A 115,343-nucleotide genomic window follows, 5' to 3' on the forward strand; every position below is an offset into this window, starting at 1 on the left:
GAATACATAGTGTAGCGACGCCAGAGGGCAGCCTGCGGCTTGAGCTATTCGCCTCGTGGTGGCTCCCGCAACGCCATGCGTGGCGATGACATCAACGGCAGCGTCAACAAAGTCTTGTCGCCGTAACGCGGCCCTAACTCTTGTCATTGGTAAGCTCCGACACGAAAATCCTCTTCCGCTCACGTCGTACAGGCGTGTAGCGTTCAATCGAGATACATGGTCAGATGACCATCATATTGTAGATTATGTCGGTATTTTGAAAGCTTGTCTATGGCCGAATAGGGATGCGGGTCCCCGAATAGCCACCTCTGTAGTTGCGCATACTACGTCCGCAACATCCGTGCACGGTTGCGGCATTCGTGCGTACGAATGCCGCACGAGAAGGTGCTAGTTAAACCACCGTTTTAAAATTCAATTCGGTACCGTAGGCGGAAATCTTGCAATCCCCCGGATTAAATCCGAGGCTTTTTCTCCAATCATAATCGTCGGAGCGTTCGTATTTGCACCAACTAAAGTCGGCATTATGGAGGCGTCAACGACACGCAAGCCCTCCACTCCCCGAACGCGCAATTGGGAGTCAACGACGGCGAGCTCGTCGTTCCCCATGCGACAGGTTCCCACCGGATGGTAAACGGTGTCGGTTCGCTCACGTAGCAACGCACGAATGTCTTCATCGGATCGCGACCGAGCCTCAAACAGATCCTCCGTCACAAACTCCGACATGGCCGGCGCCGCCATCAGCTGCCGAGTCAACTTGTATCCCTCGACCAGGACATCGAGATCATCCGCATGATCGAGGAATGCCGGGTCGATCAACGGCGCCTCAAGCGGATCCGGGCTTTGCAGCTTGAGCGACCCACGGCTTTTCGGCCTCAACAGGCACACGTGGCAGGAAATACCATGTCCAAACTGCAACTTTCTTCCGTGGTCGTTGACGGGACCAACGACAAAGTGCATCTGAACGTCCGGTCGATCCAGATCGGGACGCGTCTTCAGGAAGGCGCCGCCTTCAGCAAAGTTGGTTGTCATGGTACCGCGCCGTGAATTCCGATATTGCCTGATGTCGCGCAGCGTCTTGATCCCACCGCGTACCGATACACCGAGCGCATCCAGGCTATTCGTTTTATAGCCGACAACGACGTCCGGGTGATCCTGCAAGTTCTCTCCAACGCCCGGGAGATCGGATACGACCTTTATCCCATGACGATGAAGTTCGTCTTTCGGTCCAACGCCGGACAACATCAGCAACTGAGGAGATTGAAGAGCGCCCGCGGAAAGGATCACCTCTTTTTTCGCCCAAACCGTCTCGACACTGCCCGCACGCGAGACTTCGACACCAACGGCCCTTTTTCCATCGAACACAATGCGTCTAACCAGCGCATTGGTCTCCACCGTCAGGTTGTCGCGAGCCTTCATATGTGGGAAAAGATAGGCGCGTGCAGCACTCCAGCGCTCTCCATTCTTCTGGGTCACCTGGTAAATACCGACGCCTTCCTGCTCCGCACCGTTGAAATCGTCCGTGATGGGCAAGCCGCACTGTCGTCCGGCCTCCAGCCAACGTTCCTGAAAAGGATTGCCTGTCCTCAGATCGCTGACCCAAAGCGGGCCACCGCGCCCGTGCCATTCATTGCCAAGACGTTCGTTATGCTCGCTTCGCTTGAAATAAGGGAAGACGTCGTTCCAGGCCCAGCCTTCGTTGCCAAGCTCAGCCCAATCGTCGTAGTCGCAATGATGGCCGCGCGTGTACACCATCGCATTGATCGCAGACGATCCGCCCAACGCCTTGCCTCGCGGCTGGTAGCCGCGTCGTCCCAGCAGCCCCTTTTGGGGAACGGTCTGAAACGCCCAATTGTTCAGCCTGGATGGAATCATCAGCACCAAGGCGGCCGGAACGTTTACTGTCCATCCGTCGCCGGTGCCACCGGCTTCGAAGAGGCACAGCGTCACATCAGTGTCTTCGGTCAAACGCGAAGCCAGCACACTGCCTGCCGATCCGCCACCTACAACAAGATAATCGAATGAATTCTTCACAGGTTTGTGTCCTGAATAGACTACCCAGCGAAGACACGTCAGGTCGGCTCGCGCGTCAAGTCTTGAGTTGATCAGACATGCGAGCATTTCCCACGGCCTGGCTGGCCTTATAAAAGGAGGTCACGACGTACGCACTTGTCACCAGGCCCAAATATTCGCCCGGCTATATTGGCGTCTCCTCCATCCCTTATATTTCGATCTTTCACACTCGTTCACAACTTTCGACCACAAAGTGTGGTGCCGCGGCGAAGCGTACCGACGCGTCGCGCCCTGTCTCAACACAGTCGATAGCTCGGATGGTATCGAGACAAATAACCGGAGCCCTCTCACGAAAGCGTGCACGAACCGATGCCGACGGCGAAAAAGCGCAATCGCCACCGGATGCATTCATTCCGCCCCGCACTTTTCGGCTCCACGGAGGCATTAGGCAATCGGGCACATTCCGCCATGAGACAGGACTGTGGCCGCGTCGGCGACGTTGGAACTCGCCTGCCACGCTGCATGTGGCCACAGAACTGCGAACAGCAGAGTCAAGTCGCTACCGTGAACGTATCAATGGTGCTGCGCACTGCCGAGCATCTTCCGGAAACTCGCGATTCCTTTCTCGATCCATGCCTGGGCGCCCGGGGAGATCCCCCCCATATCGAAGAACCCGTGCAGCATGCCATCACACCTGATCGTTTCTACCTTGACGCCGCTTGCATGAAGCAAGCGACCGTATGCTTCGCCCTCGTCGCGCAGTGGATCGTATTCCGCGGTGAGGATGATCGCCGGAGGCAACCCTGCAAAGTCCTTGGCGAGGATCGGGGCCAGTCGTGCATCCGCCCGGTTTGTACCGTCGAGGACGTAATGTCGATCAAACCAGCCGATCGTATCGAGGTCGAGCAGATAGCCTTCACCGTTTTCCTTGAAGGAAGGAAAATTGGATCGGTCTTGTGCTACCGCCGGATAAATCAGGAACTGAGCGGCAAGCGAAATGCCCTCAGCGTGCAGTTCTTGGGTCACGACGGCCGCAAGATTACCGCCAGCGCTATCTCCGGCAACCGCTACTACATCGTTGCCACCCAGCTCACCAGCGTTTGCGATAACCCATTTGGTCGCGGCTAACGCGTCGTCCGCCGCCGCCGGATACCGATGCTCGGGAGCCAGGCAGTAGTCCACTGAGACGACTACCGCGTTCGCACCACGAGCCAGCTCTCGACAAATATTGTCGTGGGTATCCAGATCACCAATGACAAACCCACCACCGTGAAGATAAATGATCGTCGGCAAATGACGATCTTGAGTCGGACGATAGAGCCGCGCCCGTAGCGATCCAGTCGCGCCGGGAACCGTCAAGTCTTCCACACTATGAATTTCGACCACTGCCCCTGATGCACGAACTGCGTGTGCCAATTGATGCATCAATGCGCGCGCCTCTTCCGGGGTTGACTGCGACAGTGGCTTCGCGCCAGATCCGGCAAAAGCTTCGAGAAAACCAGCGAGATGCAAATCGAGTGCCATAACATTACCTTTTATGCGGACGTTACCGGGAGATCAGCGATATACGAGGACTTCGGAATCCGGGCTCAATTCCGGAAGAGTCTTGCTCTCCTCCTGGTACTCAAAGTGGTGCTGCCACGGCATACGATCGCCCCGCGAGTGCATCTGGTGTTGCGACCGCATAACGTACCCAGCATTGAAGTTATTCGGGTCTGTCCAGGGCAACCGCTGCATGTCGGCGTCTTCGGCTCGCAGGCGCGGCTCCACCGTCTTCGCACCAACCTTGTCCATATGTGCGAGTACACGACAGGTGAATTCACAGATGAGATCAGCGCGGAGCGTCCAGCTCGAACGGTAATATCCGTAGATGAACGCCATATTCGGGATACCCTCGATCATCATTCCTCGATATGAGACCCGCCTGGTCATGTCGACTGGATCTCCGTCGACGTGAAAAGCGATCTGGCCAAAAGCACTCATGTCGAAGCCGGTCGCCGTCACGACGATATCCGCCTGCAGATGTTCGCCGGAGGCCAATGTAATGCCGTTCTCGTCGAATGACTCGATCGTGTCCGTCACTACGGATGCTTTCCCGTCACGAATAGCCGCGAAGAGGTCTCCCTCCGGGATTGCAGCAACTCGCTGCTGCCACGGGCGATAGCCAGGGTTGAAGTGCTTGTCGACGTCAAAACCTTCCGGCAATTGTTGGCGAGTCTCGTTGATCAGCCAATCGCGAACAGCGTCCGGGTTCGCTGCGGACAGGTTGATCAGGTCGAACGTCTGCTTCAGGTGCGCACGCCGCAGAATTTCCGCACGCCACTCCTCCGGAACGTCAAGTTCGCGAAGCGGCGCGTCCAGTTGGTGGGTCCATGGAACGGATGTGAAGAAGGTGGGTGACCGCTGAAGCATCGTCACGTGCGCTGCGGTTTTGGCCATCGCCGGAATCAACGTTGCAGCGGTAGCCCCCGAGCCAATCACGACCACCCGCTTTCCGGCATAGTCGAGGTCCTCGGGCCAGTGCTGCGGATGAACAATCGTTCCCTTGTAACGATCGAACCCGTTCCACTTAGGCGTAAAGCCCTGACGATGGTCGTAGTATCCCGCCCCGAGCCACAAAAAGTCGGTAGTCATCGAGAAGCGTTCACCCGTATCGTTTCGCGATACTTCGACAGTCCAGCGCTTTTGTTCACTCGACCAGCCCACCGTGTGAACACGATGCCCGTAGCGGATCGTCGAACCGAGGTCATATTCGTCAATGACATCTCCGAGATAGCCATGGATCTCATCCGCCGTGGCGATCGAGCGGCCACTCCACGGACGGAATCCGTACGCATATGTATACAGGTCGCTGTCGGAGCGCGCCCCTGGGTAACGATGGGTCCACCAAGTACCGCCGAATCCCTCCATCGCTTCCAGAATGGCGAACGAGCGATCCGGCAAATGCATGCGGAGATGGCATGCCGCATCAATGCCGGATATCCCGGCCCCAATGATTAGTACTTCTACGTGCTCGGTCGAACATGAATCCGTTTGATTCTTAGCCATGAGATCTCTCCACTGACCAGTTATTGAAAATATCTGTAACGCCACCCTAACCAATCATTTGACTTGTTCATTTGACTACGTTAGCGTTGAGTTCCCCATACATAGATCGGCGACAACTCGCCGACCCAACGGGAAACGCCCCCGCGGTAGGTCATCCATGCGCGCCTCGGTTCGACCGGTCACTTCCGACATGATCATTTGACCAAGTTCCAGTGTTCCCAGTCTCATGCAGTCGAAGGACAATTTGAATAAGGGGTTTCCATTACACAATCGGTTGCGAATGTTGCAACGGCGTTATAAGGTGCGTAGCACGCCAGATACCAGGCCGCACCAGCCGTTGTTTCGCTCTTTCCGTGTTCAGCGCCCCCTCCCCGACTGACTGGCAGCCAGTCTGGATTGCCTCTGCACCGGAAGTGGGGCCAAGGTACCTCGCGAAACTGCCGCCCCACGACGGACGTTTCTCGTCCCTTCATTCCTGTGCAAGATCGGATAAACGCGATGGGCCGCGGCTCGACCTCGATGGCATCGGATCCCGACGATGACGTGAGTTCTTCGGTGCCCACAACTCTCGCCGGAGGATCGTTCCGACGTTGCTCGTTGGCAGGCGTCGAGAAGCTCGATGCTTTTCGTTCGTTTGTAATCAGTAAGTTAGTCTTTACAGAACGCCATCAAATCTTCGGAAGCCCCGGGACATCATTGAATCTGCCTTGTTTCGGCGAGCCGCCGAACAAAGGAAACTGCGCGTTCTAGTAGATATCTCGCTGCCGCGATATTGCGGGCTGCGGTGACGATGCCATGGTGATGCCCAGGAAGATGATGATGCTCGACATTGCTTCCGGCTCGTGCCGCGCACGACGCGTAGGCAATGCCCTCGTCGCATAGTGGGTCCAGCCCCATCGTTGCAATGAACATCGGCGGCTGTCGCCGACCTTCGGCATACAGCAGCGGCGACAGGCGCGGAAGATCAAACGGAACACCAGCCGGCACGTAGTGATTCCGGAACCAAAGCATCGATTCAGCCACAAGCGGAAATCCACCTTGAATACGCTGATATGACGGGAACATCGCCGTCAGGTCCGTCACCGGATAAAACAAGATCTGCCCGATGACCGTGGATCCAACCGTCGAGGCCGCATTAGCGATAATGGTCGCAATATTGCCGCCGGCGCTGTCGCCCGCCAGGATCACCCGAGACGCGTTAATAGAGAGCGCAGGGGCGTTGGCGATCAAGTAGTCCAATGCCTGCTCGCAGTCTTCGAGTGGGACTGGCCACTGGCGCTCCGGCGCTCGGCGGTACTCCACCGAGGCGACACGGCATTGGCTATGCCGCGCGAGATGGCGGCAGATGCCGTCATGCGTGTCCACGCTCCCGATCACCCACCCGCCTCCGTGAATGAAGACTACAAGTGGATTTTCGTCGTTGGCCTCCCCGTCGCGCGGACGATAGAGCCGTACGCGAATGCTGCCGTCCGCCACGGGAACGGACATGTCCTCATGGACAACGGTCTCATCGCACGCAATGCCGTTCATTTCGCACGCGCGCACGAAGTTCACGCGCGACTGGTCTACGGAAAAGCTACCGTAATGCAGTCCGCCCAGTTCGCGGAACGCCCGAACGGCGTCCCGGGCATCTTCGGAAACCTCCGTCAGCGGCAACCAGTGCACTGATGTCATGTGCACCCCCGGTCAGATCGCACCGAACGCGCTGTGATCCCATCGTGTCACAGTGCGGTATTCGTCCACTGTGCCAGCCCAGTTGTTGATCACCTTGCCCTTTGCGTTCTTGTACCAACTTGAGCAGCCCGCCGAAAACGCAGAGCCGGCCATCGCTGACTGTAGCCTGCTGTTGTATTCGTCAAACACCGCCCTATCGACGTCTACTGCCCTCACGCCAGCTGCAGCCAAGCCACCGATCGCGTCGATGATGTAGTTTTGCTGGATCTCGAGCATCGAAACGATGGAGTTGTGGTTCAGATTCGTATTCGGCCCATACAACATGAACATGTTCGGAAAGCCCGGCACCGTCATGCCAAGATAGGCTTCCGGGCCATCTTCCCATGCCTGCGCCAACGTGCCATCCGTCCCGCGAATTTGCAGGCTACCCTGGAATGCCTGACTCTCGAATCCCGTTCCGAACACGACTACATCGAACGGGAGAAAACGCCCGTCCCTGGTCTGGATACCGTCCTCGACAAAAGCCTCTACGCCCGCCGTCTCCAACGAGACGTTCTCGCGCATAAGAGCTGGATAGTAGTCATCCGATCGCAGAATTCGCTTGCAGGCGTATTCGTAATCCGGCGTTAGCTGCTCGCGAAGTACCGCGTCCGGCACCTGCCGATGAAGGTGCGCCAAAGCCAAACTCTTGCCTTCCGTCTGCGCGTCGGTACCGATACGTGTGCGCTCGAACCCTGCTTCACGGAATGCATGCAACGATTTCCTGCTTTCCTCAAAGAGATGGGGCTCACGCTCGAATGTATCGAGTTGCTCCATCGAGAAGACGATCTGATTGCGTGGCATGATCCAGTTTGCGCTTCGCTGGAACACAGTAAGGTTCTCGACCTTCGGCGCGATTTCCGGCACATACTGCACAGCGCTTGCGGCGTTTCCGATGCTTGCAACACGCTTGCCACTCAAATTCACATCATGCCGCCACTGCGCGGAGTGGAAATAGTCTCCCTTGAAGCTCGCCAGGCCGCGAATCGCGGGAATCATCGGACGGTTGAGCTGACCCCACGCCGGCACGAAGTAACGAGCGGTCAAACGCGAACCATCGGCCAGCTCGAACCGCCAAAGGCTCGCGCTCACATCCCAGTCAGCACTGCGAATCTCGCTGTTGAACCGCAGGTGTTCTGCCAAGTTGAACCGCGTGGCAAGCGAATTCAAATAATTGAGCAACTCATCCCTGCCCGCATACATGGCACTCACGCGTAGATGCGGATGGAAGCTGTAGCAATACAGATGCGACTCCGTATCGCATGCCGCGCCGGGATACGAATTATCAAGCCAGACGCCGCCGAGTTCGGGACGCTTCTCCAGGACGACAAAGTCGTCGATGCCCGCGATTTTCATGCGAGCAGCCATTCCTAGGCCTCCGAACCCGGCACCCAGAATGACGACCTCGTGGTGCTCAATCCTTTCTACATTGTTCATGATGCGCTCTCAATATTAACGTTACGGCGACCACAGAATTGCCTGCCCCGGTTCAATAAGCTTGTTCATACAGGCGCAATGCGTCTGATTCCGTGACAACAACTGGATTGTTCAACAGCAAGCGCTGCTGCTTCATGGCATCTGCCGCCAAGGTAGGCAGACTCGAACGCGGCACATCCATGTCGCGGAGACGGCGCGGAGCGCCGGATCGGTCCATCAGGTCATCCATAAATCCGATGAGCGCGGCCGCGCCTTCTGCCACGTTAGCTTTTCCACCCGCACCTACGACGTCTGCCAATTCCGAATATTGCAAAACTGCCGCTTCGGCGTTGAAACGCAGCACCGGTGCAAGCATCAATGCGTTGGACAAACCATGCGGGATATGGAAATGACCTCCCAGCGGATACGCAAGTGCATGGACCGCGGCCACAGGTGCATTGGCGAAGGCCTGGCCCGCAAGAGTAGCCCCCAGTAGCATTGCCTCGCGCGCGCGCTGGTCCTGGCCATTTTCACAAGCCGGGATCAGATTGCATGCCAGCAATCGCAATGCTTCACGCGCCAGGGCGTCGGAGATAGCATTCTTCTTGTGCTTGCTGGTATAGGCCTCAATAGCGTGGACCATCGCGTCGATGCCTGTTGCAGCGGTATGACTGCGCGGCAGACCAACCGTCAGTTCGGCATCCAGAATTACCCTGTCGGCATACAGTTGACGTGCGACGATCCCCATCTTATTTGTTTCGTTAACCGAAACGATGGAGATGTTAGTGACTTCGGACCCGGTACCAGCCGTGGTAGGGATTTGCACCAATGGCAGGCGCACACCCTGAACGTTGCCAATTCCGTACATTTCTGCCAGCGATTGCTGTGAGACGGTGAGAACGGCGACCAGTTTTGCGATGTCCATCGACGACCCACCACCCAGGCCAATAACAACGTCAACCTCGGCACTGCGCGCGAACTCGACACAGCGCGATACCACGCTCTCTGGTGGGTCCGCCACGACCTCGTCAAAAACTGCTACACGGAATCCCCCGGCCGCCAGCGACTCTTTCGCCGGCTCCAGCACGCCGGCCTTGTGCAGGCCCGCGTCGGTAACAATCAGAACATTACGTCGATCGGTCCATGCCGCCATCACTTGACCCAAGCGACGTACACAGCCCCATTCCTGGAGAATTGACGGAACGGTTTCGAAGAGCATCGACTGCGGGAACATTTTCATTGACATTTCCTTCATGCCGACGTTGGCAGTTAGATCTGGGCACACATGTACTTGATCTCCAGATATTCCTCGATTCCATAACGGGAACCCTCACGGCCAAGGCCAGATTGCTTTACCCCGCCGAACGGCGCGACCTCGTTGGAAATCACACCAGTATTCAGGCCAACCATGCCGTACTCGAGTGCCTCACCTACCCGCCAGATGCGACCATGGTCGCGTGTATAGAGATAGGCTGCCAGTCCGTACTCAGTGTCGTTGGCCATCGCGATCGCCTCTGCCTCGTCGTCGAAACGGAACACCGGACCGACGGGTCCGAAGAGCTCCTCGCGCGCGAGACGCATGGCCGGCGTCGCATCGGAAATAACCGTCGGCTCGAAAAACGTTCCGCCAAGCCGATGACCTTTCCCGCCCGTGACAATTCGTGCGCCCTTGGCTACAGCGTCGTCAATCAGCTGGCTCAGGTGGTCACAGGCCGACTTCTGAATCAGCGGCCCCTGTTGTACCCCGGGTTCCATGCCGTTTCCTACGCTGAGCCCCTGAACTCGCCGGGCGAGCGCGTCGACGAAACGATCATGAATGCCTGCCTGAACAAGGAAGCGATTCGCGCAAACACAGGTTTGACCACTATTCCGGTATTTCGACGCCATGGCACCTTCGATCGCTGCGTCGAGATCTGCATCGTCAAATACGATAAAGGGTGCGTTACCACCAAGTTCGAGAGAAAGTCGCTTGATCGTTTCGGACGATTGGCTCATGAGTACACGGCCGACTTCCGTTGAACCGGTAAACGATAGCTTGCGCACAATCGGGCTAGCCGTGAGGACCGTCCCAATCTCGCGCGACGGACCACACACGACCTGGAACACACCGGCCGGAATTCCGGCTCGCTCAGCCAGTACGGCAAGCGCAAGCGCGGTCAGCGGAGTCAGGTCTGCCGGGCGCACGATGATGGAACAACCCGCCGCCAGTGCGGGAGCAACCTTACGCGTGATCATCGCGGCAGGAAAATTCCACGGTGTAATCGCGGCGCAAACGCCGATCGGCTGACGAATGACAAGGATCCGCTTGTCACCTTGCGGGTGAGGAATGACGTCACCATATACACGTTTCGCTTCTTCGGCGAACCACTCCACGAAAGAAGCTGCATACATGATTTCGCCGCGTGCTTCCACCAGCGGCTTGCCTTGCTCCGACGTCATGATGAATGCGAGGTCGTTGGCATTCGCAATTATCAAGTCGTACCACGCGCGCAATATCCTCGCGCGCTCGTGGCTAGTCCGTTTCTGCCAGCCCTCTTGTGCAAGCGCCGATGATGCAATGGCTTTCTCGACCTCTCCGGCGCCAAGACTGGCGACGCGAGCCAAGATTTCACCCGTGGCTGGATTCGTTACGGGAAACGAACGACCATCCGTGCCCCCCTCCCATCCCGACGCAAGCCAGGCACGCGTCTCCAGCAAGGAGCCGTCTCGCAGTTGGGCGCATAGCGCCGAAGGTACAGTCGCCTGGTTCATCCTGTCTCACTCTGTATGGTGAAAATGAACAGCGTCGATTCCATTGGTCCTCAGTTCGAGATTCCAAAAAATAGACACTCGTTCTTTCTTATAGCTCTCGTGGGTGGCGTCGCATTGCATCCACAAGAACCGTCTGTAGAAATCCGTGTCACTCAACCAGGCGCTTTCAGCGAACCGTCGAAAACTGCTCAGGCGTTGAATGCGAGAGTGTCTTCCCCCTCTCGTAAGGTTTCGTACGAGATCCGATGCTGATTCACGCCAAATCCCTCGCCCCTAGCTTTCGCTAAAGATTGCACTGCGCGGAAGAAACCGCCCTCACTATAGGGGCGCCTCACGAATTGGGGATATAGCAGGCATTAATGTCAATTGACATGGTCATTTGACCACAAACAAAAATTCGCGGCAACTTAGTAGTTCCACGGGCTGCAGGTCAGGATCTGTCGACGCCGTTCTTGTACAGCAGGTCGGATAGCAGCTGACCGATCAGCAGCACCAGCGCGTTCAGCGCATGCTAGTTCACCGGCGCCGTCTCGACCATCGCATACAACTGACGTGGCTCGATCCCGTAGCACGTGCGGTTGTCGAACCGCAGCTTCGTCAGGCCGTACGGCTCCTGCGCGGTTCTTACGAGAATACGATGCGCGAGTCTGGTCGATAGGACCACACCTGCAGGCCCGGTCAACCCGAGGCATGGCATGCACCCGGCTCCCAGCTTCCCGCCCTTGACCCGCGACAGTAGCCGATAGCGGGCGCGCATCAAGGGGCGAGGGACCGTGTTGCCCGCACCCCTCCCTCGCCTTTTTCCTTGACACACGCCCGCTATCGGCTCCTCCAGTCGCACGGGCGGGAACCCGGGAGCAGGCGGTAGCAACGCCAACCCCGAGTTCCACCGGGAAGTGCCCAGCCTCAATAGCAAAGCACCTCCTCTCGCCCGGTTCAGGTCCTCAACCTTGACTGTGGAGATTGCCATGCAACTCGCTTCCTCTTTCCATTACGGGTCCCCGATGCTTCGCGCTGACTCGCCGCTTTCGGACGACCAGATTCGCCACGTTGCCCCTTCCATCTTCGCGGACGGCAAGCACGAAAGCCGCTCCGAGCGCTACACCTACATTCCCACCATCGATGTGCTCCGCGGCCTGCGCAACGAAGGCTTTCAGCCGTTCATGATCTGCCAGACCCGCGTACGCGATCAGGGCAAGCGCGGATTCACCAAACACATGCTGCGCCTTCGCCACGCCGACCAGATCTCCGGCGAGGAAGCCGACGAAATCGTGCTGCTGAACTCGCACGACGGCACCAGCACTTACCAGATGCTGGCGGGCACATTCCGGTTTGTCTGCCAGAACGGCATGGTCGCGGGCGAGAACATCGCCGATATGCGCGTGCCACACAAAGGCAACGTCATCCAGAACGTGATCAATGGCGCTTTCGACGTCCTTGAGGGCTTCGACCTGATCCGCGAGCAGAAGGAAGGCATGCGCGCCATGACGCTCGATCGCGATGAACAACAGGCGTTCGCCCGATCCGCACTCGCGTTGCGTTACGACCCGACCGATGCCGAAGCGCCCGCACCCATTACCGGAAGCCAGTTGCTTTCCCCGCGTCGCTTCGAGGATCGCCGCGATGACCTCTGGACCGTGTTTAACCGGGTGCAGGAAAACCTGACGAAGGGTGGACTGCACGGTCGCTCGCGGTCAGGCCGCGCGATGTCCACGCGACCCATCACCGGCATCGACCAGAACGTGAAGCTCAACCGCGCCCTCTGGATGCTCGCTGAAACCATGCGCCAGCTGAAGGCGTAACGACCTAGCGGCGGCGCACCCACGCCGCCCCGTTGCCAGCCCTTGCGCCACGACGCCCTCCGGGTCACGTTCCGGCGCGTTCACATAGCACTGGCCCGGCACCTTGTTTCCGACTCTGGAGTCCATCATGCAAGCCCAAACTGTCGAAACTGTCACCGTCTCCGTTGACGCAGACGAATCCACCACCGCACTCGAAACCAATTTCGGCAACGAGCAACCGGTCGCGACCGTGCCGTATTCCAGTCTGCAGCGGTCGCCACTGAACGCCCGCACGAAATCACTGGCAGGTATCCCTGGACTTGCCGCCAACATTCGCGCAAAAGGGCTGCTGCAAAACCTCGTCGTCCACGAGATCAAGGGGTCTCGCGGGAAACACCGCAAATATGGCGTTTGCGCGGGTCAGCGCCGGGAAGCTGCGCTCGACCTGCTGTTCGAGCAAAAGCACATCAGTGCCGACTACCCCGTGCCTGTGCGGGTCGTCAGCGAGGGCGAAGCGCTCGCCGTTTCACTGATCGAGAACAGCGAACGCGAAGGGCTCGATCCTTTCGACGTGCTCCGCGCATACCGGATGCTGGCTGAGGAAGGCCGCAGCGTCAATTACATCGCCGCGCTTTTTTCCGCCTCGCCCATCACGGTCAAACGGCGCATGAAGCTCGCCAACTTGTCGCCCAGGCTGCTCGCGCTGCTGCGCGAGGATGCGATCACGCTCGACCAGCTTGCCGCGCTCGCCCTGGCGGACGACCACGACACCCAGGAGCGCCTCTGGTTTGAGGCAAACGAGTCGCAGCGTCAGCCGCACTATCTGCGGCAGGCGATCACGCGCGCCGAGATCGACGCGAGCCGCAGCCGTCTTGTGCGTTTCGTCGGCCTCACCGCCTACGAAGATGCTGGCGGGTACGTCCGTCGGGATCTGTTCAGTGACGAGGAAAACGCGGGCTACATTGCCGACGCTGATCTGCTGCAACGCCTCGTCGCAGCGAAGCTCGACGCAGCCGCCGAGGAAGTCTGCGCCGAAGGCTGGGGTTGGGTCGAAACGCGTATCGAGCGCGACGTGCTGGAACTGAACCGCTTCGGCAAATTGAAACCAGTCCAGCGCCTATACACGGAGGACGAGCAACGCGACATCGACGCGCTCTCGGCGCAGTACGACGGGCTGGAAAAAAACCTCGAAGCATTGTCGGAGGACGATGAAAACGCCTACGAGGAAGCCGAACGCCTCGACGCTGAAATCGGGCGCGTCAACACCGCAATCATGGCGTTCGAAGGCCGCACCATGGTCTGGGAGGCATCACAGATGGCTGAGGCCGGCGCGTGCGTGATCGTCGGACCAAAGGGCGAACTGGTCATCGAGCGCGGCCTCATGCGACGGGACACCACGGCGGCACTCGACACGTCAGGCGCGACCATGTCCGGTACGCCGGAAGCCGACGCCCCCGACAGAGCGGGCTCGTCGGCTTCGAAGATGAAGCCCGTCCACAGCGCGAAGCTCTGCCAGCGGCTGACCGCGCACCGCACCGCCGCCATCCACGCTGAACTGGTCACGCAACCCACCGTCGCGCTGGCGGCCCTGCTGCAACACCTGATCCCGCACGCGCTGCCCGGGCACTTTGCCTTTACGACCACGCTTGACTATCTGACGCTGTCCGGCAGGAACAATCACGACAGTCTGCTGCACGCAGCCGACGACCTGCCCACCAGCCCCGCATGGAACGCCATCGAAACCCAACGCGCGCGATGGATCGCAGAACTGCCGGCGAAACGCCCTGATCTGCTCCCGTGGCTGATCCGCCAGGACCCCGGCACGACGTTGCTTGACCTGCTCGCGTTCTGCACCGGCACGCTGCTCGACGGCATCGAAGGCGAGGAAACGCCGCATGCGATCAACGCGCTCACAGATGCGCTGAACCTCGACATGGCCCGGTACTGGACGCCGACCCGTGCCACGTATTTTGATCACGTCAGCAAGGCGCGCATCGCGGAAGTCGTGTCCGCTGTTGTGTCTCCGAAGGTCGCCGCCGATATCGCAAAGATGAAAAAAGCCGACGCCGCTGCCGCCGCCGAACTCCGCCTCGCCAGAATCCCGTGGGTTCCTGAAATCCTCACCGACCGCGATTCCGGCCACGCCCTCGTGGGCTGTCGGCCAGGATGACGCGGACGACGCCGATGCGGGAGAAAACGGTGAGGAAGCACCAGAGGACGAGGCCCCTATTGCAGGATCGAATCCCGGCAATGGCGACAAGGAATTCGACAACACCTCTCCTGACGCGGAAATGCCAAACGCTACCCACACCGCGCAGCCGCCGTGGCCCTTCCCGACCGGCGAGACGCTGAACGCGGCGCAAGCTGACCCAAGCGCAAAGTGAGTTTCGTCCATAGCCTCGGACGCGCGGCAGCAGACGACAGTGCCATCAGGGCCTGCCGTCTGCCTGCGAGAACCGCGACGCATGACAGTCCGAGCTCGCCACATGACGTCCCATCTGCCAGTCTGTAACGCCACCGGCAACCAGTAGGAGGCAAAGAACGGCACCGCCCACCAGCAACATGCAACGCATCGAACGCGCGAACCGCTCTTCCATGCGGGTCGCCATCCCCTCCACGCGCGCCGCCGTTGTATCAACCGCCCGCTCGAAGGCGTCAAGCTTGACGCCCAGCCGCTCGCGCTGCTCACGCGCTGACACTGTCGCCGCGCCGATCAGCCGGTTACCTGCCGAACGCGCGACCTGATTCGACAGGCGCCCGATCAGACCCGTCACCGCAGCCTCATTGAGACTTGCCAGTGCGGCCCGGTAGCGGGCCTCATGTTCCTGAATCAGGTTTTCCGCCAACTGGATCGTCGCTTTGCACCGCTCAAGCGCTTCGCGATGCTGCTGCATCAGGGCATCTTTTGCGCCGCCAGTTTCCCGGCGCGCGGCTTCGACGCTACCCTCCCCCGCCCACCTGATGCGTTCTGGCATGGCTTCATAAAGACGCGCGTAGTATTCGAGCACGGCAATTACCGACCATAGCGCGTCATTGTCATGCAGACTCAGTGCGCCCGACACCCGGCGCATGCGGGCGAGGCTGACCTCGTCGGGAACATCGCCGGAGACTTCGTGAAAAAGGCGGATGAGCGGGTCGACTGAACTCTGATGCCTATTGCTCATGAACCGCCCGGTCGACATCGATGACCTTCGAGAACATCGCGTCGCACAGCGCCCGCCAGCGAAAGAGTTCCGCACGTTGCCCGATATGCATGGACTCCGCCGCCCTGCGAATCGAGATACGCTGACTACGCAGTTCGTCCGCGACACGATCCGCAAGGTCGGGGAAATCCAGCGACTGGCCCTGGGCCTCGACGGCCCTGCGGAGCTTCGACTCACGGTACAGCATGAACTTGTCCGGAGTGCCGAAGTAACCATTGCGCACGACATGCGTGAGCGCACGCGGGAAAGTCTCGCCAAACTCGAGCAGCAGTTCGAGACTGTCACGCTGTCGGTTGATGACCCATAGCACGACGAGACGCCGGGCCAGGTCATCCAGGGTGCTGGCGAGCGTCCCTCCGTATCGGGCAACGCCTGCCTGACTTCGCGCCGCCGTATTGACGATGACAGTCGCATCCCGATGCACGTCGCAGAAATTTACGAAATCAATCCAGCCCCCCGCCTCATCCAGATCACACGAAGCGCATTCGATTTCGTCATGGACGGCTTTCATGACATCGGGATTGGACGTGTCCGTCTCCACCAGGACAACGTGGACATCCGTACGCCGGAGATATTCAACCAACGCCAGCGTAACGAAACTCTTGCCAACGCCACCCTTGCTGCCACCGACCATATAGATAGAAGGATTTTCCATTGCCATTTCATACCTCTACAAGTTTTCGGTATCCGGCCTGATCGGAAATCCGAGGAAGCCTTGAACCTCTGTGCGTTGCGGCCTGGTGATTCCGCCATCCTCGTTCTCGTTCTGTTGTGATCCCGCGCGCGCATGGCCAGAATGTGATGGCTTCGCCTGATTGCCATTTTTTACTCGAGACGATGTCACGGCGGTATTCGTAGCGACGTGCCGCTCTGCCTGCACTGCCTTTTCTTCTTTGGTAGCACGCTGCATCGCGTATCGCAACGTGCTGGCACTGATCTCCACACCGTCCTGGGCGATCTGCTCGACGATTTCTTCCTGCGTGTAGCCCTTTCTCTGCGCATCGATGATTTGAGGCTGGATGGACTTCATTGCATCCCGTACATTGACACGGTGCTCATGCGCGGCCTTCTCCGGCAGAGCCTCGAGACGGCGCGCTGCCGCGTCCCATTGCGCCCGGGTAAAGCTTTTCACCACCGGCATGATTGACTCCAGCACACAGCCTTCATGCCATCTTGCAAACGAGATTGGCACTCGTCAATAGCCGGAACGAGGCTCGAATCGGTGTGATGGAACGTGCCGGATTGAGCAGGACTTCTCTGGAATAACAAACTTTTTTTGTGCCGTCGCGTGCGCACACCATAGGGGGATTTGCACGTCGGTCAACACGAGGGTATCGGCCTTCGAGTCGACTCATCAGAGGCTGGCCGTTGACAACGAGCTGCAATTGAAATCCGCCGCGCGCCAATTCGCGTCGGATGATCGGGGGAATTGAAATGCCCTGTCGGTCTGACGCGATTCCTGCTGCGCCGCGCGCGGAAATGTCTTTGTGCAATTTGCGCCGGCGTCTGTATCTTTGCGCGCCGATTCAATACTTTCTTTGGATCTTTCTGCTCGGAGCACGGCAACCTATGCTCATCCATGTTGTGCCATGAATCATACCTTCGCGCTCCCGGTCAATCATCTATTTGCGTGTACGGGGAAGACCCGCTCACGCAACACATTATTTTTTCAGCCGGGCCAGTTCACGTTGCTGCGTGAACGAATGCATTTTCTTGTAGTGAGCGTTCATCTATTTGCGCGACTACCGGCGACCCCGCTCACAGGATTTGCGGACGACAAAAGAACAAAATAACGACGAGGGATGGCAGGATAGGCTTGCGCCGGTTTTAGGTGCCATGGGAGGCAAGCTGTTGCGGGGGGAAGTTCAGATTAGTTGGTCCGCCAAGGCAACCGTCACATCGAACGAAGGGCTGTGCGAGGATCACGAGGAGGATTAGCGATATCAGATCCAACTCGCGATCAACATGCACAACACAGCGCAACTGGATTGGTATGACAAGGACCGTGCTGCACGGAAGTCAGGACTCTAACCGGTGTGCTGAGGGAAGGGGCAGTAGAAAGAACGATTGCCGAACAGCAGAGATGGTCGACTTTGGCCGATCGTGTCGGGCGGGAGTCGGCCACAACCTGCCGTTCAGCGAGCGTGGAAACTTGCCGTTGCAACGGCTGCAACGGGCCGGCAAGCGGTCCACGATGCCCGCTCAAGTCGTAGGCGTAATGTCGAGCAACGACTCGACCACATGAGCTTGCCCGATCCAGCGCCTGGGTGGCGGCCGACCACGATGAAAACGTGCGATATGCCGGTGCTGCCGCTAACGAGGTTCGGTCGTCAGTTGCCTCAATTGTTCGAGCAGCTTTACAGCAGGGCTTGGCAACAAGCCGTGCCGACGCCGAAATGCGGTCAACGTGCGCCGCCCGGCTGCCCCCGGCAATGGGAGCGTATCGAACACCCCCGCCTTGCTCTCTGTCACGTACATCGGTTCAGCCATCCAACTCAGGAAACCCGATCTCGCGACGAGACTCTTCAATACGGTTATTGATCGGGTTTCGACCACCACATTCGGCAATCCGAGCCCGTTTGCGACGAACACCTGCTGCATGTGTTCGAACGGCGCGGTGCCGCGCGGCGGGATCGCCCACTGTTGCTCCAGCGTATCGGCAAGCGTGATTCCAGGCTTTCCGCGCAGCGGGTGATCCAGCGCCGCCACCACGTAGCTGTTGTCCTCCCAGCGACAGTCTTCGATCGCGACGATCTCTTCGGTGTCCGGCGTCGCAGTGCTGAGCGCGATATCGATCTCACGCTGCACCAACCCTTCGGCAAGGCGATCCCAGACTCCCTCGATGATCTCAACCCGCAAATTGGGCCACTTTTGCAGCACGCCGCTTACCGCCTGCGGCAGCACGAGGCTTGCAATGCTACCTACTGCGCCACAGCGGATCGTTCCGCGTGCGAGTCCGCGCATCGCGTCAATCTCTTCGCGCGCCTGCTCCGCTTCGCGTTGCAGCAGGATAGCGTGCGGCAGCAGCGCCTCGCCGACAGCCGTCAGGTGCATACCCCGCGTATGGCGCTCGAACAAAGGGGCGCCGACCTCTTCTTCGAGTCGACGGATTGCCCGGCTCAATGCCGGTTGGGTGACGTGCAAGGTCTCGGCCGCACGCCCGAGACTGCCCGACGATGCGATCACGACGAATGCGTGAAGCTGCTGGAGATTAAAAGTCATGCGCAAAGGTAATGCCTTTTTGTGAAATCGGCAATTTCGGACTCTCCCGGATGTTCCGATAATCCGTAGACCAAGACCGTTCTGAACGACAGGAGACATCAATGGCGCAGAGCCTTCCAGCGCATGGCAATCAAATGGGCACACAGGGTATGACGGTGCGCGATGCGGTGATCGACTTCGCGCGGCGCGTCGGCATGACGTCCGTGTTTGCCAACCCGGGCTCGACAGAACTGCCCATGTTCCGGGACTTTCCCGCTGATTTCCGCTATGTGCTGGGACTGCAGGAAGCGGTTGTCGTCGGCATGGCCGACGGGTATGCGCAAGCGAGCGGCCGGGCCGCCCTCGTGAACCTGCATTCGGCAGCCGGGGTCGGCAACGCGATGGGCAACATCTTCACCGCCTTCCGCAACAGAACCCCGCTGGTGATTACAGCTGGACAACAGGCGCGCTCGATCCTGCCGTTCGATCCGTTTCTCTCGGCCACGAGCGCCACGGAACTCCCCAAGCCCTATGTGAAGTGGAGCATCGAGCCGGCGCGAGCCCAGGATGTGCCGCTTGCCATCGCCCGCGCATGGGCAATCGCGATGCAGGAGCCGCGCGGGCCCGTGTTCGTGTCCATTCCTGTCGACGATTGGGATCAGCACGCCGAGCCGCTGCCCGAGCGCGTCGTTTCGCACGTCACACGTCCGGCGCCCGAAGCGCTCGCGCAGATTGGGGACCTGCTCGATCAATCCGAGCGCCCCGCGTTCGTCGTGGGCGGCGCCGTAGACCGCGCCGGCGCCGTCGATGACATCGTTCGCCTCGCCGAACGTCATTTCGCACGCGTGTACGTCGCGCCGATGACCGGGCGTTGCAGCTTTCCAGAGGGGCATCGACTCTTTGCAGGCTTTCTGCCGGCAATGCGCGAGCGCATCGTCGAACTGCTCGATGGCCACGACGTCGTGTTCGCCGTGGGTGCACCGGCTTTCAGTTATCACGTCGAGGGACAAGGCCCGCACGTTCCCGCTGGCGCACAGCTTTGTCAACTGATCGATGATCCGGGCACGGCGGCATGGACGCCGCAGGGGCTGGCCGTCGTCGGAAATGTGCGGCTCGGCATTCAGGATCTGCTCGAGCGTCGGGCGCCGCGCGCGCGGCCGTTGCCCGCGCCCCGGCAGTTGCCGCCGCGCGCACTTCCGCCCGGCCCGGGTGAGCGCATGTCGGTCGCCTTCGCGTTGCAGACACTGAGCGAAGTGCGCCGTGTCGAGGACATCGTCGTCGAAGAAGCACCGAGCGCGCGCCCCGTGATGCAAGCGTATCTGCCCATCCAGCGCGCGGGCGGGTTTCTCACCATGGATAGCGGCGGCCTTGGCTTCGGGATGCCGGCCGCCGTCGGCGTGGCGTTGGCGAGTCACGGCGAGCGGGCGATCGCCGTGATCGGAGATGGCTCGAGCATGTATTCGATCCAGGCGATCTGGTCAGCCGTGCATCTGCAACTGCCCATCACCTTCGTGATACTGAACAATACGCGCTATGCGGCATTACAGGACTTCGCGCCAGTATTCGGCTTCCGTCCTGAAGACCCTGTACAGGGCACCGATCTGCCCGGTCTCGATTTCGTGAAGATCGCCGCCGGCATGGGATGCCCGGGCGTGCGTCTGGACGATGCGGACGGCCTGCGCGACGCGCTTCGAAGCGCACTCTCGTCAAGCGGTCCGTCGCTCGTCGAAATCATGGTCGCATAGCCAGCCTTTGACCTTCGAACAATCCAGGAGACAACAATGAAGACCGTGTCGATGTTGATCGGCGGTGAGCAGGTCATGGCGCGCAACGGCGCCATCTTCGAGCGCCACAGTCCGCTTGATGGCGCGCTGGCGTCACGCGCGCCCGCCGCGAGCGTGGAGGATGCAGAGGCAGCGGTGGATGCCGCGGCCCGTGCTTTCCCCGTCTGGTCGGGATTCGGCCCGCTCAGGCGGCGCGAACTGCTGACAGCGGCGGCGCACGCACTCGAAGCGAAGTTCGAGGCCATTGCAGCGGCAATGGCGGCCGAGACGGGCGCATCCGGCCTGTGGGCGAGTTTCAACGTACACCTTGCAGCACAGGGCTTGCTCGAAGCCGCCGCGATGACCACGCAGATCGGTGGCGAACTGATCCCGTCGGACGTCCCCGGCAGCCTCGCAATGGGCATGCGCCAGGCTGCCGGCGTCGTCCTCGGCATCGCGCCATGGAACGCGCCCGTCATCCTCGGCGTGCGCGCGATCGCGCTGCCGCTTGCCTGCGGCAACACCGTGGTGTTGAAGGGCTCGGAGATGTGTCCCGCCACCCACGGCCTGATCGTCGAGGCCATGCAGGAGGCGGGATTGCCGCCCGGCACGGTCAATTTTGTGACGAACGCCCCAGCGGACGCACCGCGCATCGTCGACGCGCTGGTTGCCCATCCGAAGGTCCGGCGGGTGAACTTCACGGGTTCGACGCGCGTTGGGCGCCTGATCGCGGAACAGTGTGCCCGTCATCTAAAGCCGGCCGTGCTCGAACTCGGCGGCAAGGCGCCGTTCATCGTGCTCGACGACGCCGACATCAACGCAGCCGTCGATGCGGCCATCTTCGGTGCATTCGCCAACTCGGGACAAATCTGCATGTCGACCGAGCGCATTATCGTCGACGAACAGATCGCGGATGTATTCGTCGACCGGCTCGCGACGCGAGCGCGCACGCTACCGCTCGGCGATCCCCGAAAGGGCCCGGTCGTACTCGGCTCGGTCGTCGACATGAGTACGGTCGAGCGCTGCAACGCGCTGATCGACGATGCGCTCGCGCACGGCGCAACGCTGGCAAGCGGCGGCAAGGCGGAGACCACACTCATGCCGGCTACGTTGCTCGATCACGTCACGCCGGCCATGCGCATCTATCACGACGAATCGTTTGGTCCGGTGAAGCCGATCGTACGCGTGCGCGGCGAGGAGGCGGCGATTGCCTGCGCGAACGACAACCCTTACGGTCTTGCGTCGGCGGTATTCAGCCGTGACAGCGCGCGAGCGATGAACGTCGCTCGACGGATCGAGTCGGGCATCTGTCATATCAACGGGCCGACGGTGCACGACGAAGCGCAAATGCCGTTCGGCGGCGTCAAGGACAGCGGCTTCGGGAGATTCGGCGGCCACGCGGGCATCGCCGAGTTCACCGACTTGCGATGGATCACGCTGCAGACCACTCCACGCCACTATCCGTTCTGAGGAGCACGTCATGCAGATCGCTATTTTGGGCGCTGGCGCGATGGGCTCGTTCTTTGGCGGTCGCCTTGCGCTGGCGGGTCATGGGGTCAGTCTGCTCGACATCGACGAGGCTCATATCGCGTCGATTCGCAACAACGGCCTGCGGCTTTCGACCGATTCCGGCGAACAGGTCGTGCGCAATCTCGATGCACTGAGGCCGCAAGAAGCCACGCAGCCTGTCGACCTTGTCATCGTCTTTACGAAGACCATGCATACGCAAGCCGCGCTCGCCGCCGCAAGTCGGATACTCGGCCCCGATACCGCCATCCTGTCATTGCAGAACGGCCTCGGGAACGCTGAAAGACTGGCCCGATCCGCGGCGCCTGGTCGAGTCATGATCGGTGTGACCACCTGGCCTGCCGACAAGTCGGAGCCTGGCGCCGTCAGCTCGCACGGCCAAGGCACGATCCGCCTGATGAGCGCGGAAGGTTCGCACACGAGAGCGCTCGACCAGACGGTGCAGGCGTTGAATGACGCCGGCCTCGTATGTCATGCCGACTCCAACGTGTGGGCTGCGATCTGGGAGAAGGTTGCGTTCAACGCTGCCCTCAACAGCCTGTGCGCAGTGACGCAATGCATGGTCGGCGAATTGACCAAAATCCCCGAGGGCGAAGTGCTCGCGTTGAAGATCGTTTCGGAGGTCGTGGCCGTCGCGCGCGCTCACGGAGTCGAGGCAAATGAAGCGGATGTGGCGTCGAATGTCCGCGAAGCGCTCGCGCACCATCGCACGCACCGCCCATCGATGCTTCAGGACGTGCTGGCCGGCCGCCGTACCGAGATCGAAGCGATCAACGGCGCGGTCGTCGAGGCCGCCAGCAAGGTCGGTGTGGACGTGCCGTATACGCACTGCCTGGCAAGCCTCGTCAGACTCGTCGATGCCCGCGCACGTTAGCCGGACAGAGCGACAACCCGACATTGAAGCGCATGTTGCGTGTGGGCGTGTGCGTCGTTGACCGTACGTCGACACATCTACGCAGCCGGCCGCGGCGCGGATCGTAGCGCTGCCTGCAGGCGGCCATTTCGAACATAAGGGCGCCCTGCGCGCACGAGGAGACAAGATGAGCCAGTACCTTCCAGCGTCATCCGAGGCGCGAACCGTATCAGGCGGACACAGCGGGCACCACGGCGGGTCGCTCGACATCGGGTACGCGCTTGATCACGGCCCATACGCACTCGTACAGCGAATCGCTGTCGTCCTTGCCGCGCTGTCCATTGTCGTGGACGGCTTCGACAGCCAGCTCATCGGCTTTTCGATTCCAGTCCTGATTAAGGAATGGGGCGTAACACGCGGCGCCTTCGCGCCTGTTGTCGCGGCTGGCCTGATCGGCATGGGGATCGGCAGCGCAGCGGCAGGGCTGTTCGCCGATCGATTCGGGCGTCGCTGGGCCGTCATCGCCAGCGTGTTGATTTTCGGCGCCGCGACTTGCGCGATCGGGTTCGCACCGAACATCACGGTCATTGCCGCGCTGCGCTTCGTGGCGGGTCTGGGCATTGGCGGAGCGCTGCCCACATCGACGACAATCACCGCCGAATTCACGCCGGCCCGGTATCGGACGATTGCCGTAACGGCAACCATCGTTTGCGTACCGCTCGGCGGGATGCTCGCAGGACTGTTTGCGGGGCAGGTGTTGCCATCGTACGGGTGGCGTGGTCTGTTCTTCGCCGGTGGCATCCTGCCGCTTACCCTGGGTATCGTGTTGCTCGTCATGCTGCCTGAAACGCCCCGCTATCTCGCGCGTCGTCGACGACGCTGGCCTGATCTCGTGCGTCTGCTTGCACGCATGGGGCACCATTGCGGTTCCGCCACGACCTTCACCGATGCGCGCGAGCAGCACACTGAAAGGCAGACCGGATTTTTGACGCTGTTTCGTGAGGGCCGCGCCCAAGATACCATTTCGATCTGGTGCGCGTTCTTTGCGTGCCTGCTCGCCGTCTATGCTGCGTTCAGCTGGCTGCCCGCCATGCTCACAAGCGAGGGATTGTCGGTCGCGATCGCAGGCTATGGTCTGACTGCCTACAATCTTGGCGGAGTGCTCGGCGCCCTTTCGTGCGCCATCGCAATCGCCCGCTACGGCTCGCGCGGCCCTCTGCTCCTGTGCTGCGTCGGGGGCGCGCTCAGCGCATGGCTGATCCTGGGCGTGGATTTGAAGAATCAAACGGCGTTACTGATCCTCGGACTGGGGCTGCACGGCCTGTTCGTCAACGCAGTCCAATCGACGATGTATGCGCTCTGCGCGTATGTCTATACGACCGGCGTGCGGGCAACCGGTACTGCGTCCGCGCTTGCGTTTGGCCGGCTCGGCGCAATTCTCAGCGCTTTTGCTGGTGCGGCCGTTATTACAGCTACCGGGGGAACCGGCTACCTGCTGATGCTCGGCTCGGCGATGACGGTAGTGTTGGTCGCGCTCGCCGTCGTCCGCCAGCATATTCCCGCATCTGCAGATTCAAGGCGACGTTAGGCATACGCATTTCCGGCGGCAATCGCCAATTGACGCCGGAAATTTGCGAGTTCATATATGTCGAGATGGTTCATGTGACACAGCCGCCTGCCCTGGGAAGATCGAAGAATGGGATCGCCGGATACCTCGAACGCGAATTGCCGTGTTAGCGAATCGCTCGTATCGCTCGCCAAATGGGAGGCGGCAGCGGCGCAATGCTGCGTTCCGCTTGCGATATCGCACGAGCGAGATGCTCATTTCTCCGGAAGCATACAAAGCGCGACGATCGCCGAAGTCTGCATCTCACGAATTTCTGGTGGCAGGCATGCCGCCGAGCACGATGTCGCGTCGGTCTCCAACACGGACGGAGAATATATCCTTGCGAGTCTACAGTTGCAGGGTGCAGGCAAGCTGATTCAGGACGGACGTTGTGCATCCGTCGAGCATCATGACCTTGTTTTATTCGACTCGCGCAGACCGTTTCGCTGGGAACTCTCCGAGTCGTTCGACCAGATCTGCATCCGGTTCCCGATGTCGCTGGTCATGCACCGGATCCCGCTTCGGGACACCTTCGTCGCACATGCGATTTCCGGCACGGAGGGCCTGGGCATGCTCGTGGCCCAACACCTCATCACCCTGTGCTCCGAACGCGACCGGCTCGCCGGTTCCCCAGGCGCGCCACAAATTTCCGCGTCAGCGGCCGATCTGGTCGGTGGGCTGCTGGCTGAGTGGATGCAGGTCCGTCCCGGCCCCCGCACCAATCTTCATTCAATGCACTTGCAACAACTGCGTCAGTTCATCTCGAATAATCTTCGCAATCCCGATCTGAACGCCGATTTGGCCGCAGCGGCGCTCGGCATGTCGGCACGCTATCTGCATCGCCTCGTTCAGCAGGATGGAACCACCATCGGCCGCATGATTCTCGTCGCGCGACTGGAGCGCTGTGCGCAGTGGCTTTCGCTGAGATGCTATGCAAATTGCTCGATTGAGCAGATCGCAGGAACCTGGGGGTTTGCGAGCGCGGCGCATTTCAGTCGAGTTTTTCGGGCTCATTACATGAAAACGCCGCGCGAATACCGGCTAAGCCATCAGTCGACGGCGTCCTGACGATCGTCGGTGTCGTTCGGTATGCCATCCCGCACCGGTAACTGCGATCTGCGTGAAGCATCGTTTTTGCCAGGATTCTCCACGCACCGTCGCGGTTGGTTGTCGAACCAGAGTCGCAAAACGTCGGGGCGCGCATAGTGCCCAACGGGATCCGCTGCCACTTTCGCGAGCGAGATGCGCGCGAGATCGATGTCAACGTACAGCAACCCCTCCGTCGCCTCCGGCAGCTTCTCGACGAGCGCTTGCCCGTCCGGCCCGTATGCCGTGGCATGGCCGCCGCCGGGGCGGATCATCGCACGCTTGTCCGCCGTGTCGCACAACATGTCGACCATTTCCTCGCTGATCACCGCACATGGTGCGAGTACGAAGCACGAGCCTTCAACAGCATATACCCGGCTGACCGCGTTGTTCACCTCATGGCCGAGGGCGGGCGCGAATTCATACATGGAGAAGCTCGGCCAGGCCGCGACGTGCACCTGTTCATGCTGCGCATACATCGCGTATTTGGTCAGCGGCTGAATGTGCTCCCAGCAGCACAATGCACCGACGCGGCCGATGTCGAGATCGTGCACGGCCAGATCGCTGCCGTCGCCATCGCCGAATACGGTGCGCTCGATATGCGTCGGCCGCAATTTGCGGCGCGTGGCAACCGTCGCACCGTCCGGGCCGATGATCCACTGCGCGATATACAGGCTGCCACCGCTTCGCTCTGACAAGCCCAATACCACTGTGATCCGGTTGCGCGCTGCAGCATCCCTGAGTGCAGCGGCTTGCGGACTGTCGTACGTCATCGAATTGTCGAAATAGCGCTGGACGAAACCCGAGCCAAGCGCCCAAGCGGGAGACCCGAGCCAGACGTGAAACGGATAGCCGGGCAGCCAGGTTTCGGGAAATGCTATCAGTGCCGCTCCTTTTTGTCCCGCCTCGTCGATCAGTGCAATCGTCTTTTCGATCCCTCTTTCGAGATTCAGGAATTCCGGTGCGGCCTGAACGACGGCCGCAACGTACTTCGAATGTTCCAGTGCCATGTGAGTACCTCTTATTTGATCTGGACACCGTCCAGATCAGAACCTGTGTTGAATGCCGACCGATGCAGCCAGTGTATTGCCGTCCGGGATCTGCGTAAGGTCGCCGTTTGCCGCGACACCCGTTCCCATGCCGCCATGATTATTGACCAGTGCGACCTGCGCGTAGAGCGACGTCCTCGCGGACAGCGAGTACATGCTGCCCACGGAATACATCAGCGAATGACTGCCGCTCGCCGATCGGTCCTTCGAGTAATACACGCCGCAATCTACGAGTATGGGAGACGAAGGCTTCCACGATAGCCCGCCACCGTAGACCATATAGTTCGGGCTGCCGGGAGCCTCGTTGTTGCGCAGGCGAATGGCGAGCGCGTAACCCGTCACCGACTCGAACGAATATGACGCGCCTAGCGTAACGCCGTCAATCGCGGTCGAGCCGGTCGTCGCGTCTTTCGTCTGGTAGTACGCGGCATCGGCAGAGAAGGGGCCGGTCGAATAGACGAGCGAGCCGGAGAGGCGGCGACCCTTGACGCTACTGCCGGCGATTCCGCCCGGCGCGTACTGAACGCTGCCAGTGAATCCGCCGAATGTGGGCGACGTATACACCAGCGAGTTGGAATCGAAAATCCCGTTGATTCCCACCTTGCCCAGATACTCCGTGAACGCGCTCGCGAAATTAGACATGGTGCGTGGATCGCGGCCGCCGATCGCCAGAAAGAAGGGCGAAAATTGCAGGCCAGCCTTGATATCGCCGAAACTGCCCGTTGCCTGGACATACGCGTGGCGGCCGAAAATGCCGCCATTGGAGTTGCCAAACTGACCAGTCGTCGTCGAGAAACCGTTCTCGAGCGCGAAGCCGATTTTGGTCCCTCCTCCAATGTCTTCCTGTCCTTTCAGTCCCCAGATCGAGGGCGCCCAACCGCCATCGAGTGCTCCCTTGAGAGCGCCGGCGTTGCCGGAGGACTTGGTCTGATAGACAAGGCCCGAGTCGACGATGCCATACAACGTGACATTCGATTGAGCCAGTGCGTGAGTGGATGCGCCTGCCAGAACCGCCACGGACAGAAAGGCGGCTGACGGTCGATGAAACATTTTCATTGAAGATCTCCGGTGCAACTTAGTTGTTTTGTGCGGTCAGGCTTTCGTGCGTCGCCGCTTCGCCTCGCTTGCCCGGCGCGGTTTCTCTAAGCAGAAAGGAGAGCAGAAAGCCGGTGCCGAGCGCAGCCGAGGCGAACAGGATCGTGAATTGGAGGCCCATATGCTGGGCGATGAAGCCCGCAATGGCTGGCGCGACGCCGCCACCGAATATCTCGCCGGCGCCTACGACAGCGCCCACCGCGGACGAGGTCAGCAGCGAAGGCACGGCCTCCGCAGCAACGGGACCGGCCATCAGCGAGATCGCGCCACAGCAGAAGAAGGCGATCGCAAAGAGGAGCACGAACAACACCGCCGGAATCGTCGGTGCATAAGCGAAGGCGAGCAGTGACGCACAACCGGCGAGGAAGGTGATCTTCGCGGCGTTCCGGCGTCCGATGGAATCGGAAATGCCGCACACGCAGATCTGACCGGCAAATCCGCCGAACCCGAGGCCGGACATCACGAAACCCATCTGTGCCGTCGACATGTGACGGAGGTCGGTCAGATACACGGGGGTGATCGCGGCGAGAACGAACAGGCCCGCCATTGCACAAAAAATGGCGCCCATGCAGACGCGGACGTTTCCGTAACGAAGCACCGAACTCCAACTCTCACGGTGCGGCGCTCGCTCGGACGACTTCGCCGGGGCGAGGTGAGTGGGCTCACGGATCGTGCGATACATCAGGAATGCGAGCAGCAATCCCGGTGCGGCGACGATTGCGAAGACGATGCGCCACGAAGGAACGACCGAGAGAAGTTGCGTGGCGATGATCGGCCCGAGGCCGAGCCCGAAAAGCGCGAAGCAGCCCTGAATGATGCCCAGGTTCAAACCGCGGCGGACGGCAGGCGACGCGTCGTCTCCCGCCGCGAAGCTGGCGGGGCAATACGCGCCTTCGGTAACGCCCATCAATACGCGCGTCGTCATCAGCAATGCAACACCGCCGACAAGACCCGTCGACCCTGACAGCAGCGAGAACAGAATGATGGCGGGAATCAGGATCTTGCGTCTGCCGATCGTGTCGGACAAGCGTCCCATCAAGATTGCGGACACGCCCCAGGCAAGGCCGAGCACGGCCGTTACGTTCCCCAGATCCTGATACGTGAGACCAAGGTCGCGCATTATTTGCGGGAACAGCGGTGTAATGAGCCAGCGGTCGAGCCCGACCAGCCCGAAGCCAAGCGCGAGCAACGTTATCGCCCGCCGTTCATATGTCGAATTCGATCTGATGCTTGTGTTCATGGTCAAAACCCCTTGTGTCTCCCGCATTAAGTCTTCAGCACATATGCCGAGCTTTGACCGGCTCCCGCATGTACTGCTTGTGGGAGCGGCCTCAGGACAATCGTCCGTCGCGGAAATTTTTGGAGGTTGACTGACAGCGAACTGCTTCTTGACGCGGAATGCCACACGCGGAAATGAGGGGTCCCGCTACAGCTAGACGGGCGGGACTAGAGGCGATCAAGGGGGGATGTTCTGCGAGCGTCACTTTCTTCAGTGAGCGCACGCGGAAATCGTTGAGCTAGTCCATCTGGCCGCTGGTTAGGGTTCTCAACTCTTGCAGGCCAGCTAGCTCAGTAATCGAGCTTCCGAAGTATTCGTCATACTGAGCGGCGGCGATGTATCGGGTGAATTCATCGTAGGCGGCACGATCAGCGAAGTCGCGATGGCCGCGAAGCATCAAGGCCTGATCGACCGCATCCTTCAGATACCGGTGCGAGGATTCGACACTCCCGTTCTCATGACCCAAACCGCGATTGTTGCGCGTGCCCTGCATCTCGTAGTGATCAAGCAGCGCCTTGTAACGGGTCGTGAAGTCCTCCTTCTCGCTCAGGTTCTTGAAGGCGGCAGAGAGGCTGTCGGTGCGATGCTCGCGCGGGTAACCTCCCGCCTGCCACAGAGCATTCTGCAAGCCGTTGGCGAGGGCTTCGAAGCTCTCGCCGCCCTCGACCACGCAGGCATACTCCCAGCGCGAGAATGCCAGTACGAAGTGATACAGCCGGTGCTCGAACGGTGCGCCGCCGATCGTCACGCACAGCTTGCTCATATCGGTGAAGTCGGACATTCATACTCGCCCACCTTGTGTAGCTTCCCAAGCCACGCAATCCATATCAGTCGTGACACGACTGGGGGGCGACAATTAACTCGACCGGCCATGCTGCTTGACGCTCTCTACACGACGAAGTTAGATCTCGGGACGCTCGCGTTTGTCTTTTCGGACTTGCCGCTTCTTCGCACCCGTATTTTCCGGTGGCAGCAGGTCTGCAACCGGACGAGCGTCAGCCCACTTTTGAACTTCATGCGTGAGCCATCCCACCCTGCGGCCAGACAGTAGTCGCGGTTCGGGGAAGGCTTTCTCTCGAACAAGCTTCTGTACCGTCGTCTCTGATAACGAGAGTGCCTCTGCCACTTCTTTCAGAGAGAAATAGATCTTCATCGCGATTTCACCTTTCGTTTGTTGCCGTTAATTTTTTGTTTGTGCAGGGACGTCGTCAAGACTAACAACCAGACAGTCGATAAGGAGTGCAATGCACTTCCTGCTTGTCGACAACCACGCAAATCCGAATTTAACTGGTCATATCAGGTCGTGGCAAACGCGCTTGTGGGAATAAAATTCCACCCGGAGGTTAATCAGTCACACGATGGATTTCCGGGTAGTTCTGCTGCAGTCCACCAATACAAGAGACTGAGCTGAAACTCCCTGCGGACCTGCTCCTTGGCGTTGATTTTTTTGTTTCAAGTCCGCGTGATCCTATTCGCGCGGCATGTCGGCGATGAATAAAATCTCGCGCCCTGGTCGTCGCACTATCGCTAGCTTCGCCAATCAATAACCCTTCATGGGGTCTGCTGTCTGAAACAAGCGCCATTCACGAACGCTCTCCCCTAATCCCGAAAGGTTCCAAGTCAACTCATCAAATGTCTGCACGCAAGTTCGAGGCGTGATCGAGCAACCGTAGCGATCTTCCCCACCGTCGAACGCTGACAACAATGATCGGCATGCGGGTGTCTACTTCGTTATTGGATACGTCGCCGCGATCGTCTCCAAGCGATGCGATAGCTGGGTGAGCCATTCGCGGCGCTCCTTGTCATAGGTATGGCGGTTGTAGATGCCAACTATTCCAGGCTGTACATGACCCAGCACCGCCTCGGCAATATCATTGGGACATCCCAGCGTTGCAAGCAACGTCCGGGTTGTTCGTCGAAGGTCGTGGGCTGACCAATGCGTGACGGGCAAACGCGGCCGGTCGTGCTTCGGAGCGATCTTGCAATACGGCTGATGATAGTAAACCCCGTGCTGGACCACGGTCTGGTCCATCGGCGTTCCTCGCGCCGATGGAAACAGAGGCGCTCCCTTAGCCTGATCGAGGCGTCGTCGCACGACGACTTCGGCGCGACCTATGAGTGGTACGCGCAAGTCCGTTGCTCTCTCGTTGTTGAGCCCCTTGGTCTTTTGTTTCGGGACAGTCCACCAAAAGCCGTCTGCTTCCTCCGAGATCTCCGTGCTCTCCATGGCCACGATTTCACTGCCCCTCGTACCGGTCCAAAGGTAAAGCGTCAACGCATCGGCAACGGTCAAACTGAAGTTCGGCAACCAACGGATCAATATGCCAAGCTCATCTGCGGAGAGCACTCGCTTCTGTGTTCCCGTATATTTCCCCTCGATTTTGCGCCCCTTGCTCTTCAAGCGCCCTCTTAATACATCTCTCCACCAATTCGCAGTGTTTTCCGGAAGACGGCCAGCATCGAGCGCGTAATGCCATGCACAACCTAGCTCCATACGCAGGCGTCCCGCGAGCACTGGCGTCGACCGATATGAGTCGAGGAAATCGAATGCCTGGGCGCGTGTGATATTGGCGGCGGGCAAATCTGCAATTGGCCCCAGCATCGCCTTGAGTATGCGCGCGACTTCGACTGCCCCCTTGGCCTTGCGATTTACTTCTACGTGCCCTGCCAGGTAGTCGCGACACAGCTGTTTGACGGTGTAGTCCGTTGGCGATGGACGAGTGCCAGCTTTTTCCCGCTTTCGACGCACTGCGGATAATTCTGCTCCCGAATCGCGCTCGACGCGGTTCGTTTCCCAGGCAGCGATCGCCGCAGGAAATGCCATAGCTGGCCATTCTCCGAGCTTGACCTGTCGCATGCGACCGTCGATTGGCGACTTGTAGCGATACGTCCATGACTTGCGGCTTGCCGAAGCCTGGAGACGCAATCCCGGGAATTGCTCAAAGGTCATGTGTTCGCCGCTCGGCAGCTTGGCCGCGACACGCGCATCGAAGTGCATTCTTCTCTCGGCGTAGGTTTTCCTGAGAGAAGGATAGTTGGCGTAGGTTTTTTGTTCAACGCCAAAAAACCTACGCCAACATGGCAAGTTTAGGCGCACGGCGATAAGCGTCAATGCAGCAATTCAAGGGCAACGAAATCGAAAATTTTTCTTTTAATTCATGCCGTTACAGCACTTATCGAATCACCCCGGACCTCTCCGGACATTGCTGAATTTTCCCCTACTCATTCTCTTCGAAGTAATGCCCGAACTTGATCTGCTTGGTGCGGATATAGCGTTCGTTTTCCTCGCGCATCGGGATCGCCAGCGCAACGCGCTCGATCACGGGAATGCCGTGCTTCGAAAGCGTGTCGAACTTTTTGGGGTTATTGCTCATCAGCCGCACTGACGTAACCTTCAGGAGGCGCAGGATTGCCGCTGCCGAATCGTATTCGCGCGCATCATCGGGCAGGCCGAGGTCGAGATTCGCCTCGACGGTGTCGCGGCCCTGCTGCTGCAGCTGATAAGCGCGGATCTTGTTCGACAGGCCGATGCCCCGGCCTTCATGGCCGCGCAAATACAGCAGCACGCCGCGCCCCTCGGCCGCGATATAGCGCAGCGCGAGGTCGAGCTGCTCGCCGCAGTCGCATCGGTACGAGCCGAACACATCGCCGGTCAGGCATTCGGAGTGCAGGCGCGCGAGCACGGGCTCGCCGCCGCCCACGTCGCCCATTACGAGCGCAACGTGCTCGGCGCCGCCGTCCTTGACCCGATAAACATAAGATTCGAACGTGCCGTAACGGGTAGGCAGCGTGGCGACCGCGTCAAGCACGACGCATTCGTTGGCGTTATCACCATCCGCGCAGGACGGCTCGTGGGGCGTAGACATGATCTGGTACAAATCGCTGGCATAAACCGGCCCATGGCCGGATTGAAGTTTGGAACCGGAGTGTACCGCCATTTGTCCCGATCCGCCCCGCCCGCCCCCTCGCTGTGTGTCATCGGCCCCATAATCGGACGCATATCCTGGTGCCGCGCGCCAGCCCATCGGCCTATACTGGTATGGCTTTCATGGCTTACTGCATCATGGCTCACTGAACGGTCGCGGGCAGCGCATACCCCGCTCGCGCCACACCACGCAATGTCCGAACCACACGAAGGACGAACAGGAGTCGCCCTATGACGAGCGTTGCCCAAGTACTCAAATCCAAGCCGGAACAGGTGGTCCATACGATTGCCGCCAGCGATTCCGTGTTCAACGCCATCCGCCTGATGGCCGAAAAGCAGATCGGCGCACTGGTGGTCACCGACGGCGACGCGATCGTCGGCATCGTGACCGAGCGCGACTATGCGCGCAAGATCGTGCTGATGGACCGCTCGTCCAAAACGACCCCTGTGCGCGACATCATGAGTCCGCACGTGCGCTTCGTTCAGCTCGACCAGACCACCTACGACTGCATGGCGCTCATGACCGAGCGGCGCATGCGCCACCTTCCTGTCATGGCCGAGGGCAAGCTCGTGGGCATGGTGTCGATCGGCGACCTCGTGAAGGAAATCATCGCCGAGCAGCAGTTCACAATCTCGCAACTGGAGCACTACATCACGGGCGGCGCGGGCACGTGACGGCCCGCTCCCGTCGAAATACCCGCATGCGGCAGCCAGCAAAAAACGCCCAATCCCGAGCGGGTTGGGCGAAGCCGCCTTGCGGCGGCGGAGGTTACACGCATGAAAAATCGGGCGCTCGCTTGCAAACCGGCAAGCGAGCCGGCCAGGCGGGCGCCACCCGTCTGGCCGGCCTGCGCGCGGCGTCTGAGCGCCTGAATCAGTTACCGAAATAGGTCGACTGGGCCGGCGACGGCGCCACGCGCGGCGCGGGCTGGCCCGACTGCATCGTGCCCATCGGCGCGCCGCCGTAGCCGGTGTCGGCTACCGGCAATTGCGCCTGGGCCATGCCCTGTTGTTGCGACACGCGCGCTTCGGCGGCCTGGATGTCTTGCGGATACATCGAGTCGTTAGCCGTCGCCGGGTTATAGCCGGCCTGCTCGATCTGGATCAGTTCCTGGCGCACTTCGGCGCGGGACTTGGGGGCGCTGCTCGAATCCTGCGCGAACGACAGCGCCGGAGCGGCAACGAGGGCGGCGACAACCGCGGCTTGAATCAGAGTACGGGTCTTCATGATCACTTACCTCCATAGCTTGTTCTGCGCCGGCCGGCAGCGCCTTGCCGCGAGCCAACGATTTCAAGTTTATTAAGACAAGAGATAAGGGCAAATACCTATTTCTCTAAAATACAATTCCGTACCTGGCAACAATGCAATATGCAATGAATCGGCTTCAAACGCCCTCCCCCAGCAGCTTGCGCGGACCGCTGACAAACGGGTTGCCCACCTCGTAAAAACGCAGTAGCCGATGGGTCTCGCGCGACAAGCCGATGCGAGTCGTCACGCCCGTGGCGCTCTCCAGCGCTTGCTCCGCTCCGTTTTGCATCGTCGCGTCCAGCCGCCCAATCCACAGCCCTTGCCCGCTGCAAAGATCGAAGCCGTCGAACGACTGGCCGACGCCATAAGCCTGCGTAAGCCGCCCGGGTCCGCGCGCGAGGTCGCGCAGCGGCGCGCCGCGGCGGCGGTGCGTCATCGCCGCCAGTCCTTCGAGCGGCTCCACGGCGCGAAACAGCACGCCCGCGCCCACCTCCTCGGCTTCGCTCGACATGTTGAGCATGTAGGCGCTGCCGTAAGTGAGCCGGATATACGCATGCCCGCGCGCAAGGAACATCGACGCGTTCCAGGCGCGCCGCCCAATGAAGGCGTGGCTCGTTGAATCGCCGAGCGGGTAGGCTTCCACTTCGACGAGGCGGCCCGCGATGCGCCCCTCGTCGGAGTCGCGAACGAGATACTTGCCGACCATGAAGCGCGCAAGCTCGACCGTGTCGATGGGCAGGTCCTCGCGGCGCAGCGGCACGATGGGCAGCGCGACATGCGCGTCGCCGGATGGCGTGCTGGCGTTGCGGGTGAATTTGCTGGCTACGGTCGACATGGCCTGCGCCTCCGATGCGGGAATGGCCGATTGCCGTCGATCGATCCAGGGGCGCGATCGCGGCCGTGCGGGAACCGGCCGAGTGTAGCGCCGCGCTCCCGGGCGCGCCCACCCGCCTGGCTTCGATCACACCGCATCGGTGTCACGCGCGCTGCCCTATTGCGCTACCATCGTCGCCATGGGCGCGCGCCTTGCGCGCCGCGCGATGTCGAACCCACTCCAGGAGCCGCCACGATGGACGAAGCCCGCGCAATCCAGTTCCTCTCCGAGATCCGCAAGCCGCTCCTCACGCTGCACAAGGCGATCCTCGACCACGAGCGCGCCGTATATGAACGCGAGTTCGGGCCGACGCCGCCGGCGGCCTTCCTGCAAGTGTTGATCAACGGGCCGGAGTTCCGCTGGCTGATGCCGCTCTCGACGGTGATTGCGAACGTCGACGAAACGCTCGACGCCAAGGACGCCAAGTCTGAAGACCGCGTGGGCGCCGCCGAAGGCGTGGCTGGGCTCTTCGCAGGCGAGGAGTCGGTGGAGTTTTTCGAGCGCTATCAGGCGCTCCTGCAAAAGAGCCCCGAGGTGCTGCACCTGCACGGCGGGGTTGCGAAGCTGCTCAACGGCATCAAGAACTGAGCGCGCGACGAGGGCGGCGGCGCGTCCTCGCACGCCCTCGCACGCCCTCCCACGTCAGGACTCGCGCGCCGCTTTGCGCCGCACACCCTCTCCATTTCCTCCGCCTGCGTGATTCGCGCCCGGTTTGGCCTTCGCGGCGTTCAGGCGCCGCCAGAGCGTCGTCTTGCTGATGCCAAGCTGCGCGCACACGCGGTCGCGGTCGCCGCCATGCGCTTCGAGCGCTGCGCGAATCTCGTCGGCTTCCACGTGCAGGCTGCGCTCGCGCAAGGTGAGCGGCTGACCGGCCGGACCGGCTGGCATATCGACCGGAGCGGCCGTCGCATCCTGCACGGCCCGTGCATCGTGCAACGCCGCTGCGCCCGGCATGGACATTCCTCGCGCTGCGCCGCCGCGCAGCTCGAACACCTCGGGCGCGATCGAGCGCAGCACCTCGGGCGTGAGCACGTCCACGTCAGAATCGGCCAGCTCCACCACCATCCGCTCCACCACGTTCTGCAATTCGCGCACGTTGCCTGGCCACGCATGACGCGCAAGCGCGTCGCCGACGGGCGCGAGCGCGCGCGCCGCGTCGTCCTGGTTGCGGATGCGCAGCGCCACGCGCGGCTCGCGGCGCGCCGACTGCTGCAGCAACTCGGCGGCGAGCGGCACGATGTCCGCGCCGCGCTCGCGCAGCGGCGGAATCGCCAGATTCAGAATATTCAGCCGATAGAACAGATCCGCGCGGAATTCGCCCGAGTCGATCTGCTCGGTGAGCCCGCGGTGCGTGGCCGCCACCACGCGCACGTCCACGCGCGTGGGTTCGGTTGCGCCGAGGCGCACCACCTCGCGCTCCTGCAGCACCCGCAGCAGACGGCTTTGCAGCGGCAGCGGCATCTCGCCGATTTCGTCGAGAAAGAGCGTGCCGCGATGCGCGGCCTCGATCAGCCCGACCTTGCCGCCGCGCCGCGCGCCCGTGAACGCGCCTTCCTCGTAGCCGAACAACTCGCTCTCCAGCAGCGCTTCGGGAAACGCGCCGCAGTTGATCGCCACGAACGGGAAATCGCGCCGCGCACTCTCGCGGTGGATGCCTTGCGCCACCATCTCCTTGCCGGTGCCGCTTTCGCCGCGGATCAGCACGGTAGCGTCCGAGCGCGAGTAGCGCTGCGCGAGCTCGCGCACGCGCGCGATGCCCGGCGTCGCGCCGCTCAGGTCGCCGAGCCGGTAGCGCGCCACGAATTGCTGGGTGCGCTGGCGCGAACGCAAGGTGCGGTCGAGCCGCTCCACCGCGCGCGATTCCTGGAACGTGAGCACCGCGCCCGAGGCCACGCCATTGTCGACGAGCGGCCCGCGATGCACGACATAGCTCACGCCGCGCACGGTTTCGAGCGATTCGCCGTCGGCGTCGGGCAGCGTGAAGGCGATGTCGGGTGCGAGCTCTTCGAGCGAGCGGCCCGCCGCCGCCGCCGGGTCGACGCCGAGCACGGCGGCAAGGCGCTGGTTGATCGCCTCCACGCGCCCGTTCGCGTCGAGCGCCACCACGCCGTCGCGCAGATGCTGGAGCACGCTGTCGAGGCGCTGACGCCGCTGCGTTTCGCGCCACGTGGCCTGCACGACTTCGAGCGCGTTGTCGAAGGCGAGCCGCACCGAGGAGCGCGAGTAGACGAAAAACGGCACGAGCCCGAGCCGCGCCGCAAGGTCGTTCACATGACCCGGCCCCACCACCGCGCCCACGCCCCGGTCGCGCAGGTCCAGCACGCAAGCCTCGGCGTCCTGCACGGTGCGGTAGGACGCGAACACCACATCGAGGCCGTAGGCGCTCGCGAAGCGCCGTACTTCGGCTGGCGTCTCGCCATAAGTCACGAGCGCGACGAGGTCGGCCTCGCGGCGCGCGCGCGCGAGCGCCTGCATCACGTCGAAGCCGGTGGGCTGCACGAGCACCACGGGCAAGTCGATGCGCGCCTTCAGCCAGGTGCCGTTCGAGCCCGCCGCCACGACCACGTCGGGCCGCTGATGGGGCGCGGCCGCCGCGATTTCGGCCGCGGCTTCCTCGAAGCCGCGCGGGACCACGCGCAGGTCGGCCAGCCCCTCGTATTCGCCGGCGATGTCGCGGAACAGGTCGCGCAGACGGCTGATGCCCATCGCCCAGACGCGCGGGCGAAATTCGGAAGCAGTGGGAAAGCGATTCATGGGGCGGCGGTTCATCATCGGCTCGAAATTTCATTATCGCGCGATGATTTCAAATTTGAAATCACAATTTCATGCAGGAAATTGGGGCGCAAGGCGGCCTCGGCGCGATCAGGCGAAAAATCAACGCATTAGCGGCGTTGGTCAGAGCTGGCACGGTATCTGCAGTATGAGCCCCGTTCCTTTGGAGACTCGCACACATGAACAGCAAATCCCCCGCAAGCGCCGGCGCGAAATTCCGCGCGGCCGTAGCCACCGAACAACCGCTGCAGGTCGTGGGCGCCATCACCGCCTATGCCGCCAAGCTCGCCGAGCAGACCGGCTTCAAGGCGGTGTACCTCTCGGGCGGCGGCGTGGCCGCCAACTCGCTCGGCGTGCCGGATCTCGGCATCAGCACGATGGACGACGTCCTGATCGACGCGCGCCGCATCACCGACGCCGTCGACATCCCGCTGATGGTCGACATCGACACCGGCTGGGGCGGCGCCTTCAACATCGCGCGCACGATCAAGTCGTTCATCAAGGCGGGCGTCGCCGCCGTGCACCTCGAAGACCAGGTGGGCCAGAAGCGCTGCGGCCATCGCCCGGGCAAGGAAGTCGTCTCGACCGACGAAATGGTGGACCGCGTGAAGGCCGCCGTGGACGCGCGCACCGACGATGGCTTCGTGATCATGGCCCGCACCGATGCAGCAGCCGCGGAAGGCATCGACGCCGCCATCGAGCGCGCGGTCGCCTACGTGGAAGCGGGCGCCGACATGATCTTCCCCGAAGCCATGAAGACGCTCGACGACTACCGCCGTTTCCGCGCGGCCGTGAAGGTGCCGATTCTCGCGAACTTGACCGAATTCGGCTCGACGCCGTTCTTCACGACCGAAGAACTGAAGAGCGCCAACGTGGACATCGCGCTCTACTGCTGCGGCGCGTACCGCGCAATGAACGCGGCGGCGCTGAACTTCTATGAGACGGTCAAGCGCGACGGCACGCAAAAGGCCGCCGTTTCGACGATGCAAACGCGCGAGGACCTTTACAAGTACCTCGGCTATCACGCGTATGAGGACAAGCTCGACGCGCTCTTCGCCGCGAAGAAGTAACGCCGCACAAGCATTCAACTATCTGCCCAGATTAGAGAGAGGAAGGACGACACCATGAGCGAAACCGACAACACCACGCAAGCCGCAGGCGCCTTCAAGCCGAAGAAGTCCGTCGCGCTGTCCGGCGTGACCGCGGGCAACACCGCGCTGTGCACCGTGGGCCGCACCGGCAACGACCTGCACTACCGCGGCTACGACATTCTCGATCTCGCCACCGCGTGCGAATTCGAAGAAGTCGCATACCTGCTCGTGCACGGCAAGCTGCCGAACACCGCCGAGCTCGCTGCCTACAAGACCAAGCTCAAGGCGCTGCGCGGCCTGCCCGCGAACGTGAAGGCGGCGCTCGAATGGGTGCCGGCTTCGGCGCACCCGATGGACGTGATGCGCACGGGCGTCTCGATGCTCGGCACCGTGCTGCCGGAGAAGGACGACCACAACCTGCCCGGCGCGCGCGACATCGCCGACCGCCTGATGGCCTCGCTCGGCTCGATGCTGCTGTACTGGTATCACTACTCGCACAACGGCAAGCGCATCGAAGTGGAAACCGACGACGACTCGATCGGCGGCCACTTCCTGCACCTGCTGCACGGCCGCGAGCCGTCGAAGTCGTGGGTCGACGCGATGCATGTCTCGCTGAACCTGTACGCGGAGCACGAGTTCAACGCCTCGACCTTCACGGGCCGCGTGATCGCCGGCACGGGCTCGGACATGTACTCGGCCATCACCGGCGCGATCGGCGCGCTGCGCGGCCCGAAGCATGGCGGCGCCAATGAAGTCGCGTTCGAGATCCAGTCGCGCTACGACACGCCGGATCAGGCGGAAGCCGACATCCGCCGCCGCGTGGAAGCGAAGGAAGTCGTGATCGGCTTCGGCCACCCGGTCTACACGATCTCGGACCCGCGCAACAAGGTGATCAAGGAAGTCGCGAAGAAGCTCTCGAAGGAGCAGTCGAACCTGAAGCTGTTCGACATCGCCGAGCGCCTCGAATCGACGATGTGGGAAATCAAGAAGATGTTCCCGAACCTCGACTGGTTCAGCGCGGTTTCGTACCACATGATGGGCGTGCCGACGGCGATGTTCACGCCGCTGTTCGTGATCTCGCGCACGGCCGGCTGGAGCGCGCACATCATCGAGCAGCGCATCGACAACAAGATCATCCGCCCGAGCGCCAATTACACGGGTCCGGAGAATCTGAAGTTCACGCCGATCGGCAAGCGCTGATCGAGGCACGCCAGCCTGCCGGACGGACTATGCCGTTTGGCAGGCTGGAAGACGGCGGCACGTGCGCGTAGAGTGAGCACATCGCTTACGGCGCGCGTGCCCGCCGCAACCCCACTACACCATTGGTCCCCACAGCCGTGAATACCGCCTACCGCAAGCCCCTACCCGGCACCCGGCTCGATTACTTCGACGCGCGCGAAGCCGTCGAGGCCATCCAGCCCGGCGCATGGAGCACGTTGCCCTACACCTCGCGCGTGCTCGCCGAAAACCTCGTGCGCCGCTGCGACCCGGCCACGCTCACCGACTCGCTCAAGCAGCTCATCGAGCGCAAGCGCGACCTCGACTTTCCGTGGTTCCCCGCGCGCGTCGTGTGCCACGACATCCTCGGCCAGACCGCGCTCGTCGATCTCGCCGGCCTGCGCGACGCCATCGCCGACCAGGGCGGCGACCCCGCCAAGGTGAACCCGGTCGTGCCGGTGCAGCTGATCGTCGACCACTCGCTCGCCGTCGAATGCGGCGGCTTCGACCCGGACGCGTTCAAGAAGAACCGCGCGATCGAAGACCGCCGTAACGAGGACCGCTTCGACTTCATCAACTGGACGAAGAAAGCGTTCAAGAACGTCGACGTGATTCCGCCGGGCAACGGCATCATGCACCAGATCAATCTGGAGAAGATGTCGCCGGTGATCCAGGCGCGCGACGGCGTGGCGTTCCCCGACACCTGCGTGGGCACGGACAGCCACACGCCGCACGTGGACGCGCTCGGCGTGATCGCCATCGGCGTGGGCGGCCTGGAAGCCGAGAACGTCATGCTCGGCCGCGCCTCGTGGATGCGCCTGCCCGACATCGTCGGCGTGGAGCTCACGGGCAAGCGCCAGCCCGGCATCACCGCCACCGACATCGTGCTCGCCCTCACCGAGTTCCTGCGCAAGGAAAAAGTCGTGGGCGCATATCTGGAGTTCCGTGGCGCCGGCGCGTCGAGCCTCACGCTCGGCGACCGCGCGACCATCTCGAACATGGCGCCCGAGTACGGCGCCACGGCCGCGATGTTCTTCATCGACGACCAGACGCTCGACTATCTGCGCCTCACGGGCCGCGAGGAAGAGCAGATCAAGCTGGTCGAAACGTATGCCAAGACCGGCGGCCTGTGGGCCGACACGCTCGCCAATGCGCAGTACGAGCGCACGCTGACGTTCGATCTGTCGAGCGTGGTGCGCAACATGGCCGGCCCGTCGAACCCGCACAAGCGCCTGCCCACCTCGGCACTGGCCGAGCGCGGCATCGCGGGCAAGTGGGAAGAAACGCCGGGGCAGATGCCCGACGGCGCGGTGATCATCGCCGCCATCACGAGCTGCACGAACACCAGCAACCCGCGCAACGTGATCGCCGCCGCGCTGCTCGCGCGCAACGCGAACGCGCGCGGCCTCACGCGCAAGCCGTGGGTGAAGAGTTCGCTCGCGCCGGGATCGAAGGCGGTCGAGCTGTATCTGGAAGACGCGAAGCTGCTGCCCGAACTCGAAAAGCTGGGCTTCGGCATCGTGGCGTTCGCGTGCACGACGTGTAACGGCATGTCGGGCGCGCTCGATCCGAAGATCCAGCAGGAGATCATCGACCGCGACCTGTACGCAACCGCCGTGCTCTCGGGCAACCGCAACTTCGACGGCCGCATCCATCCGTATGCGAAGCAGGCGTTCCTTGCCTCGCCGCCGCTCGTGGTCGCGTATGCGATTGCCGGCACGATCCGCTTCGACATCGAGCAGGATTCGCTGGGCACGGACCAGAACGGCAAGCCGGTGTACCTGAAGGACATCTGGCCGAGCGACGAGGAAATCGACGCCATCGTCGCGCAAAGTGTGAAGCCCGAGCAGTTCCGCAAGGTGTACGAACCGATGTTCGCGGTCACGGCCGCCAGCGGCGAGACCACCGACCCGCTCTACGACTGGCGCGCGCAAAGCACGTACATCCGCCGTCCGCCGTACTGGGAAGGCGCGCTTGCGGGCGAGCGCACGTTGAAGGGCCTGCGCCCGCTCGCCGTGCTTGGCGACAACATCACGACCGACCACCTCTCGCCCTCGAACGCGATCCTGGCGAACAGCGCAGCGGGCGAATACCTCGCGAAAATGGGCCTGCCCGAAGAGGACTTCAACTCGTACGCTACGCACCGCGGCGACCACCTCACGGCGCAGCGCGCAACCTTTGCGAACCCCACGCTCATCAACGAGATGGCCGTGGTGGACGGCGCCGTGAAGAAGGGCTCGCTCGCGCGCATCGAGCCGGAAGGCAAGGTCACGCGCATGTGGGAAGCCATCGAGACCTACATGGAACGCAAACAGCCGCTCATCATCGTGGCGGGTGCGGACTACGGCCAGGGCTCGTCGCGCGACTGGGCGGCCAAGGGCGTGCGTCTTGCGGGCGTGGAAGTGATCGTTGCGGAGGGCTTCGAGCGCATTCACCGCACGAACCTGATCGGCATGGGCGTCCTGCCGCTGGAGTTCAAGGCGGGCACGAACCGCACGACGCTGGGCATCGACGGCACGGAGACGTATGACGTGATTGGCGAGCGCACGCCGCGCGCCGACCTCACGCTCGTGATCCAGCGCAAGAACGGCGAGCGCGTGGAAGTGCCGGTCACGTGCCGCCTGGACACGGCGGAGGAAGTCTCGATCTACGAAGCGGGCGGCGTACTGCAGCGCTTCGCACAAGACTTCCTGGAGTCCTCCCAGGCGGCGTAACCGGCGATAGCCCCTCTCCCCCTGGGGGAGAGGGGCTGGGGAGAGGGGAAAGGGAAACGCGATGAATCAGACCCAACGAGCCAGAGCCCTGCGCCAAACCATGACCGACGCGGAACGGCTGCACTGGCGCCACCTCCGCGCGCATCGCCTGCACGGTCAGAAATTCCGCCGCCAGCAACCCATCGGTCCGTATATCGTGGACTTCGTGCATTTCGGTGCGCGCTTGATCGTCGAAGCCGATGGCGGCCAGCACAACGACAACGCCAACGATGCGGTGCGTGACGCGTGGTTGAAGCGCCAAAGCTTTACGGTGCTGCGTTTCTGGAACGACGAGATATTGCTGAACACCGAAGCGGTGCTGGAGGCAATTCTTGGCGCGCTCGGCAAGAACACTTCCCCCTCTCCCCCGGCCCCTCTCCCTCAAGGGAGAGGGGAGATCGCGTAACTTCATCGATACAGGATTTTTTCCATGGGACATAAACCCCAGATCCGCATTCCCGCCACCTACATTCGCGGCGGCACCAGTAAAGGCGTGTTTTTCCGCCTCCAGGATCTGCCCGAAGCCGCGCAGCAACCCGGCGAGGCGCGCGACAAGCTGCTCATGCGCGTGATCGGCAGCCCCGACCCCTACGGCAAGCAGATCGACGGCATGGGCGGCGCCACCTCCAGCACCAGCAAGACCGTGATCGTCGCCAAAAGCAGCCGGCCCGACCATGACGTCGACTATCTGTTCGGCCAGGTCGCCATCGACCGCGCCTTCGTCGACTGGAGCGGCAACTGCGGCAATCTCTCGGCCGCGGTCGGTCCGTTCGCGATCAGCGGCGGGCTTGTCGACCCGAGCCGCATTCCCGCCAATGGCACCGCCACCGTGCGCATCTGGCAGGCCAATATCGGCAAGACCATCGTCGCGCATGTACCCATCACGGACGGCGAGGTGCAGGAAACCGGCGACTTCGAGCTCGACGGCGTGACCTTCCCCGCCGCCGAAGTGCAGCTCGAGTTCCTCGACCCCGCCGCCGAAGAAGAAGGCGCGAGCGGCGCGATGTTCCCCACCGGCCAACTCGTGGACGACCTCGAAGTGCCGGGCGTCGGCACGCTCAAGGCCACCATGATCAACGCCGGCATTCCGACGATCTTCGTGATCGCCGAAGCCATCGGCTATACGGGCACGGAACTGCAGGACGCCATCAACGGCGACGCCGAAGCGCTGAGGAAGTTCGAGACCATCCGCGCGCACGGCGCGCTGCGCATGGGCCTCATCAAGGACCTCGACGAGATCGCCACGCGCCAGCACACCCCGAAGATTGCCTTCGTGGCGAAGCCGCAGGGCTATGCGGCTTCGAGCGGCAAGCGCGTGGAAGCCGGCGACGTCGATCTGCTGGTGCGCGCGATGTCGATGGGCAAGCTCCATCACGCCATGATGGGCACGGCGGCGGTGGCGATCGGCACGGCGGCGGCCATTCCGGGCACGCTCGTGAATCTCGCGGCGGGCGGCGGCGAGCGCAAAGCGGTGCGCTTCGGCCATCCGTCGGGCACGCTGCGCGTGGGCGCCGAGGCGCACGAGGAAAACGGCGAGTGGGTGGTCAAGAAAGCCATCATGAGCCGCAGCGCGCGCGTGCTGATGGAAGGGTCGGTGCGGGTGCCGGGAGATGCGTTTTGAGACGCGGTTTTCAGCAGCGCGCGGTTTGCGCTGATTGAAAAAACGTCCTGACGCGGCGATGCGTCAGGACGTTTTTTGCTTTATGGCAATGTGTTGGCTCTATCTGATCGAGCAAGCGAAGCTGTCCGGCAATCGGACGCGACGCCCTTGCGCCGCGCTCCGAAACGGCGCGCTCAGCTCTGCGGAGCGGGCAGATACGGTATCGGGTCGACCGGCTTGCCGTCGCGGCGCACCTCGAACATCACCGCCACGCGGTCGTTGTTCTCGCTGCCCATCTCCGCGATCTGCTGGCCCTGGTGGACCATGTCTCCCGTCCTCACGAGCAGGCGCCGGTTGTGCGAATAAGCCGTCAGGAAGTCCTTGTTGTGCTGGACGATGATCAGGCTGCCGTATTCGTTCAGGCCCGTGCCCGCATACATGACCTTGCCGTCGGCGGCGGCGATCACCGGGTCGCCGGCCTTGCCTGCGATCTCGATGCCGCGCGTCGTGCCCGGCTCGAACGGCTCCACCACCTTGCCCTTAGCGGGCCACACCAGCGCCACGCTGCGGGCATGGCGCTTGACTTCGGCCGCGACCTGGCGGCTGTCCTCGGCGCTCGTCGTCGAGCTTGCCGCCGAATCTGCTGCCGCGCTGCTTCCCTTGCTTGCTGCGCCGCCGGATTGCGCGGGCGCCGCGGCTTGCACCGTGATCGTCTGCTTAGAGACCAGCTTGAGCGACTGGCCGATCCGCACGTGGCTGGTGGGCTTGATGCCGTTCCATGCCGCGATGTCCTTGACCGCAACCTTGTGGCTCGCCGCGATCCCGAGCAGCGAGTCGCCGCGGCGCACACGTATCCACGTGGTCTTGGTGACCACGCGCGTGACAGGCGCGGCTGCTTGCAGCTGGCTCGCCGACGCTTTCGCGGCGGTGGCGGCCGCATCCGATGCGGCGCTCGCGGCAGCCGACTGATCGGGCTGCGGCTGCGGCTGCGCCGGTTGCTGGTCAACGTTTGCGCAAGCGCCCAGCAATGCCGCGAGACCGAAGCCTGCGAGACATTGCCAGAGACGGCGCGCCAGACCGTTGGCGCCTTGCCCGGAACGATCGTCGAACATGGTTGTTGCTCTCCTGTCCCATGCAAAGCCGCTCATCGCAACGGAACGCCACTCGGGCGCCCGAGCAGGTCTGCAGCGTCGAAACGCGCTCCCTTCCGCTCTCCGGCCAGTCGCATGCGCCGGCCCGGCCCCATCCGCGTTCAAATTGCGGGCTTTACATGACAAAATCCGCTACCGTCGCGCAAATTCCATGACAGCAGCTCCGAATCCATCTTAAAAACCGTCTGGCATTGTAAAACGCATTTCACATATATCCGGTAGGCAACAACACTCTGATACAAATCTTAAAAATACGAAGAATGTTCTCGTCCCGCGCGCACTGAAATAGAGTCAGATCGAGCGCTCATCCGACATATCGGCAGGCTGAACCAGAACTTAAGTAGCCGAGTCTCCTGAAAGCCGTTTGAAACTCATGTAGTATTGCCCCCGTCAAGCGGATAACCCGAAGCATGGGAACCTTGACGCGTCAATTCAGGTCATTCTTGGGGCCTCCGTTGTGCATTCGCGGGGGCTTTTGACTTTTCGCGCCCCTCCGGCTTCGTGCGGGAGGCGGCCCGCCACTGCAGCGACCTTTTTGCATGCGCCAGGTCGGCCGTGCGCGCCCTCCCCGGCCGACCTGGCCCCACATGGCGCGCCACAGCCGGCTGACGCCCGATCCATGTCACAGTCACCCAAACGTCTCGTCGAGCTCGACTTCTTTCGTGGCCTTGTCCTGCTGATCATCGTCATCGATCACATCGGCGGCAGCATCCTCTCGCGCGTCACGCTGCATGCTTACGCGCTGTGCGATGCCGCCGAAGTGTTCGTGTTCCTGGGCGGCTTCGCCACGGCCACCGCGTGGGCCGCGCTTTGCGCGCGCCGCACCGAGGCCGCCGCGCGCCAGCGCTTCATCAAGCGCGCGTTCGAGATCTACCGCGCCTTCGTGGTCACCGCGCTGCTCATGCTGCTCGTGACCGCGATCATGGTCGCCTGCAACGTCGACGCGCCGAACCTCGCCACCACCGATCTCGACGATCTCACGCTCGCCCCCGCCGCCGCACTGCGCGATATCGTGCTGCTGCGCCGCCAGCCGTATCTCGCGGGCGTGCTGCCGATGTACGCGTGCTTCGCGCTGGCCGCGCCGCTGGCCCTGCCGCTCGCGCGCACGCGCCCGTGGCTGCTGGCCGCCATCAGCTTCGCGCTGTGGGCCATCGGCCCGTATCTCACGCCGTGGCTGCCGCACGTGGCCGACATGAGCTGGGACTTCAATCCGTTCGGCTGGCAATTGATGTTCTTGGCCGGCGTGATTGCCCAGGCGCAGCCGGTGTTCCAGAGCGTCACCGCGCAGCGCAGGCTCGGTGCTTTCGTCACCGCGCTCGCGCTCGCCGTTGTCGTGGCCGCCGCCATCTACCGCCTGCATCTGGGCGACACCACGCTCGACAGCGACTACAAGCGCAATCTCGCGTGGTTTCGCGCCGTCAACTTCTTCGGCATCGCGTGGCTCACCGCGCACATGATCCGGCTCGGCTGGGCGAAGAAGCTCGCCGCCGCGCTGCCGTGGGTGGGACTCGTAGGCCGCAAGGGGATGCTGTCGTTCGTGGCCGGCGCGGTCATCTCGCTGACGGTGGACTCGGTCCTCTACTGGTACACCGACGGCTATCTGAACGTGCCGCTCGGCCTCGCCGCCGACGCCATCGCATTGACCTCGCTGCTGCTGGTTGCGCGCGCATCCGATCCGCTCAAGCGCCTGCTGCCCTCGCGCGCGAGGGTGTCGGCCTGAAGAAGGGTCGGCCTGAAAAGCGCCGCCGCGCTTCCGGCGCGCACGGGCCGCTGCTAGCATGATGGGCCCGCGCGCCGCTGACGCGCCTTCCTCATCGGCCACGCCTGCCATGCGCAGACCTCCCCGCACCGCGGACTTTGCACCGTCTTTCGCACAGTCTTTCGCACCGTCTTTCGCCGCGGCGCGCGTGGCGCTGCTCCGCGCGGCGCTCGTGATCCTCATGGCCTTCGCGACCTTCGCGGCGCTCGTCCCGTTCGCCGGGCGCGCCACGGCCGGCACGGTCGCCATGCACAGCTTCCACGCGACGGCGCTCGGGCGCGACTGGCCTTACGCGGTCTATCTGCCCACCGGCTATCGCACCGACGCCGCACGCTATCCGGTGCTCTACCTGCTGCACGGCAACAACGGCGACGCGATGGACTGGGTCACCCAAGGCGACCTGCAAAACACCGCCGACAAGCTAATTGCGCGCCACGAGATTCCACCAGTCGTGATCGTGATGCCGCAAGGCGGCACCGACTGGTATGTCGACCGCAAGGAAAAGATGGAGACGGCCTTTTTCGCCGATCTGATTCCGGAGATCGAATCGCACTTCGCCGTCGAGAACCAGCGCGACGGCAGGGCAATCGGCGGCGTCTCGATGGGCGGATTCGGCGCGCTGCGCTACACGCTCGAACACCCGGAAATGTTCTGCGGCACGCTGCTGCTCTCGCCGGCGATCTACTCGGGCGAGCCGCCGCGCTCATCGTCGGCGCGGCGCGTGGGGGTCTTCGGCGAGCATCAGTTCGACTCGCAAGTCTGGCACGCGCTCAACTATCCCGCGCTCTGGAGCGGCTATTTCGGGCGGCCCTGGCGCATCCCCATCTTCATCGCCTCGGGCGACGACGACCTCGTGATCCAGGCCGAGTCGTCGCTGCTCTACACGCGCTTGCGCGAGGCCGGCAATCCGGCTGCGCTGCGCATCGTCGATGGCGGCCACGTCTGGCCCGTCTGGCGCCAGTTGCTGCCCGCCGCGCTCAAGTACGCGCTCGCCTGCGTGCACTGAGCGTGCGCTGAGCGCGAGCCTCAAGAAGCCGAGGGCAAAAGCAACCGCGTCACTCGGCCCAGTTCACCCACAGCACCATCAGCACCGTCATGAGCGCCGGGCCGATGAAAATGCCGATCAGCCCGAACGTGGTTGCGCCGCCGAGAATGCCGAACAGTACGAGCAGAAAGGGCAGGCGCGTCGAATTGCCGATCAGCACGGGCCGCACGAAGTGCTCGGCGACGAACACGACCACGCAGCCGCACACCGCGAGCACGATGGCGCCGATGACCGAGCCCTGCACCAGCAGCCACAGCGCCGCGCCGCAGAACACCACGGGCGCGCAGAACGGCACCATTGCCGCAATGGCGGTCACGGTGCCGAGCAGCGCCGCGTGCGGCACGCCGGTGAGCACGTAGGCAAAGCCGAGCAGCACGCCCTCGCCCAGCCCGACGACCACGAGTCCCGTCACGGTCGAGCGCACGGCCGAAGCCATGCGCTGAAGCAGTTGCGCGCCGTCCGCGCCGAACGCGCGCCGCGCGCCGCGCATCACGGTGCCGGAGAGCCTCGGCCCCGCCTGAAAGATCACGAACAGCGTGACGAGCATGAAGCCGAAGGTCATCGACGCATGCAAGGCGCGCGCACCGAAATGCCGGCCGAACGAGACGAGGGTGTCGCCATGCAGGCTCTTCATCGCGGACGAATCCTTGAGCGGCTGCGCAAGATTCGCCTGCCACCAGGCCCTCACCGTATGGCTACCGATCGGCAGCCGCGCGACGGAGTCGGGCACCGGCACACCGTTCTCCTGGGCCGCGCGCAGCCACAGATAGAGCTCGTGGGCCTCGCCCCCCGCCTGGATCGCCGTGACCGTGATCGGCAGCACGACGAGCAGCGCGATGGCCACCGTGAGCACCGTGGCGATCCAGGTCGTGCGGCACTTGAACCAGCGGTGCCGCTCGATGGCTTGATAGGCCGGCCACAGCGCGATCGCGACCACGCTCGCCCAGGCCACGGCGGGCAAAAATTCGCGCACGACCCACAGCGCGAGCAGGACGAGCACGGCGAACAGCGCCGCGGACGCGAAGCGCTGGAGTTTTTGCTCGTTTGCGGAGTTCGGAGCGGGTGGGCGTTGAATCATGTAACCTCATAAAAATTCAGCAAGACGGCGCGTGCGGTGCAGCAAATGTTTCCCGCCGCGAGCCGCCAGCATAAGCGCGGCACGCTGAAAACGCGAACGCCCCGGTGCGGCGACAGGCCGCGTTTGACCAGATGGGCGCCACCTTCCAGCGTTTGAACACTCCCTCCTCCAGGCCACAGTCATGTCGCGCCTGGTACAACACTGCGTTGCACAAATTCGGCAGGTCAAACCTTGATCGCCCGCAAACCCGCATTCCTTCGTCATTCGCAATGTGTCGCAGGGGGATTGTTTCGGTAACCGCAACGGTGTTTCTACGCGGGCACAATGGCTCTCGACAGCGCGCAGGAATACAGTCCGGGCACACCCACTTACGGAGCCGACAATGACAAAGAACGCGTGCCTCGCGCTTGACGGAATCCACGGTGAACGCATCGAAATCCTCGAACAAACGGATTCCGCGCTCGTGATCCGCTGGGTCGAACCCGGCCGCTGCCACTATGGCGAGCAGCGCTGGCGCCGCCGCTCGGCGCACACCTCGGGAACCTGCGCCGTCACGCGCCGCAAGATCCGCCGCGGCGACGCCGTGTTCAAGCCCGCCGAACGACCGGCCCCGCTCAATGCTTCGGTGATGATCGCGGCAGAAGTATTCGGCGACCTGATCGAAGAGCGGTAAGCGCCGGCGACACCCGGCCGCCACTGCGGTAAGGTTGCACAAGATGGCGCCGGTTGCGCACAGCATGCGCAGCGGACGCCCCGTCCAGCAACCGCCGCGCGCCCATCGCATCGTTTGTTTTCGCCCACGTGTGGCGCGGCGCTCCGAGAGGCCCCGCCATGGCAGAAAACACGCCCCCGCTTCCGCTCGCTTCAAGGTCCGTTTCAAAGTCCGCCTCCAAGTCGGCCTCAACGCCCGCTCCAAAGCCCGCTTCAAAGCCGCCTGTCCAGCCCTTCTCGCTCGACGTGATGCTCGAAAAGTACGCAAAGGGCGACGAGCAGAGCGCCGACGACATCTACCGCCGCGTCGCCCACGGCGTCGCACAGGCCGAGCCGCCCGCGCTGCGTACCGAAGTGGAGGCGCGCTTCGTCGACAACCTGCGCCACGGCGCGCTGGGCGCGGGCCGCATCATGAGCGCGGCGGGCGCCGGCATCGAGGCCACGCTGATCAATTGCTTCGTGCAGCCAGTGGGCGACAGCATCCAGGGCACCGACGACGAAGGCCGCCCCGGCATCTACGTGGCGCTCTTGCAAGCCGCCGAAACCATGCGGCGCGGCGGCGGCGTCGGCTACAACTTTTCGGCGATCCGCCCGCGCGGCGCGCACGTCAAATCGACGGGATCGAGCGCTTCCGGGCCGTGCAGCTACATCGACGTGTTCGACGCCTCGTGCCGCACCGTGGAGAGCGCGGGCTCGCGGCGCGGCGCGCAGATGGCCGTGCTCGACTGCGATCACCCCGACCTGCCCGAGTTCATCGAGGCCAAGCATTCGAAGGGCCGCTGGAACAACTTCAATGTCTCGGTGGCGGTCACGGACGCGTTCATGCGCGCCGTCGAAAACGACGAGATCTGGCCGCTCGTGCATCGCGCCGAACCCTCGCCCGCGCTGCGCGCAGCGGGCGATCTCAAGCAGCGCGAAGACGGCCTGTGGGTCTACGCCGAAAAGCGCGCCCGCGCGCTGTGGGACACCATCATGCGCTCGACCTACGACATGGCCGAGCCCGGCGTGGTGTTCATCTCGCGCATGAACGAGGACAACAATCTGCGTGCGCTCGAAAGCATCCGCGCGACCAATCCGTGCGGCGAGCAGCCCCTGCCCGCCTACGGCTGCTGCAATCTCGGCCCGCTCGACCTCACGCGCTTCGTGCGCGAGCCGTTCGCGCAACTGCGCGGCGGCCAGCCCGCCTTCGACTGGGACGAGCTCGCCGCGCGCACCGCCACCCAAGTGCGCTTTCTCGACAATGTGCTCGACGTCACGCTCTGGCCGCTGCCCGAGCAGCAGGCTGAAGCCGCAGCCAAACGGCGCATCGGCGTGGGCTTCACCGGCCTCGGCGACACGCTCGTGATGCTCGGCATCCGCTACAACTCGGAGGCCGGCTGCGCGTTCGGCGCGCGCGTGGGCCGCACCATGCGCGACGCGGCCTACCGCGCGTCGGTGGCGCTCGCGCGCGAGCGCGGGGCGTTCCCGCTGTTCGATGCCGCCACCTATCTCGCGCCCGGCACCTTCGCCTCGCGCCTGCCTGGGGGCCTGCAGGCCGAGATCCGCGCGCACGGCATCCGCAACAGCCATCTGCTCTCGATCGCGCCCACCGGCACGGTGAGCCTCGCGTTCTCCGACAACGTCTCGAACGGCATCGAGCCCGCGTTCTCGTGGACCTACCAGCGCACCCGCCGCATGGCCGACGGCAGCAACGAAACCTTCATGGTCGAGGACCACGCGTGGCGCGTCTATCGCGAGCTCGGCGGCGACGTCGACACCTTGCCCGACTATTTCGTGAGCGCGCTGCAGATGAGCGCGCAGGAACACGTGGCGATGATGGCGGCCGTGCAGCCGTTCGTGGACACGTCGATCTCGAAGACCGTGAACGTGCCCGCCGACTACCCGTTCGACGCGTTCGAAGACCTCTATCTCGACGCCTGGCGGCGCGGCCTCAAAGGCCTCGCCACCTATCGGCCCAACGAGACGCTCGGCGCGGTGCTGCAAACGCTGCCCGCCGCCGGCAACGCGCTCGACGACGCCCAGGGCGACGCCCTGCTCGACCCGCTGCGCGTGGCGATCGACCATCGGCCCAAGGGCGAGCTGCCCGCCGTGATCGAGAAAATCGAATACCTCACGCAGACCGGCAAGGTCTCGCTCTACGTGGCCGTTTCGTTCCTCGAAGTGACGGGCCAGGTGGGCGGCGAATCCGTGACGATCGAGCGGCCCATCGAATTCTTCATCCCCGTCGGCCAGCGCGACGAGTCGCAGCAATGGATCACGGCGACGATGCGTTCGCTCTCGCTCGCGGCGCGCGGCGGCTTCGTCGCGCGCAATCTGCAGGACTTGCGCAAGGTGTCGTGGGACCGCGGCCAGGTGCGCTACGGGCAGACACAGCGGCTCGACGGCACGCGCACGCCTCGGTGGCACGACTCCGAGGTCGCGGCGATCGCCTATGCGATCCAGCAAATCCTGCACCGGCGCGGCTTTCTGGATGCCGAGGGGCGCCAGGTGCCGTCGCGGCTGCTCGCCCAGCGGCGCGCCGAAGCGGCGGCGTTCTCGAACGCCTCATTGGCATCGGCGGCCATCGACGAAGCCGATGCCGCAGCCCGCGCGGGCGACCAGGTGCTGGACGGCCCCAATGCGCTGCCCGCCGATGCGGCGCTCGCCGCGCCGCACGCGATGCTCGGCCGCAAATGCGGTTCGTGCGGCGCGAACGCGGTCATCCGGCGCGATGGCTGCGACTTCTGCACCGCGTGCGGGGAAATCGGCAGTTGCGGTTAGGCCGGAATTCGGGCGGAGGTTGGGTAGGTTGGGGGGAGATTTGGGCATTGATGCTCCCCCGTTTTTGATCACCTGCGCGCGATCACCCGATCTGGTCTACTCTTTCGTTAAATCATATGAACCCATTCAGGAGACCGCGTGCTCACGTCCGCCCAGGGCGATAACGCCTGGACTATTGGCCTTGTGCAGCGCATTTACGTGCTCAGGACCCTGGGCTACGCAATGGGCACGCTACCCGTCCTGTTCCTGCTGCGCCTGCAGCAGGCGCCCGCCTGGGTCCTTGCCGTGGTGCTGGCCGTCTGCCTGCTCTGGCCGCATTTCGCTCACCGGCTCGTGGGCCCCGTTATCGCCGATGCACCGCGCAAAGAGCGACGGAACATGCTCATCGATTCGGTGTTCGGCGGCTGGCTCGTCGCCGCCGTGCATTTCGAGCCGGTTGCGACGATCGTCACCCTGTTGATGTTCTCGCTCGACAATATGGCGATCGGCGGGTGGACGCTGTTCGCCGCCGGGACGCTCGCCAGCGCGGCGGGGCTTGCAGCCGGCGTGGCGATTTTTGGCATCGCCCTTGATCCCTTCAATGGGCAGATCGCGCCGGCCTGGCTGCCCATCATCTTCATTTATCCGCTCCTCTTCGCCAAAACGACGCATGACGTCTCGGTCAAGCTGCTCGATCGCTCGCGCCGCATGCGCGAGCTGAGCGAATGCGACAGCCTGACCGGGCTCCTGAATCGCGCGGCGATCAGCGCAAGACTGCAGACGCTGCTCGCCGCCCAGGGCCGCGACGGCGCTGCGGTTCATGTGGTGTTCGTCGATCTCGATGCCTTCAAGACCGTCAACGATGCGCTCGGGCACAGCGTCGGCGACCAACTGCTCGTGGAGGTTGCCGCGCGTCTGCGCGCGTGCGCCCGGCCTGGCGACATCGTCGGCCGCTACGGCGGCGACGAGTTCATCATCGTGGCGCCCGGCGCGCGGGGCGACGCGGCGCGCTTCGATCTGCCCGATGCCGTGCTCGCGGCGATGGCCCAGCCCGTGCTCGTCGACGGGCATGAACTCGTGGTGAGTGCGAGCGTGGGCGTCAGCGTGTTTCCGACCGATGCGGGCGATGCCCAGACGCTGATCCCCTGCGCCGACATGGCGATGTACGCGGCCAAGAAACGCGGCCGCAATTGCTGGGAACGCTATCGGCCCGACATGCGCGCGGACGCCGATGCGAAGCTGATTCTTTCGGCGCGCCTCAGAAAGGCGATCGAAGCCGGCGCGCTGCGGCTCCATTACCAGCCGCAGGTGGACATGCGCAGCGGCCGCGTAGTGGGCGTGGAAGCGCTCGTGCGGTGGTACGACGAGATTTACGGCGAAATCGCCCCGGCGGACTTCGTGCCGATTGCGGAAAAGTCGGGATTCGTAGCCAGACTCGGCGAATGGGTGCTGCACGAGGCATGCCGCCAATCCGCCGTCTGGCGGCGCATGGGCATTGCGCCGGGGCGCATCTCGATCAATCTGTCGCCGCTGCAGCTGCAGCGCGCGAATATCGTCGAAACGTTTCAGGCCAGCTTGCGCGACACGGGCATCGATCCAGCCGGGCTCGAACTCGAGGTCACCGAGACCGCGCTGATCCAGCAGCCCGAGATTGTCGTGCGCCGCCTTCATGAGTTGCGCCGCGTCGGCATCAGCGTGGCGATCGACGATTTCGGCATGGGCTACTCGAGCCTGAGCCAGTTGCGCGCGCTGCCGGTCGATCGCATCAAGATCGACCGGGCGTTCGTGCACAGGATCGATGAAAACGACACTGCTGCGATCGTGAAAGCGATCGTCACGCTGGCGAAGGCGCTCGAACTATCGGTGATTGCGGAAGGCGTCGAGACGCTCGCGCAGCAGGAGTTCCTGCTGGCGCTCGGCTGCGTGGAAGCGCAAGGCTACCGTTTCAGCAAGCCGCTCGACGCGAAGCGCATCACCCAGCTGCTCGCCGATGGCGGCCCGCTGCCGCCGCCGTCGCACGCGACGCGCGACGATCAGGTGAGCGCGTAAGGCCCCCCCATCACGGGCTAGCTGCCCGGCTCCTGCACTGCCAGATACCCCGCGAAACCTTGCACGATGGCGTCGGTCTCGCCCGTGCGCACCAGCCGGAGCACCTGCGACTCATAAGGATTGCTTGCCAATGGCCGAAACACCGCGCGCTCGCCGCCCATGTTGCCGAGCGCCGCGGGCACGAGCGCGATGCCCATGCCGAACTCCACCATCGTTACCACGGTCTGCCACAGGCGCGCCTCGTGACGGATCTGCGGACTGAAGCCCGCATCCACGCAAGTCGCGATGATCTGATCGTGATAATGCGGCGACACCGAGCGCGGAAACAGAATGAACGGCTCGCGCGCGAGCATGGCGAGTTCGATGCGCCTGCGCCGCGCGAACCGGTGCCCCGCCGGCAGACAGCACAGAAATGGCTCGGAAAACAGCGGCTCGGATTGCACCTCAGCGGGAAAGCGCCCCCAGTGCGCGAAGCCCAGATCGATCTGCAAACGCTGCAGCGCATGGACCTGCTCGATGGTGTTCATCTCGCGCATCACAACCTCCACGGCGGGGTGATCCGCTTCGAAGCGCCGGACCGCTTCGGGCAGCCCGCGATACAGCATCGAGTTGACGAAGCCGATGCGCAGCCGCCCCGCGAGCCCATGCGCCGAGCGCGCCGCGATGCGCCGCACTTCGTCGGCCTGTTCGAGCAGCCGCCGCGCCTCTTCGAGCAGCACGTAGCCCGCGTTCGTGAGCGCGACGGCCTTGTTGGTGCGCTCCAGCAGTTGCACGCCCAGCTGCTCTTCGAACTTGCGGATATCGAAGCTCAGCGCGGGCTGCGAGATGAAGAGCCGCCGCGCCGCGCGGCCGAAATGCAGCTCCTCGGCCACGGCCACGAAATAGCGCAATTGCTTGAGTTCCATTTCGGTGTCTCCGGGTGCCTTTATCGATAGATGCTGCTTATCGTACAGGACATCGTTTGTATTGGACGGTTATCGTTGCGCTGCCTAAGCTTGCTTTCCATTACGGCGCAGTGCGCGCGCCGATCCGAACAAACCCCTGGAGACACCCTGATGAGCGATCTTCCCGCCGTCGCCGCGCAGGCCGACGGCTCGACCAATATTCCCGACAGCCGCGGCATCAACTTCTTCACGAGCGACCCCGCTCTGGCCCCGCTGCTGCGCAGCTATCTCGGCGATGCGGCCTACGCGGCCATCGAGCCCCAGCTCGTCGCGCTCGGCCAGCGCGCCTCCGACGAACTCGATGCGCTGGCGCTCGTCGCCGACCGCAATCCGCCCACGCTGAAGCCGCGCACGCGCCGCGGCGAGCCCATCCAGAGCATCGAGAAGCACCCCGATTACGTCGCGCTCGAACGCGTCGCGTACGCCGAGCTGGGCCTCGCGGCAATGAGCCATCGCGAGAACCCGCCCGCGCCGCTCGTCAAATACGCGCTCACCTATTTGTTCGTGCAGGCCGAGTTCGGCCTGTGCTGCCCGGTGAGCATGACCGACTCGCTCACGCGCACGCTGCGCCGTTTCGGCTCGCCCGAGCTCATCGCGCGCTATCTGCCGATGCTCGCTTCGCAGGACTTCGACACGCTCTATCAGGGCGCGATGTTCATGACCGAGCAGGCCGCGGGCTCGGACGTCGCGCGCATCGCCACGCGCGCCACGAAGGAGCGCGGCGCGAGTGGCGCAGACATCTGGCACCTGCACGGCGACAAGTGGTTCTGCTCGAACGCCGACGCCGATCTCGCGATGGTGCTCGCGCGCCCCGACGATGCGCCTGCGGGCATCAAGGGCCTCGCGCTGTTTCTGCTGCCGAAGACGCTGCCCGACGGCACGCGCAACCGCTATCGCATCGTGCGCCTGAAGGACAAGCTCGGCAGCCGCTCGATGGCGAGCGGCGAGATCGTGCTCGAAGGCGCGCAGGCGTATCTGATCGGCGAAGTGGGCCGCGGCTTTCATCAGATGGCGGACATGATCAACATGTCCCGCCTGTCGAACGGCGTGCGCGCGGCGGGCCTCATGCGCCGCGCGCTCACCGAGGCGCTGCACGTGGCGCGCCATCGCGAAGCGTTCGGCCGCAAGCTGATCGAGATGCCGCTGATGCAGCGCCAGCTGCTCAAGATGATGCTGCCCGCCGAGCAGGCCCGCACGATGTTCATGCAGATCGCCACGCTGCTCGCGCGCGCCGACCATGGCGACGAGCTCGCCGCGAAGTGCGTGCGCATCCTCACGCCGCTCGTCAAGTTCCGCGCGTGCCGCGACGCGCGCCGCGTGACCGGCGACGCCATGGAAGTGCGCGGCGGCGTGGGCTATATCGAGGAATGGAGCGACCCGCGCCTCGTGCGCGACGCGCATCTGGGTTCGATCTGGGAAGGCACGAGCAACATCGTCGCGCTCGACGTGGCGCGCGCGGCCAAACGCGAAGGCGCGCTCGATGCGCTCGCGCGCTACGTGCGCGCACAGCTTGCGGAAAGCGGTCTGCCGGAAGCGAGCGCGGCGCTCCTGCGCGCCGCCTTCGAACGCGCGGGCACGGCGCTCGAGAGCGTGGCCGAGTGCGGCCGCGACGAATCGGTGCGCCAGGCCGCGAGCGCGCTCTATCATGCCGCCACGGCCGCCTTCATGGCTTGCGAAGCCGCGCAGGTTTCTTCGCGCTGCGCGCATGACTACCGGCGTCTCGCGCTCGCGCACCTGATCGTGCGCCACAAGCTGCTGCCGCGCGACCCGCTCGCGCTCGACGAACGCGACGCCAGCGCCGCGCAACTGCGCGCGCTCGTCGACGAACTCCCGCTACCGCTCGCCGATGCGATGCAGTTGCTGCCCGCACAGTGAGGTCCGCGCGATGAACATTCATCAGATATCCGAAACATCTGCGCGGGGAAAGGTCAATGGCGCACTGCATGGACTGCGCGTAATCGACCTGAGCCGCGTGCTGGGCGGCCCGTACTGCACGCAGGCGCTGGCCGATCATGGCGCCGAGGTCATCAAGCTCGAGCCGCCCGACGGCGACGAAACGCGCGGCTGGGGCCCGCCCTTTCTCGACGACACCGCCTGGTACTACATGGGCGTGAACCGCAACAAGCAGGGCATCGCCGTGGATCTGTCTCGCGACGAAGGCCGCGCGATTCTCTGGCAGTTGCTCGAAGGCGCCGACGTCCTCGTCGAGAACTTCAAGCCCGGCACGCTCGCGCGCTGGGGCATGGATTACGAACGCGATCTCAAGCCGCGCTTTGCGCGCCTGATCCATTGCGCGATCTCCGGCTTCGGCCCGGACGGCCCGCTCGGCGGCCTGCCCGGCTATGACGCCGTAATCCAGGCGATGGCCGGCCTCATGAGCGTGAACGGCGAAAGCGACGGGCCCGCGCTGCGCATCGGCCTGCCCATCGTCGACATGGTGACGGGCCTGAACGCGCTCGCCGGCATCCTGCTCGCGCTCGCGGAGCGCGAAAAAAGCGGCCAGGGCCAATCGGTCGACATCGCGCTCTATGACTGCGGCGTCGCGCTGCTGCATCCGCATCTGCCGAACTTCTTCGGCAACGGACGCACGCCGCAGAGGAGCGGCAACGCGCATCCGAACATCGCGCCCTACGACAGCTACGCGACCGCCACCGCGCCCATCTTCCTCGCAGTTGGCAACGACCGCCAGTTCGCGAAGCTTTGCGCGCATCTCGACCTCCCCGATCTCGCCGACGACCCGCGCTTCGCCGACAACCGCAGCCGCTGCGCGCACCGGCCCGAATTGAAGGCGGCCCTCGAAGCGCGGCTCGCGCAGCACGCATGCGAGCCGCTCGCGCGCGACCTGATCTCGGCCGGCGTGCCGTGCGGCCCCGTGCAGACCGTCGACGCCGTGGCCGCCCATCCGCACACGCAGCATCGCCGCATGCTGGTGGAGATGGAGGGCTATCGCGGCACCGGCGCGCCGGTCAAGCTCTCGCGCACACCGGCCACCTATCGCACGCCGCCGCCCGCGCTTGGCGGCGACACGCGCGCGGTGCTGGACGCGCTCGGCATTGATGCCGCCACCCAGCAGAAGCTGTTCGATGCGGGTGTGGTGAAAGGATGAGGAATCCGTAGCAACCCGAAGACAAACTCGCGAAACATCCGCGGACAGAAGACCGGCCCCAGCCGGCTCGACCGACCAATGCGTTGCATGAGACCCGAGCAAGCGCTCTGCACGGGCCCGGAGTAAGTGCAGAAGCACTAACTCCGGCCGACAGCTAAAGCGCCAACTCTGGTCGACACAGGAGACAACATGACGAGCATCCCCACGCGCCAACCCGCGCGCGCTTCACTGGCCGCTTTCGTCGGCACGACGATCGAGTGGTACGACTTCTACATTTACGCCACCGCAGCGGCGCTCATTTTCGGCAAGCTGTTCTTCCCGTCGACCGAGCCCTTCTACAGCACGCTCGCTTCGTTCGGCACCTTCGCCGTGGGCTTTTTCGCGCGGCCGCTCGGCGGGCTCGTGTTCGGCCATCTTGGAGATCGCATCGGCCGCAAGAAGGCGCTCGTGGCCACGCTCTCGATCATGGGGCTCGGCACCGTGGGCATCGGCTTCCTGCCGACCTACGCCAGCGCGGGCGCGCTCGCGCCGGCCCTGCTGGTCGCGCTGCGCATCGCGCAGGGCATCGCGATCGGCGGCGAATGGGGCGGCGCGGTGCTGATGGCGGGCGAGCATGCGCCCAAGGAAAAACGCACGTTCCTCGCCTCGTTCGCGCAATTGGGCAGTCCAGCGGGCCTGATTCTCGCGCTGCTCGCGTTTCGCAGCGTCGCGCATCTGGACAAGGCTGCGCTTTTTTCGTGGGGCTGGCGTTTGCCGTTCATCGCGAGCGCGGTGCTGCTCGTGGTGGGCCTGCTGATCCGCTCGGGCGTGGGCGAATCGCCCGAGTTCGAAGCGCTCAAGACCCAGCGCCGCACCGCCGCGCTGCCCATCCTCGACGTGCTGCGCGACAGCTGGCGAACCGTGCTGCTGTGCCTGGGCGCCAACGTGATCGGCGTGGCGGGGGCGTGGTTCGTCAACACCTTCATGCTCAACTACACGACGCAGACGCTCGGCCTCGACCGCGCGCTGATTCTCGACTGTCTGTTCGTCGTGGCGTTCATCCAGTTCTTCACCCAGCTCGCCTCGGGCTGGTTCGCGCAGCGCGTAGGCGCGGGCCGCTTTCTCAAGCTCGCTGCCGGGCTCGCGATGCTCTCGCCTTATCCGATGTTCGTGCTGGTCTCCACGGGCAAGCCGGCCGCCATCGTGATCGGCATTGCCATTGCGGTGATGTGCATGGCGAGCTCGTATGCGGTGATGGCAGGCTTCATGACGAACGCCTTCCCGGTGCGCGTGCGCTATTCGGCTATTTCGATCTCCTACCAATGCTGCGCGGCGCTCGCGGGTGGTCTCACGCCGCTCGTGGGCACGCTGCTCGCCCACGACTTTCCCGGCCAATGGTGGCCGCTGGCGCTCTTCTATAGCGCGCTTGCGGCGATCTCGCTCGTGTGCATCGCGGCGCTGCAGCGCAGACAGCCCGCGGCCGCGCAAGCAAGCGCCACCATCGCGTTGACCGAGTGAAGCATAGGCGCCGCTCGCTCAGTGTGTGTGCGAGGGCGCCGGTTCAGTGGGCGGGGTTGCGTGCGCCGTCGCGGCGATCGCGCTCTTGAGGCGATCGAGCGCGGTGCGCCATGCATCGCTTTCGCGGCCGCCGTCCAGCAGGGCGCGCAGCAAATCGAGCTGAAGCGCGTCGCGTGCCTCACTCGCTGGAAGCACGTCGCCGAGACCCAGGAGTTCTTCGGCCAGCGGCGTGGGCGGGACAAACCCGGAGGCTCTCAAGCGATCGCGCACCGCGCCGGGCGCGCCCGCAATCAGCAGCACACGGTCCTCCCACACCACGAAGCGCGCAAGCCGGGCCAGCACGCTGTCGCCCGCCGTTGCGGCAGGCTTGTCGCGCGCGCCACACGCATCACACGCTCCATGCGCATTCGCGCCTTCGATCCAGCCAGGCAATTGCGCGGCCGGCATGGGCCGCGCGATCACGTAGCCCTGTGCGCCATCCACGCCGAGTATCGCGAGCGCGGCCAGCAGATCCGCCGAATCGACGCCTTCCGCGAGCACGAGCTTGCCCAGCGCGTGGCCCAGACGCGTGACCTGATACACCACGCGCAGCGCGTCGAGCGCCGCGTCGCCATCGATCTGGGCGATCTCGCGGTCGATCTTGATCCAGTCGAACGGCAGTTCGCGCAGCCGCGCGAGCCCGCTATGCCCCGAGCCCAGATCGTCCTGCGCGAGCAGCACGCCCAGCGTGCGAAACTTCGCGAGAATCGAGCGCCGCCCGTCGTCCAGCGTGAATGATTCGGTCTCCAGAACTTCGAGCGTGAGCCGCGCGCTCGGGCAAGCGTGGCCCTGAAGCGCCTCGCGGGTTGCCTCGAAGTAGCGGATGTCGTTGAGCGCGGCCGGCGGCAGGTTGATCGATATATCCAGGTCGTGCCCCGCCGCGAGCCACTGGCGGCGGTCGGCGAGCGCCTGATGCAGTCCGCGCGCGAACAGTTCGAGCAGATCGTCGGAGGCCAGCGAAAACAGAAATTCGTCGGGGGTGAGCAGCCGTTCGCCGTCGCGCAGGCGTGCCAGCGCCTCCACCTTGCCGCAACGGTCCGTTGCGAGATTCAGCAGCGGCTGGTAGTGCATCTCCAGCGCGCCGGTGCGCACGAGCGCGGCCCAATGCTGGCGCACGCTCACCGGCACGGCGGCGCCGTGCATGCCCTCGTGGGTCTGCAAACGCGTGACCGCGCAGCCGAGCAGCGTCTGCAATAACTCGACGAAAGCCACCTGGTCCGGGCCGACGAAACCGCCGGGCCAGGCGCTGAAGAGCATCAGGATCGCGATCGGCGGCTGGCCGGCTGTGGCAAGCGGCAGCGCGACGGCAGAGCGCAAGCCCTCGCGCGCCGTCATCTCGCGCCAGGGCGCGACGAGCGGATCGGTCTGATAGTTCACCACGCGCTCGGCTTTGCCACTGCGCCACGCGCGCCCCACCGCGCCCTGGCCGCACGCGTGGTCGGCGCGCACGCTGATATCGAGCCCCTGCGACGCCAGCGACGCGAGCAAGCCGCCGCCGTCCGGGCCGCTGCCGCCCGCGCCGGCCTCGAAGTGGAAGATGCCGTCCCGGTCGGGACGGCCGATCGCGCACGCGGCCACCTCGTCGTGGGCTGCAAGCGCGCCGATCACCTGGTCGATGAAATGCGTATAGCTGCCCGCCGCCCAGACGATGCGGGTGATGCGCTGAAGCACCTCCTGCTGCGAATCCTCCACCGCCTGATAGGCCTTGAGCTGCCAGGCGGTGTCCGAGGTGAGGCGGCGCGCGTAGAGCGAAAGCGCCTGGCTGCTCACGCTGCGCCCGATCTGCTTGTAGACGAGTTCTTGAAGGATGCCCCGGCTGCGCACGAGTTCTTCCTTGCCGAGCCCGACGATCGCGTGAATGCGCCCGATGCGCATCGCCATGGCGGCGTGCTCCTGCGCGTTCAGGTTCGGCTGGGCGAGCGCGCGGAGGTTCTGCACCTGCCGCTCCTTGAGATCCGCAAGCTCCTGCGCCGACAGCATTTCGAGGATGCGCCGGGACTTGGGCAAGCGCGCCAGTTCCTCATAGAAGTGGTTCACCACGAGGTCGGCAGTGGCTTGCAATGCCTCGATCAATGTTTGCATGTATGACGTGTCAGGGCGCCGGGGCGGAAAAAGTCGACCGGCCGCGCACCGCGCGCAAGGCGGCGAGCGAAGCCTCATCGCTCAACGAGCAATGATACGGCATGCATGAATGCGCGAAGGGCCGCCACAGTGGAGATTGTCCTCGGGACGTGGGCCAGCGCACATACAGATTGATCGGCCGGCACAGCACTCACTCACTCACACCGCAGCGCCGGCGTAGCGCGCCGCCGCTTCCACGCGCGGCGCGGCGGCTTCGGCAACGTTGCGTGCGCGGCGCATGTCGTCGGCGGGACTGCAGCCGAACAGGCGCTTGAACTCGCGGCTGAACTGCGAGGCGCTTTCGTAGCCCACGCGCGTGGCCGCCGCGCTCACACTCATGCCGTCGTGCGTGATCAACAGCCGCGCCTGATGCAGCCGCGTGGTCTTCACGTACTGCATCGGCGAGGTCGAGGTAACGGCTTTGAAGTGCGCATGAAAAACCGCGAGGCTCATGCCCGCCTCGGCGGCCAGCGTCTCCACGTCGAGGTCGCCGCGATAATCGACGTGGATGCGGCGCAGCGCCTTCGCGATGCGGCCGAAATGATGCTGATGCGTGAGCGCCGCGCGGATCGCGTCGCCCTGCTCGCCGGTCAGCACGCGATAGCAGATCTCGCGCACGATCGACGTGCCGAGAATGCGCGCGTCACTCGGCTGCGCGAGCGCTTCGACAAGACGCAGCACGGCATTCGAAAGCGTCGCGTCGAGCGGCGTCGCGTAGATGCCCACCGGCTCCGCCACGGCGCTGCCGCGGGTGTCGTTGAGCGCCATCAGCAGCTCGGCCACCATGGTCAGATCGACGCGAATCGAAATCGCAAGAATCGGCTTCTCGGGCGTGGCCTCGGTCTCGCACTCGAATGGCAGCGGCACCGAGAGCACGAGGTATTGCTGCGCATCGTAGATGAACACCTGGTCGCCAAGAAAGCCGCGCTTGCGGCCCTGGCACACGATCACGATGCTCGGCTCGTACATCACCGGCCTGCGCGGATGGCTCTCGCTGCCGCGCAACAGGCGCACGCAGTCGATCGCAGTGGGATGCACGCCGTCGCGCTGCGTGAGTTGCAGTAGCAGCTCGACGATGCGGCTTTGCGTGACGTCGTCGGTTTGTGGACTTTTCATGACAGTAGCGCTCCTGAATTCATCGATAGAAGCGGAGAAACAGGCTTGCCAATCTATCACCGAACGCACGCTCGTGCTGCGCACCAGGAGAATCAGGCAAGTCTTCGATAGCTTCAGGTATTCCCTGGGTAGAGCGCGATCCTTAGCATGGGAACCCTGCCGCAACACCCATTGATCCAGCGCTTCCTCACGCGCTGCGAACCGGTATTTGCGTCCGCACGGCTTGCTAATTCAGCAAGTCAGTTCAGCCTCAGGAGCCAGCCTATGTACGCCACTTACGGATATGCCGCCCGCGATGCCGCCTCGCCGCTCGCCCCGTTCGAATTCCAGCGCCGCGACCTGCGCGAACTCGACGTGCGCATCGACGTGCAGTTCTGCGGCGTGTGCCACTCGGACCTCCACCAGGCCCGCAACGAATGGCGCAACACGCTTTACCCGGTCGTGCCGGGCCACGAGATCGTCGGCCGCGTGACGGAAGTGGGCAAGGGCGTCACGCGCTTCAAGGTGGGCGAGCTCGTGGGCGTCGGCTGCCTGGTCGACTCGTGCCGCACCTGCGCGAGCTGCGCCGAAGGCCTCGAACAGTATTGCGAGAACGGTTTCGTGGGCACCTATAACGGCATCGACCGCGTGAGCGGCGAGCTCACTTACGGCGGCTATTCCACGCAACTCGTGGTCGACGAAGCCTTCGTGCTGCGCGTACCCGAGAACCTCGACCCGGCGGGCGCGGCGCCGCTCCTGTGCGCGGGCATCACCACGTATTCGCCGCTGCGCACATGGGGCGCGGGCCCGGGCAAGAAAGTCGGCATCGTGGGGCTCGGCGGTCTCGGTCACATGGGCGTGAAGCTCGCGCACGCGATGGGCGCGCAGGTGGTGCTGTTCACCACCTCGCCCTCGAAGATCGAAGACGGCAAACGACTCGGCGCGGACGAAGTCGTGATTTCGAAAGACCCGGAGCAGATGCGAGCGCACGCCAACAGCTTCGATCTGATCGTCAACACGGTGGCCGCGCAGCACGACCTGAACCCGTTCATCGAGCTGCTCAAGCGCGACGGCACGCTGACTCTCGTGGGCGCGCCCGAGCACGATCACCCGTCGCCACAGGTGTTCAACCTGATCTTCAAGCGCCGCCGTCTGGCGGGCTCGCTGATCGGCGGCATCGCGCAAACGCAGGAAATGCTGGATTTTTGCGGACAGCATGGCATTACGTCCGATATCGAAATGATCAAGATGCAGGACATCAATCACGCTTACGAGCGCATGCTCAAGAGCGATGTGAAGTACCGCTTCGTGATCGACATCGATTCGCTGCGCCAGTAAGTGACCTCTTACGCCTGACACAACGCCTGTTCCCGCCGGGCCGTCCGTTCCTGACGGCCCACCCAGCTCCCTTCGTGCCGTTGCACCGAGGCCTGCTTTTCCCAGCCTCGCGTAGTCGAGCGGCGCCGCCTCGCGCGAGGCGCGCCGCCCTGAAACCGCTATAGCCGCTTTGCGCTGCTTCGTGCCGTGGCGCGGATTTCGTTCCAGCCGTTTGAGTTCGTTGCCTGGCGTGTTTTTGCCGGTTTTTTTCCCGCTTATTCCCGTTAACCAGGAGCTCGCCCGTGATCGACCGCATTCAGGCGATGCGCACCTTCGTTCGCATCGTCGATACCAACAGCTTCACCAAAGCCGCCCAATCGCTCGACATGCCGCGCGCCAGCGCGACCACGCTGATGCAGAGCCTCGAAGCGCTGCTCGGCACGCAATTGCTCGTGCGCACGACGCGCCGTCTTTCGCTCACGCCCGAAGGCGCGGCGTACTACGAGCGCGCCGCGCAGATCCTCGCCGACATCGACGATGCCGAAGCCAGCGTGCGCCAGTCGCCCGGCGCGATCGGCGGCCGCCTGCGCGTGGAGATGCCGGGCCTGATCGCCAACGCGATCGTGCTGCCCGCGCTCGACGACTTTCACGCGCGCTATCCGCAAATCGATCTCGTGATCGGCGTGAGCCTGCGCAATGTCGACCTCGTCGGCGAAGGCGTGGATTGCAGCATCCAGCTCGGCGAATTGCCCGATTCGGGGCTCGCGGCGCGCCGCCTCGGCGTGCTCGAGCACGTGACCTGCGCGAGTCCCGCGTATCTCGCGCGCCACGGCGCGCCGCAGTCGCTCGATGACCTCGCGCGGCACCCCGTGGTGAATTTTCTATCGCCGTTCACGGGCCGCCCGTTCGAGTTCGATTTCGAAGTGGACGGCAGCGCGACCAAGGTAAAGGTGGACGGCTTCGTGCACGTCTCCGACGAGTTCGCCTACCTCACCTGCGGGCTGCAGGGCTACGGGCTGATCCAGCCGCCGCTGCTCGCGGCGCAGCCGTATCTCGACAGCGGCGCGCTCGTCGAAGTGCTGCCGCAATGGAAGCCGCTGCCCACGCCGGTCTCGGTGGCGTTCGTGAAGTCACGCCAGATCTCGCCGCGCGTGCGCATCTTCGTCGACTGGCTCGCCGCGCTGTTCGAGGACGCCGGCACGATCAATCGCGATCTGTCCCGCGTGCGGCAGTTGCTGGAGGGACTGCAGCCGGCTTGAGGGCGCTGCAGGTCGAACTGGCGTGCACCGGGAACACTCGTTGCAAGGGATATCGACTCATCACCGGATGTTGACGATTACGGACTTGCGTAATTGTAAAATTATGCATTTAGAATATTCTGCGCACCGGCGTTCTGTCAGAATTATTCGTTTGTGACGCCGCGTCGCGACACGAGATAATTAGTCTAAACCGCCCCTCGATCCTTCCCCCATTTGCAGCATGTCGAACCTTGAAGCTTCAACCGACTCGGCCGCGGTCGCGCAACGCGTCCGCGAGTTGATGAGCCGTCATGGCATCGGCAAACGTCAGCAAACGACGGAGCTGTGCCGGATTCTCGACCTGAGCTTTTCGCAAGGGCATCGCAAGCTGCGCGGCAATAGCCCGTGGACGCTCGCGCAAATCAAGAAAGTCGCCGAGGCGTTCGACGAGCCCGCCGGGCAGTTATTCGGCGCGCAGCTGCTCGACCCCGGCACGGTGGGCGCGAGCGCGCAGGAAGCGCTGCTATGCGTGAGCGCCGTGGAGCTCGCCTGCACGGCCTGGATTGGCGCGCCCGTGGAGCCGGGCAGCCGCCCGGACTTCGTCGCCTACGAGAAGCAGGGCCAGTGGCGCGTGGTGCGCCCCGACGGCGCGCTGTACCAGAACGCGCGCGAAGTCCACAAGATCGAGATCTATCCGCGCCGCGCCGAGTCCGACAAGCCGCTCATCGCCGTGGTGGACGACGACCAGGCCTCCGCAGACAACCTGCGCGATTATCTCGAGCACAGCGGCTATGCGGCGCACGCGCTGTATGGCCTCGCCGCGTTCGAGCAGGCGCTGGAGCACAACGTGTTCGACGGCGTGGTGATCGACTGGCTGTTCGGCAGCCAGACTTCCGCCGGCGCCATTCGCCAGGTGCGCGCCTCCGAGAACCCCGACGCGCCCATCTTCGTGCTGACGGGCGAATTGCTGACGGGCAAGGCGAGCGAGTCGGAGATCAGTCAGGTGGTGCGTCACTACAACGTGGCGTGCTATGAAAAACCCGCGCGCATGGCGATTCTCGTCGCCGATCTTTCCAAGCGGCTCAATCGAGGCTGACGCCGCGGCTCACCACTTCAGTTGCCCCATCCTGCGTCGGCCGCTGCGTCTGCTCCATTGGCTGGCCAGCCGCGCTCGCGCCGCCCGCGGCTGCTGGAACGGGCCGCGCATTGAACGCGCGCAGCAGCGTCTTGCGCAGCACTTCGTAGTGCACCGGCTTGGGCAGCAGATCGAAGAACGGATTGCTGCTGTCGGCGGCGGTAGCCGCGAGCGCAGCCACGTCGGCGCTCACGGCGATCACGCGCGTGCGCCCGCCGCTGCCGCTCATCTCCTCGCTCCCGTCCCCACCCGCGCCCTCGCGCGCCTGCAACTCGGCCACGAATGCGTAGCCGTCGCGCCCCGGCATGTGCAGATCGAGCAGCACGACTTCGCACTGCGCCTCGTCGAGGCGGCCCAGCGCGCTGTCCGTGTCGGCGGCGGCGAGCGCCGCGTAGCCCATATGCGCAACCATCTCGCAGAGCGACTCGCGCACGAGCGGGTTGTCGTCCACGACCAGCACCTGCTGCTGCGCCTTGTCATGAGTTTGCGGCGCGGCCACCTCGGCTAGCGGCGCGGCAACCGCCGTGACGGGTATCGTCACCGTGAAGGTCGTGCCCTTTCCCACCCGGCTATCGGTGTCGATCGTGCCGCCGAACAGGTCGACGAGCCCGCGCACGATCGCCAGCCCCATGCCCGCGCCTTCGTAGCGGCGCGTGCTCGAGGTGTCGAGCTGCGTGAACTCCTTGAAGATGAGCGGAATCTGCGCGGCGGATACGCCCGCCCCGGTGTCGCTCACGATGATCGCTAACGTTTGCGCGAGCGGCACGCCGCCTGGCGCACTGCCCGGCGCACTGCCCGGCGCACTGCCCGGCGCACTGCCCGGCGCACTGCCCGGCGCACTGCCCGGCGCACTGCCCGGCGTCACGCTGCCGGTGACGAACTCGATGCACACCGAGCCGCGCTCGGTATAGCGGATCGCGTTGGTCACGAGATTGTTGGCGATCTGGCGAATGCGGTGTGGATCGGCCACGAGCGTCTGATGCAGGCCGTGGCAGGCATGCTCGAACGCCAGACCGCGAACCCGCGCGGCCTGCTCGTTTTCGTCGACGATCGACTGAAGAAGCTCGCGCACGTCGAACGCTTCCTGGCGCAATTCGAGCTTGCCCGCGCCGAGGCGCGCGTAGTCGGTAAGGTCCCGCATTTGCGCTTCGAGCTGGCGCGCGGCGGTTTCGAGCCGCTGGATCACCTTGCTGTCCGCCTCGGAGTGCGAGTTGAAGCCGAGCAGTTCGATCGACGACACGATCGCATGGAGCGGCGTGCGCAATTCGTGGCTGATCATGCCGAGAAACGCGTCCTTGGCCATGCTTGCCTCGCGCGCGGCGCGGCTCGCCTGGGCCTCCGCCTCGAGCGCCGCGTGCTGCTGCCGGATCAGGCGCGTGCGCCGGTAGCCGTTCATCACGAGCAGCACCCCCGCAGCCGCCGACAGCATCAGCAGCACGATGCCCGCCGCGAACAGATCGCGGCGCTTGGCGATGAAGTCGCGCCGCATGCCCTCGCGCTCGGTCACGTCGGCAAAACGCCGGTTCAGCGCGAGATCGGTCACCTGGGTCCAGTGCGTGTCGAGCGCCATCAGCATGGGCACGGCGCGTTCGGGGTTGTCGGCGAGCGTGTCGATCTCGGCGTCGAACGGCGCAATGGCGACGTCGATCGCGGCAAGGTCGTCGTGCTGGCGCCGCATGAGGTCGGGCTTGCCCGCGAGCTCGCGCGTCGAGCCCTTCATCACGTTGAGCTTCGATTGCAGGACTTCGTAGCGCAGCCGCACCTTGTCGAGGTCGCGGTCGAGGCCATCGGCGTAGATCAGCAACTGGCTCTCGAAGCGCGCGTAGGCGATCTGCATCTGCGCGGCGTCCCAGTAGAGGCCGTCGTAGCTGCCGGTCAGGCGCTGCACCACGTTGGGATTGAGCAGGTTCGCGTAGAGCAGGTAGCCCACGGCCACCACCGGCGGCGCCAGCGCGGCAATCCAGATCAACACATGCAGCATGCGCCGCAACGGACGTCGCATCACCCTCTCACTGCTTGATGGTCATCGAAACGATCTGCCAGGCGAACTTGGCGTCGCCCGCCGCGCCGTCGAGCTCCTGCGGGAACTGGTCGCGCGGATAGACCAGGAACAGCGGGCCGAAATTGCTCACCTTCAGGCGCTGGCCGTTCATCTCGTAGGCCAGCACCGCGCCGTAGCGCGTGGCATCGGAAACGGGCACGACGCAGGTATAGTCGTCGATGGTGTGGATCTCGATCTGGCTGCCGTAAGCGCCCACGATGCTGAGCACGTCCGAGAGCAGCGGGCCCGTGAAGGTCGAGCGCGGCGTCCAGGTGGTCGACGTCACGATCGAATGCGGCGGCAGCTTGAGCAGCGCCTCGGCGCTGAAGTGCCATGCGGTGTGCGCGGCGTTGTTGGTCGCGCGCACCTCGCCGTTCACGTCGAGCTGGAGCGAATCGCCCGGGGCCGCCAGCGCAAGCCGGGGCGGGGCGGCCGCGGCCGCCAGCCATCCCGCGAGCGCGGCCGTGAAGCGCCTGCGTTCGAGGGAGGCGAGCCGGCCGGCCGGCCTGCGCTCCTCCCTGCGCTCTTGCCAGCCGTCTTGCACGACAACGGGTTCCTGCATCGCTCTTGCTCCCCTTGCGCAAATTCATGGTGCGGTCATGCGCCGGCCTGACGATCCGGCCCTTCGCGCCTGCTTGTGCCTGCTTGTGCCTGCTTGTGCCTGCTTGTGCCTGCTTGTGCCTGCTTGTGCCTGCTTGTGCCTGCTTGTGCCTGCTTGTGCCTGCTTGTGCCTGCTTGTGCCTTTGCGTGGCTCGCACCGCGCCGGTCTGCATGAGCTGGCAAGCATAGGCATAATATCGTCAAACATTGATCCAGCCATAGGTGTCTCGTTCGCCATCCGGTTCTCCCGTGCATGCTCCCGCAGCGCGCGGCGGCGCGGCGCAACGGACCGTCCTCGCACTGCCATTCCATGAACAAGCCCGTCGTCCCGCTCACTTACGAACAGCTCGACCATTGGGTCGAATCGCTGCAGCCGTTGCTGATCGAGGAGGATTTCGCCGCGGTCGTCGGCATCCTGCGCGGCGGCGCGCCGCTCGCGCTGATGGTTTCGCACGCAACCGGCGCGAACGTCGCGTTCCTGCGCTACTCGCGTGAAACGCGCGAAGTGCGCTGGGATTCCACGCTGCCCATGCCCGAGCCCGGCTCGAAAGTGCTGGTGTGCGAGGACATTGCAGGACGCGGCCACACACTCGTCGACTGCATTGCATTCCTGCGCGAGCACGGCCTCGTGGTGCGCACGCTCACCGGCGCCTACGACGACCTGAGCCGCCTGCGCCCCGACTATTCGATCGACGCGAGCGGCTATTTCGCGCTGTTCCCGTGGGAGCGCCAGGCCTACACCGACCGATACCGCGCCGACTGGACGCGCGACGGCGTGCGCGAAGGCACGGGCATGGCCAACGATCACGACTACACGGTCTATGCGATCGACCTAGACGGCATTCTCCTGCCTGACATTCCGCTCTCGCGCTACGACGAGGATCTCGAGGCGGCGCTCGCCGAGCGCGATGCGCTGCTGCCGCTCGAGCGCATCCCCGACATCGATCTGAAGCATGCGCGCGCAATCATCACGGGACGCCCCGAGATCGATCGCGAGCGCACCCAGGCCTGGCTCGACCGGCACGGCTTCGGGCATCTGGAGCTGATGATGCGCGCCCCGGGCGAGCACGACGACACGCCTTCGGGCGCGGCCGGGCACAAGGCCGCAGCCGCGGTGCGCTGCGGCGTGACGCATTTCATTGAGAGCGATCCGGTGCAGGCCATCTATATCGCGCGGCGCGCGCCGCTGTTGCGCGTGATCTGGTGGAATGCCCAGGTGCGCGTGGGCACGCTGATCGGCGCTTCGGCCTGGGGTTGAGGCGCGCGGCGCTCCGGCTCCTTCCCGCGCGCAGCCGCTGCCGGCTTTTCCCGCGCCGCTATTGCGCGCGTGCCTCGCGCCTCCCGCCCGGCCCGGCGCGCTCGCCGGACGCCGCCGGATCATGCCCTATCGCCCGCGCGGCGCGCGCCGACGCCACCACGATCAGCTTCATCGTCGCCCGCGTCGCGCCCACGAAAAGCTTGCGCGCGGTGCGCTCGTCGAGCGTCTCGAAGTCGACATCGGTGAGGATCACACAGGGCGCCGACTGCCCCTTGAAGCGATAGATCGAATCGACCAGCACGTCGCCGTCGCGATACTGCGGATTGCCGAACAGGTCGTATTGCCCCGTGAAGCTGCGCAGCCGGTGCGGCCCCAGGTGGTCGAGCGCCGTGAAGTGCGAGTGCTCGCGGCCCCGGAACGACAGCACCACGATGTCCTGCTTGCGAAAGCCGAACGAGAGCGCCTGGGTGATGGCGCGCTTGGTCGCCGCCGCCACGGCGCTCTCCTGCGCGAGCGCAGCGCCTTGCTCGGCGCGCTCGTCCCATACGGCAAACGTGACCTCCGAACCGTCGAACGGGCTGCCCGCAACCAGTTGCGCGAGCGCGGGCGCGGCCTCACCCGCCGCCTCGCGCAGAAACGCGAGGATGTCGCGCGGACTGCGGTAATTGGTGGTCTCGCGCAGCACGGTCCAGCCTGGCAAGGCCACCGGCTCGCGCACATAGAGGTTCTGCAACGGGTCTTCGAGCCACCACCACGCCGCGCCGGGCCGCAGCAGCCGCGCGAGCGCATCGACCCATGCCGGCTGGAAATCCTGGCCCTCGTCGACGATCACCACGTCGAACTGCCAGCGCGCGTCGACGGGCGCCTGCGCGAAACGCCGCTCCAGATCGTCGAAGACATTGGCGCCCTCGAAGTCGGGTACGTGGCCGCTGTCGCGCGAAACCCAGTCGCATAGCTGATGGTAGTTGGCCACTTTCGCCTCGGGCGGCGCGACCTTCGCGATGTGATCGGCGAGCGGCCGGTTGAAGCACACATAGAGCGTGCGCGCGCCGCGCGCGACGGTGTCCTTCATCACCTGCAACGCGAGCTGCGTCTTGCCCGAGCCGGCCGTGCCGATCACGCGCAGGCGAAACGGCTCGAACTCGAGGCGCCGCGCCCAGCTGGCGAGCCCGCCCGCCAGACGCGTGACAAGCGTGCCAGCCGTGCCCACCAGCGCGCTCGCGTCGGGGGTGAGCGAGAGCTCGTCGGCGAGAAAATGATGGATCTTCGCGGCGCTCGGCAGGCGCGGCTCGTCGGCGGGAAACGCCTCGCGCACGATGGCCGCGAGCTGCGACTTGCGCGTGGCGTCGACGATGCGGGAGGGCTGCACGCCCGCGATCGCCGGCTCGCGCACCACGTGGTCGGGACAGTAAAAGAGCGCTTCGAGACCGTAGTTGCCCGCGCCGAACGCGGCCGTGAAGCGCCGGTGCAATCGTTCCACCGTGCGCGCGAGCCCGACCGCGACATTGCGCTCGGTTTGCAGATACGCCTTCACGAGACCGTTTTTCGTCTCGCGCAGAAAGCCGGTGCGTTGCTCGACGATCAGCGCGCGCCCGGACGGGCTCACGATCACGAAGTCCGCTTCGCCGAACACGGAGAACCCTTCCACGATGCGCGTCCAGTGCACGCCGTGGTAGACGGTGTAGCCAGCGGGCAGACCGCGCTCGAACAGCGCGAGCGTCTCGCGTTCGCGCGCGGCCGCGCCGGTCGCTTCCAGATGCTGCCAGTCGTCGGGGACAATGCGAGCCATGGGCGGTTCTCGTCGCGCGGTGAGTCGGGTTGGGCCGGGTTCGGCCGGGTTCGGCCTGACTCGGGGTGGGCGTGGGTTGAGTGGGCTGCGGCTATTCTACGGATGAGGCCGGGGCGCATGTGCGAACAAGCTTAATCGCTGACGCCCCTGCGTTGCCCGATTTGCAACTGTGCCCGCTGCACTGCCATGACTTCCGTATCAATGCGCTGGCCGAGAACAGCAGGGTCAACTCCGCATTGACTGCCTGGACTGCGCGCTGGCGCGATGCCTCGATCAATGCACAAATGTCACCCAGCAGCGTTGCAGACTCCGCGGTGACGCTAAAGATGTCTTTCGGCGGGTCATGCCACTGGCAGCCCCTCTCGTTGCGCCCGGATCGTGTATCGTTGCTATCTTTGCGGCAAAGGAGAAAGCGCCGGATGATCAAGATCTGGGGACGCGCCAATTCGGTGAACGTCCAGAAAGTGCTGTGGTGTTGCGACGAACTCGTGCTGCCGTTCGAACGTATCGACGCGGGCGGCCAGTTCGGCCATCTCGACGACCCGTCCTACCTCGCGATGAATCCGAACGGCAAGATTCCGACCCTTGCGGACGGCAGTTTCGTGCTGTGGGAATCGAACGCGATCGTCCGTTATCTGGCGATGGAATACGGCCCCTCGAGCCTGCTCTACCCCACCGACCCGAAGGTGCGCGCCTCGATCGAGCGCTGGCTCGACTGGTCGATCGGCACGCTCGCGCCCGCCGAGCGGCCGCTCTTTCTCGCGCTCGTGCGCACGCCGCCGGAAAAGCGCGACCCCGCAAAGATCGAAGCCGATGTGCAAAACGTGGCCGCGTTGTGGACGCTGCTCGACCGCCATCTGCAAGGCCGCTTCTTCCTCGAGAACGAGCGCTTCTCACTCGCCGACATCGTGCTGGGCGCGTACGCGCGGCGCTGGTTCGGGCTCGAAGGCATCGAGCGGCCCGCGCTGCCGAATCTCGAGCGCTGGTATCAGCGCCTCGCGCAGCGCCAGGGCTTTCGCAAGTACATCGATCTGCCGCTGACCTGAGCCGTCTCGGGGCGCGCCGGCGCACGCGCAACGCGCCCCGTATAATCGCAGCATGAAGACAGCCAAACCGTCCATCAGCGCCGCGGCCTCGCACGGCCACGCGCACGATCATCCGCTTGATCACGATCGCGCTCACGAGGCGCACGATCACGGTCACGGCGCGGGTGGCGTGAACGGAGTTGCGGGCGGGGTTGCGGGTATTGCAGGCGCACCGCTCGAAAACGCGCTTGCGATGGCCGAGACCTACTGCCGCGAGCGCGGCGAGAAACTCACGCCAATCCGCCGCAAGGTGCTCGAGTTGCTGCTCGCCTCGGGCCGCGCCACCAAAGCCTATTCGCTGCTCGACGAAATGCGCCAGATCCATCCGGGATCGGCACCGCCCACGGTTTATCGCGCCCTCGACTTCCTGCTAACAGCGGGGCTCATCCACCGCATCGAGTCGATCAACGCGTTTGCCGTCTGCCACGACCTCACGCAATGCCAGCACGGCATTCTCGTGGTGTGCCAGCAATGCGGCAACGTCACGGAACTCCACGAGCCCAAGCTTCGCCAGGCGCTGGTCGCGCAAATAGAAGCGGCGGGTTACCGCCTCTCCGGCGACGGCATCGAGCTCAAGGGCGTCTGCGCGCAATGCCAGACCGCCGATGCGGCAACTGCCGAAACGGCCGCCGAACGCACGCAGGCCGCCGCACAGCCCTGAAGCGGCACCAGGAGACCTTGACCTCGAGCCTGACCGGCGCCGGACCACCACCCGGCGCCGCGAAAGCACTTGTCAGGGCATCTGGCGCGCGTCGATTGCGTCGCTCAGCAGCGCCACCAGCGCCTCGGGCCGTGCCGGCTTGGTCATGAAGTGCTGAAAGCCCTCGCCGATGCTGCGCAGACGCCAGCTTTCGTCGGTATGGCCCGTGAGCGCCACCGCCACAACCGGGGCATGATCGCCGCGGATCTCATGATCGCGCAGTCGCTGGATCAGGTAGAAGCCGTCCATCGCGGGCAGGTCCAGGTCGCAGACCACGGCGTCGGGCAGCAGGCTCAGCGCCGCTTCGATACCCGTTTCCGCGTCCTCCACCGCCACGACCCTGGCCCCTTCGGATTCCAGCAGCGAGGTCAGGGAGTCCCGGCTTTGCGGGTCGTCTTCGACCAGCACGATGGTCGTCTGGTCGAGCTTGTGTACTGCGTTCATTGTGTTTGCTTGAGTGCCATTCTGTCTGTTTCGCGTGCCGCGCGGCGCAATGGGCGCGCGGCACGCAGCGGGCAACACACTACGGGCAACGTGCCCGATCGCCCAATTAGAGCAATCCCGATGCCGCGCGTTCAACGATGCGACGCGCACGATAGCCGCAGTCGGCGTCAAGCCGATGACAGCCGCGCCGGCTTGCCTTGCGCCTTGCCGGTTTTCGCGAACGCCTCGAGCGCCCGCTCGCGCGCCGCCTCATGCGCCACCAACGGATGCGGATAATCCACGCCAAGCCGCACGCCGGCCGCCGCCAGCTCTTGCGCGCTCGCCTTCCAGGGCTGATGGATCAGCCGGTCGGGCAGCAACGCAAGCTCGGGCACCCATTTCCTGACATACGCGCCGCGCGGGTCGAACTTCTGACCCTGCAATACGGGATTGAAGATGCGAAAGTATGGCGCGGCGTCGACGCCCGAGCCGGCGACCCACTGCCAGTTGGCCGGGTTGCTGGCCGGGTCGGCATCGACGAGGGTGTCCCAGAACCACTGCTCGCCTGCGCGCCAGTCCAGCAGCAGATGCTTGGTCGCGAACGAGGCGGTCACCATGCGCACGCGGTTGTGCATCCAGCCGGTGCGCCACAGCTCGCGCATGCCGGCGTCGACGAATGGGTAGCCCGTCAGGCCGCGCTGCCAAGCGTGCAGGCCGCGGGCATCGCGGCGCCAGGGCATGGCATCGAATGCCGGACGCAGGTTGCGCCGTGCCAGATCGGGGTAGTGGTAGCGCTGGTAGTAGCAGAACTCCCGCCATCCCAGCTCGCTGGCGAATTTTTCCGCGCTGGCTTCGCGGCGCGCGGACGAGCCCGCCGCGCCGTCGGATTGCGCGGCCCGCAGCGCTGCATACAGTTGGCGCGGCGAGAGCGCGCCCACGCGCAAATACGGCGACAGGCGGCTGGTTGCCGCGAGATCCGGCGCGTCGCGCTCGCCTGCGTAGGCCTCGAAATCGTCGGAGAAAAACGCGCGCAGACGTTCGAGCGCGGCCTCCTCGCCCGCCGGCCACGCTTCGCGCAGGCCTGCGGCCCAGTCGGGCTTGCGCGGAGCAAGGCCGAGATCGTCGAGCGTGGATGCGAGCCGGGCAAGACGTGCCGGTAGCGATTGAAAATTCCACCGTTGCGGTGCGCTGCCCGGCAACGGCGGATCGCCGGCGCGCCGGCACGCACGCCACCAGGCCGAAAACACCTGGAAGGGCTCGCCGGCCTGGTTGAGCACCGTCCACGGCTCATAAAGGAGCGTTGCGTTGAAGCTCTCGGCCGTCAGCCCGCGCTCGCGCAGCCCCGCCTTCAGGCGCGCATCGCCGTCGCGCTCCTGGCCGCCGTAGCGTCGGTTCCAGAAGACGCAGGCCGCGCCGCTCGCCGCGACGCATGCCTGCAGCGCCTCGCTCTCGGCGCCTTGCATCAGCAGGAGCCGGCCGCCGCGCTCGCGCAGCGCCGCGTCGAGCGCGGCCAGCGTTTCGTGCAGCCACCAGCGCGCCGCGCCCCCGGGCGCTCGTTCGCCGGCCGCTTGGGGATCATGAATATAGAGGCAGATCAGCGGCCGTCCCGTGGCGGCCGCACGGGCCAGCGCGGGGTGATCGGCGAGGCGCAGATCGTCGCGGAACCAGACGACGACGGGAGCATGAGCGGAGTGTGCGGAAGTCAGAATGAACCTCGATCGAACAAATGCCGCTATGCGGCGATGAGTTGCCCTCGCGCCGGCTTGCGGGCTAAGCGGGCCGGATGCCCTGCGTGATGAGCGCCACGGCGTGGCGCGCGATCTCCTCGGCGCCCACGCGCCGCGGCACCAGGTCGTCGCGCCACACCTGCGCGGTGGCGAGGGGCAGCAGCGTCAGCCCGAGCAGCGACTGGAACAGCAACGAAGGCTCCAGCGCCGCGTTGAGCTTGCCTTCGCGCTGCCAGCGCTCGATCGCTTCGTGCGCGGCGCGCTGGTGCTCGTCGCCGTAGCGCTCGCGCATGCGCTGGCGCAGCAAACCGCCCTCGCTGATCACCTCGCGCACCCACAGCGGCGCGAACCACGGGTGCGTCTGCCCCACCTCCACGAAGCGCTGCGTGAGCGCCGTGAGCGCGGCCACGGGGTCGTCGGGCCAGGCTTCGAGCCAGCCGCCCATGGCCGAGCGCAACGGCACGAAACGCTCGTCGATGATCACGTCGATGAGCTGGTCGCGGGTCTTGAAATAATAGTGCACCATTGCCGGCGTAACACCGGCCTCGCGTGCGATCGCGGCCAGCGTCGTATCGACGATGCCCTGCCGCGCGAACAGCGCGAGCGCCACGGCAATCAGACGCTCGCGCTGCCCGGCGCCGGCCTGGCCGCCGCTCGGGCGGCCAGGCCGGCGCGGCGCGGACTTGCCGGCGGCAGGGCTGGCAGCAGGCGTGCCGCCCGTTGCAGCAACGGATGGATGGGCGTGTGGGGACGCCGCCCGCGAGCCGGACTCTTTCATCGGATTACGCTCACGTTTTCAGGTTTTGACGACCATCAAGAATTATCCTAATATTAATTTTCAAGTTAATTAATTTCAAGATCGAAAGCGGTGCCTGACGCGTTCGGGCGCCGCCGAACTTCCCCGATGGCTCCCCCATGCAAGACACCGCACAAGACGTCGTCCGGTCCGCGACCGCCGGGCATCCGCCGATCCGGCTGCTGTTTCCCGCGCTGCTGCTCGTCATGCTGCTTGCCGCGCTCGACCAGACCATCGTGTCGACGGCGCTGCCTACCATCGTCGGCGAGCTGGGCGGGCTCGACCGGCTCTCGTGGGTCGTGACCGCCTATCTGCTCACGTCCACCATCGTGGTGCCGCTCTACGGCAAGCTCGGCGACCTGTACGGCCGCAAGATCGTGCTGCAGGCGGCCATCGTCATTTTCCTCATCGGTTCCGCGCTATGCGGCGTGGCGCAAAACATGGCGCAGCTCATCGCGCTGCGCGCACTCCAGGGCGTGGGCGGCGGCGGTCTCATGGTCGTGACGATGGCCGCCATCGGCGACGTCATTTCTCCTGCGCAGCGCGGCAAGTACCAAGGCCTGTTCGGCGGCGTGTTCGGCCTCGCCACGGTGGTCGGGCCGCTGCTCGGCGGCTTTCTCGTCGAGCACCTCTCGTGGCGCTGGATCTTCTACATCAATCTGCCGCTGGGCGCGGTGGCGCTCGCCGTGATCGGCGCCGTGTTCAAGCCGCGCGTCGCGCACGTGAAGCACGTGATCGACTATATGGGCGCGGCGTGGCTTGCCGCCGCTCTCACCTGCCTGATCCTCTTCACGAGCGAGGGCGGCTCGCTGCTGCCGTGGAGTTCGCCGCAACTGTGGCTCACGCTGGTGCTCGGCGCGGTGTCGGTGGCGGGGTTCATCCACGAGGAGAAGCATGCCCTCGAGCCCATCATGCCGCTCGAACTCTTTCGCGAGCGCACCTTCGTGCTGTCGAGCCTGATCGGCTTTATCGTGGGCGTTTCGCTGTTCGGCTCGGTCACGTTCCTGCCGCTCTATCTGCAGGTCGTGAAGGGCTCGACGCCTTCGGAAGCCGGCATGCAAATGTTGCCGATGATGGGCGGCGTGCTGACGATGTCGGTCATCTCGGGCCGGATCATCAGCAAGATCGGCAAGTACCGCGTGTTTCCAATTGTGGGCACCGCGCTCGTGGCCGCCGCGATGATGTTGCTCGCGCAACTACACATCGAAACGCCGCTCGCGCGCATGTATCTCTATATGGGACTGCTCGGTTGCGGGCTCGGCATGGTGATGCAAGTGCTGATTCTCGCGGTGCAGAACACCGTCGCGTTCAGGCACATGGGCGTGGCCACTTCGGGCGCGACGCTGTTTCGCTCGATTGGCGGCTCGGTGGGCGTGGCCGCGTTCGGCGCGGTGTTCTCGCATGGCCTGAGCGCGCGCCTCGCTTCCCTGCTCGCGAGCGGCGTCGAACTGCCCCAGCCGCTCACGCCCGATGCGATCCATCATCTGCCAGACACGGTGCGCGTCCAGTATCTCGAGGCCTTCGCGGGTGCGCTGCACACGGTTTATTTTTCGGCTGCGTGCGTGGTCGTGCTGGCGTTCGCGCTGGCCTGGCTGCTACGCGACGTGCCGCTGCGCAAGCATCCTTGAGCGGCACGTCTTGCTTACCGCATTGCTTACGTTTTCTGGAAAAAATATTACGATTGGCTAAAATCCTGTAGCCGCACGCCTGACAGGGCGACGCGCGCACCACGACGCAATCGCACGCGACGCTCACTCCGCCGTCGTGCCCCAAAGTGCAATATCAGGCGCATTTACAGGAAAAGACCAACTCATGAACGTCAAGACCGAGCTAGCCGTGCCCAGCGCGCACGACACCAGGAGACGTGTGCTCGCCATTGTCGGCGCTTCTTCGGGCAATCTCGTCGAGTGGTTCGACTTCTACATCTACTCGTTCTGCGCGCTGTATTTCGCGCCCGCCTTCTTCCCCAGCGGCAACACCACGACGCAGTTGCTGAACACCGCCGGCGTGTTCGCGGCCGGCTTCCTGATGCGCCCGATCGGCGGCTGGCTGTTCGGCCGCATCGCCGACCGGCACGGCCGCCGCGCCGCGATGATGATCTCGGTGCTGATGATGTGCGGCGGCTCGCTCGTCATCGCGGCACTGCCCACTTACGCGCAGATCGGCTCGTTCGCACCGCTGCTGCTGCTCGTGGCGCGCCTGTTCCAGGGGCTTTCGGTGGGCGGCGAGTACGGCACCAGCGCGACCTACATGAGCGAGGTCGCGCTCAAGGGCCGGCGCGGTTTCTTCGCCTCGTTCCAGTACGTGACGCTGATCGGCGGGCAGCTCTGCGCGCTGCTCGTGCTCGTGATCCTGCAGCAGACGCTCTCGACCGCCGAGCTCAAGGCCTGGGGCTGGCGCATTCCGTTCGTGGTGGGCGCGGCCGCCGCGCTGATCTCGCTGTATCTGCGCAAGTCGCTCGACGAGACCTCCACGAGCGAATCGCGCCACAAGAAGGACGCGGGCACGATTCGCGGCGTGTGGCAGCACAAGGGCGCGTTCCTCACCGTGGTGGGCTTCACCGCGGGCGGATCGCTGATCTTCTACACGTTCACGACCTACATGCAGAAGTACCTCGTGAACACGGCCGGCATGCACGCGAAAACCGCCAGCAACGTGATGACTGCCGCGCTCTTCGTGTACATGCTGCTGCAGCCCGTGTTCGGTTCGTTTTCCGACAAGATCGGCCGCCGCATGTCGATGATCCTGTTCGGCATCTTCTCGGTGCTCGGCACGGTGCCGCTCATGCACGCGCTCAAGGACGTGTCGAACCCCTACGCGGCGTTCGGGCTCATCGTGGTCGCGCTCGCGATCGTGAGCTTCTACACGTCGATCAGCGGCCTCATCAAGGCGGAGATGTTCCCACCCGAAGTGCGCGCGATGGGCGTGGGCCTCTCGTATGCGGTGGCCAACGCGATCTTCGGCGGCTCGGCCGAGTATGTGGCGCTGTGGTTCAAGTCGGTCGGCAGCGAATCGACTTTCTATTGGTACGTGACCGCCCTGTGCGCGATCTCGCTGATCGTGTCGTGGCGCATGCGCGACCCGAGCAAGGAAGGGTATCTGCGCCACGAGCCTTGATTTGGCGGATTCAAGCAGATTCAAGCGGGCTCGGTGCTCTCGTGCCTGGCCCGCTCCATTGCACGCTGCACCGTTTCGTAGACCTTCGGCCGATTGCACTGCGAAACGTTGAAGCGCAAGAACCCGCCCGCGCTGCGAGACACACTGAAGACGTTGCCCGGCGCGAGCACCACGCCATGCGCGAGCGCCTCGCGCGCGACCCGCGCGGCGTCTAGTCCGCCGGGCAATTGCGCCCATATCAGCATGCCCGCCTGCGGGCGCGTCCACGCCGTGATGCCCACCGCCGCCAGACGCCGCAGCGTCTCGCCCATCGCATCGGCAAGCTTCGCGCGCAAGCCGTCCAGATAGCGCCGGTACGTGCCGTCCACCAGCAGCCGCTGCACGAGATCGGCGGCCAGTTCCCCATTGCCGAACGACACCGACAATTTCAGGTCGACGAGCGGTTCGATCCAGTCCGCGCGCGCCGCGATATAGCCGCAGCGCGCCGCCGCCGTCATCGTCTTCGAAAAGCTGCCGATGGCCACCACGCGTCCGAGGCCGTCGAACGCGGCGAGGCGCGGCGCCGGATCGGTCTCGAAGTCGGCGAAGATATCGTCCTCGACGATCAGCAGGTCGTGCTCCTCGGCGAGCTTGAGCAGCCGGTGCGCAACCGCGGGCGCGAGCGTCGCGCCGGTGGGGTTGTGGGTCGCCGAGTTGGTCACGTAAAGACGCGGGCGATGCTCGGCGAGCACGCGCGCGAACGCCGCGAGATCAGGGCCCGTGGGCGTGAACGGCACGCTCACGACCTTCACGCGATGCACGCGCAACAGCGCCTGGAAGTTGAAATAGCACGGGTCGTCGACGACCACGGTATCGCCGGGCTCGAGCAGAAAGCGGCACAAAAGGTCGAGCGCCTGGCTGCCGCCGTCGGTGAGCACGATCTGCTCCGGCGCGGCTTCCACGCCATGCTGCGCGAGCCGCCATGCGAGTTGCTGGCGCAGCGCCGGCAGGCCGAGCGGCGAAGCATAGTCGGTGAGCTGGGCGTGCGGATCGCGGGCGATCGCGCGCAGCGCACGCCGCACGGCCTCCTGCGGCAGCCACGACGCGGGCAGCCAGCCGCAGCCCGGCCGCAGCGCGCGCGCATCGGTTTCGAGCGACTGGCGCGTGAGCCAGAGCGGGTCGATCTCGCGGTCGAGGCGCGGGCCCGCCGCGCCGACCGAACCCAAGAGCCCGCGCGCCGCGAATGTGCCGGGCGCTCCGTAAGCTCCGAGCGCGCCCGGCAGCGCGTGCGCCGCCACGAAAAAGCCGGAGCCGCGCCGGGCAATCAGCGTGCCTTCGGCCACCAGCCGCTCGTACGCCTCCACCACCGTCGATTTCGACACGCCGATCTGCTCGCTCGTCATGCGGATCGACGGCACGCGCGCGCCCGCCGCCAGCGCGCGCGAGGCGATGCGCTCGCGCAACGCCTGCATCACCTGCTCGACGCGAGTCAGCGCGAGGATGCCTGTCTGCCGGGTGTTTTCCATCTGTACTGCTCCGTGTTCAATACAGTTTGTCCATATTGTACTGATCCTTGGCTTACCGGTTCGCCGCTGCGCGCGCATGATGCACCGATTCGCCCAAGCTCTTTTCGACCACGGCTCATGCGCAAATCTCTCGACTCCACCACCGACGGCTGGCTCTGCGGCCTCGCGGGCGTGCTGATCTTCAGCGGCTCGCTGCCCGCCACGCGTCTGGCCGTGCTCGGCCTCGACCCGCTCTTTCTCACCGGCGCGCGCGCCACGCTCGCGGGCGCGCTCGGCGCGCTGCTGCTGCTCGTCTTGCGCGCGCCCCGGCCCGAGCGGCGCGAGATCTGGCCACTCGTGATCGTGGCGCTCGGCGTGGTGGTGGGCTTTCCGCTGCTCACCGCGCTCGCGCTGCGCCATGTGAGCTCGGCGCACGCGATCGTGTTCGTCGGCCTTTTGCCGCTCGCCACGGCGATCTTCGGCGTGCTGCGCGCCGGCGAGCGTCCGCAGCCCGCGTTCTGGGTCTTCTCGGCGATCGGCAGCGGCGCCGTGGTCGCGTTCGCGCTGCGTCACGGCGTGGACGCCTCGCCCGTCGGCGACGCGCTGATGCTGGCCGCCATCGTCGCCTGCGGGCTGGGCTATGCCGAAGGCGCGCGGCTCTCGCGGCGTCTCGGCGGCTGGCAGGTGATCTGCTGGGCGCTCGTGATCTCGCTGCCCGTTATGGCGCCGCTCGCGTGGGCGTTCCTGCCTGCTTCGTTCGCGGCGGTGAGCGCGGCTTCGTGGTGGGGGCTCGCCTATGTGTCGCTTTTCAGCATGCTGATCGGCTTCGTGTTCTGGTATCGCGGCCTCGCGCTCGGCGGCATTGCGGGCGTGGGCCAGCTGCAATTGCTGCAGCCGTTCTTCGGCTTCGTGCTTGCGGCGCTGCTGCTGCACGAAGCGGTGCCGCCCGCGATGATCGCCGTGACGGCCGTGGTGATCGGCTGCGTGGCGGGGGCGCGCCGCTTCGGGCGCCGTGCCGCGGCGTCGACTCGCGCGCCGCAGGCGCAGCGCGGTTGACGTCGGCGCCCGTGGCGCGCCATTTTTGACGCGCTTCATTTCGCTGCCTACCCGAGGCATAGTGAACGGCGTTGCCGCGCCGTTCATGCCTTTGCGCAGATCGCCCGCGCGGCGCTCACTTACCCGCGCCCGCCTCATGAATGCATCCCGGAATCCCCCTCGCATCGACGCGCCGCTGCTGCGCGACGCCACGCCCGCCGACTTCCCCGCCATCGCCGCGATCTACGCGCATCACGTGCTGCACGGCGCGGCCTCGTTCGAAGAGCAGCCGCCCGCGCAGGACGAGCTGCTGCGCCGCCACACCGCGGTGCGCGAGCAAGGCTTGCCGTGGCTCGTCGCCGAAATCGACGGCCAGGTGGCTGGCTATTGCTACGCCACGCCCTATCGTCCGCGCGCGGCGTACCGCTATACCGTCGAGGATTCGATCTATATCGACGAAGCGTTTCGCGGACGCGGTCTCGGCCGCACGCTCCTCGAAGCGCTGATTGCGCGCTGCGAGGCTGGCCCGTGGCGGCAGATGATCGCCGTGATCGCCGACCCGAAAGGCGGCTCGCTCGCGCTGCACGAGCGCCTCGGCTTCGAGCTTGTGGGCACGCTGCGCGCCGTTGGCTTCAAGCACGGCGCGTGGCGCGACACGACGCTCATGCAGCGCGCGCTGGGTGACGGCGCGCAGACGCTGCCGCATAACTCGGCGCACACATAACGCACAAGTAACCCACGCGTAACGCACGCATCGGCGCATACGAGCGCGCCACCCCGAACACGAGCCTGAATGCGAAATGCGCACCGTATGGCTCACTGCCATACACGCGCCTTTACAATACGTCCTCCAGTCAGACCGGCCGCGCGCCGGTTCAGCAGAATTCGAGGACTTCGCGCTTATGGCATCCCTGTTCGCTCACATTCAACCGTCCAACTGGAATTTCCTGTGGGACGCGCTCACCAGCTTCGCGCTGCGACTTTGCGCGGCCATCGCCATTCTCTGGATCGGCTGGTGGATCGCGCGGCGCGTCGGCAACTGGTTCGCGCGCCAGGACACCATCGACGCCACGCTGCGCCCGATCATGCGCGATTCGTCGCTGTGGGGCGTGCGCCTCGTCGCAATCGTGGGCGCGCTTTCGCAGATCGGCGTGCAGACCGCGAGCATCGTGGCCGTGCTCGGCGCCGCCGGCCTCGCCATCGGCCTCGCGCTGCAAGGCACGCTGCAGAACATCGCCGCCGGCATCATGTTGCTGCTGCTGCGGCCCTTCAAGGTAGGCGACTATATCGACGGCGGCAGCAGCGCGAGCGTCGCGGGCACCGTGGAAGAGGTGAATCTCTTCACGACGCGCCTCACCAAACCCGACGGCATCTGCGAATACGTGCCCAATAGCGGCCTGTGGAGCAACTCGATCCGCAATTACAGCCGCAATCCCACGCGCCGCCTCGATCTCGAAGTGGAGGTCTCGATGAGCGACGATATGAATCGCGCCATCGACGTGCTGCGCAAACTGGCCGCCGCGGAGCCGCACGTGCTGGCGTCGCCGGAACCGCAAGTGATGGTGAGCCGTTTCGACGACAGCACCGCCGTGCTGAATATTCGCGTCTGGTCCAACATCGACACGTTCTGGGACATGCGCTGGAGCCTCGCGAGCAAGGTGCGCCAGGCGCTCAACGATGCGCAATGCGCACTGCCGCTGCGCGCGCGCGAGCTGCATATCGTGCAGGCGCCGCCGGCGCAATCGACGCCGTCAGCCGCCCAGCGCAGCGCCTGATCCGCGCGACGCTGACCTGCGCGACACCGCACCGCCCGAACCACCACCGCCCGCATGAAAACCTTCGCACGCCGCCTGCGCACGTTCGCCACCCAGCTGGTGCCGCACGGGTATCTCGCGCTGCTGCTCGTCGTCGATGGGCTGATGCTGCTGCGCCCCGTGGCCGAGAACGCGCTGCGCCGCTCGCGCGGCTCGTGGTACGAGGACTGGATCACGCTCATCAACGCGTTCGGCGTGCTCGCGCTGCCGCAGGCCGTGATCGCGGCGGGCCTCACGACCATGGCGATCGGCATCGCGCTGCGCGCCCGCGTGGCATGGGTGATCTCGCTGCTGCTGCTCGCGGCGGCGGCCGGCATCAGCCGGTGGGGCGACTATCGCAGCGGCGTGATGTTCGCCTTCACGCTCGCGCTGGCCGTCGCGCTGCTGGTTTACTGGCGGCGCTTCGACCGCTCGAGCTTCGCCGCCAGCACATTGTTCGCGATCCTGAGCATCGGCTCGTTGCTCATCTACGCGATGTTCGGCGCGCTCTATCTCGGCGACGAGTTCGCGCCGCCCGTGCGCACCATGGTGACGGCGTTCTATTTCTCGATCGTGTCGATGTCGACCGTGGGCTACGGCGATATCGTGCCGCGCTCGGACACCGCGCGGCTCTTCACGGCCTCGATCATCGTGCTCGGCATCACCGTGTTCGCCACGTCGATCAGCGCCGTGCTCGGGCCGGTGATCGGCGGCAAGCTCAAACGCATCGTGACCGGAGGCATCTCCAACGTGACCCGCAAGAACCATTATTTGATCGTCGGCGCCTCGCCGCTCGCGCACAGCGTGTACGCGGGCCTGAAAAAGCGCGGCTACGCCGTCACGGTGATCGTGTCGCCGGGCACGCCGCACACCTATCCGCCCGACGCCGATCTGGTGGAAGGCGATGCGAGCGACACGGCCACGCTGCACCACGCGAGCGCGGAAACCGCGCTCTCCGTGCTCGCGCTGCGCATGGACGATGCCGAGAACGCCTTCGTGATCCTCGCGATCAAGGAGCTCGCGCCGAACGTGCGCACCGTGGCGCTCGTGAACGACAGCCGCAACCTGCAGCGCCTGCGCCTGCTACAGCCCGACATGGTGTTCTCGCCGCAGCTGCTCGCGGGCGAGCTGCTCGCGCGCACGCTCAACAACGAGACCATCGACAACACGCTCATCGAGCATCTGCTGTTCGGCAAGACGCCGGCCGGCGAAGCAACATGATGCGGCAACGCTGCGCCGCTTCAGCGCGCGGGGGACGGCAAGCGGCGAAACAGCGTGGGATAGTCGATCACGAGGCCGTCTTCGTCGACGCGCAGGTTCGCGGTGAAGTCGCGGAAGATGCCTTCGTAGCGGTACTCGCGATCCGGCTCGATGCAGACATAGGCCTGCTCGACGCGTTTGGGGTCGAGTCCCGGCGCGGCGATATAGGCGACTTCGATCGGCCGCCGCTCGCCGCGCGCGAGATTCAGGCGCCGTATCGGCAGCGAGTTCGTGAAGGGCGTGGCCGCAATGTCGATATCGATGCAGCCTTCGATGGCCTCGAGCACGCGGCCTTCGCCATCGCGCCAGTGGCCGTGGCCGTCGCCATGCATCGCGAACGCCTTGCCGCCCATCACGCGAAACGCCGCGTAAGTCGCACGCCAGTGCGCGTCGCAATGCACCGTGTAGCACAGGCCATAAGCCTGGCCGTAGCGCTGCCCGATCACCACGCTCTCGACGCGGATCGCGCCGCCGCTCGAATCGAAGGACAGATGCTCGATGCCTTCGCCCTCTTCCGACACCCAACGTAGCTCGCGCATGGCTCGTCTCCTTGCTGACCGCAGCGGCAATACTACCGGCAAATAGCGACTATCAACGCCCGCGCATGCGCAAGATGGGCCGCTTCGCCTATCCTCGCGCTGCGGGCCGACCGGGCGCGGTTTGCGGCCCGCCGCTTTTGTTTTGGTCCGCCCTCCTGGTCGACCCAGGCCCCGACCCGCTCGAATCCGCATTTCACAGGCCGCGCCTTCCTCGTTCCCGTTTGCCCATCATGTCCACCCCAGCGCCCGCTCAAGCCAATCCGGACGCCGCTTTCGTCAGCCCATCCGCCCACGCTGCGTCCACGGACGCCCCGCCGGGCTTCACCGGGCGCGTGCGCACGCTCCTGCGCAGCCTCGGCCAGATCGTCCTCCAGCGGCACGCCGGCACCGGCGTCTGCCTGCTCGCGGCGCTCGCGTTGTGCGACCCGTGGCTCGCCTGCGCGGCGCTGATTGGCGCGGCAACGGCCAATCTCTGCGCGCGGCGGGCCGGCCACCCGTGCGCGGAAGTCCGCGACGGCCTCGTGGGCTTCAATGGCGCGCTGGCCGGACTGGCAGCCGTCACCTTTGCCGGAGAAAACTTCACGGCGGCGGTGCTCGCCGTGCTCGCGGCGGCGGCCACCGCATGGATCGGCGCGCCGCTCGTGCGCTGGCTGCGCCGCGCGGGCCTCTGTGTCTATTCGGCGCCCTGCCTCCTCGCGACTTGGTCCTGGATGGCGCTGGGCTTCGGCAACCCGCGCACCACCGTGACCAGCGCAATCGCGCCGGCCCATCTGGCCCCGTCCTGGCTCGACGCGGCGGCGGGCGTCCTGAGCGGCGTCGCGCAAACCACCTTCGCCACCGGCGCGCTCCCGGGCCTCGTGCTGCTCGCGGGGCTCGCCTGGTCGTCGCGCCGGGCCGCGGCCTATGCGCTCGGCGGCGCGGTGCTCGCGACCGTCATCGAACACGCCATCGGTGTGCCGCCCGCGAGTTTCGCGGCGGGCCTGTGCGGTTTCAACGGCGCGCTCGCGGCGCTCGCGGCCAGTTCGCTCGGCCCGCGCGCCGCAATTTGTGCGACGATGCTTGCCGCGGCGCTGCATCTGGCCGCCATGCGCCTGGGGCTACCCGGCATGACTGCGCCGTTCGCGCTCGCCGGATGGACCGTCCACAGCGCATGGCGCCTGATCGCGCCGTACCGGACGCGGCCGAGCCAGCAGCCCGCCCCGAATTCCGCCGATGTTCATTGAAGTCCACTGAAGTTCGCTGAAGGAGAGCCGTCCATGTCATTCGCCCATCGTCCGGCCAGCATCGCCGCCGACGCCGCGCCGCCCTCCGCTGCCGAGCAGCAGATGCGCGTGGACCTTGCCGCCGCCTATCGGCTCATCGCGCTCTACGGCTGGGACGACCTGATCTACACGCATGTCTCCGCCGCCGTGCCCGGCGAGCCCGGCCGCTTCCTGATCAACCCGTTCGGTCTCGCCTTCGACGAAGTGCGCGCCTCCAATCTCGTGAAGATCGACACCGAAGGGCGCATCGTCGGCAACAGCGAGCATCCGGTCAACGCAACCGGCTTCGCGCTGCACGCGGCCGTGCACCTCGCCCGCCCCGACGCCGTGTGCGTGATGCATCTGCACAATACGGCGGGGATCGCCGTCTCGATCCAGCGCGACGGCCTGTTGCCCGCCTCGCAGCATGCGCTGCGCTTCTATGGCCAGCTCGGCTGGCACGATTACGAAGGACTGTCGTTCTCGCCTGCCGAAGGCACACGCCTCACCGCGAGCCTGGGCGCGCATCCCGCGATGCTGTTGCGCAACCACGGCACCCTCACCACGGGCCGCACCGTCGCCGAGGCATTCGTGCTGATGGCGACGCTCATCAAGGCCTGCGAAATCCAGTTGCAGGCCCAGGCCGGCGGCGTGCCGCTCGTGCTGCCCACGCCCGAGGTCTGCGCGCACACGGCCGAGCAGCTGCGCGACGGCGGCGCGATCGAAGGCGTGCTCGAATGGCCCGCGCTGCTGCGCAAGCTCGACCGCATCGACACGTCATATCGTGAATGACTGCGGCTGGTCGCGACCCAACCCGTTTCATTACCCCCGCAAACAAGGAGATCCGTATGCCGACTTTCCACATCGAGATGTTCGAGGGCCGCAGCGTCGAGAAAAAGCGCGAGCTCGCCGCCGCGCTCACCGAGACCACCTGCAAGGTTCTGGGCGTGGATGCCCAATCGGTCGACATCATCTTCACCGACGTGAAGACCGAAAACTGGGCGACCGGCGGCAAGCTGTGGAGCGATCCGCGCTGAGCACGCCCAATTAGATCGTCGTCCTGATGATCTGACGAGAGGCCGCGGCGCGGCCTCGCCAACTGCCCCCGCCCACCCGATTCGAACATCTCGAATTCCCGCACCTGGACGAATTGACGCAACGCATACGTCCACTGCACGAATCGCGCCCAATTTGACGCAAATTGACGCAGTGCGCACTCCATGCGCCAAATCATTTCGCAGCGAATGTTTTAATCTAAACAGATTAACGTCAATGATTTAGCGCACAAACTAGTCGTTTGATGATTGACTACTGCGACACGCTGGCACATGTCGCAGCGCAGCAAGAACCCGCCTGTTCGCCTACGCTTACGTCCATTCGCACGCCGCATCACGCGCGCGAAAACGCTTTCCGCTACGCAAGCATCTAGCAGGCACGCACATGCAATCGTCACTCTCGGCATTCGATCTGGCCCGGCTGCAATTCGCCTTCACCGTCTCCTTTCATATCGTCTTTCCGGCGCTCTCCATCGGCCTCGCGAGCTTTATCGCAGTGCTCGAAGCCTGCTGGCTCAAGACCCGCAAACCGTTCTACAAGGACCTGTGCCTGTTTTGGTCGAAGATCTTCGCCGTGGCGTTCGGCATGGGCGTCGTCTCGGGCGTGGTCATGAGCTACCAGTTCGGCACCAACTGGTCCGGCTTCTCGTCGTTCGCGGGTCCGGTCACGGGGCCGCTCCTCATGTACGAGGTGATGACCGCGTTCTTTCTCGAAGCGGGCTTCCTCGGCATCATGCTGTTCGGCTGGAACCGCGTGAGCCCGCGCGCACACTTTGGCGCGACGCTGATGGTCGCCATCGGCACGCTCATTTCCACCTTCTGGATTCTCGCTTCGAATAGCTGGATGCAGACGCCGCAAGGCTTCAAGGTGGTGGACGGCCACGTCGTCCCCACCGACTGGTTCAAGATCATCTTTAACCCGTCGTTTCCGTACCGCCTTGCGCACATGGCAATTGCCGCTTTCATCGTGGCCGCGCTCGTGGTGGCCGCAACCGGTGCGTGGCACCTGCTCAAGGGCCGGCGCGACGCGGCTGTGAAAAAGATGTTCGCGATGGCGCTGGGCCTGCTGCTCGTGCTCGCGCCGCTGCAGGCCCTCGTGGGCGACGCCCACGGACTGAACACGCGCGAATATCAGCCCGCCAAGATCGCCGCGATCGAAGGCATCTGGGACACCGAGCAGGGCGGCACTGCGCTCAACTTGTTCGGCCTGCCCGACATGGAAGCGGAAACCACGCGCTACGCCGTGAAGATTCCGCATCTGGGCAGCCTGATCCTCACGCATAGCTGGGACGGCGAAATCAAGGGCCTCAAATCGTTCCCCGCCGAGGAGCGCCCGAACTCGACGCTGCTGTTCTGGACCTTCCGCGTGATGGTTGGCTTGGGCATCCTGATGATCGTGCTGGGCGTGGCCGGCTGGTGGCTGCACCGGTGCGGCACGCTCTACGAATCGCGCGCGTTCCAGCGCTTCGCGCTGGCGATGGGCCCCACCGGTTTCGTCACGCTGCTCGCAGGCTGGATCACAACCGAAGCGGGCCGCCAGCCGTGGGTGGTCTATGGCGTGATGCGCACCTCGCAGGCCGTTTCGCCGCTCACGGCGCAGCAGGTCAGCGTCTCGCTGATGACCTTTGTCGTCGTGTACTTTCTCGTATTCGGCACGGGCATCTACTACATGCTCAAGCTCATGCGCGCCGGCCCCGCGCTGCCCGACGAGCGCGCGCGAAGCACGCCTGCGGCACCCGCCGCCCCCATCGTTCCCGCCACGCGTGTCACGGGCCAACCCGCGCGCCGCCCGACGCGCGCCGCCGATCAGCTGATCGACGCGTGACACCGGAACCCGCACGAACTCCACGATCCGCAATCGAAACGAGGCAAAACAAGCATGGATGTCACCATCATCTGGGCCGCGATCATCGCGCTCGGCCTTTTACTCTACGTGGTGCTGGATGGTTTCGATCTGGGCATCGGCATCGTGTTTCCGCTGTTCCCCGACGAAGATGAGCGCGACCTCATGATGAACACGGTCGCGCCCGTCTGGGACGGCAACGAGACCTGGCTCGTGCTCGGCGGCGCGGGGCTGTTCGCCGTGTTCCCCATCGTCTATTCGACGGTGCTCTCGGCGCTCTATCTGCCGCTCGTGTTCATGCTCGTGTGCCTGATTTTCCGCGGCGTGGCCTTCGAGATTCGCGCGAAGGCCAAGCGCACGAAGCATCTTTGGGATCTCGCGTTCATCGGCGGCTCGACGGGCGCGGCGTTCTTTCAGGGCATCGCACTGGGCGCCTTCCTGCAGGGCATTCCGATGAGCGATGGGCGCTTCGCCGGCGACGCTTTCGGCTGGCTCACGCCGTTCAGCCTCCTCTCGGGCTTCGGGCTCGTGGCGACCTACGCGCTGCTCGGCAGCTGCTGGCTCGTCGCCAAGACCGAGGGCGACCTGCAGCGCCGCCTGCACAAGCTGGTGTGGCCGCTCACGGTCATGCTGCTCGGCTTCATCGCGCTCGTGAGCGTATGGACGCCGCTGCAGGACCCCGTCATCGCGCAGCGCTGGTTCGGCTCGGGTCTGTTCTGGCGGCTCGCGCCGGTGCCGCTGCTGGTGCTCGCGAGCGCCATCTGGATGCGCTGGGCCGTGCAGTCGCGCCGTCACAAGACGCCGTTCGCCGCCGCGCTCGCACTCGTGCTGCTCGGCTACCTGGGACTGCTCGTGAGCCTGTGGCCCTATGCGATTCCGCAGCAGCTCACGCTCTGGCAAGCGGCCGCGCCGCGCGAAAGCCAGACCTTCACGCTGATTGGCGCGTCGTTCATCCTGCCCATCATCGTCGCATACACGGCGATGAGCTACTGGGTCTTCCGAGGCAAGCTCCGTCATGGCGACATCCATCACTACCATTAGGGCGCGAACACGCGCGCTGCCCGGCTGGCTCTGGTTCGTGCTGCTCTGGTGCGGCGGCGTGGGCGCGGCGGTCTCGCTCGGCTTCGCGTTCAAGGTCTTCATGAACCTCACGCTCTTCGCCGTCAAATAGCGCACGCCGCGTCAGGGCATGCCCTAAACTGTTGGCCATCTGTAACTTCAACGATAAAAACCATGCAGCAGATGACCTTCATGGAATGCGTGAAACACGCGTGGGCAAGCGCACGGGAAGCGTTCACGCGCATGCCGGCGCTCGTGCTCGGCACCTTCGTCGCCTACGCGGTGCTCGGCGGGCTCGCGCTGGCCGGCCGACCCTTGCCGGGCGAAGGCGCGGGGCCGTCCACCGGCCTCGTGCTGCTCGCCAACCTGGCCTCGCTGCTCAATGCGCTCGTCTATATCTGGTTCACGCTGAAGGTCTACCGCTTCGTGCTGCTCGGCGAGCCCGCCACGCCGCTCATCGCGTCCGGTGCGAAGCCGCTCTTGCGCATCGTGATGCTGGGCCTCGTCATGATGCTCGCGCTGGTGGGCATCGCGGCGGCCTTCTGGCTGGTGCTGCGCCCGCGCCACGAGGGCGGCGTGGCCTTTCTTTCGCTGGTCGTCGGCGCGATCTGGGTGTTCGTCGGCGTGCGGCTCAGCCTGCTCTATCCGTCACTCGCCATCGGCGGACGCTTCGCGCTGGGCGCCGCATGGCGCGACAGCCGTGGACACTTTTGGAGCGTGCTGGGCGTCTCGTGCGTCGCGGCGCTGCCGCTGCTCGTCTGCGGCGTGCTCGCGCTGATTGGCCTCGGCGTCGCCGGCGTCACGCCCGAGGACGTGGAAACGCCCGCGTGGATCACCGTGCTCGCCATCGGGCAAAGCGTCGTCAATGTCACCTTCGCACTGCTCACCAGCACGGCGCTGGCCTGGCTTTATCGACGCTATGCGAACGAACTGGAGAGCGGCGGCGGCGCAAATGACGTCCGCGGCCGCTGATGGTGCCGGGCGCGCCGCGCCCTGGCGGCGCTGACGCGCGCAGCCCGCGCGGCATTCACCAGACGCCGGGCACGAACCGGTACTTCACCCGCTCCAGATAGGCGCGATAGCCCGGCAGTTCCGTAGCGAGCACACGTTCCTCGCGCACCGCGCGCCAGCCGATCCCCGCCACCATCAACGGCACGCAAGCGAGGCCCCACCACGAGCCGAGCATGAGCGGCGTGCCTGCCAGCAGCGGGATCGCGAACGCGTACATGGGATGGCGCACGTAGGCATAGGGGCCGCTATCGGTCACCGTGTGGCCGCGTTCGCGCTGAATCTTCACCACCGGCGCGGCGTAGCGGTTGGCCGCGAAGACCGCGCGCATGGCATACAGGCTGGCGAAGATCCCCAGCGCGCCGCACACGCCGAGCCAGAACGGCACATGCGACCAGCGAAAGCGCATGGCGTCGATGCCGATCAGGCACAGCCACGCACACCAGCCCACCGAGACCGCCATCATGAAGATGCGGTCCCAGCCCGCCTGCTCGCGCTGGGCGAAAGGCGCGAGGCGTTCGGCAAGCAGGCCGGGGTCGGTGCGCGCGAGCCACAGGCCGATCCACGAGCCCAGCGCGGCCCATTCGAGCAGCCAGAGCCATGCGGCGGCCCAGGCCAGCGTGCCAGCCGCGACGAACAGCAGCGCGCCCTGGAACACCAGCCAGACGAACGTCTGGACGAGCAGACGCTTGACGAGAGCGTTATCCAACGTGTCCTCCTGTGTCGTCATGATGCGCCTCGACACATACCTCAGCGAGCCGCACCCCGCCCTTGCACGCGCGCGAACAGCGCGCTCGTGTCGAAGCCCGCAGTATCCAGGCCGAACTGCTCGTTCAGGCAGCCCGCGAGTTCCGCTGCATTCGCGATCGTACGCTCGATCGTGCGCTGCCCCTTCGCGTCGCGCTCCGTATAGCGGTCGTTGAAAAGAATCGCGCGGCTGTCTTCGCGCGCGATGCAGGCAATCAGACTCTCCGTAAAGAACGATTGTGGCGACGCCGAGGTGAACCAGTTCGCCATTTCGTAATCGACCCATTGCGCGGGCGCATCGTCGAAGCGATAGACGTCGATCCAGTCATTGCCGTCGTACTGCTCGAGCTTCCACTCGCGCTCGCCGAGCGGCGTGAGCCGCGCGGGCTCGAGCAGCGTCTCTTGTGCGCCGCGCTCAGCGAACGCCAGCGGCGCACACAGCGACGCGCTGCCGAAGCCCACATCGGCAAGCCAGGCCGCACCGTCCACATGCACGCGCAGCAGCATGTGCGTGCGCGGCGTGATCGTGCCGGGCGGACGGCCGAACAGCACGCGCGCGGCCAGCGGCTCGATGCGAAAGCCCAGTTGCATGAGCGCATGCGCGAGCACAGTGTTGTGCTCGAAACAATAGCCGCCGCGCCGCGACGCCACGAGCTTGGCGAACACGTCGGGCGGCGCGACCGACACGCGGCGCGCGGCAAACGGATCGAGGTTCTCGAATGCAATCGCACGCGGATGCAGGCGGTGCAGCGCGCGCAGCACGTCGAGCGACGCGCGTCCTTCTCCGTTGTAGCCGATGCGCGCGAAATAACGATCGAGGTCGAAATGGAAATCGAGGTCGGACATGGCGGCGACTCGCTATTCGAAGGAATCGAAATGGCTCGAAAAAACAGCCGGAAGTTGCGATGATATTATGCCCGTGGACGACGCACCGAAAGATCCTGAACCATCTGCTGTACGAAATAATCGCAGGTGGGCCGGTTCGATTTCACACTGCGCGCAACAACGATGTCGAGCGGCTCGATCCTGGGCAGCCCCTGCGCCTCGCCCAGAATGTCGAAGCGCGGCGGCACGCTGCAACGCGTGAGCGCCACCACCGCGATGCCCGCCTCCACGGTCGCCATCAACCCCATCAGGCTCGCGCTGCTATAGGCCGCGCGATAGCGGATATGCGCCGCATCGAGCGCGGCCACCGTATGCGCGCGCGCCACGCTGCCGTGCTCGTACAGGCCCACCGGCAATGGCGACATCGCGAGCGGCGCGGGATCGTCGGGTGAGCCGACCCACACCATGTCCTCGCTGCGCACGAATTCGCCGCGCAGCTTTTTATCGCGCGTCACGAAGGCGATGTCGATCTTGTTGTCCGCCAGCATCGGGCCGAGCGCCACGCTCTGCGCGCACACGATCTCGATTTCCACATGCGGATAGAGCGTCGAAAAGCGCCTGAGCACCGGCGAGAGCAGTGCGGCCATGTAGTCGTCGGGCGCGCCCAGCACCACCCTTCCCGTCACCTCGGGCCGCACCAGCGCCGACCACGCCTCTTCCTGCAGATCGAGCGCGCGCCGCGCATATTCGAGCAGCGTATTGCCAGGCCGCGTGAGCGCGAGATTGCGCGTATCGCGCGTGAACAGCGTGGTGCCGAGCATCTGCTCCAGCCGCTTGATCTGCATGCTCACCGCCGCCTGCGAGCGATGCACGGTCACGGCCGCCTTCGTGAAGCTGCCGGCATCCGCGACGGCCGCAAAGGTGCGCAACAGGTCGAGATCAAACTCGGGATTCATGATTCATAAGTCCCGTTGATGGAATTCTTCAATTTAATTCGTTTGCCGATACCCCGCAACTGGCGAATACTGACCCGGTTTTCAACTCGCTTCCCATTTGCACGTTCCAGCCATGCAATCCGGACCCCACACCGGCCGCCGCGAAGGCGTCGTCATGCTCGCGGGCGGCGGGCTCCTGATGGGCACGATCGGCATCTTCGTCGAAGAGGCGCACCTTGGCGCGCTCACACTCGTGTTCTTCCGCTGCTTCTTCGGCATGCTCGCGCTCGCCGCGTATTGCGCGTGCAAGGGCTGGCTGACCCGAGGCCAGATCAAGCGCCAGTTCACGCGCCGCACGTTCGCGCTCGCGTTCGCCTCCGGCGTGCTGATGGTCACGCAGTGGGTGGGCTTCTTCGATTCGATTCATCGCACGAGCATCGCGGTCGCGACGGTCGTGTTTCACGTGCAGCCATTCTGGGTCGTGCTGATGGGCGCGGCGCTTTTTCACGAGCGACTGGGCGCGGACCGGCTTAGCTGGATCGCGATTGCCTTCGCGGGACTCGTGCTCGCCTCGGGCGTGCTAGCGGAAAGCCAGGTCGCCGACCATCCGCGCTATCTGATTGGCCTCGCCGAAGCGCTGGGCGGCTCCGTGCTCTACGCGAGCGTCACGCTGATCGCGAAGAGCCTGCGCGAGCTCCGCCCGCATCTGCTCACGCTGATCCAATGCGCGGTAGGAACGATCTGCCTGCCGCTCATCGCGCCCTTCATCGCACCGCTCGAATTCGCGCATATCGCGCCCGCACAATGGGGCTGGCTCATCGGCATGGGCGTGCTGCACACGGGGCTGTCCTATGTGCTGATCTACGGCGCGCTGCCCAAGCTCACCACGCCCGTGATCGCGGTGCTGCTGTTCGTCTATCCGCTCACGGCCATCGCCGTCGACGCCATCGTCTATGGCCGCGCGCTGAGCGCGCTGCAACTCGCGGGCATGGTGCTGATCGTGCTGGCGAGCCTCGGCGTGAATCTCGGTTGGCGCCTGCTGCCACCGGGGCTCGCGCTCAGGCGGCGCTGAAGCGCGTCGCCCTTGCGGGTCTAACGGCGATTCGCTGCCCGCTTCACGAGGGCAGCGTCTCGCCCTTCGTCTCCGGCGCGAACGGAATGATGAGCAGACCGAGCACGAACGCGAGCGCGGTGAGCGCGACCGGCACGCCCAGCGTGTGCATGTGCAGCACCGCCGCGCCCAGCAGGAAATTCACGCCCGCCCCCACGAAACGCCCGAACGACGTGCAGAACGCAAACGCCGTGGCGCGCACGCGCGTTTCGAACTGCTCGGGCAGCCACAGGCTGAACAGCGCGAAGTTGCCGCCGAAAAAGCCCAGCACGAACAGCAGCGCGATGAACGGCACGAGTCCGTTCTCGAGGTAATAGGCCCAGCCGAAGCTCGCCGCAACCGTCACGGCCATGCCCGCGAAATACACCGCGAGCGTCCACTTGCGGCCGATGCGCTCGGCCATCGGGGGCAGCGCGAGGCAACCGAGAATCGTGCCGATGGAGAGAATGCCGGTGGCGATGGACGCCGTGCGGATGGCCTCGGCCTTATTCGCGCCCGCGCGCGTCGCGAGCTGGATCACGGCGGAAGGCTCGTACACGGCACCGGCCCACAAGCCGATGATCGCGATGGTCAGGAGCGCGCAAGCCACCACGGTACGCACGCGATAAGCACTGCCGAAGATCTCGCGCAGCGGGTGGCCGCGATGCACGTGGCTGGCTTCGGAGCGCTTCCATGTCTGCGGCTCTTCCACGCGCGTGAGCACGAGAATGGCGACCACCACGGGAAGCGCGCCAGTGAGGAACATCGCGCGCCAGCCGAAGTGCACGCCCACCGTGTAATTGAGCGCGGCAGCAATAAAGAAGCCCGCGTAATAGCCAGTCTGCAAATAACCCGCGCCCATCTTGCGACGATCCTCGGGCCACGACTCGGCCACATAAGTGCCAGCCAGCGCCCATTCGCCGCCGATGCCCACGCCCGCGAGAAAGCGGAAGATGCCGAGCGCCCAGACGCTTTGCGCAGTGGCCGAGAGTCCCGTGAAGATCGCGAACATGAAAATCGTGCCGGCCAGCACGCGCGTGCGGCCGAAGCGGTCCGCCATCGGCCCCCAGATGAACGAGAGGCCCCAACCCACCAGGAACAGCGCGAACAGGATCGAGCCCGCAAGGCCGATGTTTGCGGGTGTGGCCGCATAACCCGAGCGCGGCAGCAACTCGGTGAGCGCCGGCGTGAGCACCAGCGCGTAGATGAAAGAGTCCATGCCATCGAGCGTCCAGCCTGCCCAGGCACCCCAGAAGCCCACGATCTGCGAGCGATTGAGGGGCGTTTTCCGGGCACGCTGCGCGGCCCCGGTTATCGAGTTCATACGCGTCTCTCTCCATGAGGTTTCTGCACGCGCCGCACTACCATGACGCATGCGCCAGCGACCCGCCTGGCTGCGGATTTCGGGTTTCCGAGACTTTCAAAGTCATCGTTTTATATATAATATTTGATCTCATGAGCCACGCAACGGATGGTTTTCCCCTGGAAGGTAGCGCCGAGGCTGCCCCACAGCCCCCCATGCAGCCCGCCCCGCAAGGATTGCCGGGCCTGCCGGGAGCAGCGGCGCCGCGCACCAGCACGTCGCGCATGATCGCGGATGCCTTGCGCACCGCCATTGTCGAGGGCACGCTCGCGCCCGACGCACCGCTGCGTCAGGACGCGATCGCGCGCCACTTTTCGGTGAGCGCCATTCCCGTGCGCGAGGCGCTGCGCCAACTCGCGAGCGAGGGCTGGGCAAGAATCGAGGTCAACAAGGGTGCATGCGTCGCCTCGCTCTCACGCGACGAAGCGCGCGAGATCTACGAGATCCGCTCGGCGCTTGAGAGCCTCGCGCTCGGGCTCGCGATTCCGCATCACACAGAGGCCACGCTGCGCGAAGTGAGCGCGCTGGCCGCCGCGGCCTCGCGCGAGCGCGATCCGTCGCTCTACGTGGCGCGCAACGAGGCCTTCCATATGAGCCTCTACGCGCCCGCCGGCCGCCCTCAACTGATGGAGATGCTCGCCACCCTGCATCGCCGCGGCGAGCGCTATTTGCGCCTGAAATTCGGCTTTCCCGCCTACAAGGGCGAATCGGATGCCGAGCACACCGAGATCCTCGACGCCGTGCAGCGCCGCGACATCCCCGCCGCGCAGGCGCTCGTGGCCACGCATCTGCTCGGCACGGGCGAATTGATCTACCGTTTCCTCACCGAGCGCGCAGCGGCGCAGCCGGCCGCCAAAAAACAGCGCGCCCGCGCTTCTTCTGCCTCTCCCGCAACACCCCGCTCACGGAGCCGAACTCCCGATGAAGCCTCAAGCTGAAACGCTCACTTCGCCCGATCTTGCCAATGCGGCGCCGCGCTCGTGGACCACGCGCCGCGATGAAAAGGCTCGCCGCCTCGCCGCCATTGCGGGCTGGCTCGAAGACGGCATCCTGCCCGCCGCGCGAACGACCGAAGCGCTAGAACTGCTGATCCGCCCCGGCGACCGCGTCGCCCTCGAAGGCGATAACCAGAAGCAGGCCGACTTTCTCTCGCGCTCGTTCGCCAAAGCCGATCCCGCGAAACTCAACAACGTGCATCTGCTGATTTCGAGCATCAGCCGCCCGGAACATCTGACGCTGTTCGAGCGCGGCATCGCGCACCGCGTGGACTTCTCATTCGCGGGTCCGCAGAGCCTGCGCGTCGCGCAGCTGCTCGAAGACGGCCGGCTCGAAGTGGGCGCGATCCATACCTACGTAGAGCTTTACGCGCGCATGTTCGTCGACCTGATTCCGCAGGTCGCGCTGCTGTGCGCGGAAAAGGCCGACCGCCACGGCAACCTGTACACGGGCCCGAACACCGAGGACACGCCCACGATTGCCGAGGCCGCCGCCTTCAGCCAGGGCATCGTGATCGTTCAGGTGAACGAAATCGTCGATGAGCTGCCGCGCGTGGACATTCCCGGATCGTGGGTGGACGTGGTCGTGCAGGCCGACCGGCCCTTCGCGGTCGAGCCGCTGTTCACCCGCGATCCGCGCCATATCGGCGACTTGCAGGTGCTCACCGCGATGATGGCCATCAAGGGCATCTACGCGCCGTACAACATCACCTCGCTCAATCACGGCATTGGCTTCGACACTGCCGCGATCGAACTGCTGCTGCCCACCTATGGCGAGTCGCTGGGCCTGAAGGGCAAGATCTGCCGCAACTGGACGCTCAATCCGCATCCCACGCTGATTCCCGCCATCGAGTCGGGCTGGGTCGAGAGCATTCATTGCTTCGGCAGCGAGGTGGGCATGGAGGCGTACATCGCCGCGCGCCCCGACGTGTTCTTCACCGGCAGCGACGGCAGCCTGCGCTCGAACCGCGTGCTGTGCCAGCTCGCGGGCCAGTATGGCGTCGACCTCTTCATCGGCTCGACGCTGCAGATCGACGCCGACGCGAACTCGTCCACCGTCACGCGCGGGCGGCTGGCCGGCTTCGGCGGCGCGCCGAACATGGGCCACGATCCGCGCGGGCGCCGCCACGCGAGCGACGCGTGGCTCAAGCTGCTCAAATCGGACGGCCCGCAGGCATCGATTGCGCGGGGCCACAAGCTGGTCGTGCAACTCGTGGAAACGTGGAAGAAAGGCGGCGAGCCGACCTTCGTGGACGAACTCGACGCCATCGCCGTGGGCGAGAAAAGCGGCATGCCGATCGCGCCCGTGATGATCTACGGCGACGACGTGAGCCATGTCGTGACCGAGGAAGGCATCGTGCATCTGCATCGCGCGGAAGGCATCGACGAGCGGCGCGCCGCGCTCGCGGCGGTCGCGGGCGTGACGCCCATCGGCCTGCGCGCGCAGCCGCAGAAGACCGAGGAACTGCGCCGCCGCGGCATCGTTCAGTTTCCCGAAGATCTCGGCATCCGTCGCGGCGACGCGAAACGCTCGCTGCTCGCGGCGCGCAGCATCGACGATCTCGTGACGTGGTCGGGTGGGCTCTATACGCCGCCCGCACGCTTTCGCAGCTGGTGAGCGCGATGCGCACGCTCTCCCTGGACCGGCTGGCCGAAGGCGCTGCGGCCTCGTATGGCGCGACGCCACGCAGCGCGTGCTCGGCCGCGCTCATGCCCGACGCGCAACTCGCGCGCTTCGCACGCGATGCGCTGATCGAGGAAGCGCGCCTCACGCCCAAGCCCGCGCTCGTGGACGCGCGCGGCAGCGGCGCACACGTCGATCTCGATCTCGCGACGATGCTGCGTTCCGCGCATGCGCTCGAACCCACCTTCGAGGCGCTCGCGCGCGCTGCGCGCGGCGCGACACCAGGCCACGCGCTGCGCACCGATCTCGCACGCATTGGCCGGGCCGGCGAAGCCGCAATGATGCGCGCGACCGGCGGCAGCAATGCGCATCGCGGCGCAATCTGGATCGTTGGCTTGCTGGTTGCTGGCGCAACGATTTCGCATACGCCGCAGAACGACATGGACGCGTTCGCACCGCATGCTGCGCAGATTGCCGAAACGGCGGCACGCATCGCGCGTTTCGACGACCTGCTCGCGCCCACCGTGCGGCAGCCCACGCAAAGCAACGGCGAACGCGTGCGCCAGCGCTACCACGTAGGCGGCGCGCGGCGCGAGGCTCAAGACGGCTTTCCGCACGTGATTCGCGTGGGTCTGCCTGCGCTCCACGCGGCGCGCGCACAAGGGCGCGACGAAGCGGCGGCGCGCGTGGACGCCCTGCTCGCCATCATGGCTTCGCTCGACGACACCTGCGTGCTGCACCGCGCCGGCCTCGCGGGCCGTGAGGCCGCGCAGGCGGGCGCGCAGCGCGCGCGCGACGCGGGCGGCATCGCCACGCGCGCGGGCCGCGCCGCGTTCGACGCGCTCGAACGCGCGCTGCTCGCGCTCAATGCATCACCGGGCGGCGCGGCCGATCTGCTCGCCGCGACGCTCTTCATCGACAGACTGGTTCACCACCGCATCGGCGGGAGGACGGTTTCATGGAACAACTGACATTCGACTATCCGGCGCAGCGCGCCGTGACGACGCGCGCCCACGTGGGCGTGGTGGGCTCGGGCGATCTCGAAGTGTTGCTGCAGCCCGCCGGCGACATGCAGGCGCGCGTGGTCGTGCATACGAGCGTGGACGGCTACGGCCATATCTGGAAGAGCGTGCTCGATCGCTTCTTCACGCGCTACGACGGCGCGGCGCTCATCGAGATCAACGACTTCGGCGCGACGCCCGGCGTCGTGGCGCTGCGTCTCGCCGAAGCCGTGGAAGCCGCGCAGGACAGCACGCAAGGAGACAAGGCATGAGCGCAGGCATCCAGACCCTGCTGCGCGAGAGCTTCATCGAACTCTCCGCGCGCGAGCGCGCCGCCGCCGTGCTCGACAAAGGCAGCTTCCGCGAACTGCTCGGCCCGTTCGACCGCATCGAGTCGCCCTGGCTCCCGCTGCAGGGCATCGTCTGCCAGGCCGACGACGGCGCCGTGATCGCGCGCGGCACGCTCGACGGCGAGCCCGCCGTGGTCTGCGCGATCGAATCGGCGTTCCAGGGCGGCAGCATCGGCGAGGTGTCGGGCAGCAAGATCGCCGCTGCGCTCGAGCTCGCACTCGCCGACTGCGAACGCGGCACGATCGTGCGCCCCGTCGTGCTGTTCGAGACCGGCGGCGTGCGTTTGCAGGAGGCCAATCTCGGCCTCGCCGTAATTGCCGAGATCCAGTCGGCGATCGTCGCGCTGCGCCGCCATGTGCCCGTGGTCGGCGTGATCGCGGGCATGGTCGGCTGCTTCGGCGGCATGTCGCTCGCGGCGGCACTGTGCTCGTCTCTCGTGATGACGAAGCAAGGACGTCTCGGCATGAACGGCCCTGAAGTGATCGAGCAGGAAGCCGGCATCGAGGAACTCGATTCGAGCGATCGCCGCCACGTGTGGCAGTTGATCGGCGGCGAGCAGCGTGCACGCACCGGTTATGCCGATGCGCTCGTGGACGACGCCGTCGACGACGTGCGCGCCGCCGTGCGCGCCGCGTTCGCACGCGGCATACCGCAAGCGCACCGCACCGTGCAGGTCGACGCCACGCTCGCGAAGCTCGCGCGGATCGGTCCCGCTAGCATCGCGCCCGACACCATGGGCGCGATGTTCGAAACGCCATCGTCCCAAACACACGGAGAGCCCGCATGAGCGAGACGAACTTGAGCCGGGGCGCGCTGTGGCTGCGCGCACTCGCAGGTGCGCCGAACGATGCGAGTGCGCACTGCGTGCCCTATGCCGATGCACCGCTCGATGGCGAGACGGCGCGCTTCATCACCGTCGCGCCCGACCCCGACAACCGTTTTCCCCGCGCGCGCGACAACGTGGTGGGCCTCGAACAGGGCTGGCGTCTCGCACAGGCCGTGCGTGGCGCGATCGACGAAGACGCCGCCAGCGGTACGCGCCGCCCGATCGTCGCGATCGTCGATGTGAAGAGCCAGGCGTATGGCTATCGCGAAGAGATGCTCGGCATCCACCTCGCCTGCGCGGCCGCCGTGGACGCCTATGCGAGCGCGCGCCTCGCGGGGCATCCCGTGGTGGCGCTGATCGTCGGTCCCGCCATGTCGGGCGCGTTCCTCGCGCATGGCTATCAGGCCAATCGCATCGTCGCACTCGATGCGCCCGGCACGATGGTGCACGCGATGGGCAAGGAGGCCGCCGCGCGCGTCACGCGGCGCAGCGTAGAAGACCTCGACGCACTCGGCGAGAAGATCGTGCCGATGTCGTACTCGATGGCCTCGTTCGCGAAGCTCGGGCTACTGGACGAATTGATCGCGGGCGTCGACGCCGACGCGCCAGACGACGCCCAAATCGCGCGCGTGCGCGAAGTGCTTGCGCGCAGGGTGCGCGAAGCCCGCAACGACCGCAGTGGTCTCGCGCATCGTCTTCAGGGTGAAGCGGCGCAACACACGCGCGCGGCATCGATCGAAGTGCGCAAGCGGCTCGCGCAACAGTGGGACGCCAGCTGATGCGACCGTGCGCCGCACCGCCGTTCGCGCCCGACACGCCATGCACGGACGAATCGCGCTGGCGCCCGCACGATCTGCTGCGGCTCGCGCGCCTCGCACCCGTGCCAGACGAGCCCACCTGGGTGCCGGAAGCCTTCGCGCGCGCGCCGTTCGCCGTCGTGCGCCGCGCTCAGGCGGCACCGGGCTTCGTGGCGGCGGGCTTGCGCGGCGGCACGCGTGCGGAGCGCTTCGGCACATGGGTCAATGCTGAGGATATCGAATCGTCTGTATCGCCCGAATCGCTGCTCGCAATAGCCCCCTCGCCAGAACGCGTGGCGTTAGCGGCATTCGTGGCCCTTGCGTCGCTGCGCGAAGCCCCAGGCCCGCTGCGCGACTTCGTCTGGGGACCGACCGGCAGCGCGGGGTTCGAATTGGCCACGCAGGTCCACACACCTACGGAATCCAGCGATCTTGACCTGCTGATCCGCATGCCCCGACGCAGCAATGCAGCAACGATCGCAGCGCTCGCCGCTACACTCGCACGCGCCGCGCAGCACGCCGGCACACGCGTGGACGCTCAGCTGGAAACGCCGGCGGGTGGCGTCGCGCTCGCCGAACTCGCGCAGTGGACGTCCGGCAAGGCGCGCGTGCTCGCGCGCGCGAGCGACGGCGCGCGCCTCGTCGCCGATCCGTGGCAAACATCATGAGTTTCGCCTGCCTCTTTCCCGGCCAGGGCGCGCAAAGTCCCGGTTACCTGCACCGGCTGCCCGAGCACGAGGTCGTGCGCGCCACGCTCGACGAAGCCTCGGCGACGCTCGGCCTCGACATCCTCGCGCTCGATAGCGCACAGGCCTTGCAATCCACGGTGGCGGTGCAAATCGGTCTCGTGGTGGCTGGCGTGGCGCACGCCCGCGCACTCGCCCAAGCGGGATTGACGCCGCAGTTCAGCGCCGGCCTCTCGGTGGGCGCGTATCCCGCTGCCGTGTGCTGCGGCGCGCTCGACTTCGCCGACGCGCTGCGCATGGTGCAAAAGCGCGCTGAGCTGATGGAGTCCGCCTGGCCGGCGGGCTATGGCCTTGCGGCAGTCTCGGGGCTCAGCGAGACGCAGGTGGAGGCGCTCGCTAACACAACCGCACCCACGCAGGACAGCGCCGCGCGGGCCAGCGACGCGCACGTCTATGTGGCCAACGTCAACGCGCCGCGCCAGATCGTCGTGGCCGGGGCCGACGCCGCGCTCGAAGCGTTCGCCACGCGCGCGCTCGCGGCGGGAGCACGCAAAGTTCAGCGGTTGGCCGTTTCCGTCCCTTCGCATTGCGAACTATTGGCCGACGCCACGGAACGGCTCGTGGCGTGGTCGCGCGACATTCCGGTTCGCTCGCCCGAAGGCGTCTACGTCGACAATCGCGGCGGCCGCCCGCTCCATGACGGCGATGCGATTCGCGCCGACCTCGCCACCAACATGCGTTATACGGTGCGCTGGTACGACGCGCTCACGGTCATGATCGAATCGGGGGCGACCGTGCTGGTCGAAGCGCCGCCCGGCCAGGTGCTCACCGACATCGCCCGTGAGCATTACCCGGAAGTCGCGGCATTGAGCGCGGCGACGCTACCGCTCGACCGGCTCGCGGCCACGGTGCGGCGGCGCCTGGGCGTGGATTGAGGATGTGCAGGCTATCGCTGTAAATCCGCGAATAATATATTTATGCGCATAAAGTCGAATTTTATTTTTAGCGCTATATTTTCTGACAGCGCAAATTCTGCCAAACAGCGCAGAATTCACTGCAACACACATCAAATCCCCTACTTTTTACGCAATTCCGGCATCACCACACGGAACGTCAGATTCACCCGCTCGCCGCCGCTCGCAGGTTCCTTGGGCACCCGGTGACGCCACTGCGCCTGCGTCTTGCCGCGCATCACGAGCAGACTGCCGCCCGCAAGCTGGAACGAGCGTGTCACACCGGTCGCGTTGTGGCGCAAGTCGAAGCGCCGCGTTGCGCCGAGGCTCAGCGAGGCAATCACGGGCTGCGGGCCGAGTTCGGGTTCGTGGTCGGCGTGCCAGCCCATGCTGTCGGTGCCGCTGCGGTAGCGGTTGAGCAGCACGCTGTTGAAGCGCACGCCGCAAAGCTCGGCAATCGCGTCGCGCAGTTCGGCCACGGCCGGCGTCCACGGCTGCGGCACATTGCGGATTCCTGAATAGATATAGATGGCGCCGGGATCGCCCTGCCATGCGGTCAAACGCGGCTGGTCGACCCAACCGCCCGGCGTACGGATGCGCTCCTGGCGCCAATCCGTTTCGGCGACGACGCGCGCAAGCCACTCGGCCGCCGCCGTGGGCGCGAGCCACGCGGGATGCCAGTCGACGTCGGGTTGCGGGGTATCGTCGAAGAGATCGAACATCAGCCTCAGGTCAACAACGCGATATAGAACACCAGCGCGCCAATGAGCGCGCCGGCGAAACAAAAGCCTTCGGGCGGTTCATCGGTCGTGCGCGAGCGCAACCACGCCCCCACCACGCCGAAGAACCCCGCGATGCCCAGCGCGACGAACACCATCACGATGTCGAATAGCGCGCTGCGGCCGAGTTCGAGGATGTCGACGCGCCGCACCGCGAAGTACAGCGCCACGGCCATGATCGACAGCACGACCATTGGCAGCATGACGTGGCTACCCTCGTAACTCACATGACGACCATGAAGCCCTTGCACGTTCGGCCTGGTAATTTTCATGACCCGTCTCCCCCAGAGCGCCCGAAACCGCACGGGCCTCGATTCGAGCATAGTCCATCGGCCAGGCCACTTCAATGAACGTTTAATAGCGTTCACGGGCCCTCGAGAAAATAGTGCGACGGCGGCCCGAGGTTGGCAATCCAGGGTTATGCCGCAGCGCCACACTCGACTCGCCGGACCGCCGTGCGTACATGGGGCGTGCGTTGCTGCAATGCGCCGAAGCCGCGCCCCGCAACGCCCCGGCACGAACCCTTCACTGCCGGTAAAATGCGACGAATGCGCGAGCGGCGCATCCGCACAAACGGTGTAGCGGGCCATGCGGAGCGCGCGGTCAGTCGCGCATTGCGGCGCAGCCGGTTTCCGCGCTTCCCGCTCCGTGGGACTGAGTTGTCCAACCTCGTTACCTGCGCAGGTTATCTGCACCGGTTGCCTGCGCCACCCATCGGCCCGACATGCCCCGACTTTCGTTTCTGCTCCGCTTCATTTCCATAGGCGTGCTATTGCACGTCTATGTCGGCTTCCGGCTGATTCCCGACCTGCCTGTGCCCGCCACGGGCAAGTGGCTCGCCACGCTGTGGCTCGTGCTCTCCGTGGCGGCGATTCCGCCCGGCATGCTCGCGCGCCGTTTCAAGCGTCAGCCGCTCGGCGACCGTCTCGCATGGACCGGCATGCTCGCGATGGGATTTTTCTCGTCGCTGCTCATGCTGACGATCGCGCGCGATCTCGTGCTCGCTTCGCTCATGACCATCGATTCGATCTGGCCTCACAGCATCGACCTCGCGCACTGGCGCACGGGCAGCGCCGCTGTTGTCGTCGCGCTCGCGTTCTGCTCGAGCGCATTTGGCTTTTTCAATGCGCGGCGTCGCGCGCGCGTGCGCGACGTCGAGGTGCCGATCCGCGGGCTGCCCGCCGCGCTCGACGGCTTCACGATCGTGCAGTTGAGCGACATCCACGTCGGGCCCACCATCAAGCACGACTATGTGGATGCAATCGTGCGCGCCGTGAACCAGCTCGACGCCGACGTGGTGGCCATCACGGGCGATGTCGTGGACGGCAGCGTGCAGCACCTCTCGAATCACACCGCGCCGCTCGGACGGCTTGTGGCGAATTACGGCGTCTATCTTGTCACGGGCAATCATGAGTACTACTCGGGAGCCGATGCGTGGGTCGCCGAGTTCCGGCGCATCGGCCTCACGGTGCTGATGAACCAGCACGTGGTGATCGAGCACGGCGGCGCGCAGCTCGTGCTCGCGGGCGTGACCGACTACACCGGAGGCAACTTCGATCCCGCGCATCGCAGCGATCCGCAGGGCGCCTTGCGCGGCGCGCCGGCCGACGTGAACACGCGCGTCCTGCTCGCCCATCAGCCGCGCACCGCGCATGCCGCCGCCGATGCGGGCTACACGCTGCAGTTGTCGGGCCATACGCACGGCGGGCAGATTTTCCCGTGGAATTTTCTCGTGCGGCTGCAGCAGCCGTTCACGGCCGGCCTCGAAAAACTCGGCGGACTGTGGGTCTACACGAGCCGCGGCACGGGCTACTGGGGGCCGCCCAAGCGGCTCGGCGCACCTTCGGAAATCACGCGCGTGCGGCTCGTCGGCGTTCGCTGAGCCTGACCGGAACACAAAGGAATTCACTGCTCATGGATGGCAACAAGCACCTCCACCAGACCGCGTTCTACCTGCTGCTCTTCGTCGTCTCGATTGCGCTGTGCTTCGTGCTCGCGCCGTTTTTCAGCACCGTGCTGTGGGGCGCGATACTCGCGCTGATCTTCCAGCCCGTGCAGCGCCGCATCGTTGCGCGCCTCGGGCGGCGGCGCAATCTCGCCGCGCTCATCACGCTGACGATCTGTCTCGTCATCGTGATCTTCCCGCTCACGCTCGTGGCGGGCACGCTGATCCAGCAGGTGAGCTACGCCTATGCGCAGGTGCGCTCGGGCAATCTCGACTTCGGTGCGTACTTCAGCCAGATCGTGCATGCGCTGCCGCAGTCGCTGCAAGGGTTGCTCGCACGCTACGACCTGATGGATCTGCCTGGCCTTCAGCAGCGCCTTTCCGCGGGCGCCGCGCAAATCAGCCAGTTCATCGCCACGCGCGCGCTGAGCGTCGGGCAAATCACGGTGCAGTTCATGGTGAGCTTTTGCGTGATGCTCTACATGTTCTTCTTTCTCGTGCGTGACGGCCGCGAGATTTCCCGGCTCGTGCGCGACGCAATTCCGCTCGACGAATCGCACAAGCAGCATCTGATCCGCAAGTTCACGACCGTGATTCGCGCGACCGTGAAGGGCAATGTGGCCGTGGCGTTCGTGCAGGGCACGCTGGGCGGTATCGCCCTCTGGGTGCTGGGGATTCAGGGCGCGCTGCTGTGGGGCTTCGTGATGATGCTGCTGTCGCTGCTGCCGGCCGTAGGCGCGGCGCTCGTGTGGGTGCCCATTGCGCTCTACTTCATCTCGACCGGCGCGCTCGCCAAAGGCATCGGCCTCACGCTGTTCGGCGTGCTCGTGATCGGCACCGTGGACAATGTGCTGCGGCCGGTGCTGGTGGGCAAGGACACGCGCCTGCCCGACTGGGTCGTGCTCATTTCCACGCTGGGCGGCATCTCGCTCATGGGCATCAACGGCTTCGTGATCGGACCGCTGATTGCCGCGCTCTTCATCAGTTGCTGGGACCTGCTGCGCCGCGACCAGCACCACCACGACGGCGTTGTCAGCCAGCCGGCGGATGACGATCCGGTCTAGCGCCAGACGTCTAACATCTAACGTCTGGCGGCGCGAAGCGCACGCGCCGCTGGCTCACGAAGACACGTGCAACGGCACCCCCGCGCGCCCCTGGCGCGCGGCATCCGATGCATCGGATGCACTACCCGCCGCATCGCCCATCGCTGCACCCGCATGCGCGGCCACCGAGAAACCAAACGTATTGACACCATTCGCACTGCGCACGAATACCGCGCCGCCGTGCATCTCGGCTACCGCCTTGACGATGGAAAGCCCGAGACCGTGGTTCTCGTGGCTATTCGAGCGCGCTTCCTGAATGCGATAGAAGCGGTCGAAAATATGTTCGCGCACTACCGGGTCGAGCGGCTCGCCAGGATTCGATACGGCGATTTCGACGTGACCGTCCTGCGGCGCGATAGTCGACTGCAGCACGGTTCCGAGCGGCGAGTGCTGGATCGCGTTCACGAACAGATTGCTCATTGCGCGGCCTATCAGCGAGGTATTGACCCACGCGCGCGCATCGCCCCTGACCTGCACGCTCAACTGCGCCTCTTCCAGTGGAATCTCCAGGAACTCCAGCATGCGCTCGACTTCGGCCCGCAGCGAAACCTCCGTGAGTTCGGTCGCGCGCTCGCCACGATCGCTGCGCGAAAGGAACAGCATGTCGTTGACGATCACACGCAATCGTTCGAATTCCTCAAGATTTGATTGCAGCGTATGCTGCAACTGCGCAACCGAGCGGTCGCGCGTGAGCGCCACCTGGGTCTGGCCAATCAGGATGCTCACGGGCGTGCGCAGTTCGTGTGCGACGTCGGCGTTGAACGATTCGAGTCGCTCGTAGGCCTTGTCGAGCCGCTCCAGCGCGCCATTGAACGAGGTGGCCAGTTCATGCAGTTCCTCGGGCAGCTCGCCGGCATGCAGCCGCTGGCGACGGTTCGAGGGACTCAGTTGCGCCGCCTCGTGGGAGAGCCGCGTAAGCGGCGCAAGACCGAAGCGCGTGACGGCGCGGCTCAGCAGCGCTACCGCGATGGTCGAAAGCACGATCAGCACGCCGAGCGCCATGCCGAAGCGCCGCAACATGCTTTCCGTGCGCATGCAATCGCTCGCCACCACGAGTTTCACTTCGGGGCGCTCGCCGTTCGCGGGCACCGTCATGCTCGTGACGATCAGGTCGTAGTTGTAGCTCGCCGGCCGCACGAGCCGATAATCCGGACCGACATCTCCGGTGACTTTGCCCGCGATGGGTGCGCCAAAGCGAAAGCGCGGATCGGCGGCGTCTACGTAGTAGTGCATGCGACTGTCCACGGGCGAAAGGTCGTGCAGTTTCTCCTGCACAAACGCCCATTTCTTCACATCCGATGCGTGCGCAACAATCAGGCCCGCGATGCGCGCCCGCGCGTCGAGCGTTTCGCGCAGCTCGTTGAAGAGCTGATGCTGCATAAGCAAAAACAGCCCCGTGCCGGTGAGCGTAAATACGATCAGCGAGACCGCCGCGAACATCGCCGAAAGCCGCAGCGAGATCGAGCGCTTCATGACACCTGGCCTCCGTCTTCGCGTGCCTCGCGCATTTCGAGCACGTAACCCATGCCGCGTATCGTATGCAGCAGCTTGGACGCGTGCGGGCCGTCGAGTTTTGCGCGCAGCCGCTTGATGGCGGTTTCCACCACATTGGCATTGCTCTCGAAATTCACGTCCCACACGAGCTCGGTGATGAGCGTCTTCGAGAGAATCTCGCCGTGCCGCCGCGCGAGCACCGAGAGCAGTTGAAACTCCTTCGCGGTGAGATCGAGCCGCACGCCGTCGCGCGTCGCGCGGCGGCTGATGAGGTCCACCTGAAGATCGCCCACGGCGACGAGCGTGGACTCCTGGACCCGCGCGCGGCGCGTGAGCGCGCGCAGACGCTCGACGAGTTCGAGAAACGAGAACGGCTTGGTCAGATAGTCGTCGGCGCCGTCGCGCAAACCATGCACACGGTCGTCCACGCGGTCGCGCGCGGTCAGCATGATCACCGGCGTGTCCTTCTTCGCGCGCACCGCGCGCAGCACGCCGAAACCGTCGAGCTTCGGCAGCATCACGTCGAGCACGATCACGTCGAAGTCGTACTCGGTCGCCATCCACGCGCCCTCTTCGCCATCCATCGCCACGTCGACAACCCAGCCCTGCTCGCTCAATCCGTTGCGCAGGTAATCCACGACCTTGCGCTCATCCTCGATCACCAATACTTTCATCGTCATCCTCCTCTTCGCGGCGCGCCGGACGGCGCTTCGCGGCAAGGGCCCGCGCTACAGGCGCCGCCGGGCACCCGCGCCAGATAAACCGTCGTAGCAGGCTGCAGACCATGAATCTGCGCCTCCTTGCGCTCGCTGGCAAGCGGCTGCTGCTGCGTGAGGCTGGCCGGATGGCGCGCATTCATCACGTCGATCACGTTCGCGACGATCGTGCGTGTCGCGCCGACGCACAGCATCACGGCGACGACGATCGCCGCGACGCACGCACGCTCGCCGGCCCGCGCACGCCCGGGTAGATCGATGTCGTGCCCGCTGCTCGCTGCTATGGCGGAAGACGATTGCTGCTCCGATTGGCTCATGTCTTCGATGAGTGACGCATGCTGCTCAGTTCACGAGCCGCAAGTGCTCGACTTCATGCATGTCGCGCGCCTGGCGCGCCTCGCGCAAACGCGCGCGCGCCGTAGCGCGCTGACGTTGCGGCACATCGCAGGCCGCAAGCGATGTTTCCTGCTCGGCCAGCACTGCCGGCACCTTCTCGCGCAGGAACTCTACGAACGTGCGGATCTTCGCGTCCAGATAGCGGCGCGAGGCATAGAGCGCGTAGATGTTGAGCTTTTGCAGACGATGCGTGGGCAGCACGCGCACGAGCGAGCCGTCGGCGAGACCCGGCAGCGCCACCGGCACCGGCAGCGGACCAATGCCCATGCCTTCGCGTATGGCAAGCGCGAGCGCTTCGGGATTGTTCACCTGGAAAGGCGTCACGCCGGTATGGCGGAACGTTTCTCCGTGCGGCCCCTCCGAGACCCATTGGCCCGCGGGCAGGCTCGCATCGGTCAGATGCAGGCAGGTGTGCGCGCCGAGATCGTCGAACGAGCGCGGCTCGCCGCGCATATCCAGATATGCAGGCGACGCGCACAGAATGGCCGCGGTGCTGCCCAGTTGCTGCGAAATCAGCGCCGAATCCCCGAGCTCGGCTGCCACCACCACCGCCACGTCGAAGCCTTCCTCGATGATGTCGGGCATCTGCTGAGCGATGGTCAAATCAACGGCGACATCGGGCAAATGCTGCTGGTAGCGCGCGATCAACGGCATTACATAATGCTGACCGAAACTCGTGCCGCCATAGACGCGCAGCTTGCCCGCCGGATTCCCCTGCGCGTCGGCCGCTTCGGATTCCGCCTGTTCGATATCGGCGAGAATGCGCGTGCAACTTTGCAGATAGCGCTCGCCCGCCTCGGTCAGCGACATGCGCCGCGTGGTGCGGTTCAACAGACGCGCGCGCAGCCGCGACTCCAGGTCCGTGACCGCGCGCGAAACCTGCGCGGTCGTCATCGACTCGCTCACTGCAGCACGCGTGAAGCTGCCCGATTCCACTACCCTCACGAAGACCCGCATATTGCGCAGCGTATCCATACGCGACTCCTGGCCCATTCCATCATCGATAGCGCCAGTCTCACTGCCAGGCCGTGACCCCATGCTGACCCGTACATGGCAGCCGCGCCAGCTTGGCAAGCCGCATTCTTCCGCGCCTGAGACATTCAGGGCCTAACGAGCGAAGACGTGCTCGCTTACGAATACATTTCGCTTTCGTTGCAGTTTTTGAAACGCTCCGCCGCGGACGACAAGAACTGTCAATTCTGGCCACGTTTCATGGACTCGACCCCATCCATGAACTAAGCTCCACTTCGTTGAGTTTCATTCTTCACACCAACGAGAGAGGTCCTCCATATGCAACACGGCATCATCGCGTGGCTCATCATCGGCGCAGTCGCTGGCTGGCTTGCCGGGCTGCTCGTCAAGGGCGGCGGCTTCGGTTTGATCGTCGATATCATTGTCGGGATCGTCGGGGCATTTATCGGCGGCTGGCTGGCGGGCCTGCTCGGGATCCACATCGGCGGCGGCATGATCAGCTCGATCATTACGGCCATTGTCGGCGCGGTCATCCTGCTCTTCATCATCAGGCTGTTCCGAAGAGCGTAGCAATTTGCGATCGCCAATAAAAAGCGGGAGCACCATCGCTGGTGCTCCCGCTTTTTTTCGCTTTGATGCTTATGCGCCGCTGGCGACGAGACCACCCGTTCGATCAGGAAGCATTGAACCGGTCTCGTTGAAGCGCAGGTGCATTTCATAGGCCCTGGCGAGATTGTGCGGCGTCTGGCCGCCGATCTTCAGCGCGTCGTCATGATAGTCGCGCAGCAGTTCGCGATAGAGCGGATGCGCGCAGCGATCGATAATCAGCTTCGCGCGCTCGCGCGGCGCGAGGCCACGCAAGTCCGCCAGGCCCTGCTCGGTGACGATCACATCCACATCGTGCTCGTTGTGGTCGACGTGTGGCACCATCGGCACGATGCTGGAGATGCGGCCGTCCTTAGCAATGGCCTTGGTTGCGAAGATCGCGCACGAGGCATTGCGTGCGAAATCGCCCGAGCCGCCAATGCCGTTCATCATGTGCGTGCCGCCCACGTGCGTGGAATTCACGTTGCCATAGATGTCGCATTCGAGCGCCGTGTTCAGCGCGATGAGTCCGAGGCGCCGAATCACTTCCGGATGGTTGCTCACTTCCTGCGGACGCAGCACGAGCTTGTCGCGATAGCGGTCGAGATCGGCGAGCACCTGAGCCTGGCGCGGCGCCGAGAGCGTCATGGACGCCCCCGAGGCGAATACCATCTTGCCAGCATCGATGAGGTCGAAGGTGGAATCCTGAAGTACTTCGGAGTACATCGTAAGCGCTTCGAATGGCGAATCCACGAAGCCCGAGAGCACCGCATTCGCGATCGTGCCGATGCCGGCCTGCAGCGGCGGCAACTGCGCACTCATGCGGCCGTGCTTCACTTCGTGTTGCAAAAACTCGATGAGGTGGCCCGCGATGCGAGCGGTTTCTTCGTCCGCCGGCAGCACGGTCGAAGGGCTGTCTGCTTCGTTCGTGATGACGATGGCGGCGATCTTCTCCGCTGGAATATCGATGATGGACGTGCCCACGCGATCGTGCGGATGCAGGATCGGCAGCGGGTCGCGATGCGGACGGCGGCCCGGAATCCACACGTCGTGCAGGCCTTCGAGCGCAAGCGGCTGGGCGAGATTGAGCTCGACGATCACCTTCTCGGCGAGAATCGCGAAGCTCGCCGAGTTGCCCACCGAGGTCGTGGGGACGATGCCGCCCGTTTCTGTGATCGCAGCGGCCTCGATGATCGCGAGATCGAGCTTGCCGAGCAGGTTCGCGCGCAGCATCTCAACGGTCTCGGAGAGGTGCTGATCGACGAACATGACTTCGCCGCGATTGATGGCGCGGCGCAGTGTGGTGTCCACCTGGAACGGCAAGCGGCGCTCGAGCACACCGGCTTCGGTCAGCATGCGGTCCACGTCATGACCGAGCGAGGCGCCCGTCATCAGCGTGATGCGCAGCGGCTCCTGCTCT

Annotated in this window: 97 protein-coding genes and 2 pseudogenes (2 of these 99 only partly in view); 53 read left to right on the forward strand and 46 right to left on the reverse strand. The window is 64.9% G+C overall.

All coding sequences use genetic code 11. The annotated features are described in order from the left end of the window. The 8 genes from P5W98_RS18665 to P5W98_RS18700 all read right to left on the reverse strand — a co-directional run. Positions 1-147, reverse strand: partial view of a TetR/AcrR family transcriptional regulator gene (locus tag P5W98_RS18665; RefSeq protein WP_421026573.1) — the start only. It extends 453 nt beyond the left edge of the window; the window shows 147 of its 600 coding nt (coding positions 1-147); its start codon is at positions 145-147; its stop codon lies off the left edge, out of view. A 264-nt stretch (positions 148-411) separates the two neighbouring features. Beyond that, entirely contained in the window at positions 412-2,031 is a 1,620-nt protein-coding gene (locus P5W98_RS18670) for a GMC family oxidoreductase (RefSeq protein WP_421026572.1), read from the reverse strand. Between the two features lie 552 nt (positions 2,032-2,583). Next, positions 2,584-3,534 (reverse strand): alpha/beta hydrolase, encoded by a 951-nt coding sequence (locus P5W98_RS18675; RefSeq protein ID WP_421026571.1) that lies wholly within the window; start codon positions 3,532-3,534, stop codon positions 2,584-2,586. Positions 3,535-3,567: 33 nt separating this feature from the next. Then, the gene (locus P5W98_RS18680) at positions 3,568-5,058 is read right to left on the reverse strand and encodes a flavin-containing monooxygenase (RefSeq protein WP_421026570.1); all 1,491 of its coding nucleotides are present in this window, start codon (positions 5,056-5,058) and stop codon (positions 3,568-3,570) included. A gap of 693 nt (positions 5,059-5,751) precedes the next feature. After that, positions 5,752-6,732: an alpha/beta hydrolase gene (locus P5W98_RS18685; RefSeq protein ID WP_421026569.1), complete on the reverse strand. Its 981-nt coding sequence runs from the start codon at positions 6,730-6,732 to the stop codon at positions 5,752-5,754. A 12-nt stretch (positions 6,733-6,744) separates the two neighbouring features. Continuing rightward, entirely contained in the window at positions 6,745-8,208 is a 1,464-nt protein-coding gene (locus P5W98_RS18690) for a flavin-containing monooxygenase (RefSeq protein ID WP_421026568.1), read from the reverse strand. 52 nt (positions 8,209-8,260) lie between these two features. Beyond that, complete coding sequence (locus P5W98_RS18695; RefSeq protein WP_421026567.1) at positions 8,261-9,427, reverse strand: iron-containing alcohol dehydrogenase; 1,167 nt, start codon at positions 9,425-9,427, stop codon at positions 8,261-8,263. Positions 9,428-9,456: 29 nt separating this feature from the next. Further along, entirely contained in the window at positions 9,457-10,938 is a 1,482-nt protein-coding gene (locus tag P5W98_RS18700; protein ID WP_421026566.1) for an NAD-dependent succinate-semialdehyde dehydrogenase, read from the reverse strand. A 968-nt stretch (positions 10,939-11,906) separates the two neighbouring features. On the opposite strand from P5W98_RS18700, the gene P5W98_RS18705 reads away from it, so the two are divergent. Together P5W98_RS18705 and P5W98_RS18710 are read left to right on the forward strand one after the other, a co-directional pair. Further along, positions 11,907-12,740 (forward strand): DUF932 domain-containing protein, encoded by an 834-nt coding sequence (locus P5W98_RS18705; RefSeq protein ID WP_421026565.1) that lies wholly within the window; start codon positions 11,907-11,909, stop codon positions 12,738-12,740. A gap of 127 nt (positions 12,741-12,867) precedes the next feature. After that, a pseudogene (locus P5W98_RS18710) lies at positions 12,868-15,103 on the forward strand (ParB/RepB/Spo0J family partition protein). 45 nt (positions 15,104-15,148) lie between these two features. On the opposite strand, the gene P5W98_RS18715 reads toward P5W98_RS18710, so the two are convergent. The 4 genes from P5W98_RS18715 to P5W98_RS18730 form a co-directional block, all read right to left on the reverse strand. Beyond that, positions 15,149-15,883: a hypothetical protein gene (locus tag P5W98_RS18715; protein WP_421026564.1), complete on the reverse strand. Its 735-nt coding sequence runs from the start codon at positions 15,881-15,883 to the stop codon at positions 15,149-15,151. Then, positions 15,873-16,583 (reverse strand): protein mobD, encoded by a 711-nt coding sequence (locus P5W98_RS18720; protein ID WP_421026563.1) that lies wholly within the window; start codon positions 16,581-16,583, stop codon positions 15,873-15,875. Before P5W98_RS18720 ends, P5W98_RS18715 begins: the two co-directional genes overlap by 11 nt. A 9-nt stretch (positions 16,584-16,592) precedes the next feature. Beyond that, positions 16,593-17,063, reverse strand: a complete 471-nt coding sequence (locus tag P5W98_RS18725) for a hypothetical protein (protein ID WP_421026562.1) — start codon at positions 17,061-17,063, stop codon at positions 16,593-16,595. A 1,172-nt stretch (positions 17,064-18,235) separates the two neighbouring features. Next, a complete protein-coding gene (locus P5W98_RS18730) occupies positions 18,236-19,144 on the reverse strand; it encodes a LysR family transcriptional regulator (RefSeq protein ID WP_421026561.1) in 909 nt (302 codons plus the stop codon). Positions 19,145-19,245: 101 nt separating this feature from the next. Between P5W98_RS18730 and mdlC the strand changes: the two genes are divergently transcribed. The 5 genes from mdlC (at position 19,246) to P5W98_RS18755 (ending at position 25,940) form a co-directional block, all read left to right on the forward strand. Further along, on the forward strand, positions 19,246-20,868 hold the full coding sequence (gene mdlC / locus P5W98_RS18735) for a benzoylformate decarboxylase (protein WP_421026560.1): 1,623 nt from the start codon (positions 19,246-19,248) through the stop codon (positions 20,866-20,868). 36 nt (positions 20,869-20,904) lie between these two features. Then, the gene (locus P5W98_RS18740; protein WP_421026559.1) at positions 20,905-22,356 is read left to right on the forward strand and encodes an aldehyde dehydrogenase; all 1,452 of its coding nucleotides are present in this window, start codon (positions 20,905-20,907) and stop codon (positions 22,354-22,356) included. Between the two features lie 10 nt (positions 22,357-22,366). Beyond that, positions 22,367-23,287 carry a ketopantoate reductase family protein gene (locus P5W98_RS18745; protein WP_421026558.1) on the forward strand — a complete coding sequence of 307 codons (921 nt, stop codon included), beginning with the start codon at positions 22,367-22,369 and terminating at the stop codon, positions 23,285-23,287. 166 nt (positions 23,288-23,453) lie between these two features. Then, on the forward strand, positions 23,454-24,854 hold the full coding sequence (locus P5W98_RS18750) for an MFS transporter (protein ID WP_421026557.1): 1,401 nt from the start codon (positions 23,454-23,456) through the stop codon (positions 24,852-24,854). 108 nt (positions 24,855-24,962) lie between these two features. Continuing rightward, a complete protein-coding gene (locus P5W98_RS18755) occupies positions 24,963-25,940 on the forward strand; it encodes a helix-turn-helix domain-containing protein (RefSeq protein ID WP_421026556.1) in 978 nt (325 codons plus the stop codon). Here P5W98_RS18755 and P5W98_RS18760 read toward each other — a convergent pair. From P5W98_RS18760 to ribA, 7 genes and pseudogenes are all read right to left on the reverse strand, one after another. Next, entirely contained in the window at positions 25,922-26,968 is a 1,047-nt protein-coding gene (locus P5W98_RS18760; protein WP_421026555.1) for a carbon-nitrogen hydrolase family protein, read from the reverse strand. The two genes, P5W98_RS18755 and P5W98_RS18760, sit on opposite strands and share 19 nt — an antisense overlap. A gap of 36 nt (positions 26,969-27,004) precedes the next feature. Then, positions 27,005-28,063, reverse strand: coding sequence for a porin (locus P5W98_RS18765; protein ID WP_421026554.1), 1,059 nt, complete (start codon positions 28,061-28,063; stop codon positions 27,005-27,007). Positions 28,064-28,082: 19 nt separating this feature from the next. Beyond that, positions 28,083-29,507: an MFS transporter gene (locus P5W98_RS18770; protein WP_421026553.1), complete on the reverse strand. Its 1,425-nt coding sequence runs from the start codon at positions 29,505-29,507 to the stop codon at positions 28,083-28,085. A 214-nt stretch (positions 29,508-29,721) separates the two neighbouring features. Next, positions 29,722-30,162 (reverse strand): annotated as a pseudogene (locus tag P5W98_RS18775) (IS21 family transposase); the annotation flags it as partial. A gap of 120 nt (positions 30,163-30,282) precedes the next feature. After that, a complete protein-coding gene (locus tag P5W98_RS18780; RefSeq protein ID WP_421026552.1) occupies positions 30,283-30,534 on the reverse strand; it encodes a helix-turn-helix transcriptional regulator in 252 nt (83 codons plus the stop codon). A gap of 570 nt (positions 30,535-31,104) precedes the next feature. Continuing rightward, complete coding sequence (locus tag P5W98_RS18785) at positions 31,105-32,379, reverse strand: tyrosine-type recombinase/integrase (RefSeq protein ID WP_421027064.1); 1,275 nt, start codon at positions 32,377-32,379, stop codon at positions 31,105-31,107. 220 nt (positions 32,380-32,599) lie between these two features. Next, positions 32,600-33,247: a GTP cyclohydrolase II gene (ribA, locus tag P5W98_RS18790; protein WP_421026551.1), complete on the reverse strand. Its 648-nt coding sequence runs from the start codon at positions 33,245-33,247 to the stop codon at positions 32,600-32,602. A 290-nt stretch (positions 33,248-33,537) separates the two neighbouring features. On the opposite strand from ribA, the gene P5W98_RS18795 reads away from it, so the two are divergent. Continuing rightward, complete coding sequence (locus P5W98_RS18795; protein ID WP_421026550.1) at positions 33,538-33,981, forward strand: CBS domain-containing protein; 444 nt, start codon at positions 33,538-33,540, stop codon at positions 33,979-33,981. 199 nt (positions 33,982-34,180) lie between these two features. On the opposite strand, the gene P5W98_RS18800 is transcribed toward P5W98_RS18795, so the two are convergent. Further along, a complete protein-coding gene (locus P5W98_RS18800) occupies positions 34,181-34,534 on the reverse strand; it encodes a DUF4148 domain-containing protein (RefSeq protein ID WP_421026549.1) in 354 nt (117 codons plus the stop codon). A 157-nt stretch (positions 34,535-34,691) separates the two neighbouring features. Next, on the reverse strand, positions 34,692-35,390 hold the full coding sequence (locus P5W98_RS18805; RefSeq protein WP_421026548.1) for a DNA-3-methyladenine glycosylase: 699 nt from the start codon (positions 35,388-35,390) through the stop codon (positions 34,692-34,694). Between the two features lie 234 nt (positions 35,391-35,624). Between P5W98_RS18805 and P5W98_RS18810 the strand changes: the two genes are divergently transcribed. Continuing rightward, a complete protein-coding gene (locus P5W98_RS18810; protein ID WP_421026547.1) occupies positions 35,625-36,017 on the forward strand; it encodes a hypothetical protein in 393 nt (130 codons plus the stop codon). 54 nt (positions 36,018-36,071) lie between these two features. Here P5W98_RS18810 and prpR read toward each other — a convergent pair whose 3' ends face one another. After that, positions 36,072-38,183 (reverse strand): propionate catabolism operon regulatory protein PrpR, encoded by a 2,112-nt coding sequence (gene prpR / locus P5W98_RS18815; protein WP_421026546.1) that lies wholly within the window; start codon positions 38,181-38,183, stop codon positions 36,072-36,074. A 197-nt stretch (positions 38,184-38,380) separates the two neighbouring features. On the opposite strand from prpR, the gene prpB reads away from it, so the two are divergent. From prpB to prpF, 5 genes are all read left to right on the forward strand, one after another. Continuing rightward, a complete protein-coding gene (prpB, locus tag P5W98_RS18820; RefSeq protein ID WP_421026545.1) occupies positions 38,381-39,271 on the forward strand; it encodes a methylisocitrate lyase in 891 nt (296 codons plus the stop codon). A 54-nt stretch (positions 39,272-39,325) separates the two neighbouring features. Continuing rightward, the gene (prpC, locus tag P5W98_RS18825) at positions 39,326-40,492 is read left to right on the forward strand and encodes a bifunctional 2-methylcitrate synthase/citrate synthase (RefSeq protein ID WP_421026544.1); all 1,167 of its coding nucleotides are present in this window, start codon (positions 39,326-39,328) and stop codon (positions 40,490-40,492) included. 137 nt (positions 40,493-40,629) lie between these two features. Then, positions 40,630-43,224, forward strand: a complete 2,595-nt coding sequence (acnD, locus tag P5W98_RS18830) for a Fe/S-dependent 2-methylisocitrate dehydratase AcnD (RefSeq protein WP_421026543.1) — start codon at positions 40,630-40,632, stop codon at positions 43,222-43,224. Between the two features lie 61 nt (positions 43,225-43,285). Then, positions 43,286-43,669: an endonuclease domain-containing protein gene (locus P5W98_RS18835; protein WP_421026542.1), complete on the forward strand. Its 384-nt coding sequence runs from the start codon at positions 43,286-43,288 to the stop codon at positions 43,667-43,669. Between the two features lie 24 nt (positions 43,670-43,693). Beyond that, a complete protein-coding gene (gene prpF / locus P5W98_RS18840) occupies positions 43,694-44,884 on the forward strand; it encodes a 2-methylaconitate cis-trans isomerase PrpF (RefSeq protein ID WP_421026541.1) in 1,191 nt (396 codons plus the stop codon). 173 nt (positions 44,885-45,057) lie between these two features. On the opposite strand, the gene P5W98_RS18845 is transcribed toward prpF, so the two are convergent. Continuing rightward, entirely contained in the window at positions 45,058-45,975 is a 918-nt protein-coding gene (locus P5W98_RS18845; RefSeq protein ID WP_421026540.1) for a peptidoglycan DD-metalloendopeptidase family protein, read from the reverse strand. A gap of 658 nt (positions 45,976-46,633) precedes the next feature. Between P5W98_RS18845 and P5W98_RS18850 the strand changes: the two genes are divergently transcribed. Both P5W98_RS18850 and P5W98_RS18855 read left to right on the forward strand, forming a co-directional pair. Beyond that, the gene (locus P5W98_RS18850; RefSeq protein WP_421026539.1) at positions 46,634-47,734 is read left to right on the forward strand and encodes an OpgC domain-containing protein; all 1,101 of its coding nucleotides are present in this window, start codon (positions 46,634-46,636) and stop codon (positions 47,732-47,734) included. A gap of 286 nt (positions 47,735-48,020) precedes the next feature. Then, complete coding sequence (locus P5W98_RS18855; protein ID WP_421027063.1) at positions 48,021-48,779, forward strand: alpha/beta hydrolase; 759 nt, start codon at positions 48,021-48,023, stop codon at positions 48,777-48,779. A 49-nt stretch (positions 48,780-48,828) separates the two neighbouring features. Here P5W98_RS18855 and P5W98_RS18860 read toward each other — a convergent pair whose 3' ends face one another. Next, the gene (locus P5W98_RS18860) at positions 48,829-49,896 is read right to left on the reverse strand and encodes an AI-2E family transporter (RefSeq protein ID WP_421026538.1); all 1,068 of its coding nucleotides are present in this window, start codon (positions 49,894-49,896) and stop codon (positions 48,829-48,831) included. A gap of 382 nt (positions 49,897-50,278) precedes the next feature. Between P5W98_RS18860 and P5W98_RS18865 the strand changes: the two genes are divergently transcribed. The 3 genes from P5W98_RS18865 to P5W98_RS18875 all read left to right on the forward strand — a co-directional run bounded on the left by P5W98_RS18865 (position 50,279) and on the right by P5W98_RS18875 (position 55,395). Further along, positions 50,279-50,569, forward strand: coding sequence for a DUF3331 domain-containing protein (locus tag P5W98_RS18865; protein WP_421026537.1), 291 nt, complete (start codon positions 50,279-50,281; stop codon positions 50,567-50,569). A gap of 287 nt (positions 50,570-50,856) precedes the next feature. Further along, positions 50,857-53,367 carry an adenosylcobalamin-dependent ribonucleoside-diphosphate reductase gene (locus tag P5W98_RS18870; RefSeq protein WP_421026536.1) on the forward strand — a complete coding sequence of 837 codons (2,511 nt, stop codon included), beginning with the start codon at positions 50,857-50,859 and terminating at the stop codon, positions 53,365-53,367. A 138-nt stretch (positions 53,368-53,505) separates the two neighbouring features. Further along, positions 53,506-55,395 carry a putative bifunctional diguanylate cyclase/phosphodiesterase gene (locus P5W98_RS18875; protein WP_421026535.1) on the forward strand — a complete coding sequence of 630 codons (1,890 nt, stop codon included), beginning with the start codon at positions 53,506-53,508 and terminating at the stop codon, positions 55,393-55,395. Positions 55,396-55,412: 17 nt separating this feature from the next. Here P5W98_RS18875 and P5W98_RS18880 read toward each other — a convergent pair whose 3' ends face one another. After that, positions 55,413-56,300 (reverse strand): LysR family transcriptional regulator, encoded by an 888-nt coding sequence (locus tag P5W98_RS18880; RefSeq protein WP_421026534.1) that lies wholly within the window; start codon positions 56,298-56,300, stop codon positions 55,413-55,415. A 150-nt stretch (positions 56,301-56,450) separates the two neighbouring features. Between P5W98_RS18880 and P5W98_RS18885 the strand changes: the two genes are divergently transcribed. The 3 genes from P5W98_RS18885 (at position 56,451) to P5W98_RS18895 (ending at position 60,942) form a co-directional block, all read left to right on the forward strand. Further along, entirely contained in the window at positions 56,451-58,214 is a 1,764-nt protein-coding gene (locus tag P5W98_RS18885; RefSeq protein ID WP_421026533.1) for an acyl-CoA dehydrogenase family protein, read from the forward strand. A gap of 10 nt (positions 58,215-58,224) precedes the next feature. Beyond that, positions 58,225-59,445, forward strand: a complete 1,221-nt coding sequence (locus P5W98_RS18890; RefSeq protein ID WP_421026532.1) for a CaiB/BaiF CoA transferase family protein — start codon at positions 58,225-58,227, stop codon at positions 59,443-59,445. 189 nt (positions 59,446-59,634) lie between these two features. Then, positions 59,635-60,942, forward strand: coding sequence for an MFS transporter (locus P5W98_RS18895; protein WP_421026531.1), 1,308 nt, complete (start codon positions 59,635-59,637; stop codon positions 60,940-60,942). Positions 60,943-60,960: 18 nt separating this feature from the next. On the opposite strand, the gene P5W98_RS18900 is transcribed toward P5W98_RS18895, so the two are convergent. Together P5W98_RS18900 and P5W98_RS18905 are read right to left on the reverse strand one after the other, a co-directional pair. Then, positions 60,961-63,063: an EAL domain-containing protein gene (locus P5W98_RS18900; protein ID WP_421026530.1), complete on the reverse strand. Its 2,103-nt coding sequence runs from the start codon at positions 63,061-63,063 to the stop codon at positions 60,961-60,963. Between the two features lie 198 nt (positions 63,064-63,261). After that, complete coding sequence (locus P5W98_RS18905) at positions 63,262-64,218, reverse strand: AraC family transcriptional regulator (protein ID WP_421026529.1); 957 nt, start codon at positions 64,216-64,218, stop codon at positions 63,262-63,264. 264 nt (positions 64,219-64,482) lie between these two features. Between P5W98_RS18905 and P5W98_RS18910 the strand changes: the two genes are divergently transcribed. The 3 genes from P5W98_RS18910 (at position 64,483) to P5W98_RS18920 (ending at position 67,848) form a co-directional block, all read left to right on the forward strand. After that, positions 64,483-65,535, forward strand: a complete 1,053-nt coding sequence (locus P5W98_RS18910; protein WP_421026528.1) for an NAD(P)-dependent alcohol dehydrogenase — start codon at positions 64,483-64,485, stop codon at positions 65,533-65,535. Between the two features lie 281 nt (positions 65,536-65,816). After that, the gene (locus tag P5W98_RS18915; protein ID WP_421026527.1) at positions 65,817-66,773 is read left to right on the forward strand and encodes a LysR family transcriptional regulator; all 957 of its coding nucleotides are present in this window, start codon (positions 65,817-65,819) and stop codon (positions 66,771-66,773) included. A gap of 220 nt (positions 66,774-66,993) precedes the next feature. Beyond that, positions 66,994-67,848 (forward strand): helix-turn-helix domain-containing protein, encoded by an 855-nt coding sequence (locus P5W98_RS18920; RefSeq protein WP_421026526.1) that lies wholly within the window; start codon positions 66,994-66,996, stop codon positions 67,846-67,848. Here P5W98_RS18920 and P5W98_RS18925 read toward each other — a convergent pair. Together P5W98_RS18925 and P5W98_RS18930 are read right to left on the reverse strand one after the other, a co-directional pair. Then, a complete protein-coding gene (locus P5W98_RS18925; protein ID WP_421026525.1) occupies positions 67,835-69,889 on the reverse strand; it encodes an ATP-binding response regulator in 2,055 nt (684 codons plus the stop codon). The two genes, P5W98_RS18920 and P5W98_RS18925, sit on opposite strands and share 14 nt — an antisense overlap. A gap of 7 nt (positions 69,890-69,896) precedes the next feature. After that, on the reverse strand, positions 69,897-70,490 hold the full coding sequence (locus P5W98_RS18930) for a molybdopterin-dependent oxidoreductase (protein ID WP_421026524.1): 594 nt from the start codon (positions 70,488-70,490) through the stop codon (positions 69,897-69,899). Between the two features lie 348 nt (positions 70,491-70,838). Here P5W98_RS18930 and P5W98_RS18935 point away from each other — a divergent pair, with 348 nt between their 5' ends. Further along, positions 70,839-71,786 carry a phosphoribosyltransferase gene (locus P5W98_RS18935; protein WP_421026523.1) on the forward strand — a complete coding sequence of 316 codons (948 nt, stop codon included), beginning with the start codon at positions 70,839-70,841 and terminating at the stop codon, positions 71,784-71,786. 58 nt (positions 71,787-71,844) lie between these two features. On the opposite strand, the gene P5W98_RS18940 is transcribed toward P5W98_RS18935, so the two are convergent. After that, the gene (locus P5W98_RS18940) at positions 71,845-73,575 is read right to left on the reverse strand and encodes an ATP-binding domain-containing protein (RefSeq protein WP_421026522.1); all 1,731 of its coding nucleotides are present in this window, start codon (positions 73,573-73,575) and stop codon (positions 71,845-71,847) included. Between the two features lie 419 nt (positions 73,576-73,994). Here P5W98_RS18940 and P5W98_RS18945 point away from each other — a divergent pair, with 419 nt between their 5' ends. Together P5W98_RS18945 and P5W98_RS18950 are read left to right on the forward strand one after the other, a co-directional pair. Then, a complete protein-coding gene (locus P5W98_RS18945; protein ID WP_421026521.1) occupies positions 73,995-74,621 on the forward strand; it encodes a glutathione S-transferase family protein in 627 nt (208 codons plus the stop codon). Positions 74,622-74,673: 52 nt separating this feature from the next. Then, a complete protein-coding gene (locus P5W98_RS18950) occupies positions 74,674-75,321 on the forward strand; it encodes a Fur family transcriptional regulator (protein WP_421026520.1) in 648 nt (215 codons plus the stop codon). Positions 75,322-75,393: 72 nt separating this feature from the next. Here the strand turns inward: P5W98_RS18950 and P5W98_RS18955 are convergent, their stop codons facing one another. From P5W98_RS18955 to P5W98_RS18965, 3 genes are all read right to left on the reverse strand, one after another. Then, entirely contained in the window at positions 75,394-75,804 is a 411-nt protein-coding gene (locus P5W98_RS18955; protein ID WP_035533084.1) for a response regulator, read from the reverse strand. Positions 75,805-75,971: 167 nt separating this feature from the next. Then, on the reverse strand, positions 75,972-77,492 hold the full coding sequence (locus P5W98_RS18960) for a cryptochrome/photolyase family protein (protein ID WP_421027062.1): 1,521 nt from the start codon (positions 77,490-77,492) through the stop codon (positions 75,972-75,974). Between the two features lie 61 nt (positions 77,493-77,553). Further along, a complete protein-coding gene (locus P5W98_RS18965; protein WP_421026519.1) occupies positions 77,554-78,288 on the reverse strand; it encodes a TetR/AcrR family transcriptional regulator in 735 nt (244 codons plus the stop codon). A gap of 137 nt (positions 78,289-78,425) precedes the next feature. On the opposite strand from P5W98_RS18965, the gene P5W98_RS18970 reads away from it, so the two are divergent. After that, on the forward strand, positions 78,426-79,934 hold the full coding sequence (locus P5W98_RS18970; RefSeq protein WP_421026518.1) for an MDR family MFS transporter: 1,509 nt from the start codon (positions 78,426-78,428) through the stop codon (positions 79,932-79,934). Between the two features lie 184 nt (positions 79,935-80,118). Then, on the forward strand, positions 80,119-81,423 hold the full coding sequence (locus P5W98_RS18975) for an MFS family transporter (protein ID WP_421026517.1): 1,305 nt from the start codon (positions 80,119-80,121) through the stop codon (positions 81,421-81,423). A gap of 20 nt (positions 81,424-81,443) precedes the next feature. On the opposite strand, the gene P5W98_RS18980 is transcribed toward P5W98_RS18975, so the two are convergent. Then, positions 81,444-82,928 carry a PLP-dependent aminotransferase family protein gene (locus P5W98_RS18980; protein WP_421026516.1) on the reverse strand — a complete coding sequence of 495 codons (1,485 nt, stop codon included), beginning with the start codon at positions 82,926-82,928 and terminating at the stop codon, positions 81,444-81,446. A 117-nt stretch (positions 82,929-83,045) separates the two neighbouring features. Between P5W98_RS18980 and P5W98_RS18985 the strand changes: the two genes are divergently transcribed. The 4 genes from P5W98_RS18985 to kch all read left to right on the forward strand — a co-directional run bounded on the left by P5W98_RS18985 (position 83,046) and on the right by kch (position 86,956). Further along, positions 83,046-83,963, forward strand: a complete 918-nt coding sequence (locus P5W98_RS18985) for a DMT family transporter (protein ID WP_421026515.1) — start codon at positions 83,046-83,048, stop codon at positions 83,961-83,963. Between the two features lie 136 nt (positions 83,964-84,099). Next, positions 84,100-84,666 (forward strand): GNAT family N-acetyltransferase, encoded by a 567-nt coding sequence (locus tag P5W98_RS18990; protein ID WP_421026514.1) that lies wholly within the window; start codon positions 84,100-84,102, stop codon positions 84,664-84,666. Positions 84,667-84,844: 178 nt separating this feature from the next. Then, positions 84,845-85,717, forward strand: a complete 873-nt coding sequence (locus tag P5W98_RS18995) for a mechanosensitive ion channel family protein (protein WP_421026513.1) — start codon at positions 84,845-84,847, stop codon at positions 85,715-85,717. 54 nt (positions 85,718-85,771) lie between these two features. Then, positions 85,772-86,956, forward strand: a complete 1,185-nt coding sequence (gene kch, locus P5W98_RS19000; protein WP_421026512.1) for a voltage-gated potassium channel protein — start codon at positions 85,772-85,774, stop codon at positions 86,954-86,956. Positions 86,957-86,976: 20 nt separating this feature from the next. Here kch and P5W98_RS19005 read toward each other — a convergent pair whose 3' ends face one another. Then, on the reverse strand, positions 86,977-87,534 hold the full coding sequence (locus P5W98_RS19005; RefSeq protein WP_421026511.1) for a putative glycolipid-binding domain-containing protein: 558 nt from the start codon (positions 87,532-87,534) through the stop codon (positions 86,977-86,979). Between the two features lie 230 nt (positions 87,535-87,764). Between P5W98_RS19005 and P5W98_RS19010 the strand changes: the two genes are divergently transcribed. From P5W98_RS19010 to P5W98_RS19040, 7 genes are all read left to right on the forward strand, one after another. Beyond that, positions 87,765-88,757 (forward strand): urea transporter, encoded by a 993-nt coding sequence (locus P5W98_RS19010; RefSeq protein ID WP_421026510.1) that lies wholly within the window; start codon positions 87,765-87,767, stop codon positions 88,755-88,757. Positions 88,758-88,790: 33 nt separating this feature from the next. After that, positions 88,791-89,567, forward strand: a complete 777-nt coding sequence (locus P5W98_RS19015) for a class II aldolase/adducin family protein (RefSeq protein WP_421026509.1) — start codon at positions 88,791-88,793, stop codon at positions 89,565-89,567. A 56-nt stretch (positions 89,568-89,623) separates the two neighbouring features. Then, positions 89,624-89,812, forward strand: coding sequence for a 4-oxalocrotonate tautomerase (locus P5W98_RS19020; RefSeq protein ID WP_434716971.1), 189 nt, complete (start codon positions 89,624-89,626; stop codon positions 89,810-89,812). Between the two features lie 403 nt (positions 89,813-90,215). Beyond that, the gene (locus tag P5W98_RS19025; RefSeq protein ID WP_421026507.1) at positions 90,216-91,655 is read left to right on the forward strand and encodes a cytochrome ubiquinol oxidase subunit I; all 1,440 of its coding nucleotides are present in this window, start codon (positions 90,216-90,218) and stop codon (positions 91,653-91,655) included. Positions 91,656-91,709: 54 nt separating this feature from the next. After that, on the forward strand, positions 91,710-92,714 hold the full coding sequence (gene cydB / locus P5W98_RS19030) for a cytochrome d ubiquinol oxidase subunit II (protein WP_421026506.1): 1,005 nt from the start codon (positions 91,710-91,712) through the stop codon (positions 92,712-92,714). Continuing rightward, on the forward strand, positions 92,689-92,844 hold the full coding sequence (locus P5W98_RS19035) for a hypothetical protein (protein WP_421026505.1): 156 nt from the start codon (positions 92,689-92,691) through the stop codon (positions 92,842-92,844). Before cydB ends, P5W98_RS19035 begins: the two co-directional genes overlap by 26 nt. Positions 92,845-92,906: 62 nt before the next feature. Beyond that, the gene (locus P5W98_RS19040; protein ID WP_421026504.1) at positions 92,907-93,704 is read left to right on the forward strand and encodes a hypothetical protein; all 798 of its coding nucleotides are present in this window, start codon (positions 92,907-92,909) and stop codon (positions 93,702-93,704) included. A 55-nt stretch (positions 93,705-93,759) separates the two neighbouring features. Here P5W98_RS19040 and P5W98_RS19045 read toward each other — a convergent pair whose 3' ends face one another. From P5W98_RS19045 to P5W98_RS19055, 3 genes are all read right to left on the reverse strand, one after another. After that, positions 93,760-94,470, reverse strand: coding sequence for a methyltransferase family protein (locus tag P5W98_RS19045; protein ID WP_421073346.1), 711 nt, complete (start codon positions 94,468-94,470; stop codon positions 93,760-93,762). Positions 94,471-94,490: 20 nt separating this feature from the next. Then, positions 94,491-95,333 carry an arylamine N-acetyltransferase family protein gene (locus P5W98_RS19050; protein WP_421026502.1) on the reverse strand — a complete coding sequence of 281 codons (843 nt, stop codon included), beginning with the start codon at positions 95,331-95,333 and terminating at the stop codon, positions 94,491-94,493. Positions 95,334-95,398: 65 nt separating this feature from the next. Beyond that, positions 95,399-96,268: a LysR family transcriptional regulator gene (locus P5W98_RS19055; RefSeq protein ID WP_421026501.1), complete on the reverse strand. Its 870-nt coding sequence runs from the start codon at positions 96,266-96,268 to the stop codon at positions 95,399-95,401. 112 nt (positions 96,269-96,380) lie between these two features. Between P5W98_RS19055 and P5W98_RS19060 the strand changes: the two genes are divergently transcribed. Then, the gene (locus P5W98_RS19060) at positions 96,381-97,319 is read left to right on the forward strand and encodes a DMT family transporter (protein WP_421026500.1); all 939 of its coding nucleotides are present in this window, start codon (positions 96,381-96,383) and stop codon (positions 97,317-97,319) included. A gap of 43 nt (positions 97,320-97,362) precedes the next feature. On the opposite strand, the gene P5W98_RS19065 is transcribed toward P5W98_RS19060, so the two are convergent. Then, positions 97,363-98,661 carry an MFS transporter gene (locus P5W98_RS19065; RefSeq protein WP_421026499.1) on the reverse strand — a complete coding sequence of 433 codons (1,299 nt, stop codon included), beginning with the start codon at positions 98,659-98,661 and terminating at the stop codon, positions 97,363-97,365. A gap of 131 nt (positions 98,662-98,792) precedes the next feature. Here P5W98_RS19065 and P5W98_RS19070 point away from each other — a divergent pair, with 131 nt between their 5' ends. The 8 genes from P5W98_RS19070 to mdcH are packed head-to-tail and all read left to right on the forward strand — an operon-like array spanning position 98,793 to position 105,915. Then, a complete protein-coding gene (locus P5W98_RS19070; protein ID WP_421026498.1) occupies positions 98,793-99,638 on the forward strand; it encodes a GntR family transcriptional regulator in 846 nt (281 codons plus the stop codon). Then, the gene (gene mdcA / locus P5W98_RS19075) at positions 99,622-101,313 is read left to right on the forward strand and encodes a malonate decarboxylase subunit alpha (protein WP_421026497.1); all 1,692 of its coding nucleotides are present in this window, start codon (positions 99,622-99,624) and stop codon (positions 101,311-101,313) included. Before P5W98_RS19070 ends, mdcA begins: the two co-directional genes overlap by 17 nt. Before the next feature lie 5 nt (positions 101,314-101,318). Next, positions 101,319-102,290: a triphosphoribosyl-dephospho-CoA synthase gene (locus P5W98_RS19080; RefSeq protein WP_421026496.1), complete on the forward strand. Its 972-nt coding sequence runs from the start codon at positions 101,319-101,321 to the stop codon at positions 102,288-102,290. Then, the gene (locus P5W98_RS19085; RefSeq protein ID WP_421026495.1) at positions 102,278-102,592 is read left to right on the forward strand and encodes a malonate decarboxylase subunit delta; all 315 of its coding nucleotides are present in this window, start codon (positions 102,278-102,280) and stop codon (positions 102,590-102,592) included. The genes P5W98_RS19080 and P5W98_RS19085 overlap by 13 nt, the downstream gene beginning before the upstream one ends. Beyond that, positions 102,589-103,458 carry a biotin-independent malonate decarboxylase subunit beta gene (locus P5W98_RS19090; protein ID WP_421026494.1) on the forward strand — a complete coding sequence of 290 codons (870 nt, stop codon included), beginning with the start codon at positions 102,589-102,591 and terminating at the stop codon, positions 103,456-103,458. Before P5W98_RS19085 ends, P5W98_RS19090 begins: the two co-directional genes overlap by 4 nt. Further along, the gene (mdcE, locus tag P5W98_RS19095; protein ID WP_421026493.1) at positions 103,455-104,276 is read left to right on the forward strand and encodes a biotin-independent malonate decarboxylase subunit gamma; all 822 of its coding nucleotides are present in this window, start codon (positions 103,455-103,457) and stop codon (positions 104,274-104,276) included. Before P5W98_RS19090 ends, mdcE begins: the two co-directional genes overlap by 4 nt. Next, a complete protein-coding gene (locus tag P5W98_RS19100) occupies positions 104,276-104,962 on the forward strand; it encodes a malonate decarboxylase holo-ACP synthase (RefSeq protein WP_421026492.1) in 687 nt (228 codons plus the stop codon). The genes mdcE and P5W98_RS19100 overlap by 1 nt, the downstream gene beginning before the upstream one ends. Continuing rightward, positions 104,959-105,915, forward strand: a complete 957-nt coding sequence (mdcH, locus tag P5W98_RS19105; RefSeq protein ID WP_421026491.1) for a malonate decarboxylase subunit epsilon — start codon at positions 104,959-104,961, stop codon at positions 105,913-105,915. Before P5W98_RS19100 ends, mdcH begins: the two co-directional genes overlap by 4 nt. Before the next feature lie 140 nt (positions 105,916-106,055). Here mdcH and P5W98_RS19110 read toward each other — a convergent pair whose 3' ends face one another. Both P5W98_RS19110 and P5W98_RS19115 read right to left on the reverse strand, forming a co-directional pair. Then, positions 106,056-106,655, reverse strand: coding sequence for an alpha-ketoglutarate-dependent dioxygenase AlkB family protein (locus P5W98_RS19110; protein WP_421026490.1), 600 nt, complete (start codon positions 106,653-106,655; stop codon positions 106,056-106,058). Between the two features lie 5 nt (positions 106,656-106,660). After that, positions 106,661-106,984, reverse strand: a complete 324-nt coding sequence (locus tag P5W98_RS19115) for a hypothetical protein (protein ID WP_421026489.1) — start codon at positions 106,982-106,984, stop codon at positions 106,661-106,663. Between the two features lie 452 nt (positions 106,985-107,436). On the opposite strand from P5W98_RS19115, the gene P5W98_RS19120 reads away from it, so the two are divergent. Together P5W98_RS19120 and P5W98_RS19125 are read left to right on the forward strand one after the other, a co-directional pair. Beyond that, positions 107,437-108,594 (forward strand): metallophosphoesterase, encoded by a 1,158-nt coding sequence (locus tag P5W98_RS19120; protein ID WP_421026488.1) that lies wholly within the window; start codon positions 107,437-107,439, stop codon positions 108,592-108,594. A 32-nt stretch (positions 108,595-108,626) separates the two neighbouring features. Further along, positions 108,627-109,721, forward strand: a complete 1,095-nt coding sequence (locus P5W98_RS19125; RefSeq protein WP_421026487.1) for an AI-2E family transporter — start codon at positions 108,627-108,629, stop codon at positions 109,719-109,721. 54 nt (positions 109,722-109,775) lie between these two features. Here the strand turns inward: P5W98_RS19125 and P5W98_RS19130 are convergent, their stop codons facing one another. From P5W98_RS19130 to P5W98_RS19145, 4 genes are read right to left on the reverse strand one after another with little or no spacing between them, the layout of a single operon-like run. Further along, positions 109,776-111,233, reverse strand: coding sequence for a heavy metal sensor histidine kinase (locus P5W98_RS19130; protein WP_421026486.1), 1,458 nt, complete (start codon positions 111,231-111,233; stop codon positions 109,776-109,778). Next, positions 111,230-111,928, reverse strand: coding sequence for a heavy metal response regulator transcription factor (locus P5W98_RS19135; RefSeq protein WP_421026485.1), 699 nt, complete (start codon positions 111,926-111,928; stop codon positions 111,230-111,232). The genes P5W98_RS19130 and P5W98_RS19135 overlap by 4 nt, the downstream gene beginning before the upstream one ends. A 2-nt stretch (positions 111,929-111,930) precedes the next feature. Then, on the reverse strand, positions 111,931-112,287 hold the full coding sequence (locus tag P5W98_RS19140; RefSeq protein WP_421026484.1) for a hypothetical protein: 357 nt from the start codon (positions 112,285-112,287) through the stop codon (positions 111,931-111,933). 25 nt (positions 112,288-112,312) lie between these two features. Further along, a complete protein-coding gene (locus P5W98_RS19145) occupies positions 112,313-113,341 on the reverse strand; it encodes a LysR family transcriptional regulator (RefSeq protein ID WP_421026483.1) in 1,029 nt (342 codons plus the stop codon). A 315-nt stretch (positions 113,342-113,656) separates the two neighbouring features. Here P5W98_RS19145 and P5W98_RS19150 point away from each other — a divergent pair, with 315 nt between their 5' ends. Next, positions 113,657-113,908: a GlsB/YeaQ/YmgE family stress response membrane protein gene (locus P5W98_RS19150; RefSeq protein ID WP_035533039.1), complete on the forward strand. Its 252-nt coding sequence runs from the start codon at positions 113,657-113,659 to the stop codon at positions 113,906-113,908. Positions 113,909-113,977: 69 nt separating this feature from the next. On the opposite strand, the gene P5W98_RS19155 is transcribed toward P5W98_RS19150, so the two are convergent. Further along, positions 113,978-115,343, reverse strand: the 3' portion of a protein-coding gene (locus P5W98_RS19155) for an acetyl-CoA hydrolase/transferase family protein (RefSeq protein ID WP_421026482.1). It continues 164 nt past the right edge of the window; the window shows 1,366 of its 1,530 coding nt (coding positions 165-1,530); its start codon lies off the right edge, out of view — the gene reads right to left on this strand; the stop codon is at positions 113,978-113,980.

This window comes from Paraburkholderia sp. A1BS-2L (assembly GCF_051125205.1).
Taxonomy (GTDB): domain Bacteria; phylum Pseudomonadota; class Gammaproteobacteria; order Burkholderiales; family Burkholderiaceae; genus Paraburkholderia.

Coding starts and splice junctions, on each gene's coding strand:
- P5W98_RS18675 (WP_421026571.1), bottom strand. CDS start 3,534: ATGGCACTCGATTTGCATCTCGCTGGTTTTCTCGAAGCTTTTGCCGGA.
- P5W98_RS18680 (WP_421026570.1), bottom strand. CDS start 5,058: ATGGCTAAGAATCAAACGGATTCATGTTCGACCGAGCACGTAGAAGTA.
- P5W98_RS18685 (WP_421026569.1), bottom strand. CDS start 6,732: ATGACATCAGTGCACTGGTTGCCGCTGACGGAGGTTTCCGAAGATGCC.
- P5W98_RS18690 (WP_421026568.1), bottom strand. CDS start 8,208: ATGAACAATGTAGAAAGGATTGAGCACCACGAGGTCGTCATTCTGGGT.
- P5W98_RS18695 (WP_421026567.1), bottom strand. CDS start 9,427: ATGAAAATGTTCCCGCAGTCGATGCTCTTCGAAACCGTTCCGTCAATT.
- P5W98_RS18700 (WP_421026566.1), bottom strand. CDS start 10,938: ATGAACCAGGCGACTGTACCTTCGGCGCTATGCGCCCAACTGCGAGAC.
- P5W98_RS18705 (WP_421026565.1), top strand. CDS start 11,907: ATGCAACTCGCTTCCTCTTTCCATTACGGGTCCCCGATGCTTCGCGCT.
- P5W98_RS18715 (WP_421026564.1), bottom strand. CDS start 15,883: ATGAGCAATAGGCATCAGAGTTCAGTCGACCCGCTCATCCGCCTTTTT.
- P5W98_RS18720 (WP_421026563.1), bottom strand. CDS start 16,583: ATGGCAATGGAAAATCCTTCTATCTATATGGTCGGTGGCAGCAAGGGT.
- P5W98_RS18725 (WP_421026562.1), bottom strand. CDS start 17,063: ATGCCGGTGGTGAAAAGCTTTACCCGGGCGCAATGGGACGCGGCAGCG.
- P5W98_RS18730 (WP_421026561.1), bottom strand. CDS start 19,144: ATGACTTTTAATCTCCAGCAGCTTCACGCATTCGTCGTGATCGCATCG.
- mdlC (WP_421026560.1), top strand. CDS start 19,246: ATGGCGCAGAGCCTTCCAGCGCATGGCAATCAAATGGGCACACAGGGT.
- P5W98_RS18740 (WP_421026559.1), top strand. CDS start 20,905: ATGAAGACCGTGTCGATGTTGATCGGCGGTGAGCAGGTCATGGCGCGC.
- P5W98_RS18745 (WP_421026558.1), top strand. CDS start 22,367: ATGCAGATCGCTATTTTGGGCGCTGGCGCGATGGGCTCGTTCTTTGGC.
- P5W98_RS18750 (WP_421026557.1), top strand. CDS start 23,454: ATGAGCCAGTACCTTCCAGCGTCATCCGAGGCGCGAACCGTATCAGGC.
- P5W98_RS18755 (WP_421026556.1), top strand. CDS start 24,963: ATGGGATCGCCGGATACCTCGAACGCGAATTGCCGTGTTAGCGAATCG.
- P5W98_RS18760 (WP_421026555.1), bottom strand. CDS start 26,968: ATGGCACTGGAACATTCGAAGTACGTTGCGGCCGTCGTTCAGGCCGCA.
- P5W98_RS18765 (WP_421026554.1), bottom strand. CDS start 28,063: ATGAAAATGTTTCATCGACCGTCAGCCGCCTTTCTGTCCGTGGCGGTT.
- P5W98_RS18780 (WP_421026552.1), bottom strand. CDS start 30,534: ATGAAGATCTATTTCTCTCTGAAAGAAGTGGCAGAGGCACTCTCGTTA.
- P5W98_RS18785 (WP_421027064.1), bottom strand. CDS start 32,379: ATGCACTTCGATGCGCGTGTCGCGGCCAAGCTGCCGAGCGGCGAACAC.
- ribA (WP_421026551.1), bottom strand. CDS start 33,247: ATGTCTACGCCCCACGAGCCGTCCTGCGCGGATGGTGATAACGCCAAC.
- P5W98_RS18795 (WP_421026550.1), top strand. CDS start 33,538: ATGACGAGCGTTGCCCAAGTACTCAAATCCAAGCCGGAACAGGTGGTC.
- P5W98_RS18800 (WP_421026549.1), bottom strand. CDS start 34,534: ATGAAGACCCGTACTCTGATTCAAGCCGCGGTTGTCGCCGCCCTCGTT.
- P5W98_RS18805 (WP_421026548.1), bottom strand. CDS start 35,390: ATGTCGACCGTAGCCAGCAAATTCACCCGCAACGCCAGCACGCCATCC.
- P5W98_RS18810 (WP_421026547.1), top strand. CDS start 35,625: ATGGACGAAGCCCGCGCAATCCAGTTCCTCTCCGAGATCCGCAAGCCG.
- prpR (WP_421026546.1), bottom strand. CDS start 38,183: ATGAATCGCTTTCCCACTGCTTCCGAATTTCGCCCGCGCGTCTGGGCG.
- prpB (WP_421026545.1), top strand. CDS start 38,381: ATGAACAGCAAATCCCCCGCAAGCGCCGGCGCGAAATTCCGCGCGGCC.
- prpC (WP_421026544.1), top strand. CDS start 39,326: ATGAGCGAAACCGACAACACCACGCAAGCCGCAGGCGCCTTCAAGCCG.
- P5W98_RS18835 (WP_421026542.1), top strand. CDS start 43,286: ATGAATCAGACCCAACGAGCCAGAGCCCTGCGCCAAACCATGACCGAC.
- prpF (WP_421026541.1), top strand. CDS start 43,694: ATGGGACATAAACCCCAGATCCGCATTCCCGCCACCTACATTCGCGGC.
- P5W98_RS18845 (WP_421026540.1), bottom strand. CDS start 45,975: ATGTTCGACGATCGTTCCGGGCAAGGCGCCAACGGTCTGGCGCGCCGT.
- P5W98_RS18850 (WP_421026539.1), top strand. CDS start 46,634: ATGTCACAGTCACCCAAACGTCTCGTCGAGCTCGACTTCTTTCGTGGC.
- P5W98_RS18855 (WP_421027063.1), top strand. CDS start 48,021: ATGCACAGCTTCCACGCGACGGCGCTCGGGCGCGACTGGCCTTACGCG.
- P5W98_RS18860 (WP_421026538.1), bottom strand. CDS start 49,896: ATGATTCAACGCCCACCCGCTCCGAACTCCGCAAACGAGCAAAAACTC.
- P5W98_RS18865 (WP_421026537.1), top strand. CDS start 50,279: ATGACAAAGAACGCGTGCCTCGCGCTTGACGGAATCCACGGTGAACGC.
- P5W98_RS18870 (WP_421026536.1), top strand. CDS start 50,857: ATGCTCGAAAAGTACGCAAAGGGCGACGAGCAGAGCGCCGACGACATC.
- P5W98_RS18880 (WP_421026534.1), bottom strand. CDS start 56,300: ATGGAACTCAAGCAATTGCGCTATTTCGTGGCCGTGGCCGAGGAGCTG.
- P5W98_RS18885 (WP_421026533.1), top strand. CDS start 56,451: ATGAGCGATCTTCCCGCCGTCGCCGCGCAGGCCGACGGCTCGACCAAT.
- P5W98_RS18890 (WP_421026532.1), top strand. CDS start 58,225: ATGAACATTCATCAGATATCCGAAACATCTGCGCGGGGAAAGGTCAAT.
- P5W98_RS18895 (WP_421026531.1), top strand. CDS start 59,635: ATGACGAGCATCCCCACGCGCCAACCCGCGCGCGCTTCACTGGCCGCT.
- P5W98_RS18900 (WP_421026530.1), bottom strand. CDS start 63,063: ATGCAAACATTGATCGAGGCATTGCAAGCCACTGCCGACCTCGTGGTG.
- P5W98_RS18905 (WP_421026529.1), bottom strand. CDS start 64,218: ATGAAAAGTCCACAAACCGACGACGTCACGCAAAGCCGCATCGTCGAG.
- P5W98_RS18910 (WP_421026528.1), top strand. CDS start 64,483: ATGTACGCCACTTACGGATATGCCGCCCGCGATGCCGCCTCGCCGCTC.
- P5W98_RS18920 (WP_421026526.1), top strand. CDS start 66,994: ATGTCGAACCTTGAAGCTTCAACCGACTCGGCCGCGGTCGCGCAACGC.
- P5W98_RS18925 (WP_421026525.1), bottom strand. CDS start 69,889: ATGCGACGTCCGTTGCGGCGCATGCTGCATGTGTTGATCTGGATTGCC.
- P5W98_RS18930 (WP_421026524.1), bottom strand. CDS start 70,490: ATGCAGGAACCCGTTGTCGTGCAAGACGGCTGGCAAGAGCGCAGGGAG.
- P5W98_RS18935 (WP_421026523.1), top strand. CDS start 70,839: ATGAACAAGCCCGTCGTCCCGCTCACTTACGAACAGCTCGACCATTGG.
- P5W98_RS18940 (WP_421026522.1), bottom strand. CDS start 73,575: ATGGCTCGCATTGTCCCCGACGACTGGCAGCATCTGGAAGCGACCGGC.
- P5W98_RS18945 (WP_421026521.1), top strand. CDS start 73,995: ATGATCAAGATCTGGGGACGCGCCAATTCGGTGAACGTCCAGAAAGTG.
- P5W98_RS18950 (WP_421026520.1), top strand. CDS start 74,674: ATGAAGACAGCCAAACCGTCCATCAGCGCCGCGGCCTCGCACGGCCAC.
- P5W98_RS18955 (WP_035533084.1), bottom strand. CDS start 75,804: ATGAACGCAGTACACAAGCTCGACCAGACGACCATCGTGCTGGTCGAA.
- P5W98_RS18965 (WP_421026519.1), bottom strand. CDS start 78,288: ATGAAAGAGTCCGGCTCGCGGGCGGCGTCCCCACACGCCCATCCATCC.
- P5W98_RS18970 (WP_421026518.1), top strand. CDS start 78,426: ATGCAAGACACCGCACAAGACGTCGTCCGGTCCGCGACCGCCGGGCAT.
- P5W98_RS18975 (WP_421026517.1), top strand. CDS start 80,119: ATGAACGTCAAGACCGAGCTAGCCGTGCCCAGCGCGCACGACACCAGG.
- P5W98_RS18980 (WP_421026516.1), bottom strand. CDS start 82,928: ATGGAAAACACCCGGCAGACAGGCATCCTCGCGCTGACTCGCGTCGAG.
- P5W98_RS18985 (WP_421026515.1), top strand. CDS start 83,046: ATGCGCAAATCTCTCGACTCCACCACCGACGGCTGGCTCTGCGGCCTC.
- P5W98_RS18990 (WP_421026514.1), top strand. CDS start 84,100: ATGAATGCATCCCGGAATCCCCCTCGCATCGACGCGCCGCTGCTGCGC.
- P5W98_RS18995 (WP_421026513.1), top strand. CDS start 84,845: ATGGCATCCCTGTTCGCTCACATTCAACCGTCCAACTGGAATTTCCTG.
- kch (WP_421026512.1), top strand. CDS start 85,772: ATGAAAACCTTCGCACGCCGCCTGCGCACGTTCGCCACCCAGCTGGTG.
- P5W98_RS19005 (WP_421026511.1), bottom strand. CDS start 87,534: ATGCGCGAGCTACGTTGGGTGTCGGAAGAGGGCGAAGGCATCGAGCAT.
- P5W98_RS19010 (WP_421026510.1), top strand. CDS start 87,765: ATGTCCACCCCAGCGCCCGCTCAAGCCAATCCGGACGCCGCTTTCGTC.
- P5W98_RS19015 (WP_421026509.1), top strand. CDS start 88,791: ATGTCATTCGCCCATCGTCCGGCCAGCATCGCCGCCGACGCCGCGCCG.
- P5W98_RS19020 (WP_434716971.1), top strand. CDS start 89,624: ATGCCGACTTTCCACATCGAGATGTTCGAGGGCCGCAGCGTCGAGAAA.
- P5W98_RS19025 (WP_421026507.1), top strand. CDS start 90,216: ATGCAATCGTCACTCTCGGCATTCGATCTGGCCCGGCTGCAATTCGCC.
- cydB (WP_421026506.1), top strand. CDS start 91,710: ATGGATGTCACCATCATCTGGGCCGCGATCATCGCGCTCGGCCTTTTA.
- P5W98_RS19035 (WP_421026505.1), top strand. CDS start 92,689: ATGGCGACATCCATCACTACCATTAGGGCGCGAACACGCGCGCTGCCC.
- P5W98_RS19040 (WP_421026504.1), top strand. CDS start 92,907: ATGCAGCAGATGACCTTCATGGAATGCGTGAAACACGCGTGGGCAAGC.
- P5W98_RS19045 (WP_421073346.1), bottom strand. CDS start 94,470: ATGACGACACAGGAGGACACGTTGGATAACGCTCTCGTCAAGCGTCTG.
- P5W98_RS19050 (WP_421026502.1), bottom strand. CDS start 95,333: ATGTCCGACCTCGATTTCCATTTCGACCTCGATCGTTATTTCGCGCGC.
- P5W98_RS19055 (WP_421026501.1), bottom strand. CDS start 96,268: ATGAATCCCGAGTTTGATCTCGACCTGTTGCGCACCTTTGCGGCCGTC.
- P5W98_RS19060 (WP_421026500.1), top strand. CDS start 96,381: ATGCAATCCGGACCCCACACCGGCCGCCGCGAAGGCGTCGTCATGCTC.
- P5W98_RS19065 (WP_421026499.1), bottom strand. CDS start 98,661: ATGAACTCGATAACCGGGGCCGCGCAGCGTGCCCGGAAAACGCCCCTC.
- P5W98_RS19070 (WP_421026498.1), top strand. CDS start 98,793: ATGAGCCACGCAACGGATGGTTTTCCCCTGGAAGGTAGCGCCGAGGCT.
- mdcA (WP_421026497.1), top strand. CDS start 99,622: ATGAAGCCTCAAGCTGAAACGCTCACTTCGCCCGATCTTGCCAATGCG.
- P5W98_RS19080 (WP_421026496.1), top strand. CDS start 101,319: ATGCGCACGCTCTCCCTGGACCGGCTGGCCGAAGGCGCTGCGGCCTCG.
- P5W98_RS19085 (WP_421026495.1), top strand. CDS start 102,278: ATGGAACAACTGACATTCGACTATCCGGCGCAGCGCGCCGTGACGACG.
- P5W98_RS19090 (WP_421026494.1), top strand. CDS start 102,589: ATGAGCGCAGGCATCCAGACCCTGCTGCGCGAGAGCTTCATCGAACTC.
- mdcE (WP_421026493.1), top strand. CDS start 103,455: ATGAGCGAGACGAACTTGAGCCGGGGCGCGCTGTGGCTGCGCGCACTC.
- P5W98_RS19100 (WP_421026492.1), top strand. CDS start 104,276: ATGCGACCGTGCGCCGCACCGCCGTTCGCGCCCGACACGCCATGCACG.
- mdcH (WP_421026491.1), top strand. CDS start 104,959: ATGAGTTTCGCCTGCCTCTTTCCCGGCCAGGGCGCGCAAAGTCCCGGT.
- P5W98_RS19110 (WP_421026490.1), bottom strand. CDS start 106,655: ATGTTCGATCTCTTCGACGATACCCCGCAACCCGACGTCGACTGGCAT.
- P5W98_RS19115 (WP_421026489.1), bottom strand. CDS start 106,984: ATGAAAATTACCAGGCCGAACGTGCAAGGGCTTCATGGTCGTCATGTG.
- P5W98_RS19120 (WP_421026488.1), top strand. CDS start 107,437: ATGCCCCGACTTTCGTTTCTGCTCCGCTTCATTTCCATAGGCGTGCTA.
- P5W98_RS19125 (WP_421026487.1), top strand. CDS start 108,627: ATGGATGGCAACAAGCACCTCCACCAGACCGCGTTCTACCTGCTGCTC.
- P5W98_RS19130 (WP_421026486.1), bottom strand. CDS start 111,233: ATGAAGCGCTCGATCTCGCTGCGGCTTTCGGCGATGTTCGCGGCGGTC.
- P5W98_RS19135 (WP_421026485.1), bottom strand. CDS start 111,928: ATGAAAGTATTGGTGATCGAGGATGAGCGCAAGGTCGTGGATTACCTG.
- P5W98_RS19140 (WP_421026484.1), bottom strand. CDS start 112,287: ATGAGCCAATCGGAGCAGCAATCGTCTTCCGCCATAGCAGCGAGCAGC.
- P5W98_RS19145 (WP_421026483.1), bottom strand. CDS start 113,341: ATGGATACGCTGCGCAATATGCGGGTCTTCGTGAGGGTAGTGGAATCG.
- P5W98_RS19150 (WP_035533039.1), top strand. CDS start 113,657: ATGCAACACGGCATCATCGCGTGGCTCATCATCGGCGCAGTCGCTGGC.